Genomic DNA, 115,343 nt, shown 5'->3' with positions numbered 1-115,343 from the left:
GAGTCGTTCTCGGTTCCTCCATGGGTGGATTAACCATCGATGCTGGATATGGCCTCGTATCCCCTTTGTGGATTGGTGCTCTATTGGCGGTTCTCGGTTTGCTTTCCTTGCTGCCCGTCTTGCGCAGCAAGCTCTAAACAGGATCTAAAAAAGTTAAACAGAGCAGTCGGCTAGAACAGCCGGCTGCTTTGTGTGCAGCCAGTAGAGGAGCAGGACACCCCTCTTCTTGAAGCAGGATACCCGGGTTGGGTGCCGAAGGCGAAATTACGGAAAGCCCGAGGTTTGAAGCCCTGAAGCTACAAAAAACAGCCTCGGTTACCGCTCCGACAGCCTATCTTTATGAGGAGCGCGCCCTGGATACGGAAAGCCTTGAAATCAGTTTTAACACCAGGCTTCCTGTCGTTATCGAAAAAGAGGATGCCCGAATTTGAGAAGGCTGCCCCAAAACCCCGGGCTGGCCTGAAGATAAGGACACCTTCCACTTCATTATGTCCGTCCTAGAAGGGAAAGAGACAAAGCAACTTAGAAATAAAAATAAAATGTCTTTAACCGGGAAATTAAGAACAAAATATAAAGCCGGGGGTTGGAAATTGTCTAGTATCCCTGTATTGTGGACATTTTTCCATCGCAGATGCCTCTCCTACCCCAACATTTACGGCGCTACCTCCCTAATCTACTAATTTCGGGCCGGAAGCGGGCAGGGTTGTACTTAGAAGTTAATCGACCGGAGGAAGTTCTGTTTTTGCAATTTTTTCATCGAGCGCTTCATAGTCGTGATACCCGATGATGTCATACAATTCTTCTCTTGTCTGCATGTCGTCGAGTCTTCCTTTTTGGGTGCCGGTGTCCTGGATTTCTTGAAAGACTCGCTCGACGGCTTTTGCTGCGGCCCGGAGGGAAGTGACCGGATAGATTACCATTCGGTAGCCCCACTTTTCAAACTGCTCGGCTGTAAAATAAGGAGTCCGTCCAAATTCCGTCATATTGGCCAGCAGTGGAGCATCGACCCGCTCTTTCACATACTGGAACTCGTTTTCCGAGGTTAAGGCTTCCGGAAATATCCCATCCGCTCCGGCGGCTGCATAGCGTTTTGCCCTGGCTGCAGCCTCGTTAATCCCTTCTACTCCTTTGGCGTCTGTTCGTGCAATGACGGCAAGTGTAGGAGCAACTTCCTTTATCATTCGGATTTTATTTTCCATTTCTGCTGCTTCTATTAAGGTTTTTCCATTTAAATGCCCGCACTTTTTGGGGAGGGCCTGGTCCTCGATTTGGACGGCTGCCACGCCTGCTTCTATCATTTCCCGTGCTGTGCGCGCAGCATGCAGAACCCCTCCAAAGCCGGTGTCGATATCGACCAGCAAGGGGAGTTTAGCGGCGCGGACGATATCCCGGGCCCGGTCCGCGAGTTCGGTGGAGTAGACGATCCCCAGGTCCGGCAGGCCGCGGCTTGCTGTATAAGCGGCGCCAGACAAATACATGGCGTCAAATCCTGTTTTTTTCGCCAGCAGGGCTGCCATGCTGTCATGAACCCCGGGGAGTTTCAGGATGTTATTCTGCTGCATCCGCTGCTTGAATACCTGAGCCAGCTGTTCCTGCGGGACTGGCTGCTCTACATACCAACTCAACGTACATTCCTCCTTACATTCTCCATTGTTTCATGAAATCCGGTACGCTCATGGCAGCAAGGGAGGAGCTGTCTTCCATACTGTTCATGAGGTCCTGGACCTTCTGCACCGGGAAGCGTACTTTCAAATTATTCCGGCATTTGTCCATCAGGAAAGGTTTTGCCTCCTCCCGCCGTTTTCGATGGCCGAGAGGATATTCAATCGAAACGGTCTCCGTCCGGGTCCCATCCGAGAAATGAACGGACACGGCGTTGGATATGGATCGTTTTGAAGGGTCCAGATAGTCTTTGCTGAACGTCTTATTTTCTGTCACGTTCATCAAGGAGCGCAGTTTATCAATGCGGGGATCGGCCGCTGTTTCCTCCTCATAATGATCCGCGTTCAATTCCCCGAATAAGAGACCAATGGCTGTCATGTACTGCAGACAGTGATCCCGGTCGGCCGGATTGTAGAGCGGGCCTTCTTTATCGATAATTCGGATGGCTGCTTCATGGGTGGTAATCTCGATGCCGGTTATGTCCTCAAGGCGGTCTTTGACTTCAGGATGAAGCTGGATCGCGCATTCTACCGCCGTCTGCCCGTGAAATTCCGCCGGGAAGGACACTTTAAACAGGATATATTCCATCACATACGACGCAAAAGAACGGGAGAGGGTGATGTCGTTTCCCTGAAATAAGACATCCTGAAAGCCCCATTTTTCCGCACTTAAAGCAGTAGAATATCCCATTTCGCCGCGAACCGCCATCATTGCAAGCCATACGGCGCGGCTGCCTGCATCACCGGCAGCCCATGACTTGCGGGAGCCCGCATTCGGAAAGTGGCGGTAGGTCCGTAAACTGGCGTTATCAATCCAGGCGTTAGAAAGGGCATTGATGACATGCTGCCTGCTTCCGCCCAGCATGTTGGTGACGACAGCGGTAGTAGCCACTTTTACCAGCAGGACATGGTCAAGTCCCGCTTTATTAAAACTGTTATCCAGCGCCAGAATTCCCTGAATTTCATGGGCTTTAATCATAGCTGTCAAGACGTCCTGCATCAGGTACGGCGTCTTCCCTTCCGCCAGGCGCTGGCGGCTGATATAATCCGCGGCAGCGAGAATGCCGCCGAGGTTATCGGAAGGATGTCCCCATTCCTGTGCAAGCCAGGTGTCATTGTAATCGAGCCAGCGGATCATAGCGCCGATATTAAAAGCGGCAAGGACGGGGTCAAGCTCGAACTGGGTCCCCGGCACTCTTGTTCCGTTTGGCACAGACGTACCGGGTACGACAGGACCCAATAATTTGGTGCATTCTGGATACTTGAGTGCCAGCACACCGCAGCCAAGCGTGTCCATCAACACATACCGTGCTGTTTCATAGGCTTCTTCACTGGTAATTTCGTAGTCGCAGACATAGTCCGCGATAGTGATTAATAAGTCATCTGTTTTCTGAGTATTCTGCATCGAATCCACCTTTCTTCTTTACGAGTCAGGGTGTAATCCACGGGGGCCGGTATAGCGGACGCGCGGCCGGAACAGACGGTTGTTTTCCTGCTGCTCGATAATATGAGCGCCGATCCCGGCGGAGCGGGCTGCAAAAAAGACAGGGGTGTACAATTCAATCGGGATTCCCAGCAGGTAATAGACGGGGGCTGCATAATAATCCAGATTAGGATAGAGGCCTTTTTCACGGGCCACAATGGTTTCCCCCAGCTCGCATAATTCATAAAGGTCGGTTCTGTTTTTTACCTGAGCGAGGTCGTAGAGCGCTTTCTTCATTAAAGAAGCTCTTGGATCCATTTTTTTCATATAAACCCGATGTCCGAACCCCATAATTCGTTCCTTGCGGGAAAGACGGGTGTACAATAGTTCTTTCAGTCCTTCCGGAGTTTGCGCCTGCAGCAGCATTTTCATCACTTCCTCATTCGCGCCCCCATGAAGAGGACCCTTCAGAGAGGCGGCTGCCCCTGTCATGGCTCCATATAGGTCGGAATTTGTGGAAGCAATTACACGGGCGGCGAACGTGGAATTCGGCAGTTCATGTTCACTGTAAAGAGACAGGGATTGGTCAAAGGTATCGACCTCTTGTTGGCTGGGTTCAGAACCGGTCATCATATACAGAAAATTGGAACTAAAGGAAAGCCGGGGGTGCGGCCGAAGAACGGCTTGTTTCTCCCGTGCACGGTAACTGCCTGCCACGATGGACGGAAGAGCTCCTAATAGATGGAGTGTTTTTCTTCGATTGGCCCCACTTGATCGATCATCCAGGTCGATAGCTTCCCCTGCCAGCATCGAAATTCCTGTGCGCAGTCGATCCATCATGCCCATGGACGATGGAAATAACGGAAACACCGCCGTGAGATAGTCCGGCAGCTCCTGGTATTGGGAAATCTCCTTCTGTATTGACTTCTGCTTCTGGCGGCTGGGCAATTCCCCGTCCAGCAGAAGAGCGGCCACGTCGAGATAGGATATGGTTTCGGCGAGTTCTATCAGGTTATACCCCCGGATAACAATTTCTTCCTGTTCGACATCCAGCAGCGACACATTCGTTTCACTTGCCACGACACCTTCCAGGCCGGGCTTATATTCAGGTATAGTGCTCAACCCTTCCCCTCCTTTTAAAGAACGCTATATTTTCATCCTAAGGTAGCCACAGAAATTGGAAAAATATAAAATAATGATATACAGCCATAGGAAAAATTGATGGCTGAGAAAGCAGGTGAAAACCATGCATTTCAGAGACTGGGAACTGCTTGATTCATTATATGCAACCAAGAATATTACCCATGCCGCCCAAATATTGTACGTCTCCCAGCCAACCCTCACCGCCCGCCTGAAACATTTAGAAGAACACTATGGGATAACGATTATTAATCGGAAGAGAAGGGGGGTTTCTTTTACACCGGAGGGAGAGCAGTTAGCGCTTCATGCCGGGGAGGAGCTGCGGAGACAGAGAGAATTGGAAGAAACATTAAATAACATGAAAAACAAAGTGGCAGGTACCCTGCGTGTCGGGGTGTCCAATTTTTTTGCAAAGAATAAAATGCCGCAGCTGCTGCGCTTGTTCAAAGAAAGGTATCCTGACGTGGAATGCCGGATGGTGACCGGATGGAGCAGTGACATGCACCGCCTCGTTCTTAACCATGACGTTCACTTAAGCTTTATTAAAGGAGATTATCCCTGGCAGGAGCAGAAAGAATTGCTGTATGAGGAAGAGGTCTGTGCTGCTTCACCGTGGTCGTTTACGTGGGAAGATCTTCCCGGGATGCCGCGGATCGATTACTACACGGATGAACGGATGAAGCAGATCGTGGATCACTGGTGGTACAGCAGGTATAAAAAAAGGCCTTATATTAACATTCAGGTCAATCAAGTCGATACATGCAAAGAAATGGTCGTCAACGGCCTTGGCTATGCCCTTCTTGCCAACCTCGTCGTCCGTCCGTACCCGGATCTTTATGTCAAACCGCTGAAGCAGGCAGATGGAAGCCCTATCCGAAGGAAAACATGGATGTATTACCATGAAGACTCTCTACAAATGAACATCGTAAAGGCGTTTGTGGAATTCGTACAGGAAGTGGATGTGAAATCCCTCTGAAACGATGCGGTCTGCTGTTAAATCTACAAACTAAAATGAGATTTTTTAGTCTCATTTTAGTTTGTAAAAACGGAAAAATGTATATTAACACCCTTTCCGACTGGGGGTAAGTTACACAAACATGTCATTAAATACTGAACGCAATAAATTTGCAATTGTGCAGCTGCGTAACAATTCTTCGCGCTGCGGGAAATTTATGTTCCAGGGCAAGACGGCAGACAACCGATATAACTACACTTTTTTAGCGTAATAGATGTCCACATCCGTCCTCCATCCTTGGTCCTAATAACGGATATTTGATTTTTTCTGGGTCCGCAGCGCCTGATAGGCCGATTCCACCAGGACATTGACGTCTTTGGAATCTTCCATCGTATAGCCCGGCTGCACTCTTTCCCGGATGCAATGCTGGAAATGCTCGATTTCGTTCTTGTAGGCGTCATCTTTCACATTCACCGAGGAGACGACCTTCCCTGTCTTATCTTTGACGATGACAGTCCCGCTGCCGCTTGCGGATTTATCGGGGCGGTACGCGTCTTCCACCTGGATCGAGCCGTTCTCGCAGATGATTTCATAGCGGTTCGCGGCAGGCAGGTCAAAGCCGGCGAGAACTTCGCCGATGCGTCCGCTTCCGTCCTCAAACAGAGCGACAGCCATGACATCCACTCCGTTGCGGCTTCTTCCTCTGGTCGTCACTTTTTCCGGTTTCCATCCAAGAAGCTGGTTCATCGTATGAATGCCGTAACAGCCGATGTCATACAGGGCACCGCCGCCAAGTTCCTTGTCCAGGCGGATGTTGTTTTCATTCTGGATCTGGAACGAGAAATGGGCCCGGTAATACTTCCAGTCTCCCAGTTTGTTCGACTGCAGCACTTTTTTTACGACCTCATGCTGCTTGTGGAACTGATGCATAAATGCTTCCATGAGCACAACCTGATACTGCTCCGCCGTTTCCTTCATCTGCCGTACTTCGTCGGCACTGATACCGGCCGGCTTTTCGAGAAGGACGTGCTTCCCCTTCTCCATGGCCATACGGGCCCATTCCGCATGAAGGGAATTGGGAAGGGCAATATAGACAGCATCGATCATGATATCGTCCAGCAGTTCTTCGTAGGTTTCATAAAAGACAGGAACATCTTCAAAATCGGCCGCTGATCCTGACCGACTCGCGACAGCCCGGATTTCGCCTTCCGGAGCTCTATGTAACGCCGGCAGGAATGCTTCCATCGCAATTCTTGCCCCTCCGATGATGCCCCACTGCAATGTTTCTTCCATGTGAAACACTCCTTTTCCGAGCTTCTTTATCCCTCGTCTGCTTCTGCGAGGAACCAGGGATTCTGAAGGTCTTTTTTGTTATACGTCAGGGAATCGTCCGTTCCGGCGACGCGTACCGAGCCGCCGGCTGCTTTCACGATGGCGTGTCCGGCGCCGGTGTCCCATTCCATCGTGGGCGCAAAACGCGGATAATACTGTGCCTTTCCTTCTGCGATTAAGCAGAGTTTCAGGGAACTTCCGGAGGAAATCGTTTCCACCTGCTCCCCTGTACTCTTCAGCTGCTCGATGAATTCCTCTGTCTCTTTTGACATGTGCGAGCGGCTTGCGATTACACGGATGAGATCTTCAAACTCTGAGGAAATCGGAAGCTTCGTTCCCACGCGGAACCATTCTGCAGCATCAGCACCGTCTTTCTTAAAAGCGGCGGCATTCTCCACTTTCACCGCGCCTTCCCTGCTGTCACCGATATACAGAAGGTCCAGCGCCGGTGCATAAATGACACCGAACACCGGGGTGCCGTTTTCCACGTGTGCAATATTGACGGTGAATTCCCCGTTTTTCTTAATAAATTCTTTTGTCCCGTCGAGAGGATCCACGAGGAAAAAGGTATCCCAGGCCGCCCTTTCTTCATACGTTAAAGACCGGCCTTCCTCGCTTAATACCGGTATTTCCGGAAATCCGCGCTCTAAAACATCCGTGATGATCTGATGAGCCTCTTGATCGGCAATGGTCAGCGGTGAATCGTCTTCTTTATATTCCACATCAAAGTCTTTTTCGTATATTTCCATTATGGCAGCACCGGCATCAAGGGCTGCGTCAATGACAGTCTTCATCGTTCTGCTCCTTTATCCTAAAAATAAATGTCCGGCAGATCCAGTCCGTACTTCTGCTGAAGATTGCGGTTGCTCTCCACATACCGCGCTTTCAACTGATTTTCCAGCTCTCCCGGCAGATGGTAACGCTTATAATGCAGTTTAAAACTGAGTTTACTCTGCAGCACTTTTCTCGGCGAAAATTTCCCTTTAATCGGAGACGGATTCGACGGAATCAGCCCTTTGGGGTGCAGCCGGGTTTTAAATAGAAAGTTGGCGCGTCTCCCCACCGCCATCTGAAAGGTGCCGTAACTGCGGTTCACCTGCTCGTTCTCGTAGGAAGGAATCTCGTCTTCCCCCATATAACGGAGCAGGTCGAGCATATACGTGTCTGTATCATTTTTGAACTGTTCATAGATAAGGAGATAATAATGATTATCCCCAAATAGTTCCCGGACTTTGTCCAGATAGTAATCGTAATGATAATGATCCAGAATCCCCTGATGTTCCAGATTATTCAAATGGCGTTCCGGCTTGTTCACCCCGCCCTGGTGGACATACTGGACATACAGGGACGTCAGCAGATTCACCTGCTCCCGGATGCCTGCGATAATATGGACGTCAAATTCATCTTCCGGAAAAACACGGCGGATGTCTTCGAGCACCCGGATGTTGGATTTGGACTTCTTCTGGGAAAACGGACTCCCTGACAGCCCTTCGTACGATATCAGAAGCGGCTTCTTTTTATAAAAGGATTCGATTTTCTCCCGGATCTCCTGAATACGGTCATCCGACAGCTGTTTCAGCCGAAGGTCATACAGCTCCTGCTTCAGCTTGCCGTACTTCACATACCTGACACTGTTCAGCTTTGGGTAAATGCAGCGCTGCAGAAAGGACGTCGCTGTTTTGTGAAATCCAATATGTACAAAAATCTGCTTTTTCATAAACAAACTCCATCTCTAAATATTCTTTCTTCTTATCATACACTATTTTTCCCCGGCTCCGCTACATCCAACCATACACTCTGCCGCCTTTGACGTATAAATAACAGAATCCTGACCATACTGGATCACAAATTTCATGAGACGGAGAGTGGTTTTCATGACCTATCCGATACACGAACATCTGTTGTTCAAGGAAAAACGAGAGCAGTTTGCGCGCTCTTTTCACATACTGGCCGAAGAGATGCGCATACACGGGATCGATGTCTCCCTGCTGGATGACGTCATCGACGCTTCCCAGGCAGTTGGAAACATCCAGGCTGACACCGCTTATAGGCAGGGATATGAAAATGGATTCCGAAACGGCCGAGCCAACCGCAGGTATGATGTGTTCCGAAAGCAGTTATCGGAAAAAGCGGCAGAATAATCCCTCCATCTGCTCTGCTTTATTTTTCGCGGGATGGAAAAAGATGTTATACTAAAGATGACATGGTACCGCTGGAACATTCGGAGGGATGGAAATGAAAGAATATACGGCTTTTGATATCGGCGGGTCGTTCGTTAAATACGGCATCGTCACTGAACACGGTGACATCCAGGAGCATGACAAATTGGAAACGTCCGACTCGCTGGATAAGTTAATTCAGCACATCACTGAGGTTGTACACCGGCATCCTGATTCGGCCGGCGCTGCCATAAGTGCACCCGGCGCCGTCTCGGATGAAGGCGTCATTTACGGCATCAGTGCGCTTGCCTATCTCCACGGGCCAAACATCAAACATCGGATGGAAGAAAAAACCGGCTTCCCTGTTTTTATCGAAAACGATGGGAACTGCGCCGGTGCTGCAGAAGCATGGGCAGGTGCCGCGAAGGGAAAACAGGATGTACTGACAGTGGTAATCGGAACAGGAATCGGTGGATCGGTCATGAAGGAAGGCAGAATACATAAAGGCACCAATCTGCATGGAGGCGAATTCGGCTATATGCTGCTGAGCGACCCTGATTCCGGACAGTTGAACAGCTGGAGCAAGCTTGCTTCGACCCGTGCTCTGATAAACCATGCTGCCGCTGAAAAAGGGATCCCGCCGGATACACTCTCCGGTGAATACGTTTTTGAACTGGCAGACAATGGTGATCAGGCATGTGTAAAAGCGGTTGATCGATTTTACGGGCTGCTTGCGCTCGGACTTTACAATCTGCAGTATATATACGATCCGGAAATGATTTTGATTGGCGGCGGAATCAGTGCAAGGGGTAACCTTATCGACCGGATAAACGATAAATTGGACGGAATCATGAGAGGAACACCCGCCGGTACCATCCGCCCGAACCTTGCTCCCTGCCGTTTCCGGCAGCACGCCAACCTGCTCGGAGCCGTTTATCGTTTTATCCAGAAGAGAGAAAGGAACATGATGAATTACAGCTGAATGGAAAGTTTGAATGTATCTTAAAGAGGGTGTGCAGCATGCCAAGTGCAGCGGGAGCTTTTTTCGTTTTCACTTCCATCTTCCTGGGTGCCATATTCGCGTTCCTTTTCTTCAAGAACCAAAAATACGGAAAGAAGCCATTTCCGGTGACGTATGTATTGGCAGGACTTCTTTTTGTCAACTGGATTCTGTACTGGAGTGGTTTCTACACCCTCTTTCCGGAAACAGGCGGGATGCTGTTTCTCCCGCTCTGGTTTGTCCTGTGCGGATGGGGGTTCATGGTCTGCCTGCTGGAATCCGGAAACAATACCAACGCCGCGGCGGTGCTGGGGGCTCTCTCGCTTCTCAGCACATTATTCGGACTCTTTCTGCAGGGACTGTCGAGAATGTGAGTTCCTATACCCTGAATCAACCTTCCCCCATTTGAATTTTTGTCCCATTGATCAACAAGGTGTGTTCGTTTTCCCAGGCAACATCTGCTTTATTCGTTCCTTCCTCCGAGTATATCGTTTTCGACAGCCACAACGGCCCCTGTCTTTTTCCGACGATGTAATATGATGTCATAGCTCCCCCATTTCTCAGATACACATCCACCTCATGTGTTCCATTCGGGGATTCTGTCGTCTCGAGTTCGGGACGATCAATAAGAACCAGGTAAACACGATTATCATAAAGAAAGAAATAAATATCGTGAACAGGCGAGCATCACCCAGACCGGCGGCAGGATCCACCAGGCTGATATGTAAAAATGTAATGCAGAAAAAAGAAGGGGCAGTAAACATAAGTAAAAACCCATCTCCCATATGTTTCTACCATTATTCCATCACCTCTCGTTCCACATTAACATAAAATGGAATTCGGAAAACAACTTCCCTCTATCCTTTTACATAATTGGTAAAGATAAACCGAATGAGCGGCCCCATCACCACAATCTGCAACGGCAGCGCCACGATAAAATTTCTTCCAAAAACAGAGAGATAGTCCAGTAGAATGGAATCGGTATGATACCCAGCATGAAGATAGGTTGTGATTAAACCATAAATGGACATAAAAAACGCCATTCCGATGACCATGCATGTGGAAATAGCAAGAACCATGTGCACTTTACTGCCGGCGTGTCCTACTGCTTTTCCAGCTATTTTTTTCGCATTTGGACCGACGACAAACATATCGAGCAGAAAAGCAACGATAAACGCGGCTAGAAATTCGGTGATGCCTTCCAGGAATGTTATGTTTCCCATCGTTCCATTTACATAAAAGTTATATAACGTCATCACAAACACCATGCCAAAACACATCATAAAGCCAAATTGAAAACTTTCTTTTCTGGTCTCCGGCATTGTTATCATCTCCTTCCATTTGTTGTACTATTGCATTGTATAGATAAGAGCGAGCCGTCGTAAGTGAAAAGTTTGTGAACAGAGGAGTGGAAAATAATGAAGAATTATCGTTGCAGCCGATGCGGAAAAACACATGAGATCACCCCGGCAATATGGCTGTGCCCATGCGGCGGAGTGTTGGATCTTGATAAGGAGATGTCGACTATTGATCCGGCCTCATGGCAGAACGGCCCGAATTCTATATGGCGCTACCTTGAAACGATGCCGTTTGACGAGCATTCAACGACATGGCAGACTGTCACGATGGGAGAAGGCCGGACGCCTCTGATTGTACTGGATGATAACGATCCGGACACTTATGTAAAAGTGGACTATATGATGCCTACGTTATCGTTTAAAGACCGAGGCGCAGCCGCTTTAATCACCAAGGCGAAAGAATCAGGCGTCTCCAAAGTTATTGCCGACAGCAGCGGCAACGTCGGAACTGCTGTGGCAGCTTATGCCGCCCGCGCCGATATCGCCTGTGATATCTATCTGAGTGATGAAACGTCTCCGAAGAAAATCGCGCAGGTACAGGCACACGGAGCCTCTGTTCAACAAATTCACGGAACACGTGAAGATATAGCAGCAGCCGCCCGGCAGGCGGTGGAAGAAGAAGGTGTATTTTACGCCAGTCATGTATACAATCCTCACTTTTTTGAGGGGACGAAAACGTATGCGTATGAAATCTATGAAGAATTACAGGGCGCTCCCGATACGTTAATCATACCGGTCGGGAACGGCACCCTGTTACTCGGAGCGTACTACGGGTTCCAGGAGTTATTGGCAAATGACCTCATTGAGACGATGCCGAAAATCATTGCGGTACAGGCGGCAAACTGCGCCCCGCTTGCCGAAGCTTTCAACAATCAGGATAGATCGGCCGCCCCTGTTACGAAGCAGGGTACAGCGGCAGAAGGGATAGCCATTGCCGCGCCGGCACGCGCCCCGCAGATCTTAGAAGCGGTGCGGGACACAGGCGGACGTTTCATCACAGTGGAAGAAGACGATATACACCATGCCCGTGCACAACTCAGCAAAAAAGGATTCTATGTGGAGACTACTTCCGCGGCAAACTATGCCGGTTATATTCATTATAAAAAAGAGGCCGACGAAACCATCATCGTGCCTCTCTGCGGAGCAGGACTGAAATCAAAAGAATGAACCCGCCGCTGCCGTTCAACAGGCGGGTTCCCCAGGTGCGGCGTTTAAGTTTCAGCGCATCAGGACGCCGCCGTTCACTTCGATCGTTTCCCCAGTGACAAAACCGCCGTAGTCGGAAACGAGATATAACACGGTTCCCAGTACATCTTTCGGTGTGCCTTCCCGTTTTAACGGGGTATTCGCCACGGTCTGCTTCCGCCCTTCATCGGACGTGAAGGTGTCATGGAAGGCTGTTTCTCCAATAAATCCGGGGGACACATTGTTAACGGTTACATCCGGGGCCAGCTCTTTAGCCAGTCCCTTCGTAAACGTCATCAAACCGCCTTTTGATGCGGCGTAGGCTGCCGCACCGGGTCCGCCCCCGTTCTGTGCTGCAAGAGATGTCATATTGATAATATTTCCGCCGTTGTCTTTCATCATCGGAATGACACGCTGGGATACAAGAAAGGCGCTTGTCAGATTCAAGTCTATGACCTGGCGCCACAACTCTTCCTGCATGTCCTCCACCGGACTTCGTTTCACCATATTACCGGCATTGTTAATGAGGATATCGAGACGACTGGAAAAGGAAGTATCCAGCTCCCCAAAAAGCCGGTCAATGTCTTCTGTTTTCAACATATCCGCCTGGATAGTGATGCATTCACGCCCCATCTTTGTGATCGTTTCCTTTACTTCCTGTGCACCCTTTTGATTGCTGCCGTAATGGACGGCAACATCAGCGCCGGCCTCTGCCAGCCCCAGCGCAATTTCCCGGCCGATGCCGCTTGCTCCGCCGGTTACGAGTGCTTTCTTCCCTGATAAATCTATCGTTATCATACCTCACACCTCCAGACACTATTTTCTACATCATTCCCCATCATCCCTGCCTGAAGCAGAAAATGCCGCATATATCATGATATGGTACGATGGAAAGGAAATAATACTTCCTCAGGAGGGATACAATGAAAGCACTGATACATGAAAAAAAGCCCGGCATGGACGGGCTCGATTATCGTGAAACAGCCACGCCGGAACCCGGACCGGGAGATGTCCGCGTGCGCCTGAAAACCGCCGGGATGAACCACCGTGACTTATCCATTCTTCACCGTCATCAGCCGGAAGATCCCGCCTGCATTATTGGTTCGGACGGCGCCGGCGTCATTGATGCGGCCGGCAGCGATGTAACCACCGTTTCCCCAGGCGATGAAGTGGTTATCAATCCCGGACTGGGGTGGGAAAAGAACAGCGATGCGCCACCCGAAGGATTTGACATTCTCGGTGTGCCGACAGATGGCACATTCGCTGAGTATATTGTTATTCCGGCAGCCAACGTAGAACCGAAACCAGAACAGCTGACCTGGGAAGAAGCCGGTGTTCTGGCTCTGCCGGCACTGACGGCGTATCGAGTTCTGTTCACAAGAGCACGCGTCCAGCCCGGTGACAAAGTATTTATCCCGGGAATCGGCGGCGGTGTTGCCACCTTCCTTCTGCAGTTTGCCAAGGCGGCAGGGGCCGACGTTTACGTTACTTCCCGCTCCGAAACGAAACGAAAACAGGCCCTGGAACTCGGTGCCAAACAGGCCGTCGACAGCCATTCAAACTGGGCAGAAGCACTCGATGGAGAAAAAATGGATATTGTCATTGAATCGATCGGCGGCGCCACGTTTAACAAGTCGCTTACACAGCTGCGCCGCGGCGGTACCATGGTTACGTTCGGCTCTTCCACCGACGACAGCGTCGAATTGAACATCCGCCCGTTCTTTTACGGACAGTACAATCTGCTCGGCTCAACGATGGGAAGTACCGAAGAACTGCAGGACATGCTGACCTTTATTAAGCAGCACGATATCAAACCGGTGATGGACAAAACGTATTCTCTCTCTTCCTATGAAAAAGCGTTTGACCGTCTCCATCAAGCTGCACAGATCGGTAATATCGGATTTCACATTTCTTGACAAACAGACACTAGATGGTCGGATCGCGCTTTTATTGGACGTATAGAGTGTCTTAGGGAACACTATCATCTTATCATGAACGTATAATGGGTTCGATTATCCACAAGTACCCACTAACACCTTGCTCCAATGCTTTAGAATCGAACAAAACCATCTAGAGATAGATAACAAAAATTCCGAACGATTCATTCGTAAATCGTTCGGAATTTTTGTTATGCATGATTTCCCGCTTCGTCAAAATGCTTTGCTTTCCGCGGGCACGGCTCGAGCCTCCTCGGAACCCCCCTTCCTGCGGGGTCTCGAGACTCGTGCTTTTCCCGCAGGAGTCAAAGCATTTTGACTACGCTAGACAGTTGCCTCTTTGATACAAATCATCTAACATTCGGTTTTTATCCATTGTATTTTCTTTTGTCCCAAGCTCTATTTCACCTTTTCAGACTGCTGATGTACACAGTCTAAGCGGAAAGTAAGTTTCTTCCCATAAAAAAGAGTCTGTCCCAAATGAAATAATAGATTCACTTCAGAGGTGCAAACAATAAAATATAATGACAAATCGTACGGTATTTAACAGGGAAATTCACCGTGCGATTTTCATTGTCACAGGTCAATTCTCAGAGGTGAATTAATCATTAGAAGGTATGTGATTTTGTGTGTGGAATGTGCTCACAAGATTTTTGGTTATTTATGAAATTGTATTAGGAGTACCAAAGATTTTGTGAAAAAATATACTTAATGTTGTTTAGTGAAAGATGGTATAACTAAAAATACAACTAACTTATTTTATAAAGGAGAACTTATTATTTTGTTTGCTAATTGCATTAAATTTTACGAATTTGGAATTCCTCAAGATGTATTAAAAGTTGAAAATATTAGCATTGAACCACCAAAAGATAATGAAGTTCTTGTCCGTATGGTAGTACGTCCTATCAATCCTTCTGATTTAATACCGATTAAAGGGTCTTATTCTCATCGTATATCTTTACCGAATATCCCTGGCTATGAAGGCGTCGGAATTGTAAAAGATGTGGGGACTTCCGTATCTCAAAGTCTTATTGGTAAACGTGTCTTACCTTTACGAGGGGACGGAACATGGCAAGAATATGTTAAGACAACTTCAGATTTAGCAGTTGTTTTACCGAATTCTATTGATGATTTTATGGCTTCGCAGATGTATATAAATCCAATTACAGCGTGGGTTGTATGTACGGATGTTTTAAAATTAGGACCTGATGATGTTTTATTGGTAAATGCTTGTGGTTCCTCCATTGGGCGTATTTTTGCTCAATTATCAAAGGTGATTGGTTTTCAGTTAATTGCGGTAACTAGAAATAATAAACATACAGAGGATTTACTACACTTAGGGGCTTCTTATGTGATTAATACTTCGAAAAACTCATTATATGAAACGGTTATGGAATTAACAAATGGACTTGGTGCTAATGCTGCTATTGATTCAGTTGGGGGTTCACCTGGTACTAATTTAGCTTTTTCTGTTCATCCTAACGGTGTTTTTTTAACGATAGGTCTTTTATCGGGAATACAAGTTGATTGGGGAAAAATTGCAAATAAGGCGAAAGTGAGAGCGAATATTTTTCATTTGCGGCATTGGAATAAAAATGTTTCAACTGAAATATGGCAAGATACTTTTAATCATGTGATAACATTAATAAATGATAAAAGATTACGTTTAAGGGGCGTACATTCTCAATATGACTTATCGAATGTAAAAGAGGCAGTTCATGTTGTTGAATCCCTAAATAACACCAATGGAAAAGTGTTTTTAAAAGGTTAAGGATATATTTGGTTAAAGTAACGGGTGGCGCTAGCCTGAACCCGTGATAATGTCTTTCAATATATATTCCTGGTAGAATGGGTACTGATATACTATTCATCTTGTTTGATCAATGCACCCGGAAGGTGAAAAATGAAACGCTGAAAGGAATTTATAAACAACAAAAAGCATAGAGAGTTTTTATCCATGCCTTTTTCATTGAAATATACCGTGTTTCAGGTTGTGAAATCCTGTGAATTAGATTGTGATTTAGCACTTGCTCCTTCCAAGTAAACCCGCCCACAACTTACACGCTGTCTCCCTGACTGAGTTCTCTGTATTTTTTCCACCGGCGCATAAAGGAAGATTGGGTAATCCCCAGTGCTCGGAATCGCCGCCATGCGCGCCATGCTCGCTGTTTACGATTGGGTCCGTGACATTAACGACCGCACACTCGTCACCTTTGGAAAGATTCAGACGTTACCGGATACGATCAATGTCATCCCCGGTGAAACACGATTTTCCCTCGATATCCGTCATCCGGATGATAATGTCCTGCAGCAGCGTCAGGAAAAATGCCTGACACGGATAAATGACGTTATGACATCAGAAGGATGTTCATGGGAGCATGAAGCATTATCTTACATGGCGCCTGTGTCTTTTCATCAACCATTTGTCAAAGAGCTGGAACAGATCTGCCAACATAATGAATATGCTTATCAGACAGTCACAAGCGGTGCCGGGCACGATGCGATGCATATGAATCAGCTCGCCCCCGCCGTTATGGTATTTGTCCCCAGCATCAATGGGAAAAGCCATAATAAAGAGGAGCTCTCCCGCTGGGAAGATATCGGCCCTGCCGTTGATATCATTTACAACTGGGCTGCTCAATATGGAAACAAATAATTCACTTTCATTCCGGGACTTTTCCCATTAACAGCCGAAAATAGTGGAATAGTGTCCTCATGGCATCGTCTCGGGGACACTACGGCGTTAAAGCCGGGCCATAATGGTTTCGAAAGCATGGTTGAAACCACTAACCATCCACCTCCAGAACATCTTCGTGCGCGCCTCCAGTGTCTCCAACCCCCAATAACTGCTGCAATACGAAAAACCCGGACGCATGGCAGCCCATCGTCCGGGTTTTATTACCCATATTTTATATCTTAAACGAGATACAGAAATTCACCACCAGCCAGGCTACCCTTCCAACTCATCAAAATTCACCTGAGGCGGTTCCTGCTTGAATCCTCCGGTTACATAAATCAGATAGACAACCCCGAGTACTGTCCACCCTGCTCCCAGCAGAATAGAAACAACATTCAGGCTGATCCATAAGTAAAGCACAAACAAGAGTCCGATCGACGGTGCGATGACATGATTGCATACGGAACGAAAGGTCCGCTCATAATCATTTCGGAAGAAGTTTACCATGACACAGATATTCACCGCGGAAAACGCTGTAAAGGCACCAAAATTGATTAAAGATGTTGCCATGGAGAGAGACATAAAGATGGAAGCTAACCCGAGCACCCCGATCAGCAGAATGTTAAACACAGGGGTGTTTGTTTTGGGGTGAACATATCCAAAGAATTTTTTCGGAAGAATGTTGTCCCGGCCCATCGCATATAAGAGACGCGACGCGCTTGTCTGGGCGGCAAGGCCGGATGCCATCACCGAAACCAAGGCACCGGCTGTAAAAAAGGAGAGAAACAGATTGCCTCCTATCATCCGGGCGATTTCCGGTGAAGCCCCCGCAATATCATTAAACACGCTGACATCCGGAAACAGCGACTGCATGAAATACGTGACCGTAAAAAAGAAGACGCCCCCGATCCCTGCTACCAACAATATGCCTTTCGGAATCGTTTTTTTAGGGTTTACCGTTTCTTCAGAAAGTGTCGTGATGGCGTCAAAGCCGATGAAGGCGAGAGCCAGAAGAGCCGCTCCGGCAAACAGCGAGTTAATGCCGAGATCCGCGGAGATTAAAGCGTCGACGGAAAAGAATCTCTCCGGGCGTTCCGCGCGGATGGATATCATCGTTAAAATAATAAACGTGATGCCGACAAGAAACTGAAACACAACCATGATTAAGTTGGCGGACGTTGCGATTTTCACTCCGATAATATTAAAGATTGAAATGACAACAAGCAGTGCCGTAATCCAGACCCAACCAGGTACACCTGGAATGCCCGCCGTCAAATAGATCTGCGCCAGCAGCGCATTAATCATCGGCAGTGCCAGGTAAGCCATAAACGTAATCCAGCCGACAATAAAGCCCAGATTCTTATTGATAACATTCTGTGTATACGTATAGACCGATCCTGATACTGGATAGATTTTCACCATTTTTCCGTAACTGAGTGCTGTAAAGAGAATGGCTGTAAATACAATAATATAAGCGGTAGGGACATGTCCGGAAGTGGCCTGGGATACGATGCCGAATGTGTCAAAAACCGCGAATGGAGACATAAAAGCCAGTCCAAGCACAACAACATGTATTAATTTCAGCTGTCTCTGTAAATCACCTTGCTGTTCCATTTCCATCACCCTTTTTCCATAAATTTAAAAAATTTAGACGATCAGGAGGGAAAGTCTGCACGGCAGATTTCCCTTCATTATTTCGGCTGCTGTTGTGTGATACAGTGGATATTGCCGCCGGCGAGCGATAGTTCTCTCGTATAAACAGGAACAACAGCTCTGTCTGGAAAGATGCCGGTAAATAACTGAACGGCTTTCTCATCCATCGAATCATGAAAAGCCGGTACTACAACCGCCCCGTTACACAAGTAACAGTTTACATAGGACGCAATACAAGGCTCCTCCGCCAAGCGTTCATAACTGTCGTCGGTCTGGTCGATCTGTAAGGTTTCCTCTTCTGTCAAATACGGTTGTTCCGGCATCGGAACATGGTGAATCGTAAATGTCCGGCCCTGTGCATCCACTTCATTCTCCAGAGTCTCCCTGCATTGATGCAGCACATCGTACTGCGGATCTTCCGGATCATCCGTCCAGCTCAATATCACTTCTCCGGGACCTGCGTAACAAAGGACTTCATCAACATGGCCGTCCGTTTCATCTCCGACCAGGCCGTTGTCCAGCCATATTACCTTTGTCACTCCCAATGTTTCCTTGAGGCGCTCCTCGATTTCTCCCATCGTCCAGTCTGGATTCCGGTTCGGATGCAGCAGGCATTCTTTTGTGGTGATCAGCGTGCCTTCCCCGTCGACGGCAACTGATCCGCCTTCCAGTACCAGGTCCCGGGAATCATGCCGTTTGATTCTCTCCAGATCCAGCACTTTACGGGGAACCAGCTCATCCTGATCCCACGGGAAATACAATCCCCCGTTCAGTCCGCCCCAGGCATTAAAGCCAAAATCTACACCGCGTTTTTCTCCGTCTTCCTTTTTCACAAAAATCGGACCGATGTCCCTCATCCAGGCATCATTGGAGGACATCTCCACCACACGGACATCTTCAGACAGCAATGCACGCGCATGTTCGTACTGCTCCCGGGGCACACATACTGTCACCGGTTCATAGGCTGCAACCGCTTCTGCCACATTCTTAAAAACAAGCTGCGCCGGTTTCGCGCCGGCCCGCCACGTATCCGTCCGCCACGGCCACAACAGCCATGTGCCTTCATGAGGTTCAAACTCAGCCGGCATCCAATACTCTCCGGCCGCAGTATCACTCTTTTTCATGACTCATTCCCTCCATTTATTAATAACCACCCTACCGTTATGCAACATCTATGCCAAACGATTGACTCCGGGTATATCCAGTGTCATAAAATAGAATTTTCCTATAATCGAATCGATATCACATCAAAAATCGAAATCGATTCGATTCAAGGTTTATATTTTTTTTCTTCCGTAAATACGTTATAATTCTCGCACAAATCGAACGCGCCGCATCATGGATTTGATATTTATTTCTCATCAAGGAGGCTGGGGTTGTGAAACACCCATTTTATTTAGATCCTCATTTTCAACAAATGTTCAACGCCCTGGATGACGGTATTTTTATCGCCGATTATCACGGTCGTGCTTTGTGGCTTAATCATACCAGCACACGGCAGATCGGCAGCGGAGCCGATGATGTTATCGGCCGGCACGTTACAGAACTCGAAAACGAAGGGATGTTCACCCCTTCTGTCACAAACCTTGTCCTTCATCATCAGGAAACCATCAGCAAAGTCCAGACATCACTGAACAGACAGCTGCTGGCCACCGGATATCTTATCAAAACGGAAGACGAGGATATGAACTATATTCTCGTTCACGTCAAAGATATTACAGAAACCGTCCGCTCTTCCCTGAAGCTGGAGAAAGCCGAAGCCGTGATCAAGCATTACGTTGAAGAACTGCGCCGTGCAAAAAAACAGTCTTTCGATCATGACGATACAGACCGGCAGCTGATAGGAAACGGAAAAAAGCATCAGGAAGTACTGGATTTAATGGAACGGGTCGCCAAGGTAGACGCGACTCTTCTTATTCAGGGGGAAACCGGAGTCGGTAAAAGTCTTGTCGCTAAAAGCATCCATAACAAAAGCACCCGTACCGGCAAGCCGTTCATTTCCCTGAATTGTTCGGCTATTCCCGCTTCTCTTCTTGAATCGGAACTGTTCGGTTATAAAAAAGGAGCTTTTACCGGGGCTGATCAAAAGGGCAAACCGGGGATTGTAGAGGAAGCCGATGGCGGAACGCTGTTTCTCGATGAGATAGGCGATCTCCCTTTCAATCTTCAGCCCAAGCTCCTTCAGCTGCTCCAGGACAAAACATACATGCCCGTCGGAGGCACGAAACCTAAAGAAGCCGATGTCCGCATTATTACCGCCACGAACAGCGACCTGCAGCAGATGGTGGCGGACAAGGAGTTCCGCGAAGACCTCTACTACCGGCTGAATGTGCTGTCCATCCGTGTTCCGCCGTTAAGAGAGCGCCACGAGGATATACAATCCTTCGTCTATCATTACGTCGACCATTATAACGAAAAATATAATCGTAACTGCGTCGTTTCCAATGAAGTCATGGATATCCTTCAGGAGTATGATTGGCCCGGCAATGTGCGCGAACTCGAAAATATGATGGAGCGGCTTGTTATCACGGCAAAATCCGACATCATTCTGGCTGAAGACCTTCCCGAAAAGCTGTCTCCCGCTGTAACGCGGGCGCCTGTCAGCTTTTCTTACGATACCCCTTTCTCCCTCCCGGCCTATCTTGAAGAAATTGAAAAGAACGTCATGCTTGAGGCGCTGCATGAATATGGTTCCACGAGAAAAGCGGCAGCTGCGATCGGCATGACCCAGTCCGCCTACATGCGGAGAGTGAAAAAATATAATCTTACGATAGGCTGAGCCGGTCCAACCAGGACCGGCTCAGCTTATTGAATCGTTATCAATCCAATGATTCGATATCAACTCGGTGAAACCTTATCGTTTTTATATCATCCCTCCATCTATCCTTTCTTTTACTTGGCATGCAATTTGCATATATAGAAAAATAGAGGAGGAGATGCTATGCCAACTTCTGCGTTGTCCATACAAAAAGAGAGATTGCGGGCAAAGTTTGAGGAGAGTTCACAAATCGGCAGGACACAACATGACGGGCTTCACCGTCTCGCCTTGTCACCTGAGGATAAGGAAGTCAGAGATTTATTACTGCACTGGTTCGAGGAAGCCGGCCTTACTGCTGCCATCGATGACTTCGGAAACATGTTCGGCACCCGGAAGGGCACCCGTAACGACCTGCCTCCGATCGTCATCGGTTCCCATCTGGATTCCCAGGCTTCAGGCGGACGGTTTGACGGAGTGCTAGGGGTGTTAATAGGTCTTGAAATCATCGAAACGTTCAATGATCACAATATAGAAACGACGCATCCTGTTACTATTGTTAATTTTACAAATGAAGAAGGAGCACGCTTTGCCCCTCCCATGCTTGGATCCGGCGGTTTGACAGGAAATCTCACCAAGGAGTTTATTTACAACATCCAGGATGACCGCGGCATAACATTCCGCGAAGCACTGGAGTCTATTGATTATCTCGGAGAGGAAGCTGCAGCCTTAAAAGAGATAACTGCTTTTCTGGAACTGCACATTGAACAGGGGCCGGTTTTGGCGGAGAAAAACATCCCTGTCGGCATTGTGGAAGGAATCCAGGGGATGACCTGGCTGAAAGTAAATGTAACCGGACAATCCAACCACGCCGGACCCACGCCGATGGATCACCGGAAAGATGCGCTTGTATCGGCCTCCGGTATGATCACAGCTGTTCATGATATCACCGAAGAGATTCCCGGATTAAAAACCACGGTCGGGAAACTGAACGTAGAGCCAAACTCCGCAAATGTCATTCCGGGAACCGTTGAATTTTCCATTGATATCAGGCATGAAAATGATCATACACGGCACCATGCCATCCAGCGTCTGAAAGAGAAATTAAGCACCATCGCACTCCATTACGATACGGAAGTGACCATGCATCATCTATGGAACAGCGACGCCATCTATTTCAGCGGCTCCATCCAGCATGCTTTGGAATCGTCCGCCTCCGAGGCTTCCATCCCGTCGATGAAATTATTCAGCGGACCGGGACACGACGCAAAATACATGCGGACCATCGGAGAAGCCGGGATGATTTTCATACCAAGCCAGAACGGCATCAGTCATAATGAAGCGGAGCTAACGCATGAAGAACACATCTTAGAGGGCGCTCATGTTCTGCTTCATTCTGTACTGAAACTGGATAACCATTATCATAACAAGGAGTGAAATCAATAATGAGTATTCAAAAATGGAAAGACACAGACCGGAAACATATCCTTCATCCAACCACCGTTCCAGCAGTTAATGCCAAGCACGGGCCGAGACTTATTTTTTCAGAAGGAAACGGTGTGCGTGTTACTGATGTCGAAGGCACAACATACATGGACGGCGTTTCCATGCTCTGGAATGTCAACCTCGGACACGGAAACAAAGAGCTGGCCCAGGCCGCCTCTTCCCAGATGGAAGAGTTCGCTTACGGTTCCCAGTTCTACGGCTTCAGCAACAAACCTGCCATTCAACTGGCGGACAAACTGGGAGAACTTGCTCCCGGTGATTTGAATAATGTTTTCTTTACGTCCGGGGGCTCCGAATCCAACGATTCCGCCTTTAAGCTGTCCCGTTTTTACTGGCAGCTGCAAGGATACGAGGAGAAAAACATCATTATTTCCCTCGTACGGGGCTACCATGGAGTGACTGTAGCCGCACAGCGGGCGACCGGCATTGACGCTTTCCGCAACTTCTCAGGATCCGGGGATCCCAACATTTATAATGCGAAAGCCCATTTAACAGAGTGCGAAAAAGCGGACAATCAGCATCCGGACTATGAATACAGCATCCGCCATATGATTGATTCCCTCGGCAGTAACCGGGTGGCCGCCGTCATCGTTGAGCCGGTTCAGGGAGCCGGCGGGGTCCATCTGCCTCCGGATGAGTACCTGCAGGCCGTTCGGGAATTGTGTAACGAAAAACATGTTCTCATGATCGCAGACGAAGTCATCTGCGGGTTCGGCCGTACCGGGAAAATGTTCGGCGTTAATCATTGGAACGTTGTGCCGGATATGCTCTGCTTTGCCAAAGGAGTAACCAGCGGCTATTTCCCGCTGGGTGGTGTGTTGATGCGCGACCATATCAAGCAGCAGTTTGACGGTTACGAAGATCTGCTGGCGCATGGTTTCACCTACAGCGGCCACCCCAGCGCATGCGCTGTCGGATTAAAAAACCTGGAAATTATCGAACGCGATAACGTTGTCCAGCATACGGCCGAGATGGAACAGGTGTTAATGGCCGGGTTACGGCGTCTCGAAGAAAAACACACGTACTTCACCAACATCCGTGCCATCGGTCTTCTCGCCGGTTTCGACTTGATGAAAGATCCGGAAAACGGCATTCCTTTCGCCAACGATACTCAAGCATCTGCCACACTTGTGGAAAAGTGTTTGGAGAAAAATCTTATTGTGCGGCCGTTTGACTTCGAGGACGGCATGGATATTGTCGCGATCGCCCCGCCGCTCATTTCAACAGAAGAAGAAATTGAAGAATTAATAGAAACCATCGACGAGTGTTTAACAGAAATGACAACAGTATGGCGGACGGCGGAGGAGGTGTGACCATGACACAGGAAGCCTCCCTTCTCCCTGAAGTGAAGCAGTTTCTCTCAGAGGAACAGCGTTTATTTATCAATGGCGCATTTAAGAACAGCGAACACGATCAGAAAATAGATGTTATTAATCCTGCAACGGAATCAAAGGTGACGGAGGCGCACCTGGCCGGCCAAAAAGATATCGATCAGGCAGTGCAGGCTGCCCGGAATGCTTTTGATCACGGCCCGTGGAGAAAACTCCGGTCTTCCGAACGGGCCGTTCTGATGAACCGGCTGGCAGACCTGATGGAGCGGGATCAGGACATTCTGGCTCAGATCGACACGCTTGATAACGGCAAACCGCTTGATGAAATGTACGGAAATGACCTGCCCAATGCCATCGAACATTTCCGGTACTTCGCGGGCTGGACAACAAAATGGACCGGTCAGACGATTCCGATGTCCGAGGATTTCTTTAATTATACAAGACATGAACCAGTAGGCGTCGCCGGCCAGATCATCCCCTGGAACTTCCCGTTGATGATGGCGTGCTGGAAAATAGCCCCGGCGCTCGCCGCAGGCTGTACTGTCGTTTTAAAACCAGCGGAACAGACACCGCTGTCCAGCCTGTACCTCGCTTCTTTAATAAAGGAAGCCGGCTTCCCTGAAGGCGTCGTCAATATTACCCCCGGACTTGGAAGCACAGCAGGTCAGGTTCTGATTGAACATAAAGATGTCGATAAAATTGCTTTCACCGGCTCCACCAATACCGGGCGTCATATTATGAAAACCGCCGCCGATACATTTAAAAGAGTGACACTGGAACTCGGCGGCAAATCTCCCAACATCATTCTTCCTGACGCTGATCTGGAAAAAGCCGTCCCCGGCGTGTTTTACGGCGCAATGGCCAACAAAGGAGAAGTTTGCTGCGCCGGTTCCAGAGTATTCGTTCCGAGAGAAAAATACGACGAGATTGTTGAAAAAATGGTCGAATTCGCAGAGACTGTTTCTATCGGAAGCGGACTGGATCGAAACAACAAGATCGGCCCGCTCGTATCCCGGGATCAGTTCGAAAAGGTCTCTTCCTACATCGAAACCGGACTGGACGAAGGTGCCTCCAAATTGTGCGGCGGACCGATCGATGGGGAAGGTTATTTTATGAAACCTACGATCTTCACCGACGTACGTGATGACATGAAGATTGTCCAGGAAGAAATTTTCGGCCCCGTCGTGACCGTGCTTCCCTACGATTCCCTGAAGGAAGTTATAGACCGCGCCAACGCAACTCCGTACGGCCTGGCTGCGGGATTGTGGACAGAAAACGTAAGGCTCGCCCACAAACTGGCACACCGGCTGAAGGCAGGTACGGTATGGGTGAACAGTTACAACCTGACGGATCCCACCACTCCTTATGGAGGCTTTAAGGCTTCCGGATTTGGAAGGGAAATGGGGTCCTATGCGATGGAAAATTATACGGAAGTGAAAAGTGTGTGGGTCCATATAGAAGACGATGACGAACTGGAATAATCCGTAAAAAATCCCCAGGTCGTTCAACCGCTCCCGACTATCGGCAAAGATGGTCGGGAGCGGTTTTTTCAGCATTCTTTTTGGATAAACGAAACAGACGCTTTGCGGGTTGCACCTGGGAGCAGCCTGAAATAGAAGAATAGTGTCCTTATGACATCGTCTCGGGGACACTACGGCGTTAAAGCCGGGGCATAATGGTTTCGAAAGCATGGTTGGAACCATTAACCATCCATAAAAGAATCTCAGTATCCTCCAGAACATCGCTTGAGGATACGAAAGGCTTCGTGCGCGCCTCCAGTGTCTCCAATCCCCAATAACTGCTGCAATACGAAAAACCCGGACGCATGGTAGCCCATCGTCCGGGTTTTTATTGACTTATTATATTTTAAACGAGGTATACTTCACTTCCAGAAACTCTTCGATGCCGTAATACCCGCCTTCGCGGCCGAGGCCGCTTTCTTTCATGCCGCCGAACGGGGCTTGCGGCACAGACGGGAGACCGTCGTTGATGCCGACGATGCCGTATTCGAGCGTTTCGCTCAAGCGCATGGCACGGGATAAATCCCGCGTGAAGGCATAGGCTGCCAGGCCGAAGTCGGTGTCATTGGCCCGCCGCACTGCTTCGTCTTCCTCACGGAAGACGGCGATCGGTGCTACCGGGCCGAAGGTTTCCTCCTCCATGCAGCGCATGGTTTCTTCCGCACCGGCGATCACAGTCGGCTCATAAAAGCCGTCCTTTCCTTCCACCCGGGTGCCGCCGCTTAAGATCCGGGCTCCTTTTTCTTTCGCATCGGCGACATGGGCTTCGACTTTTTCCATCGCTGCTTCGTTAATGAGCGGACCGACGTCGACCCCGGTCTCAAACCCGTCGCCGGTCTGCAGCTCCTGCACCGCGGCAGTGAATTTTTCTTCAAATGCGTCAGCAATGCCTTCCTGCACGTAGATCCGGTTGGCGCATACGCACGTTTGGCCGGCGTTGCGGAACTTCGACTGGATCGCTCCTTCGACCGCTGCGTCCAGGTCCGCATCATCCATGACGATAAAAGGCGCATGACCGCCGAGCTCAAGCGATACTTTCTTCATCGTCTGTGCCGATCCTTCCATCAGCGTCTTGCCGACCGGGGTGGATCCGGTGAAGGTAAGCTTGCGGACCCGCTTGTCCTCAAGCCAGGTCCGGCCGATGGCGGGCGCGTCTCCGGTGATCACATTAACCACCCCTTCCGGAATGCCGGCCTCTTCCGCCAGCTGCGCCAGCATCAGCGCCGTCAGCGGTGTCTCTTCCGCCGGCTTGATTACAACGGTGCATCCCGCGGCCAGGGCCGGCCCGACTTTGCGGGTGATCATCGCCGCCGGAAAGTTCCACGGTGTAATGACCGCCGTCACACCGACCGGCTGCTTCTGCACGACAATCCGCTTGTCCGGAGCGGAAGCCGGAATTGTATCGCCGTACACGCGTTTCGCTTCTTCGGCGTACCAGGCGATAAAGCTGTTGGCGTAGCCGATTTCCCCGTAGGCTTCCTTGTACGGTTTACCTTGTTCGCTTGTCATCAGGGCCGCCATGGCTTCCCGGTTGGCTTCAATCAGATCGTGCCAGCGCTCAAGCAGTGCCGCCCGGTCCCCGGCCGTTCTCGCCGCCCAAGCCGGGAACGCGTCGGCCGCCGCATCGACGGCGGCTTCCGCTTCCTCGCTGCCGGCGTACGGCACGGCGGCCACCGTATCTCCCGTGGAAGGATTGGATACATCCATCTTTTCCAGCTTCGCGCCAGTCCATGTTCCATTAATATATAGTAAATTTTTCATGTCGTCCTCCTGTTTTTATGACTCAACCGCTGCCTGCAGCGCGTCTTTCAGCAGATCCATTCCTTTCTGCAGCTGTTCATCGGTGATGACAATCGGCATCAGCATCCGGATGACATTGCCGTAATTTCCTGCTCCCAGAACAAGCAGCCCACGCTTCTGAGCTTCCTTAATAACCTTTCCTGTTAACGCTTTGTCCGGTGTTTTGCTTTCTCTATCCTGCACGAGCTCCATCGCACACATCGCGCCGAGGCCGCGGACATCCCCGATGCAGGAATACTCCGACTGCCACTCCCGGAACTGCGTCATAACCGTTTTTCCGATCGCAACAGCGCGTTTATTCAGATTTTCTTCTTCAATAACATCAAGCACCGCAAGCGCCGCCGCGCACCCGAGCGGGCTGCCGCTGTAGGTACCCCCGAGTTCACCCGGTGACGCCGCATCCATCACCTCGGCCCGGCCGATGAGCCCGCTGATCGGCACACCGCCTGCCATCGATTTTGAAACCGTAATAAGATCCGGAACCACGCCAAAATGATTCATCGCAAAATAATCGCCGGTCCGGGTAAAACCGGTCTGAATTTCATCTGCTGTAAACATGATACCATGTTCCTCGCAGAATTCCTTCATCCCCTGCACAAACGTTTGGTCCGGAACGACAAAACCGCCTTCTCCCTGTACCGGCTCCATGACAACCGCTGCCACACGGTCCGGGGAAATTTCCTGTTCAATGACCCTTTTGACATTTTCCAGCGTTTCTTCGCTGTACTCCTGCTCGGACATCGAATCCGGCTTCCGGTAGAAGTAAGGATACGGCGCCCTGTAGACTTCCGGGGCGAAAGGTCCGAATTCATATTTATAGGGTTTCACCTTCGCGGTCATGGACATGGTCATCAGTGTCCGTCCGTGAAAACTGCGGGAAAACGTAACAACAGCCGGGCGCTTCGTGTATTTACGGGCCACTTTCACCGCATTTTCCACCGCTTCGGCACCGCTGTTCAGAAACATGGCTTTTTTCGAGTGCCTGCCGGGGGCAAGTTCACATAACCGTTCCGCCAATCTGACATACGATTCATACATCATGACATTAAAACCGGTATGAATAAAATCATCAGCCTGATTCTTCACCGCCTCTGCCACTTTTGGATGACTGTGTCCCACATTGATCGTCCCGATGGCGCCGGCAAAATCAATAAACCGGTTGCCGTCCACATCTTCTACTACAGCTCCTTCTGCTCTCTCAACAAAGCTTGGCGTCCCGTAGCCGACACCATCCGGAATAACAGCGTGACGTCTTTCGAGCAGTTCTTCTGCCTTTTTGCCGGGAAGACTCGATTGTACGTGAGCAAATGTCATTTTCATCTCTCCTCATTCTTTATATTTACTATTACAAGATGCAAAAAGATGCAAAAACTATGCCAATGTTCTTTTCATGCCAACAACGACCTTCAGGCTACGAAGAGCGTTTCAATTGATTCAGTTATGGTTCAATGGAGTCTATATTGAATCCATATCAGTTTTCTCATTTACTCACTATTTGTCATAACATTTAGTGACATTCTGTTATACTATTTTATACTGTTCTGTTATATAAGACGGCCTGTTTTTCAATAAACAGCTCCCATTACTTTCATTTCCAACAATAAATGATCACATACTGTTTCTGCAGTATTTTCGCAGTTACTTTCCCCTCATTTACAATTATTGAAAATCCCAAAGTGTAGAAAAAGGAAAGAACTATTTCTCCGAAGAAAAACAGGTTCAATTTAATTTAATTTTAGATATTTATACCCAGTACTTATATATTGATTTTGATTTTTTTGAAAAAAAAGATTTCTGAGAATCTTTTGTACAGCGCTTTCATTCCTTTCATATCAATACTTTAACGCGTTTAAGCTGAATAATTAACATATTGGTTCAGGTTTGTTACAGTATAATGAACCTTTCATTGATACAGGTTGTTATGAATCATTAATACAGAGAAAACAAAGAGGAGGTTTTTTGATGACAACCACTGGTGTCGAAACTTTTCGTCAGAAAAACGTTCTCTTAAATGGAGAATGGAGAGAGAATGAACAAGGAAACCGGATCACCCTCACGTCTCCGTCCAGCGGCGACGAGATCGGAAGTGTGCCGGCATTGACTGAAAGCGAAGTCGATGAAGCCGTCGAAGCATCCGGCAAGGCGCAGAAAGAGTGGCAGAAAACGCCGCTGCACGAAAGAAAAGAGCTGCTGTACCGCTGGGCGGACAAGCTCGAAGAAAATAAAGAAGCGATCGGTACCACGATCATGCAGGAAGTCGCCAAGAAAAAATCTTCCGCTGTCGATGAAGTCGTCCGCACGGCAGATTTTATCCGCCACACCGCCGAAGAAGGCGTCCGTCTGAACGGTGAACTTCTCACAGGAGACAGCTACAACGGCGGACCGGCAAGCAAGACAGCTCAGGTAAGCCGCGTTCCACTCGGTGTTGTTCTCGCGATTGCACCGTTCAACTATCCGTTGAACCTGTCCGCTTCCAAAATCGCACCGGCGCTCATGACAGGCAACGGCGTCGTCTTCAAGCCTGCGACGCAGGGGTCGTTAAGCGGCATTTTGATGATCGAAGCGCTTGAAGAAGCTGGTCTGCCGGAAGGTCTTGTCAATATTACGACTGGACGCGGTTCCGAAATCGGCGATGTTCTCGTCACCCATAAAGGAATTGATCAGATTTCTTTCACCGGCGGTTCCGGCACCGGCATTTCCATGGCCGAAAAAGCCGGCATGGTGCCGATGGTCCTCGAACTCGGCGGCAAAGACCCTGCCATCGTGCTGGAAGACGCCGACCTGGACAAAGCCGCAAAAGAAATTACCGGAGGCGCGTTTTCCTATTCCGGACAACGCTGCACAGCGATTAAACGAGTGCTTGTCAAAGAGGAGGCGGCCGTCGAGCTAGTGGCCAAACTGAAAGAAAAAGTGGAAGCCCTCTCCGTCGGACAGCCGGAAGATGATGCCGATATTACACCGCTTATCAATGAAAAAGGAGCCGACTACGTGCAGGGGCTCATCGACGACGCCCTTGCCAACGATGCTGAGCTCGTGACAGGCAATAAAAGAGAAGGCAGCCTGCTTTCCCCAACGCTGCTCGATCAGGTGACGACAGAATCCCGCATCGCCTGGGAAGAGCCGTTCGGACCTGTACTGCCGATCATCCGCGTGAAAGACGAAGACGAAGCGGTTGAAATCGCCAATGATTCTGAATACGGCCTGCAGGCCAGCGTCTTCACCCAGGACATTGACGCTGCGCACCGCATCGCCGATCAACTGGAGGTCGGAAGCGTTCAGCTGAACGGAAAAACATCCCGCGGTCCGGACCATTTCCCGTTCCTCGGCGTGAAAAACTCCGGCATGGGCGTGCAGGGCGTGAAATACAGCCTGCTTTCCCTGAGCCGCGAAAAAGTGAAAGTCTTCAACGGATAAACGTAAAAAAGAGAGGGTCCCCCCCTCTCTTTTTTTATAGGTGAGCTGCTGCGGACAATAAATGCCGAAATGGTAATTTTAATGTCCACAGGGACCGTGCTTGAGGTAACTGCAACGCTGCCGTCTCCAGTCAGTATCTCCCACCGCCCGTTGGAAACCATTTCTTCCTTGTTTCAGCGTTCCAGTGTCCGCAAAACGATGCGTAAAAGACACTACTTTTCCGCTTCAGGCAGGCAATGAACGTAGTGCATCATTGCCTGCCTGATCACATTTTTAACGACTCCGGACGTTCTCCGATAATGAGCTGGCAGAGAGACCAGTCGTCAATGTGATGGAACTGTTCGAACCACTGAGTCACCTGCGCAGCATCCTCTCTTCGTTTCAATGCATGGACTTCTCCGTGATAAAGCCGGAGCACCGAAGGATGTATTTCTGTGCCACCGTCTGTTTCCTGGTTCCGCAGGATGCGGCCAAGATAGCTGCAGCGGAATTCCATCTGCTTGGTTAAATGAACAACGTGACGCAGATGCGCAAACAATTCCGGCGAGCTGTGCTGAAGCTCTTCCATCTGCCGGCCGGCGGCCTTAAGATCCTGCAGGCTGCATAACGCAATCATGAATGTGCTGCCTCCTTTTCTTCCCATGGTTTCTGGAGGCTGATCGACCCGGCCAGCTCTTTGCTTTTCTCCCGTTTCAGCTTCCGGATTTCCTCCCGTTCCGGCGCGGTTTCAAACAATTTGATTTCTTCCTCTGTTTCCGGTTCGATGTCCGGTACTTGGAGCGGCTGTTTATTTTCATCAAGGGCCACAAACGTCATGAAGGCTGTTGTTGCGATGCGGCGCTCGCCCGACATCATATCTTCGGCAATCACCTTACAGAAGATTTCCATGGAACTTTTCCCGGTATAGGAGACAAAGGATTCCACACACACCGAATCTGACTGGTATATCGGGCTGAGAAAGTCTATCGAATCGGTCGAGGCGGTGACGCACTCTCTGGCGCGCGAATGGCGCCGCGCCGACAGCACCGCACACCCATCCAGTCTTTTCATCAAGACACCGCCGAACAAGGTATTGTAATTATTTAAATCACTGCAGAGCACCTGATCTGTGTTGACGACTTTGCTTTCTTTTGGATGTTTTTTCTCCATGTTGTTGATGCACCTTCCATCCTGAAACATTTCCTGTTCATCATAACGATGGAGGAGGTATGCGTAAAATGGAATCCTTCCATGGGGAGGTATGACGTTTGTCTATGAAATCGGTCTATCCTTTGTGAGATGGGTTTCGGCGAACCGTATCCATTCCTCTGCAGCATGGGAGAGATAGCTGTCTTTCCGCCAAATGATGGCAAGGCGCCAATACATCGCCTCGTGATCCACCTCCCTGATACAGACATCCCCTTTCACTTCCCTGCAGATACTTTCCGGAAGCAGCGTTACGCCTAACCTGGACGCTGCCATTTTGCCAAGGAGATCCCACTGCGAGCTTTCAAACACAACGAAAGGATCAAATTCTTCCATGCGGCAGGCTTCCACAATCCGGTTCCGCAGCGCAAAATCACTGTTCAGCAGCATGAAGTGCTCATTTTTTAAGTCAGATAAAGGGATCGATTCCCTTCCGGCCAGCGGATGATCGGGAGCGGCCACCAGTTGAATCGGCTCCGTTCCGAACGAAAATGAAGAAAAGATCTCCTCTTTCACCGGTTCCACAACCACACCAAGATCGAGGTTGCCGTTTTCCACGTCCGCGGCAATTTTGTTGGATCCGTCCTCCATCAATTCAATCGTAACCGCCGGATACATGTCCCGGAACTTCCCAATAATCATCGGAAAGTAGCTCGATCCGACCATCGGGGGCAGGCCGATGCGCAGATGCCCCTGTTTTAAACCGGAGAGGTCTTCCAGCTGGCTTTCCAGGTCTTTGAACGCCTGATGAATCACCTGGGCCTGCTCCAGAATAATTTTCCCGGCATCCGTCAGGACGACCTGTTTTTTGGAACGGTCAAACAGCGTAACATTAAATTCCTTCTCCAGGTTTTTAATCATTTTGCTGATAGTCGGCTGCGTAACATACAAATGCTCGGCCGCCCTGCTGAAACTGTTAAAACGGTTAATCTCAATAAAATACTGCAGCTGTTTGATATCCATTTTCGTTCTCCCCGCTTTTCTCCTATGTTCTGCCCTTATCTTACTATAATAAAGAGGTTGTATAAAAAGTGTTTCGCTGCGATTGCGGGCGTTCGCTGTATTTATCGGTCCGGACCAACAGTGGGTGAGCACCGGCAAGGCAGGCTTACCAGCCGAACGGGGCCTGTTACAAGCCGAACAGAGCCATTTACATGCCAAACAGGCAGGTTTACATGCGGGGCCTGCTAAAGGATCCTCATGCATCGACGGTGCGCCTGCAGCGGATGCTTCAGCATGTAACGAACTTTTTCATTTAAATCGTTGAATGATCTCTTCTGCTATCATTTTTGATGTCCTGGATTGGGCCTCTTCTGTCAATCCCGCGATATGCGGCGTAATAAAGCAGTTATCCAGTTTTAACAACGGGTGATCCGGATCGACCGGTTCTTTCTCCACGACATCCAGAAACGCCCCTCCTATTTCTTCCGTTTGAATCATGTCATACAAGTCATTTTCTTCAATGACGCCGCCTCTGGAAGAATTGATCACCCAGCTCCCCGGTTTCATGTACTTCATCCGTTCCCGGTTGATTAAATGTTTGGTGGCGGGGGTCAAAGGAACATGCAGACTGATGAAATCCGCCTGCTGCAAAACGGCGTCCAGCTCCATAATATCGATGCCGGATTCCATCACGGCATAATCATATTTTTTCACAAATGGATCGTATCCAATCACATGCATCCCAAGGGCTTTCGCTCTGTCTGCAGCACGCATGCCGGTCTCGCCGGTGCCGACCAGACCGAGGGTATTCCCGTACAGTTCGCCTTTTGTAAATCCTCTGCGGTTCCAATTTCCAGCTTTCACATCCTGGGCTGCTTCTGCAAGAGGGCGGGTGACATGAAACATCGCCGAAATAACATATTCGGCCACAGAAGCAGCGTTCGCATTTTTGGCAGTAATCACCTCGACTCCGGCATGTTCAGCCGCTTTCATATCAATATTGTCCAACCCTACTCCGAGGCGGCCTACTATCTGCAGATGCGGGACCTGCTGAAGAAGGGCTTCATCCACCTGCGTCTGATTACGCACGATCAGGATCTCTGCATCCGCAGTTTCCTTTACAAGAGCTTCCCTGTCTTTCCACAACTCCGGTTGATAGATAACGTTAAAACCCTGCTCCCGTAACAATTCTATCCCAACCGGCCAGTTCAGTTCCGTGATGACGGCTTTCATCGTATCTGCTCCTTTACAAGGGGTCCGGAAAGGACAACCCATATGTTGATGCCAGCTGCTGCAATTCTCTTTCTATGTTTTCTGTCAGCGGTATCCCTTCCGCCCTGCTCTTTTCATACGAGCGGGCGCGTCGTTCTCCCGGATACAGGATTTCCTCAAATCCTTCCGCCAGTGGAGAGCTTTTGATTTCGGACAGCATCTGCGCCACTCTATCTTCGTACCGCTCCATCTCCATCCAGTGACGAATATTCAGCAGGATAAAACCATGCCCCACATCAGCAGGCGGATTCCCTGACTGAAAAATACTGTTTACATGAGGACCGAAGGCAGCGCCTGTCAATACACCGGCCATCATTTCTACAGCCAGTGCCATCGCGTATCCTTTCGCTCCTCCCATTGGCAGCAGGGATCCCGCAATCGCTTCGGACGCATCCGTTGTAGGAACCCCGTTTGGATCCAAAGCCCAGTCTTCCGGAATCTCCTTCCCCTCTTTTTCGGCGACCAGAATATTCCCGCGCGCCACCACACTGGAAGACATATCAATTATAATCGGCTCTCCCTTCCTGTGCGGAAATCCAAATGCTAGTGGGTTGGTACCGAAATACGCCCGGCTTCCTCCCCAGGGAGCGATGCCGGAAGGAGAATTCGTCACGGCGATTAAAGCCATATCCTGTTCAAAGGCTTTCTGACAGTAATACGCCGCTGTGCCGAAATGATTGCTGCCGTAAATAAATACAGCCGCCGTGCCGTACCGTTTCGCGATCGAAAAACCATGCTCCAGCGCATGACTGGATACCACCTGCCCGAGACCATTGTCTCCATTGACGTTCAACACGGCGCCCTGTTCTTCAACCACCGGCTCGGGCCTGGGGTTAATCTGTTTTTCTTCCAGCCGCGGCACATACATGAGAAGACGATTCACCCCATGCGTCCGGGCGCCTTCCATATCCGCCCGGACAAGAGACTCAGCGGTTATCTCCGCTTCATCCCCCGGCATTCCGGTCTGTTGTAAAAGCTCGGAGCTGAACTGCTGCAGCGCATTGCTCTCATAACGTTTTTTCACTGTCTCCACTCCCCTTTTTTCTACTTAAGACGTGAACATTCCTGTCGGAAGCTGTACCAAAAACACGTAACGGAACAGAAAGAAGAAAACGACGGTCACGATAATGGAGCTTCCGGCCGCGTTCAGTACTCTTTTTTTCCCTGAAACGAATCCTCCCTGCAGATACCACGTCAGTCCTCCAAGAAAGAGAAGGCTCGCCGCGAGAAAGCCTATCACCCATATAAACAGTACATAGCCAAGCAGACCAAGCCCTGTAATAACCGCCTCTTTGGAAAAAATGGCGGATGCTGTTTCTGTGTTTTCCCTGCCTTTCCTCATACTTACGAAGAAATAGATGATCGAAAACAACAGCAGCAGGGATAATACGAGAATGGGGAATACAGCGCTCATTGTATTGAAGGAAAGCGCCTTCCATAATCCACCGGCCGCAAGCAGAATGAAAAAGACGGCACTGCCTGTGTCCTTTGTCATAATGATTCCTCCGCTTCTTCGTTTTCCTGTTCTTCTTTATCCTTCTGACTTTTTAATAATTTCCCAATATAAGGACTGAGCAGGGAGAGAATACAAAACAGTATCAAAACGAGCGTAATCGGCCGGGTGAAAAACAGTCCAAGAAGACTGAAGAAACCTTCACTGATAAGAATCGACTGGGCCAGACCTTCTTCCGCTATAGGCCCTAGAATGAGTCCCAACACAATCGGCGCCGGAGCAAATCCCCGTTCGGACAGAACATATCCGATCAATCCGATGATAATTAAGGTCACCACATCCGTGAAATTATTACGGATCGCATACGAACCGATGATGGTAAGAAATACGATCGCTGGCGCGAGATAGTACGTGGGAATATTGATGACACGGCCGATATATTTCGAACCAAACAACGCAAGAATAAGCATGACAACATTCGCCAGAATAAAGGCGGTAATAAATGTGTAAATAAGATTGGCATTCTCTTCAAACAGGTTCGGCCCGGGCTGGATCCCCTGCATCAGCAAGGCGCCGATAATGACCGCTGCCGGCGGGGCACCTGGGATACCGAGTGCAAGCAGCGGAACAAGCGATCCTCCTACTTCGGCGTTGTTGGCCCCTTCCGAAGCCGACACGCCCCGCACATCCCCTTTACCGAACGTGGATTGATCTTTCGACATCCGTACGGTGGCATCGTAAGATAAAAGACTGGCCACATTGCCGCCTGCCCCTGGTATAATACCTACTATAATTCCGATAACAGCCGAGCGGAGAAGAAGAAAGGGACGCATAAAGATCTGTTTAAACACATAACCGATCACCCCTTTCTGAGACTGGAACGGCTGCACCTGTTCCTTCGTATTCGATTGATTCTTGATCATCCGGATCACCTGAGGGATGCAGAAGAAAGCAATCAGCATCACAATCAGTTCAAAGCCGGCCTGAAGCTGCGAAAAGCCAAAGGTGAATCGGGAATCACCTCCGATGGGAGCCAGTCCCACCGTGCTTAAAAGCAGTCCGATACTTCCACCGATCAGCCCTTTCAACAGCGAACCGGAGGATAATGTAGCCACCATCGTTAACCCAAGCAGCGCGATCCAGAAAAATTCCGGCGGACCGAACTTCAAGGCAAGCGCGGCCAGCATAGGGGTTAAAAAGAGGAGAGCCAAACCTCCGACCACTCCGCCGATCCCGGAGCTGACCGCAGCGGTAATCAGAGCCTGGTCCGGTTTTCCCTGCTGCGTCATGGGATAGCCGTCAAACGTCGTTGCGATGGAAGATGGAGTTCCAGGTGTGTTAATGAGAATGGCCGCGATACATCCTCCAAATATAGCACCGATATAAATACCGCCCAGCGTGATCAACGCTGTATCCGGAGGCATCGAAAAGGTGAAAGGCAGCATAACTGCAATCGCCATTGTTGCCGTTAATCCCGGCAGCGCTCCCACTATCATCCCTGCCGCTACGCCGAATACCATATATATGATAGTAAAAGGCTGGCTTAGCGAGCTTAAAACTTCTTGAAAAACCTCCATCCTGCTACCTCCTCAAACAGCATGATGCCATTATTCAATCTCGCCCAATTCTCTCATCGTTTCTTCATACTGCCCCTTCAGTTCTTCAATGTGTTCCTGTGTTTCTTCCCGCCCCATGGAAACCGGCTCAAATCCTTCATTAATCATTTCTTCCTGAACACTTTCATCATTGGCTATTTCCAGGAAGGCATCTTCAAGGGTTTGAATGATTTCTTCATCGGTATCCGGCGGAACAGCTACACCTCTGTCAATACTGGCCGTAAAATCTGCTCCTTCTTCCTGGAATGTAGGAACATCCGGGAGTGCTTCAAATGTTTCTTCTGCCCCAATCGCCAGGATATTCATGTCTTCCTTGTACTTAACTAGGTCATTGGAGTTGGCAAAAATCGCATCCGTATTGCCGCCGAGAAAGTTCTGAATGGATTCGGCAGCTCCGGTGGAAGGAACATACTCCATATCCAGGTCTTTCAGATTGGATAGCTGCATGAATGCCAGATGATGGCCGGAATAGGTACCGGAACCGGAAATGGTCATCTGTTCCCCGCTTTCTGCCTGATCAATAAAATCATCCAGCGTTTCTATATCACTGTCCGCTGGTACAGCCAGGCCGATAGGCGTTCCCTGAAAAAGGGCGACCGGGTTGATCTGATCCGTTTCATACCCGGCATCATCCTGCGTCATCGGCTGCAAAATGATGTGGGGAATGTTCATGCCGGAGATAAAATAGCCGTCTCCCTGCTCACTGACCAGTTCCGTCCACCCGACAGCTCCTCCTGCTCCTTCTTTATACGTAATATTTACTTCGGTATCCAGGATTTCTTCCAGCATAGGCTCCTGTCTTCTTGCTTCCACATCCGACTGTCCTCCGGGCCCGAAAGGAATGCTGTAGGTAATAGGTTCATTAGGATAATTTTCTGCGCTTCCGCCTGTGCCGCACCCGGCAATTGTCATAGCTGCTGCCAGTGTCGTCAGTGTGACCGCCCTCTTCATTGATAATCCCCCTTAGAATACTTTTAAGGAAACGCTTTCATTTCGCCTTTAGAAAAACAGCCTCCGGGAGAAAGATGATTTCTGACAGAGGCTGTGACCACTGTTCCTTTTTACGCGCTGCGATATAGTTTCGTCATGACAAACTCCTGATGACCAAGCGCTTCAGCACTGGTCAGACGGCCGTTCACGGTCCGCTGAAGACATTCCATCAGTTGATCTCCCGCCTGCGTCAGGTTGATCTCTCTGGAGAGGAGTCCTTTCACATCCACATCGATGTGTTCACTCATTGTTTCTGCCGTATCAGGGTTGGCCGTTACTTTCACCACGGGTTCAATCGGATTGCCGATAATGTTGCCCTGACCGGTCGGGAAGAAATGGACGACCGCTCCTCCCGCTGCCATCAGCGTTATACACTCTGCCGCGGCAGAAGACGTATCCATGAAATACAAGCCGTTTCCGTTGGAAGGCATCTCCGCCGGTTCCAGCACACCAATTACCTCTTTATCTCCTGTTTTCGCAATGTTTCCGAGCGCTTTCTCCTCAATGGTGGAAAGACCGCCTTTAATATTTCCCTGGGTCGGCTGGGAGCCGAGCAGATCCACTGCCTGCGATTCAATTTCGTTAATATAGTCGTTATACACAGCCATGAATTTTTCTTTTAATTCAGGGGTCGCCATCCGGTCCGCGATCAGGTTTTCGCCGCCGGTCAATTCAGACGTTTCGCCGAAAAATACGGTGGCACCGGCATCGACAAGCCGGTTCACAGCCTGCGATACCGTCGGGCAGGAACCGAGACCTGTGGTTGTATCCGATTCGCCGCATTTAATACTTACGGTCAGATCTTTCAGTTCCACCGGTTCTTTCTGAAGTTCTGATGCCCACTGCACATATTCTTTGGCTTTCCATGAGGCCCGGCGCACCGTTTCCAGATCGCCGTATCCTTCAATCGAAAAGCCGGTCACTGGCTTGCCTGTTTCAGCAATACCGTCGACGATCGTTTTCGTCCAGTTGTCTTCAATGCCGATAACAATGACCGCTGCGACGTTGGGATTCGATCCTGTTCCGATCATGGTTCTGAAATGAAGATCCAGGTCTGCGCCGTATTGCAGTCTTCCATACGCATGCGGAAGGGGGAGCGTTCCTTTTATCTGCTGGGCCACTGATTCACATGCGGCATTGGAGATGTCGTCCACCGGTAAAATAATGACATGATTACGGATGCCTACTTTTCCGTTTTCTCTGCGGTACCCATATAACTGCTGATCCATTTCTACCACCTCTTTGTTTTTATATTATGTGTGTGTACGTAGTCACCTTTAGACAGCGGTGCTGTTGTCTCGCCGATGGTTACGAGGTACTTGGTAACGCTCTCTCCTTTGGCAAGATCCGCCACGGCTATTTTGTGGCCGAGCGGAATGTCTCCGTGAGAGGTTACGTCCACTTTCTCATCGGTATCCATGTACACCCCCGTCACCTTTTCCCCTGATTGAATAGGGGAGGTTGCCACTCCGACATGATCACCTTGATTATGAATCAGAAATTTGTGCAATGTTTTACCTCCTTTAATTGGTTTATAGGTTAAGTGACCCAACCAATTTGATATTATAATATATGAGTATTCAAAAAATTTCAATACCGTCTTTTTTCCTGTTCTTTGTCTATCATGAATAAAATCCCCGGCAAACAGGGATTCATCATTCTCTTATCACGGTTTTCAATACGATTTATCAACAGAGATAATGATACATCACGATTCCGTTTCTTCTTCCATATTGTCTGTGATGGACCGTTCCACACTTTCGAGATGCCGGGCCATACAGTCTCCCGCTTCCTGTGCGTTTCGGTTTTTAACGGCCTGGACGATGCTTTCGTGTTCCAGCACGGACTGTACTCCTCTGCCGGGAATCTGCATCGACTGCAGCCGCGATTCCTGCAGCAGATCAATGAGATTATGCATGACATGAATCAGTACCGTATTTCCCGACATATGAGCCAATGCGAGGTGAAATTTTTGATCCAGACCGGCCAGGTTTTCGTGTCTGTTTTCCTCCCGTGCTGTTTTTTTTGATTCCTCCACCACCGCAGCGAGATCCTCGATCTGGTCGGCCGAAGCATGTTCCACCGCCCACTCAACCGCGCTGTTTTCGAGAATTTTGCGGATCGCAAATAAATCCTTGAATTGATCCGTAGAAACAAAAAAGAAGGAAGCCATTTTACTGATCTGATATTCTTCGGAAGCGACAAATATGCCGGTTCCATGTTTAATTGTAATATACCCATATGCTTCCAGGATTTTATACGCTTCCCTGACGGTATTTCTGCTTACATTTAAATTACCTGCCATTTCTCTTTCGCCGGGAAGTTTATCCCCCGGCTTATATTTTCCTTCCACAATATACTGTTTGATATAATCAGCGGCTCTTTCAGAAATACCTTTTCTCTCAAAATCGAAAGAGTCAAACATGCTGCATATCCCCTTCCAAGGTTGGTGACAGTGGATGATAGACCCAACCACTTTATTATATATTACTATATCAAATATAAACGTCTGTTTCCAACGTTTGTCTTATTTATGCCTGCATTTACTGGAAAAACAAGATACCTGGACAAACTTTTCTTGATAAAAAAGAAATAATTTATTAATTTCAATGATAAATAATATAAGAAACCCTCATAACCACAGACCGTGATCCTGTGCTACGGTGCATGTAACGATAAATTTTTCCGGCGCGGGAAACAGGAGGGGTTTTGATGTTTTCTGAACAACGGCTTCCGCAAAAGCAGGAGCGGTCATCCACACTTATCAGCAGAACAAAAACATTGGGGATGTATCAGGGAATACTGCTGACGTTTATGCTTGCCCTGCTGGCAGACAGCCTCGCTTCCCTTCCTGTTCTTTCAATTTTAGGAATTATGATTATTGCAATCCTGCTCGGAATGGCCTGGAAAGCAAGCATGAATATTCCAGTGCATGCCTCAGCAGGCATCACGTTCAGCAGCAAGTACATTTTACGGGGCGGGATTGTCCTTCTCGGCGTGCGCTTGAATTTAGTAACTATCGCCGACATGGGGATCTCCATCCTCGTCATCGATGCCGTTGTGATTACCGCCACTCTGCTTTTCGTTGTTTTTCTCGGAAAAGTGATGAACGTTGACCGCGATTTGACGCTTCTCATCGGAACGGGCACAGCCATCTGCGGGGCAGCTGCGATTGTGGCCGTTGCTCCAATTTTAAAGGGGAGTGACAAAAAGACACCTCTTGCTGTTGCCTGTATTGCCATTCTCGGAACGGTCGGAGCCATAGGTTACATTGTATTGTTCCCTTGGCTGGATCTATCCAACGAAGCTTACGGAATACTTGTCGGCGCAACGCTTCATGAATTGGCCCACGTCGTTGCCGCAGCAGTACCGGGCGGGGATGTCAGCAGTGAGGCCGCCATCGTCGTCAAACTGGGACGGGTATTAATGCTCGTTCCCGCCGCTTTACTGCTGTCATTGTTCATCAATAAATCGAATACAGAACGAACCCGTTTGAAGGATATTCCGTTTCCATGGTTTGTACTCGGCTTTTTAGCGATGAGCATTCTTAACACCTTCGGATTTTTCTCCGTGCCAGTACAGGACTTTCTGACGTCCTCCAGCGTATACTTGATGGCAATGGGAATGGCGGGGCTGGGCCTCAGCATGAATGTCCACGACTTCCAGAAAGCCGGTTTCCGCCCTGTGATCGTTGGAATTGCCGGATCCATTTTTATTGTCGGCATCGGCATACTCCTTCTCGTTTTGATATGATAAAAGAATAAGGAGGGCGTGACATGAACCTGGAACATTTGAAAGCGTTCTATATATTGGCGAACCACCAGAATTTTTCCGAAACAGCCAAAATCCTGCACCTAGCCCAGCCGACCGTCAGCCTGCAAATCAAAAATCTGGAGCAGGCCCTTGACGCCACTTTGTTTGAACGGACGACAAAAAGTGTAAAGTTAACCCCTTCCGGAGAGATTTTATATAAATACGCCGATCAGATTTTTTCACTCGTAAAACAGACAGAGAAGGAACTGGACAGTCTTTCCGAAACGATTCACGGGGACCTGGATATCGGCGCCAGCCTCACCATCGGAGAACATATTCTCCCTTACGTGCTGGGACAGTTCCGGAAAGAGTATCCGAATATCCAGATGAAACTGAAAGTGTACAACTCCGAGCAGATTATGGAGCATTTAGCCAATGATGACATCGATCTCGGGTTCATCGAATCGACGAAATCGTATCCGGATTACGACCAGTCCGCCTTTCTGGAAGATGAATTGGTCGTATCCGCAGCCGCTTCCCAATCGTCCCCGATCAGCCCTCAGAAACAGATCATCCAGCCGGAGGAACTGTTTGAATATCCGATTATCATGAGGGAACCGGGGTCCGGGACGCGCCAGGTCGTAGAAAAGCATCTGCAGAACAACGGCCTTGATCCAAATAAACTCGACATCATCATGGAGCTGGAACACACCGAATCGATCAAATCCGCTGTGGAATCGGGCCTGGGCATTATGATTATTTCCAAAAATGCCATCAAAAAAGAACTGGAACTCGGAACGCTCCGCCAGATTCCGATTAACGGCATCCGTCTCCGCCGCTTCTTTTACGCGGTCTACAACCAGAAAAAACTGACACTGCCCGGCGAAACCTTTCTATCCTTTATTCAGCAGTATTATCTGAATGAACACTTCCAGCTGTAACTCGTGTCGATCGCTGCGGCCGGTCACTACGCTTTCCATGGGGACGGCTTCAGCTACTTGGTAAAGAAAACCACTTTACCAAGTGGATCTTCAGCTCGTCCTTCCCCATTGGAGTCTCCGTGGCCGGCCTCCGCTTATCGGCAAATCAAACGTTCCTGGAATGTGTGTTAAAAGTAGTCATTAAGAGTATTTTGACGAAGCGGCAGATAATACACAACAAACTTCCGAACGATTCATGGAAGAATCATTCGGAAGTTTGCTATTTTATATTCGAATTCCATCGAGCATTTCCTTGATTTGAATAACTTCTCCTGTTTTAACGGAGCGTTCGGCTGCTTCCCCTATTACAATCGACCAGAAACCCTCTTCCGCTGTAGCGGTGGACTGCGTGTCTCCTTTAATATTGTCGATAAAGTATTTATGCTCATAATAGGTGGCGCCGTTATGCCCGCTTTCCTGAATGACCGAAGGATAGCATGGGGCACCCACTCTCGCTGTCCCGGTTTCCCCGCTCAACACTTCCAGATGGGTCGACGGACGTTCCAGCGGGAGAAAATCTTCATTTTCATACGCTTTTAACCGGCCCTGATCGCCGCACAACGTGATTTCTTCATAAAACATCGGCGCAAACATACAGAGGTTGAAATGGGCTTTCATGCCGTTCTCATATTTCACGGTAACAAACGCATCGTCGATGATATCCGAGTCCCGCCCCTCATAGTGGAAATCCCGGAAATTAACGTCCATATCACCGACAGCATAGACCTGGACGGGCCTGGCTCCGGCAAACAGGTTCATCAAGTCAAAATAATGGCAGCATTTTTCGACGAGTGTACCCCCGGAATACTCGGAAAATTTATTCCACTGATCGACTTTATCCAAAAACGGAACCCGGTGTTCCATGATGCTTATCGTTTTCACATCACCGATCGACCGCCGTTCCAGTACTTCATGCACCGCTTCCCGGTAAATCGCTTTATACCGGTACTGCAGCCCGATCTGAAAAACAGCCTGGTAATTCTCGGCTGTCTGTTTCAGCTCCAGAGCGTCTTCCAGCGTCGTTGCCATCGGCTTTTCCAGCATAATGTGCTTGCCTGATTTCACAGCTTCTTTAACGACGTCGAGATGCGTGTAATTCGGCGTACAGATAATCAGCCCATCCACTTCCGGATCCATGCACGCAGCATCAAGGGTCTCATACAACACCAGGTCCCGGCCCGGAAACTCGCGGTGAAACATTTCTTTCGTATTCTGCATGCTGCCGGCATTGCTGTCATAAATTCCGTGTATGACAGCCCGGCCTTCGAGCATCGTTACGCGGATATGTTCCTGGCCGATCATTCCTGCTCCGATGATCGTAAAGCGGTACTCCGGCGTATCGTCAGCAAAAATATATTTATCTTTTTCTGTTAAATGGTCCGACTTAAAAAAGGGATTGTAGTAATTGGTGCGGGGATCCGGCATCTTTGTCCGCCTCCTTCATGGTATGAGCTACAGGTTCAATACAACGAGACGTTCTTCCGTCATCTCTTCTATCGCATATTTCGGTCCTTCTTTTCCATTCCCGCTCTTTTTCACGCCGCCGTACGGCATATGGTCCACTCTGTACCCCGGTGTATCATTAATAATCAGGCCGCCGACTTCCATCTCTTCGGAAGCTTTCATGGCAAACTCGAGTGAATTTGTAAACACACCGGCCTGCAGCCCGTAGTCGGAATCATTCACCCTGGCCGTTACCTCGTCGGTTGTCACGTAAGCATCAACAGCCACAATCGGGCCGAATGCTTCTTCTTTACACACTTTCATATCATCCTGAATGTTGGTGAGCACCGTCGGCTCATACACCGGACCGTGCCGCTTACCTCCCGTCTGTATTTCTGCTCCGTGTGCCACTGCTTCGGCCACCCATTGTTCGATACGGACCGCTTCCTCTTCCGAGATCATCGGTCCTACATCGGTTGTTTCTTCAGATGGATCGCCTGTCTTTAACGCTTCTGTCTCCTTTTTCAGTGTTTCGAGAAACGTATCATACACGTTGTGATGCACATAAATGCGCTGTACCGATATACATACCTGCCCGGCATTGTTAAAGCTCTTCTGTGCGCAGGCTTTGGCTGCCGCCTCTACATCCGCATCATGATGCACCACCGCGGCTGAATTATTCCCCAGCTCCAGCGCCACATTCCGCAGGCCGGCATTCTCTTTCAGCTTCCTGCCTGTTTCCGGGCTTCCGGTGAATGTGTACATATCAATATCCCGATTGTCACACAACCAGTCACCGATTTGGGAACCGGAGCCGGTGATGACATTCAGGCGCCCGGCAGGAAGTCCCGCCTCTGCCATTAATTCAGCCAGCCGCAGCGCCGAGAGCGGCGTCGTACTTGCCGGTTTCAGCACAATGCTGTTTCCGGCTGCGACAGCTGGACCGACTTTATGACAGACTAAGTTAAGGGGTACATTAAACGGCGTGATCGCTGCAATGACGCCGACAGGAACGCGTTTGGTGAACGCCTGCCGGTTTTCCGATCCCGGCGCCGCTTCCACTGGAACCCCTTCTCCGTGCATCCGCTTCGCTTCTTCGGCGGAAATTTCCATCGTTAATGCGGCGCGGGCGACTTCTCCGCGCGATTCTTTCACCGGTTTTCCTACTTCCGCGACGAGAATAGCGGCCAGCTCTTCCTGATTTTCCCGCATGAGATGGGCCGTCTTCTGCAGTACTTCATAGCGTGCATAAGGGGAAAAAGCCTGCCGGAATGCTTTCTTTGCGAAAGCGGCCGCTTCATCTACATCGGCTTTCGATGCCTTTGACGTTTCCGCCCATTTTTCCCCGGTATATTTATGAAAAACCGGCTGCGTTTCCTCTCTATGTTTCCTTTCCCCTCCAATAAACAAAGGGCTTTTCGAATGAGGTGTGGATGCTGCCATATTTACGTCCTCCTTCATGATAAGATTAAAGTGATGAAAGTAGCTGTCCGGACTTGCCGCCGCTCTGGAACACACGGATTTTTTCTTTGACTTTGTCTTTCATTCTCGACGTTCCGCGGCCTAACGAGTTGGCGAGAACGATTTCATTTTCATTTTCTGCAAAAACTTCCTGAACGCCTTTTGTAAACGCCTGCCGTAATTCGGTATCTACATTGATTTTAGCCACTCCCAGAGAAACAGCGCGCTGCACCTGTTCATCCGGCACATCGGAACCTCCGTGAAGAACGACCGGACGCTGCACCGCTTTGACAATGTCCCCCAGACGGTCAAAGTGGAGGTTCGGTGTCTCTTTGTAGATGCCGTGGGCGGTACCGAGAGAAGCAGCAAGGTAATCGACGTTCGTTGCTTCCACGAATGCTTTTGCTTCCTCGGTCGTCGTAATCATGGCGTCTTTTTCGTCCACCGTAATATCATCTTCCGTGCCGCCTATTTTTCCGATTTCACCTTCCGATCCTATGTTCAGAGATGCTGCGATGGCTGCGGCTTTTTGTGTCAACTCGGTATTTTCTTCGAAACGCAGCGCGGAGCCATCAAACATGACCGATTGAAAACCGAGCTGCACGGCCCTCATCGTCTGCGAAAACTCCCTGCTGTGATCCAGATGGATGCAGATCGGGATACGTGCATCGCGGCCGTACCAGTCGATGAGCATTTTCATTGGTTCCATGCCGAGCGTCTGAATCACTTTCTGGCCGACCTGTATCATAATCGGGGCCTGTTCTTCCTCGGCTGCTTCGATGACAGCGAGAATTGTTTCTGCATTGTGGGCACTGAACGCCCCGACCCCGTATCCATGCTCAAAGGCATGGTCAAGCATTGTTTTCCCATCTACAAACGGCATGCTGTTCTCTCCTTTTACCGGTTCAGTTCGATATCGTAATGATACTGGTCACTGCGGTATTTCGTTTTTGTGAATTCCATCGGATGATCGTTCATCCCGAAGCTCAGCCTGGTCATTTCAAGCAGGGCTACGCCGGGACGGATCCCGAGGAGATCCCCTTCGTGCTGCGTCGCATTAATCGCGATGATTTTCTCGGATGCTTTTTTCAGAAAGATATTATGATCCTCCAGAATTTCGTAATACCTGGCCTCGTTCAAATCATACTGCATCAGGATATTACCGATATCGTACGGCCAGCATGTCCTCTCGAGGGCAACCGGCACATGATCGGCGAAGCGGATCCGTTCCACGAGCAGAATGCTGGCTTCTTCCTCTACTTCAAGCATCGTCTTCTCCGTATAGAGTTGATCGCTGAATTCCGACCGAATCAGCCTGGACCGCGGTGTCTGTCCTTTCTCCACCACTTCTTCGGCAAAGCCTTTCAACCGTCCGAGGCTGCCAACCAGCTTCTGTGGTTTGACAATGGTCCCTCTCCCCTGCGTTTTTTCCACAAGCCCGGTCTGTACAAGAATCGAGATCGCCTGCCGGACGGTGCTGCGGCTTACATCAAATTCTTTCATCAACTCCTGCTCGGTCGGGATCAGGGAATGAGCTTCCCATTCGCCGTCCTGAATCCGCTGAATCAGGATATCTTTAATCTGCAGGTATAACGCTTCATTTTTGTTTTGGTTGATTTTGTCCGATGACATGATGATTCCTCCTTTGGAGCGGGGGAGGGTAGGTTTCAAGCCCCTCCCCCAGCAGTGGCCGGAGCCAGTCACGAAAAGCGTCCCGATCCTCAATGAAGTGGGAAGGAAGCTTTCGTTCACCGCTGTGTTCCACCGCTTCCAGCCAAACAGGGGTGTGGGAGATAAGATACTGGAAGCTGCTGGTCCGTTCGAGCGCAGTCATGACGCCGGTGCGTTCCTCCAGCACCCATGCCGCCCCTGTTTCGCCCGTCTGTACGGCTTCCTCGAAATCAACGGAGGACACAGCAGGGGAAAAGCACCGTTGATTCATACCGAGAAGTTCCGAGCGCACCATCACATCCAGATTATCTTTCAGCAGCTCTTCCACTTCCCTGGAGACACCGCCTAATACCGGCCGCCCGTTCACGACTTCTTTTTCCACCTGCTCATCACCGCTCCATGCCGCGCCTTCACTGACGACGATCAGAGCGGAGCCGTATATTTCCAGTGCTGACGTGGTCTGCTGCACCAATTCCTCCGGCTTCATGGGACATTCCGGCAGACTGATGACATGAGGACCGTCTTCGGGGTATTGGTTAAAAAACCCGGACGCCGCTGCCAGCCAGCCTGCGTTTCTGCCCATCGTCTCCAATATCCGAACTTGTTCAAAATTGTTCATCGCCTGCAGGTCCCTGCTCATATCCCGTGCCGCCATTGCTGCATATTTAGCCGCACTCCCGAACCCCGGCGCATGATCGGTCCCGGCTAAATCATTGTCCACCGTTTTTGGCAGTCCGATCACCTGAAGCGGGTAGTGCTGCTCAGCCGCTTCCTGCTGTATGCCGTGCAGGGCCTCCATCGTGCCGTTTCCGCCGATAAACACCAGCGTCTGAATACCCCGGCTCCGAAGATTCTTCACCGACTGCTTCATCTTTTCACGTGTGAAACCATACCGGCCTGCGCCAAGACACGCCCCAGGTATCCTTTCATGTTCCAGCACACCGCTGATGATTTCTTTCGTCCCTTCGATAAAAACATCTTCTGCCAACCCTTCATACCCATTCCGAATAAATGTCAGTTGATGATCCTTATATAATGATCGGACAAAACCGGCCAACGTCGCATTGATAACAGCTGTGGGACCTCCGGATTGCCCAATGGCAATATGTTTCATCGTTCCGCAGCTCCCTTCACCTTGACATGTAGACCGATACCGGCAGATCGAGCTGTTTTCCCAGCTCCATCAAGTCTTCTGTGACATCTTCATAAACCAGTCCGTAATGAGGTTCAAACCCTTCATCCATTAAGTCATATAATGTCTCTGTTACATTCGTTTCCAGCTGTACTTCCACCGACGTCCCGTTAAAGCGCTGCGGGGTATCCAGCGCCTCGCCTCGCATCACAAGCAGGCGGTATCCACCCGGTGTCCAGCCGACACGGAACATCGTTACTTTGCCGGGCTTCAGGCCGAATTCCATCGTAAACCCGAGCTTGCGGTTCGGATGCACACCGGGCCGCGCGCCCTGATCCGGATGAGCCAGCGAATAAGCCCCGGCCCCGCAGTGCCAGAACACCACGGAACCCGCCGCTTCGTTGACATGAACCATATCTCCCAGATACGGGGATTTTCCGCCGGAGAGTTCCTGCAGAATAAACATCGTCACCGCCCCGTGAATATCCGATTCACAGGACGAGACAACGCCTTCCTCTGTGAACTGCGACAAGGTGGAACAGGCTGCTGCTCCCAGTTCATTGAAAAATTCCGGCCAGCACCGAATCGCAAGAGCGGAGATCTCCTTTTCCTGAATTTCCTCTCTGACATACGAAGAAAACTGGGCAAAGCGCTGTACGGTTTCATCAGAGCGCTGCAGGCCGATGACCTGCTGTTCCGCCCGGTCGATCTCCGGCTCCCATTTTGCGCGTGGCATCTGTTTGCTTTCATCAAAAGCTTTCTGCAGATCAAGGCGCAGCACCTCAATGCCAAACTGCTCATTCAGCTGCTTTTCATCGGTACCGGAAAAGAAGAAGCCCGGCTGGTAGTCCCCGATAACTCCGATTTTAAAATCTGCGAGTGACTCGAGGAGCGCCTGAACCCTGATCTGCTGCTTGATCCGGCTCTGCACCTGCGCTTCCTCGGTATTGCCGAAAACAAAAGTATACCGCCGTCCCGCGCATTTCAGGACGTGGCTGGTGCTGTTGCCGCCGGTAAGGGAGTTGAGACGGAGCCGCGCTCCAACCGCCGGTTCCCGGATCGACCAGACAATCACGGGTGCGTTCACGTGTTCCATGACACTCTGAATAAACTCACCGTCGGCAAATGTAATACTTTGATAAATGATGACGGAAACACTTTCATTGTTTATAGATTGGAGAAAGGTTTCCAATTCCTCCGGTGAGGTAATAATGCCTTCCGGTTCAATAACCTGTGCTGGCAGCTGGTGCAGAAAAGCAGAGCTTTTCTCTCTTTCTTTTTCTCCGGTTTCCAGATCAAATGTTTTTCTTCCTATCGGAAGGTATAATAGATTCTCCACTCCGTTGTTCCTCCTTTTTACTCGTTATCCGCCCTGCAGTGCATATGAATATCAGGACCATACATCCCCGGGTGGGCTCCCTGATCAATAAACCGCCTGTTTTCCGGATGGGACAGCAGCCACTTATTTTTCATGAAAAGCAGCCTGTCATCCGGCTCGTGATCGAGCGCAGCATTCGTCCCGCGGGGAAGAACGACCATGCACCGGAAACCTGCTTCTGTTGTTTTACAGGGAGCCAGATGCAGGGTTGTCTGAAATAACTCCACCGCGGTGGCTTCAGGCACATAAAAAGCCTGAATGTTCTCCGTGTCAAACCGGTTCTCTGTAATATCCAGTACCGAGCCAACCAGCAGAATAAAATCCGACGCCCCCACATTGATTTCACTGCCTTTGTGAAATTCAAGACCACGGAGGGCTGAACTGTTGCCGTTGCAGTAACCGACTTGCACCGGCATCTCCCCGTAAAACTGCTGCTCCACCTCTGTTCGGAAGGCATCCTGTTCCCATTCCGTTACCGACCTCACGTATATGTTGCCTTCCGGCGGAACCTCCACGGTGTGGAGCTTCTGCAGCGCGTCTTCCACCGGAAAGTTTTCAAGGACCCGGCCGAAAACGGAGAACGCTTCATGTTCCACGTGGTGAATCGTGATATGCGGATTCTGTTTCTGCATTTCTTCGAGCATGATTTTCCTCCTTTTTTCAGGCCGCTCAGCCCTTCACAGCACCGGAAGTCATTCCCGCTACGAAATAACGCTGCAGGAAGATATAGGTGATGACCATGGGCGCCGAAGCAATAAGTACGCCGGTGAACAACATCGGGTAATTGGTCGAATACTGCCCCTGAAAGTCCAGCAGAGCAAGCGGCAGTGTTTTATAGGCGTTGTCCGTGATGAAAAGCAGTGGATACAGAAGATCATTCCAGTGCATCACGAATAAAAAGATGGCCGTTGCCGAAAGGGACGGAAGAGAAAGCGGAAGCGCCACCCGGGCATACATTTTCCAGTTGCCTGCTCCATCCACCGTCGATGCTTCAAATAATTCTTTCGGCAGCGTCTTCATGAATCCGGTCAGAATAAACACAGCCACCGGCAGGGTTGACGCTATATTCACGAGTATTAAACCAAGCAGGCTGTTTGTCAGACCTAAATTCAGTACGACGGAATAAAGCGGCACCATGTTCACCTGTGGCGGCACCATCATACCGAGTGTAAATACGATGAACAGAACATTCCCTTTCCAGTTATCGAGACGGGTGATACCGTAAGCGATCATGGAAGCAAAAAATAACGTCAGAAACACAGAGCTCAACGTCACGGTGGCACTGTTCACAAAATAGCCGGCCATCGTCTGTTCATAGAAGATCGAGATGAAGTTATCAACATTGATCCCTGCTTCCGGCAGTCCCAACGGGTTCTGGAAGGTTTCTTCCCGGGTCTTCATAGATGTTAACAGAACCATAATGAGCGGTATCAGGATAAGAACCGCGTAAATAAATACGGCAAATCTTCGAAAAAACATTCCGAATCCTTCCTTTCTTTTAATAGGACACCCGATTGGAGCGCAGAACTTTGAACTGGATGAAGGTGATCAATGCGATCAGCATCATGAACAATACAGAAATGGCAGAAGCGTAACCAAAGTCATACCCGCGGAATGCAATTTCATAAATGTAGGTGGAAATGATTTCGGTCGCATTATTCGGACCGCCGCCTGTCATCGCAAACACCAGATCAAATGCCTGAAACGACTGAATCGTCGTATAGGCAATAACAATCGTGGCAGAAGGGGCGAGAAGCGGCCACGTTACTTTTTTAAATGTCTGCCATTTCGTGGCCCCTTCTATTTTCGCCGCTTCATACAGATCAAACGGAATGGCGTGCAGCCCTGCCACGAAGATAATCAGCATCTGACCGGCATGGAACCATACCTGGGTGAAGGCCAGGGCATAGATCGCTATATCGCCATTTCCAAGCCAGTTCATGGCAAGAACATCCAGACCGATCAAACCAAGAATCTGATTCAGAATTCCGAGCTGAGGGTCATAGACGAACGTCCAGATAAAGGCTACGGAAACAGACGACAGAATCGTAGGGAAGAAAAACAGCGCCCGCAGCAAGTAATTCCCTTTTGTGTTTTTCACAAGGAAGATAGCGAAAATTAATGCGATGATGGTCTGGAAGATGACAACAAACAGCATAAACTCCATGTTGTTGCCGACTGACTTCACGAATATGCTATCGCCTGTGATCGCTTTTTCGTAATTTTCAAACCCGACAAAGTTAAAGTTCTCGCTGATGCCGTCCCAATCCGTAAAGGAATAGAAAATGGCGCTGAAAGTCGGATAAAGAAAAAATATCGAATAAAGGATCAACCCGGGGATAAAAAATAGATAGATTGTTTTTGAGATTTTCATGAAATCAATCCTTTTTAAAGTTTACTTGATGCGGACCGTTTTATTTAGTCACCTATATTTTCTTCTACAATCTGTTGTGCTTCGTCAGCTGCCTCTTCCGGCGCCGTGCCCCCGAGCGTGTTTTCAATGGAGGATAATACCGCGTCTTCCACCGCAGCTTCCGTGATTAGATAGCGCGGCTGGAATCTTGTATCTTTTTCATCGATCCAGTGAGAGGTATTCTGCAGCGCTTCCGACTCATATTCCACATCGTTTACTGTCAGGTGCTGCCCGGTTTCATTCGCATACTGTGATGCAATATCCGGCTGGCTCAGAAACTCAATAAACGTTTTTGCTTCTTCTTTCTTTTCGGAATTCTTATTCACGGCAAGCATAAAGGTAGCTGTATGAATGCCTTCGTATTCCACTTCTTCTTCCGGCACTGTTATAGGCGGCAGAAGGCCGAGTTCCAGATCTTCATTCAAATCTTTCAATGAAGCCATATGGTAGGAGCCGGTCGCAAGCATGGCCGCTTCTTCATCAGCCACCATCTGCATCGCCGAATCCTGGTTTGTTCCGAGAGCATCTTCCTGGAAATAGCCGTTTTCGTTAAAATACTGGAAATCTTCAAGCGTGCTGACCCACCAATCATTGGTCAGTGATTCTTCCCCGCTTTCAAGCTGGGCAAAGACATCTTCATTCTTGGCATTATTCATCATCATGCTGTTCATCGTCTGGTTCGGACCGATATCAGCGCCTGGAAACGCAATCGGCGTAATATCATTTTCTTTCAGCGTCTCCGCCATCTCCTGATATTCAGACCAGCTTGTCGGGGGCTCAATTCCGAGCTCTTCAAACATACCTTTGTTATATACCGGCATGTTGAACACCAGCTGATAAGGAATAGCAAGCTGACTGCCACCGGACTGTCCTACTTCGAGAGACGTCTCCGCGAAATTATCTACAAAACTTTCATCCGATAAGTCAGTAAAAAAGCCGGCATTATTGATCGTTTCAAACTGGCTTCCCGGAAACGAAGTGAAAACATCGCCGGTCGAACCGTCCCGGAGCATCTGCTGTGCGTTCGATTGATACTGTTCCGAAGGATAGGTATTCATCTGAACGGTGATATCCGGGTTCTCTTCTTCGAATTGACTGATAATGTCATCAAACACTTCTTCATCTTCCCCGCGCCAGTGAATAAAGCTGATTTCCGTTGCATCTTCACTGGAAGCAGAAGAACCTTCGTCTCCACCCGAATCATTGCCGCTATCTTCGGCTTCCTGCTGGCTGCTGTTATCCGCACAGGCTGCGAGCATAAACGAGACCGTGAGCATTCCGGCAAAAACACCATACTTCTTTTTCAAGATAATGACCTCCCTGTAATACATAATTATAAATTTAAAAAGGTACGTACCTTTTTAACCAAAAATAAAAGCGCTTTCATAAAGCGGTAAAAAATAAAAGATGTTTATGTCATCTTATGCATCCCCTTTCCTGATTATTCGTATATACTGCTTTCATTTAAACATCCCCTTCATGTATTTTCAATACTTTTTTAATTTTCCAATAATTAAAAAATCCAATAGCTCTTATATGTTTCTATCATTAATTGGACCGGAAGGCCTCTTCAACAAAATCCACCCATGCTTCTGCAGCATGAGACTGGTATCCATTCCGCCGCCGGATCAATGCCAGATTCCAGTGCACCGCCGGATCGGTGACAGATAACACAGCGACGTGTTCCAGATTCGCTTTTTTTACGACCGTTTCCGGTAAAAATGCCACCCCAAGTCCAGCCATGGCCAATTCAATCAAAAAATCCCACTGGGTGCTTTCATGCTCAACTACCGGCTCAAAACCCGCCTGAATCGCCGCTTCCCGCACTCGGTCATATAAGGAAAAACCTTTGCGGAACATTAGAAAACGTTCCTCCTCCAGCTCTTTCATCTTCACAGTATTCCGGCCGGCCAGCGGTTGGTCTTTTGAAACGACAAGCAGCAGCTCCCTCTTGACAATCGGCCGGACTTCAAACTGTTCTTCATCCACCGGCAGAATCGCCACCCCGACATCTATGTTTCCTTCCAGAAGGGAGTGTTCCATAATCTTGGCTCCCTCCTCCACGATCTGCATTTGGGCTTCAGGGTATGTTCTCCGGAAGGAGGCGATCAGGGAGGGGAAAAAGCTCGATCCGATCACCGGAGGCAGTCCAAATGTGAAGCGGCCTTGTTTGCGGAGCTTTATTTCATTCGCTGCTTCCTTCAAATCTTCCGCACCGCGCAGCACTTTCTGCGCATGAAGCAGTATCTTTTCCCCTTCCCCGGTGATTTTCAGATTACGGGTGGAACGGTCGAACAATCGGATATCCAGTTCCTCTTCCAGCTGATGAACCATCTTGCTCAATGCCGGCTGGGACACGTGCAATTTGTCGGCGGCTTTCGAAAAACTTTCCTCTTTATACACTTCCACCACGTAACGAAGCTGTTTCAGATCCATAGGGCTCTCCTTTTATTACTTTTTAGAATAAATATATTATATTTATGTATTTTACGCATGTAAGCGCTTCTAGTAAAGTGAAAGAAAATACTTTTCAGAAAGGAGCGGACACGGATGAGTAAACGATCCACATCCTTTAGAGACAGCGTTCAATCGATTAAAGACGGGGACACAATCATTGTAGGAGGATTCGGTCTCTGCGGCATTCCCGAAAAAGCCATTGCCGCGCTGGCGGAACACGGAGCGAAAGATCTTACGGTCGTCAGCAATAACTGCGGGGTGGATGACTGGGGGCTCGGCTTGCTTCTGGCAAACAAGCAGATCAAAAAAATGATTGCTTCCTATGTCGGCGAAAACAAAATCTTTGAGGAGCAGTATTTAAGCGGCGGACTTGATGTAGAACTTGTTCCGCAGGGGACGCTGGCAGAACGGATACGCGCAGGAGGTGCAGGAATCCGCGGCTTTTACACACCAACCGGGGTAGGCACACCGATTGCAGAAGGCAAGGAACACAAGGAGTTCAGCGGCAGAACCTGTATTCTCGAAGAAGCAATTACCGGTGACGCTGCTCTTGTGAAGGCATGGAAGGGAGATTCGTTTGGCAACCTTATCTACAGAAAAACGGCCCGGAATTTCAATCCCCTTGCGGCAGCTGCCGGTGAAAAGACCATTGCAGAAGTAGAAAAACTCGTAGAAGCCGGAGAACTCGATCCGGATGTCATTCATACCCCGGGGCTCTATATTCAGGATGTTCTCGAAGGTGCGGAATATGAAAAACGGATCGAAAAACGGACCACCGCACAAGTGTAATAATCATCATAAGGAGGAAAAAAACAATGAGTGATGCGCGTGAGAGAATCATTCACCGGGCCGTCCAGGAAATCGAGGACGGCATGATTGTGAACCTTGGCATTGGGATGCCTACGATGATTGCCAACCATATTCCAGCAGATAAAGATGTCTTTCTCCATTCTGAAAATGGACTTCTCGGCATCGGCCCTTATCCGCACGAATCGGAACTGGACCCGGATCTCATTAATGCCGGAAAAGAAACGGTTACAGTGAAAGACGGCGGCTCCTTTTTTGACAATGCCGAATCATTCGCCATGATCCGGGGCAGGCACATTGACCTGGCTGTTCTCGGCGGTATGGAAGTATCGGAAAAAGGGGATCTCGCCAACTGGATGATTCCCGGCAAAATGGTAAAAGGCATGGGCGGTGCGATGGACATTGTACAGGGAGCCCGCAACGTCGTTATTATCATGAACCATGTAAACAAACACGGTGCCTCAAAAATCCGTACATCCTGCGAACTGCCGCTCACGGGTGAACAAGTGGTCAGCCGCCTCATCACTGATATGGCGGTATTTGATTTTACAGAGAATGGCATGGTTCTGAAAGAAGTGCTGAACGGAGCAGATATTGCGGACGTCCGCGCTCATACAGAAGCTTCCTTTACAGTGGATAACAATCTGGCAGAGAAGGAGGATTCCAAGTGACCTTCGAAAACGTCGTTCTTGCCGGAGCAGTCCGCACACCGATTGGCGGATTTCAGGGCGCATTGAAAGATGTGGAGGCTGTTGATTTAGGGGCCGCAGCGCTACGTAGTGCCTTAAAGCGGTCCGGAATAGAGACTGATCAAGTAGATGAAGTGATCATGGGAAATGTTCTCCAGGCCGGTCTCGGCCAGAATCCAGCCCGGATCGCCGCGATACATGCCGGCTTCCCTGAAACAACACCTGCCATGACCATCAATAAAGTCTGCGGCTCCGGTCTGAAAGCTGTCCATCTTGCCGCGCAGGCGGTGCAGACAGGAGATGCTGACATCGTTATCGCAGGCGGCATGGAAAATATGAGCCGGGCTCCCTATCTCAGCATGAATGCCCGGGAAGGCCTCGGCATGGGAGATAAGAAATTGATAGACAGCATGGTACATGATGGTTTGACGTGCTCCATGGAAAACTATCACATGGGCTATACCGCCGAAAACATCAACGATCAATACGGATTTACCAGGGAAGAGCAGGATAGCTTCGCTGCTTCCAGCCAGCAGAAAGCAGCAGCAGCCCGGGATAACGGGACATTTGAAGATGAAATCATTCCTGTCGAAGTACCGCAGCGCAAAGGGGATCCTCTCTTTGTCGATACGGATGAACATATCCGCGCCGGGACAACTTCCGAAAAACTTGCAGCATTACGCCCGGCCTTCCGCAAAGACGGCAGTGTCACCGCCGGCAACGCTTCCGGTATTAATGACGGTGCAGCCGCTGTCGTTGTGATGAGTGAGTGCCGCGCTAAAGATCTTCATATCTCCCCTATGGCACGTATAAAGAGCAATGCCAGTGCGGCAGTGGACCCAAGCCTGATGGGTACCGGTCCCATTCCCGCCACGCAACGTGCATTGCAGAAAAGCAGCATGAAAATGGAAGATCTCGATCTCGTAGAAGCCAATGAAGCCTTTGCCGCACAATCTCTCGCTGTGCAGCGGGACTTAGGCATCCCTTCCGAGCGGCTGAACGTGAACGGCGGCGCCATCGCTCTCGGTCATCCGATCGGCGCAAGCGGTACCCGCGTTCTTGTGACGTTGTTACATGAGATGAAACGGCGCGGCAGCAGCACCGGTCTTGCCACACTCTGCATCGGCGGCGGTCAGGGAGTCGCCACCATTGTGGAGCGATCGTAAAAAAGGTCAGCCTTCTTGACAGGCTGACCTCTTCTATTATGCTGCCAGCGAGCGAATGTTTGTCGATTGCGGGCGGTTTTGCGTCGATTACGAGCGAATCTCTGTCGAATGTGAGCGATAATCTGTCGATTGCGAGCGAAACACTCTTTTGGAAGGATATTAAAATACCTGCTTTAACTTCTTCACAACATTTTCCGCTGTAAACCCGTATTTTTCCACAACAACATCTCCCGGAGCGGACGCACCGAACGTGTCGATACCAAACACATACCCGTGGTCCCCCGTATATTTGTCCCAGCCAAGCGGACTTGCCATTTCAATCGCTGCCCGCTGTTTAACATCCGGGGGAATCACCGACTGTTTATACTCTTCAGTCTGTTGTTCAAACAAGTCCCAGGACGGCATACTGACAACATTCGGCCGGTAACCTTCTTCTTTCAGCTGAGCGGCTGCTTCCAGTGCCAGCGCCACTTCTGATCCAGAAGCAAGCAGCACAAGATCCGGATTCTCTAATTTTTCTACAATATAAGCTCCTTTGGCCACCCCTTTCTCCACTTCTTCCAGAGACAGTGGAAGTGACGGAAGGTTCTGTCTTGAAAAAATCAACGCGGACGGCTGCGATGAACGGATTAATGCCGTTTTCCAGGCTGCAGCTGTTTCTTTTGCATCGGCCGGACGCAGCACGTTGACGTTCGGCATGGCACGCAGCGACGCAATGTGTTCCACAGGCTGGTGCGTCGGGCCGTCTTCACCGACGGCAATGCTGTCATGGGTGAACACATACGTCACCGGATTGTTCATAATGGCAGAAGTCCGGATGGCTGAACGCATGTAATCAGAAAAGGTCAGGAAGGTACCGCCGTATACATGCAGTCCTCCGTGCAGCGCCATACCGTTCAATGCCGCCCCCATGCCGAATTCTCTAACACCGAACCATATATTTCTTCCGCTGTGATCGCCTTTTTTCATATCATCTTCTGCATCGATCATGGTTTTATTGGAGGAGGCCAGATCGGCGGAACCTCCGACAACGGATCTCAGATGCGAAGCAAGCGACTGGATCACTTCACCAGAAGCGCCTCTGGTCGCTTTTTTGCCTTCCACTTCCAGCTCCTGAAAAATAGAGTCCCATAGTCCTTCATCGATCTCGGTATAACCCTGCTTCCAGCTTTCATACAACTCCGGATATTCTGTGCGGTATTCCTGCATCATCCGTTTCCAGGCCTCTTCTTCTTTTTCAGATGACTCCTTCAGATCCGCCATATGTTCACGCACCACTTCCGGCACGTAAAACGGTTCTTCCTGCGTCCAGCCGTATGCCTGCTTGACCTTCTCTATTTCTTCTTCGCCGAGCGGAGCGCCGTGGGAGGCGGAAGACCCGCCTTTATTTGGGGCACCGTAACCGATAACCGTTTTTACTTCGATCAAGGTCGGCTGCGTAGTGTTCTGCTTCGCCTCCTGCAATGCGGTTTCGACAGCTTCGGTATCATTACCGTCTTCCACATAAAGAACCTGCCAGCCGTAACTTTCGAACCGCTTCCGGGTATTATCGGAGTATGCTTTGTCCAGATCGCCGTCGAGCGAAATATCGTTGGAATCATACAGCCAGACAAGCTTTCCAAGACCGAGATGTCCCGCCAGTGCTGCAGCCTCGTGAGATATTCCTTCCATCAGATCCCCGTCGCTGCAGATCGCGTACGTACAGTGATCGACGACGGGAAAATTCGGTCGGTTATATACAGAAGCCAAGTGGCTTTCTGCCAGTGCCATTCCAACGGTCATTGCTATTCCCTGACCTAATGGGCCGGTCGTCGCTTCAATGCCCGGCGTGTCACCGACTTCCGGATGACCCGGGGTTTTACTGTCCCACTGCCTGAATGATTTCAAATCATCCATCGTCACATCGTATCCGAATAGATGCAGCAGACTGTACTGCAGCATCGAGCCGTGGCCCGCAGACAGCACAAAGCGGTCCCGGTCCTGCCAGAAAGGATTTCGGGGGTTCTTTTTTAGAAAACGGGACCACAGAACATACGCCATCGGAGCGGCCCCCATCGGCATACCGGGATGTCCGGACTGTGCTTTTTCGACGCTGTCGATCGAGAGCATCCGGATCGTCCGGATCGTTTCCTGTTCTACATTGTTGAGAGTGGATGGTGTCACGTAATGATTCTCCTTTCTAGATTAAATCGAGAAAGCGGAGTTACAACGCGTTTTTGGAAAGCTGTGATTTGGCATGGACGGATTCAACGACATGGTACTGCCGGTCCGCCGCCAGAAAGGTCTGGGACTGCAGCATCTCTTCATTTATTGACTTAACGCCTTTTAACAGGGGGCCATCTGTAATTCCTGTTGCGGCAAAAAAGCACCGGTCCGTAGAAACAATATCATCGAGGGTTAAATAACGGTCCGGATCCGCGATTCCCATATCCCGGCAGCGGTTATATTGTTCTTTGTCTGCAGGTCGCAGCCTTCCCTGAAAATCACCACCCAGACTTCTCATCGCAACGGCTGCGATGACGCCTTCCGGTGCACCGCCTGTGCCCACAAGCATATCTACATCTTTTCCTTCCACTGCCGTGGCAACGATACCGGTAATGTCCACATCCGAAAATAGCGTGACACTGGCTCCCATATTTTGAATAGCCTGAATAAGGGATTGATGCCTTTCTCTCTCCTGAACCAGAATATTCAATTTAGATATCGGCTTTTCAAGGGCTTTTGAAATCGATTTTACATTTGATTCTATCGAGGCACTGAGATCAATGCTGCCTTTAGCTTTTGGACCAACCGCTATTTTCTCCATATACATATCCGGTGCATGCAGAAGACATCCACGTTCGGCCGCAGCCAACACAGTAATGGCGTTCCCCTGACCTTTCGAAACAAGTGTGGTTCCATCAATGGGATCCACTGCAATATCGACTTTGGGTTCATCTGATGCTCCGAGTTCTTCTCCAATATAAAGCATCGGAGCATTGTCCATTTCTCCTTCCCCGATAACCACTCTTGAATGAGCATTCAGAGAATGAAGCGTTTCCCTCATCGCTTCGGTCGCTTTATGATCGGCAAGCATTTTGTCACCTTTGCCGATATGGGGAAAAACAGAAATGGCTGCTTCCTGTGTAACGTTCAGAAATGACATCGCTAATGACTGCATCCCAATCCCCCCCTCTTTTTAATAAAGCGCAGGCTCCCTGAATAGAGGAAGTTCGGCTAAACACCACCTTCTGGCACTGAATGGACCTGCAGGCCTCCGAGCCGGCTGGAGGTTGAAGCTGGATCTTAAAAACGCCAAAGTAATCCTCCTAACTACTGAAAAATAATAACCGTCAGGCTGCCCCCAACGGTTAGGATAACCCATTCGAGATCTGTACTCACTATTACCTCTTGGCCCCGTATTCTTTTTCTTTATCTATGATTTTTTGAATCTTTCTTTCGGAATTGCCACCGTCAAATGTAACATTTAAATAACTTTCAACTATTTTTTTTGCTACTTCCACTCCAATAATCTTAGCGCCCATGGTTAATATTTGGGCGTTATTACTCAGTTGGGCTCTTTCCGCAGAATAAGTATCATGACAAAGAGCTGCCCGCATCCCCGGCACTTTACCAGCAGCAATTGCCACCCCGATTCCAGTCCCGCAAATTAATACACCACGTTCCGCCTTTCCATTTGAGATGTCCTGGGCTACTTCAAACGCTACATCAGGGTAATCCACCGCGTCGCAGCTGTAACAGCCATAATCCTCTACATCGTGGCCCAGGTTATGAATATATGCTTTTATTTCTTCCTTTAAATCAAATGCATGATGATCACTACCGAGCGCTATTTTCATTTAAGTCCGACCCTCCTTCGTTTATTTTCATTTTATATATTTTGTTTTCGTATGTCAATTTATAATTTCGTTTATTTTCGTTATTGCGTTTTATTGCACTTCATTTCTAATTATTATATTGAACTTGGCACTCCGGCCATTTTTAATCACTCCGCCAGTTTTTCGGGAGTGGGGAGATCATGTATAGTTTTCTTGAATCGCTGTAAAAGAAGGGAAGAACCTTTTGAAGTAAGCAAAAGTTTCAAATACTTTCATTTTGTTATTTTTCAAAAGATCGCATACCATATCTCCTGCTGGAAATAGGAGGGGGCGGGCCCTGTCCCCCGCTCCTCCTGTAAATAAGAACAATACAAAATTAACTAAATTGTTCTACAAACAGCGAAAAAATTAAATAGGCAGAAGTTGCTCCAGGATCCTGATGACCAATGGAACGTTCTTTCAATCTACTGGAACGCCCCCTTTTGGATTCAAGCTGTTTCGTCGACTCCATCCCCTGTTTCGCCGCGGCCAACGCTTTTCCCAAGTCCCCTGAACGTTTCAGTTCCTCCTGAATCGGAAGCAAAGTGTCTACCATGGTTTTATCACCCACTTGAGCCTGCCCTCTTTCATGTACACCTGAAACGAATTGTATCCAGAAATCAGCTGCGTCTTGATGAGATATTTCAGCTTTTCCTTTTACTGCCTTTGCTCCACTAATTAATCCGGAAGCATATAACGGACCTACAGATGACCCTACTGCACTAAGAAAGGTTCGCCCAACTTTCATTGCAACCGTTCCACAATCATTTTCGTTTTGTAAATTAGTTTGCAGTTCTTCCTTCACAGCTTTCCATCCAATGGACATCGTAACACCGTGGTCCCCATCTCCCAGTTTTCGATCCAGTTCGGAAAGATAGTCTTTCTGCTTTTCCACCATATTGGAAATCTTCGAAAAATATTGTTTCCACTCGTATGCATTCATTATATGTAACCTCCAGCTGCTAGTTTTGTTCAAACATGGGACAATGCGCTTGAGCGTCAATGAAAGGTTTCAAATCCTCTTCCATTTTCAATAGAGTAATGGAACATCCTCCCATTTCCAGCGACGTACTATAATTTCCTACATAGGATTTATAAATATGGATTTCGTTTTCACTTAGGATTTCTTCCACTCTTTTATACATAATGTATAGTTCCATCCGGGTGGTTGAACCAAGACCATTCACAAGGACCGATACCTCTTCTCCCTTATTTAACGGCATATCCTCTAAAATGTCGTTCATTAATCGATCTGTCACCTCGTTTGAAGATAGCAGCTTCTCTTTTTCAACTCCAGGTTCCCCGTGATGACCCAGTCCTATCTCTATTTCATCTTCCATCAATTCAAAACTCGGCTTGCCGGTTTGGGGAAGCGAGCATGGAGTCAGCCCAACTCCCATCGATCTGACATTCTGATTTGCTTTTTCCGTTAATTCATAAACCTGCTCTAAAGAATAACCCGTTTCAGCTGCTGCCCCAGCCACTTTTGTTACAAAAAATTCTCCAGCAATTCCTCTTCGCTTATCTGATTCCTCTTTAGGCGCCGAAGCCACATCGTCTTTTACGATCACCTGTTTTACCTGGATATCACTTTCCATTTCAGCTAAATCCGCTGCCATTCCAAAATTCAATAAATCACCCTGATAGTTCCCATATACCAAGAGCGATTCTTTTCTTGTGTCTACTGCTTTTACCGCTTCCAACACTGGATCCGGAGGCGGTGATGCAAAAATATTTCCGACAGCCGCACCATCTGCCATCCCTGTACCTACATAACCCATAAATGCAGGTTCATGACCTGACCCTCCTCCTATAATGACACTTACTTTCTCTTTTTTATCAGTGTCCGCACGAATAATACTGCGTGAATTTGCTTCCAATCCTTTGACTAAAGAAGGATGAGCTTTTAAGAAACCGTCTATCATCTCATCTACTACGTTTTCAGGCACATTCATTAACTTTTTCATTTTTTCACCGCCTATGTTAGGATTGTTTCATTTCGCTTTTACACTTCCTGTAGAAGGTTTTCAATTCTTTCTCCTGAAGCTGGATGAAAGATATGAATTCGGTGTGGTTCAAATCTCAGCTTGACCGGATCGCCCTGTTTTAAATTCAACAGCTCACTGCTTACTATACTAAACACGGTCTGCTCCTCCAGTCTTATGTGAACCCTGCATTCTTCCCCCAGATTTTCAAAAATAGAAACATTTGTTTCAACCGAAAAATCTTCGCCCTCTACTACGGAAATATCAGTTGGTCTAATCCCAAAATGATAGGTTTCATTCTCTCTTACATATTGTACATAGTTATCAGGGACCGGAAATGAAATAACATTGTTTTTTGTTTTAAAAAATAGCCGCCCTTTATTCCTAACTGTCAGCACTTCCATGATATTCATAGGGGGTTCTCCAACAAAACCAGCGACGAATTCATTTTGTGGATGATTAAATACTTCATAGGGCGTGCCAAACTGCTGCAATTCCCCTTCTTTAATAATAGCAATTCGATCAGCAAGCGCCATAGCTTCCAATTGATCATGCGTTACAATAATTGTTGTTGAATTAATTTCGGTGTGAAGATGTTTAATTTCTGTCCTCATTTTTTGTCTTACTTTTCCATCTAAATGTGAAAGAGGCTCATCAAGCAGCAAAACTTCTGGTTCTCTTATAAGTGCCCGGGCGATGTTAACCCGTTGTTTCTGACCGCCTGACAACATTCCTGGTTTGAAGTCCAATAAGTCCTGAATATCCAGCAGTTCCGCAATTTTATTGATGCGTTGTTTAATTTCTTTTTTTTGAATTCCCCCTGCTCTTAAATTAAAGCTGATATTGTCGTAAACCGATAATGGAGGGTACATAGCATAATTCTCAAACGCTAAACCTATGTTCCTGTCTTTTGGATGAAGATCATTCACTTTACGACCGCCGATAAGAATATCTCCCTCTGTAATTTCTTCTAAACCAGCGATCATTCGTAACGTGGTTGATTTTCCACAACCAGAAGGGCCGAGTAATGCAACAAATTCACCATCGCTGCAATCAAGATTCAAATTTTTTACCGCATAAACTTTTTCATCTTTCTTGGCATATATCTTTTTTAATTGATGCAAAACTAATTTTGCCATGCCAGCCCCCTCCTTTTTGCTGAAAATTGGCTCAGCAGATTATTGCCCAGCTCATCAAAATAGATCGCAGTATTTAAGTCTATTTTGATATAAATATCCTGGTTGATTGAAATATCTTCATGGTATTTCATCGTGATTCGAATATACCTGCCATTAATTTCAACGGTGAGTACTGCTTTTGCTCCAAGAGGTTCAAAGCTGAATACCTTCCCTTTTATATACTCCTTGCCGTTAACTGGTTCAAATTGAAAATGGATATCTTTTGGACGGAGACCGATTCTAATTGTTTGCAGCCCCTTATTGCCCAACACCTGCTGTTTTTCTTCAGGCAGGAAACCGAATGCGGATTGGTCAAAAAATGGGCTGAAATCCACTTGTTCGCTGGTAATAATATCCCCTTCAAAAATATTGATTTCAGGTTCCCCAAAGGAACCCGCCACGAATTCATTCTCTGGAAAAAAATAAACTTCTTCTGGTGTTCCTACCTGCATAATCTGTCCTTCATTAATTACGGCAATTCTATCCCCTAAACTCAGGGCTTCCAGATAATCATGGGTGACATAGATCGTAGTGGTATCCAGACTTTTTTGCATTTCTTTCAACTCCGCCCGCATCTGATGTCTTAATTTAGCGTCAAGGTGAGTGATCGGCTCATCCATTAAATAAACATTGGGTTCTCTAACCAATGCTCTTCCTAAACCCACCCGCTGCCGCTGCCCATTTGACAACTGATCCGGAGAGCGCTCCAGCAGCCACTCTATATTTAAAATTCCTGCTACACGTTCCACTTCTTTTTTTATTTCCGGTTCGGTTTTTTTGTAACGAGGACTTCTTAAAGGAGAAGCGATATTATCAAAAACGGAAAAATGGGGATACAGCGCATAATCCTCAAACACCATTGCAATATTTCTATCTTCCGGTTCCACGTGATTAATATATTGATCTTGTAAATATACAGCACCATGGTTCGGCATATGGATTCCAGCTATTACATTTAATAAAGTCGTTTTGCCTGCACCGGCGGGGCCAAAAATAATAAAAAATTCTTTATCTTTCACCTCAATATTCACATCATTAAGAGCAATATCACTTTTAAATCGTTTAGAGATATTCTCAAGTCTAATATCAGCCATCACTCATCACTCCTTATCCTTTAACTGCTCCCATACTTAAACCGCGTACCAAGTGCTTTTGAATCGCCAACGCAAGGATAATAATAGGCAATGCAGATATAAGTACGGCAGCTGCCATCTGTCCATAATGAACGGTATCTGATGATAAGTAACCGACCATTGCAACAGTTGTAGTCATCACATCCTGGCCGGCAAGCAATAATGAAAACGTAAAGTTGTTCCAGACAAAAATTAAGGACAATAAGGCAGAAGCCACCAAACCTGGTTTAATTAACGGCATTATCATTTTTAAAAAAACTTGCCACCACGTATATCCATCCATTCTCGCCGCATGTTCCATCTCGACTGAAATATCTTCAAAATAACCACGTAAAATCCAAATCATTAAAGGAAGGGAAAGCACCTGAAAAACCCAGATCAGTCCAAAATACGTATCGTACAAACCAATCTGTTGATAAATCAAAAAAATCGGCAGTACAACAAAGATTTCTGGTGCAAATCGAAATGATAGAAATGTGAAGGCAATCGTTTCTCTACCTTTAAAATCAAATCTGGCCAGCGCATATGCCGCTGGTACTCCTACAATAATGGATAAAGCAATGGCACCGCTGCTTACGATTAAATTATCGATAAAATAACCAATAAAACTTCCATCAGAAAAAATAATTTTATAGTTATCTAAAGTGGGGTTGAAAATAAAGGTTGTTGTGAACATATCTTTATCATGTTTAAATGAAATAATCACCAGCCATACCAAGGGAAACAAAGCAAACAGTGCATATAAAATCAATGCAAGATTTTTTAAAAACTCTATTATGTTAGTCCTTTTCATTCTAACCCTCCTATTTTCCCGATGCCCTTCTTTGAGTTCTGGTCCAATATTTAACCATGTAATGGCTCACCACATATACAAACACCCATAAAATAACCATATAAGGAAGCGATGCACCTAATTCTTTATAAGAAAACGCTTCAAAATAAGCAGTTAACGGCAGCGTCATTAGTGTATCTCCAGGACCTCCGCGGGTTAAAGCGAAGATAATATCAAACATTTGTAAAGAAAGCATTAATCTAAATAGTATAGCTATTAAAAGCATAGGCATGATCATCGGCAGCGTTAAATTTTTAAATGTGAACCACGCAGAACCACCATCAATCATCGCAGATTCAAAAGGAGCTTTTGGCAGCGAACGGAGCCCGGCGAGAACAAGAATGATAACAAAAGGAGTAAACACCCAGGCATCAATAATTAATACAGTAAATAAAGCTGAACTCGGATCAGCCGCCCATTTAAAATCAGTAATGCCAATCATTCTTAACCATTTGCTTAAAATACCTACTGAATTATTCGTCATGAGCTGCCAGATTAATGTCGCGATAACCGGAGCAATGACAAGCGGAAAAATAAGTACAATTCGTAAGGAACGTGCCAAAAGATTCTCTCTGTTTAAGAGCATAGCTATCCCAATACCAAGCAGTGTTTCGATCAAAGTAGCCAATCCAGCATACATAAACGTCACTTTCACGCTCTGCCAAAAACCGCCACTTTGAAAAATATTAATATAATTAGACAACCCCACAAAGGTATAATCAGGATATTGAAATGAATAATTTGTAAATGAAAAAATAACGGCCATTCCAAATGGAATTAAAATACCCACCGTCAGTAAAAAAGCAGGACCTAAAATCAGGTATGGACGTAATTTTTTCGAAAGAGGTATTTTGTGTTCTTTCGTATAAGAAGGAACGGGTGGTTCATTTAGTCTGCCTGCATGCTCTGAGGAGAGTTTTTTCTCAGGTGCTGCCATTATTACCCCTACTTTCTATTCGTGAATCTATTAAACGAAAAAGATGACAAAGACCTGCCTTAAAAAGTATAGGTTTGTTCTCTTAGGTCTAAGTCATCTCCCCAACTAATTAATCTACCGTATTCTTGACACCCGATTTTCAATACTATCGTTTAGCTCATCGAGCCGCTCCTGTGTATCGTCCCCATTAACAATATCCTGGAGTGCTTCGGCCCATTCCGTTGTTGCATTAAAAAATTGAGGCTGCGGTGTGAATTCTATGGTGGCATTATCAATCATTGTCTCAAATGTTTCTTTATAACCATCAATGTCGGCGATACGATTTTGATATCCATCAGATTCATAGGCCGATTGACGAACGGGTTCAATAACATCCATGTTCTCTGCTCCCCATTTGGTGTGTTCCTTGCCTGAGAAATATTGCATAAATAACCAGGCTGCATCCTTCTTTTCTGAAGTACTATTCATTGCTAAAGACCATACCCACATGTTTGACCCCAGCTCTCCATCCTTTGTTTTAGGAGGAGGAGCCAGTGCCATATTACCTGCTTCTGCAGTGGAACCCTCTTGGTTATTAAAGAAGGAGAAAGTGTTTGCATCATAAGTAATGGCCGCTTTACCTGCTCCTAAATCGGAAGAAACTTGATACCAGGTGTAGTTTGCCCAGTCCGATGGTCCTGCTGTACGAATCATTTGTGCAAATTTATCGGTAATTTCCACAGCTTCAGGTGAATTAAGCTGCGGTTTTAATTGATCATCCTCTACTACGAAATCTTCGGCTCCATGGTTAGCAAAAGAAGTCATAAACCCCGGGTGAATCGTTGCCCAGGAGCGGGTTCCACGCACCCCGATGCCATAAGAACCTTCACCGTTCCAACCATTCAACTGCTCCCCGACTTCAATTAGTTCATCTAAGGTTTCTGGGACTGCATCAATCCCTGCTTCTTCTAATGCACGTTTGTTGTAGCTTAATGCATTGTATTCAAAGCCAAGTGGCAAGGCCCACAGATCTCCCTCCCCAACAGGATTTCCAGGTACCCCGTCCCAACGATTGGCGTTAAGCACCCCTTCAAAATAGTCTTCCTGATCAAACTCTTCTCCTGTACGTCTTTCATCTTCTATAAATTCATCTAAGCTCTGGATGTAACCAGAAGGTGCGTATTCCCAGATTTGATAAGCCCCTGTCATAAATACATCCGGGTTTCCATTCCCTGCATTTAAGTTTGTTGATAACTTATCAAAGTAATTTTCTTCAGGGGTAACAGAGTCGTTCACTGTTATTCCTGTCTTTTCTTCAAATTCCGGCAAACGTTCCAATATTGCATCCGTATACGGATGGTCATTTAAGGCTACATTGATTTCAGTTCCTTCAAATCTTTTCCAATCGAATTCTCCATCAAGCTCATCCAAATCGGCTTCTGCCGTTCCACCACTTTCTCCGCTTTCTGTCCCTGCCTCATTATTTCCACTTGAACATGCAGAAAGTACGGTAATTAATGCAATTATAAAAATTAAAAACAGCCGCTTTTTCATTGTTACCCCTCCAATTTTATGAATTTTCTGTATATTATAAAGCTCTAAAATAAACTCGGAGCTCCATCATAAGCTTTAATATTCCCGGCACAGATACCGCATGCTTCTACTTTCACAATAATTTCTTTTTTGTTTTCTATTCCCCAGGAGCATAGGAAACAAGCGCTTTCATTTTCTCTGGCACCATTGTATTAGCATTTTATCGCTGACAATATGTACTCCTCCTCCCATTAAATTCAAAAATTTTAGATTAGTTAGCGCTTTCAATGTATAAGTAAATCTTAGTTTATGAGATTTCGTTTGTCAATACAATTTATAATATTTTTTCGTTTAGTTACATTTTATTATGTTTTAGGTTTCAATTGATTATTTTATAGGATAATAATTCCATATATGAAATAATTTTCGGATTCCATCGTTATGAAAGGTAATACTTGGAATTAACCTGGCTCATCATCCTAAGAATATATTTTTTCCTTAAAATATTTCTTCCGGAAATTATTAATATTTTTGATTATCTTCTTTTTTTTTCATATGATAGTATGTAGAATGAAAAAATAAGAAGGTGAAGCTTATGAGTAAATTGTTTGTAACAGAAAGACGTCATAAAATTATGGAAATATTGAATAAAGAAATGCGTCTCACTGTTAAACGGTTAGCTGGAGAATTGGATGTTTCGGAAGTAACTCTTCGTTCGGATTTGAAGGAAATGGAAAAGGAAGGACTTCTTCGAAGAACTCATGGCGGAGCTATGCTCCCTAGTTATCCTGGAGAAGAGGTTTCATTTTCAACCAGAGAAAAACAGAATAAAAGCGAGAAAGTTATTATCGCGCAGCAAGCTTTAGAAATTATAAAAGAAGGGCAATGCATCTTATTGGATGCAAGTTCCACAGCTCTAGAACTGGCAAAACTGCTGAAACAGAAAAATATCAAGCTTACAGTGGTTACAAGCGGCATTTATACCGCTTTGGAGTTAAGAGAAAATCCTGATTTAACGGTGATTCTGCTGGGAGGAGTAGTGCGGAAGGGTTCCAGTTCCTTAGAAGGTATCCTTGGCTCAAATATTTTGGATCAAGTATATGTGGACGTTATGTTTACTTCCGGTAATGGTTTTACTTTCGAAACTGGTCTTACGGATTTTAACGTTTATGAAGTAGAATTAAAAACCGAAATGGCGAGAAAAGCTACCTCTCTTGTTGCTCTCATGGATCATTCAAAAATTGGGAAAAGTTCTATTTCTTCTTTTGCCAGCACAGATGATATTTCTGGCTTTATCACAGATCAGACTTTAACCAAGGAACAGTATAAAAACTTTGAAGAAAGAAACATTGAAGTCCTCTGCCCGGTAGAAGCTTAACTTATATCGGGTTGGGGGTTGGATCTCTTGGTTAAATAACTTATATGCAAAACCAAAAACAGCCATGATGCAAAATCATGTTGGCTGTTTTTTGGTATATTATCGATTACGAGAAAAGAACGGGTATTTACGGGCAAAGACACGGAGGAGAAATAGTCGAGGCCAGCATTTCTTTAACGGCGTGAGCTTTTTATCCCCGCTCACCAACAGAACAATATTCCGGGCCTGCAAAATGGGGGCCATGCCCATCGTGACCGCCTGCTGCAGAACGCCTTCTCTCCATGAAAAAAATGGGGATTGGCTTCAATCTTCCGGAGAGAGCACCGTATAATGCGTATCGATAGTTCCAGGCTCGTTCGAAATTACTTCCATTTGTTTCATTTCCGACAATCTCTTCCCCGTAAGGGTAGATTTGACATTCGACCGGGTATAAAACCCGCCGCCATAAACATAAGATTTTTGATTATAGGTATGGGAGAACTCGGAGACATACGCAATAGCAGGCTTTTCCAACTGATTCATGTTGACGTGAAGAGTGGTGGTACCTGTGAAAGCATGACCGAGTTCAGCCTGGATTCCGCCCTGCTCTGCGATAAGTTTTAAGGTGTCGGCTGTATTCAGGCTCGGTACATTAACGGCAGAGGGCATCATACCCTTTTTCTTTCAAAACAGTCGCTGCCTTTTAAAGGGTTTGAAAGTTGACGGTAGGTACGGCCTGTTCCTTCTCAGCCGACAAACAGGGAAAATGAGTCACACCGATTTTTTACTCCGGGCAGCATTTCTATCTTTTTCAACTCCGCTTCCAAATGTTCCAGCGGTACTCCGCCTTCCTGACCGGGGTACAGTCGAAACAACGCGCAGGAGAATCGGATGGGGACGCTTTTTAAGAGTCTGCACCTTGTCCGACATGTATGCTGCATTTTCATAATTGAACACGGTCAGCTGCGAAGGGGAAAGTTTTAAAATACTCTCCATCATGTTTTAAGGAATTTGGACAGATGCCCGGCATGTCCGATTGGTATGCCTTTTTCAGCAAGACTCAAAGCCTCCCAGGGATCTACAGCCACAGCCTTTGGGATCCTGCTTTCTTTATGGCATGCGCGAGTACTGGATTTCTGCCAATCTGTTTTGTCATAAAAAACAAATCCAGGTTGTTTTGGCGGGCAGATTCTACAATTATTTTTATATTTTCCACCACAGCATCCGTGTACGCATGCCGGACACAAAAAAACCCGAAACGAATTCATCGAAGAATCGTTCAGATACCAGTATAAACATGATCTAGCATTTCCGCTGCGGCTTCGGCATCGAGTACCAGCTCAACATTGGAATGAAGTTGGAGAAACGAAGCGGGATGCTGCGGAGAAATGGCAGATTGCAGCATCTCTTTCACAGCCTGGGCTTTCATCCTGCCACTTGCCAGCAGCAAAATGCTGCGGGCTTGTAAAATAGGCGCCATTCCCATCGTTATTGCTTGTTTCGGCACGTCTTCTTCTGCAGAGAAAAAGCGGGCATTCGCTTCGACTGTTTCCAACGAGAGATCAACATAATGCGTATCCGCATGCAAAAACGATCCTGGTTCATTAAAACCAATATGTCCGTTTTGGCCGATACCAAGCAGCTGCAGATCAATGCCGCCTGCCTCCTGCAATTGAGCATCATATGCCGCAAGCGCATCTGTATCTTCAGCGCTTTTGCTGAATGGCAGATGAATTCGGGTCCGATCGATATTTACATGCGAAAAAAACCGGGACCACATATAATAGGCATAGCTTTGGGGATGCCCCTGTTCCAGGCCAATATACTCGTCCAGGTTAAAGGTCTCCGTGTCTTTGAAATCAACGCGTCCTTCTTGAAAACGGCGGATTAATTCCTGGTACAAACCATCCGGGGTGCCTCCGGTCGCAAGCCCCAGTACACTATCGTGTTTTTTCTGCATCTGTGCTTCTATCAGGTCTGCGGCGCATTGGCTCATCTTTTCATAACTGTTCAATACGTGTACATTCATATTCAATCACCGCTTATTGTAGTCTGTTCCCGGCCGCATCATAGATTCCCATTAATTCCGGAGACGTCTCTGTATTTTTTATCAAGGCGACTTGCGCATTTGTGACAAAAATCTGGGTACGGAAAGAAAACAACGCTGTATCACCGACCGTTGCCTGATTCCCTTTTAACGCACCATAATAATCAATGGTTCCCGGCTCATTCGGGGTGACCTCCATCTTTGTCATTTCTGAAAAATTCTTCCCGGTAAGGGCGGTTTTGACATTCGAGCGCGCATAAAAGCCGCCGCCATATACGTAAGATTTTTGATCATACGTATGAGAGATCTCGGAAACATACGCGATCGCCGGTGTTTCGGGTTGATGTTTCGCAGCATGAAGGGGGGTGGTTCCTGTCAAAGCGTGGCCGGGCTCTGCCTGGGTTCCTCCATTGTCTGCAATAATTTTTAAGGTTTCAGCTGTATTCAAACTCGGAGCATTAACGACCGGTGCTTCATACCCTTTCCCCTTCAACAGTTCCACCGCCTGCTTCAGGGTTTGAAAATTCATGGTAGGCTCCACTCCAGCGTTTGCCATCTGCAAGCAGGGGAAATTCGTCACACCGATCACTTTCACCCCGGATAACGTTTCTATTCTTTTCAATTCAGCTTCCAGGTTTTCCAGCAGAATACCGCCTTCCTGCCCCGGATATAGAAAGTCCTGTGTTGAAACAACGCGTAGTAAAATCGGCTGCGTGTCTTTTTTCAGCGCATCATTTCTATCAGAGATATAGGCTGCATTTTCATAACTGAATACCGTTATCTGTGATGGATAAAGATGAAGAATACTTTCCGTCATGTTTTTAGGAATCTGAACAAGATGTCCGGCATGTCCGATCTGAATGCCTGCGGCGGCAAGTCCTTTCGCTTCCCAAGGGTCTACGGCCACCGCCTTTTTGATACCGGCATCTTTGATGGTGTGCGCGAGCACCGGGTTTCTTCCAATTTGTTTTGTCATGAAAAACAGTTCCATATTCATTGTGCGGGCTGATTCTGATATGATAGCAGCATTTTCGGCAACGGCATCCACATCAATCACATACGTGTTCGGATCAATCTTTCCCTGTTGGTGATAGAATATCCCTGCTTCAAGAAGACCTGGATTTCTCTGCTGTATGGTTTCCAAAAACATTCCTTATCCTCCTTGATCACACATAGCCCTCCTGCTCTCCCAACAGGCTGGTTCCATTCTCTGTCTTTGCCAGCCCTAGATAATCTGTCACTGTCGCCCCAAGATCCGACAGTGTTTGTCTCTCTCCCAATACGAGTGGCTGATTCTCTTTGTTATAGGCCAGCACAAACGTCTTTTCTCTGGTATGTTGGCTGTGGCCGATGGTTGGATCGTTACCATGATCAGCGCTGATTAAAAGCAGATCGTCTGGTTTCATTTTTTCAATGATTGTATCTAAACTGCGGTCGACTGCTTGTATTTTCTCAGCATATCGTTCAATGTTTTCAGCATGACCGGCGAGGTCCGTTTCCTGAACGGTAGCTGCCATAAAGCCTTCCTCCATATTGTCCATTTCCTGAACGATGCTCTCCATCACAAAATCAGTATCAATCCCCGGGATCTTTTCAGCTCCTTCACAGGTAATTACATCCTGCATTTTGCCTATCAGCGTGACATCGAGGCCGCTTTTTTTCACAATCGTTGCCGCTTGTTTACCCGGAGTGATGCCGTACCCCATGTGCCTCACGTGATAGTCCTGTTCATACAGACCGGACGCCGGAGAATTCACCCCAACAAGTCCGTCCTCTCTATTTTCAATCGACCCCAGCAGCTGTTCAAGGCTGACATTTCCACCACCAAGCGCGATAACCCGGTTCACTTGGACACAACGGCGGATCGCTTCTCCTATCTTCAATACTTCTTCAAAAGAAATAAGATCCAGAGGTGCTGACACGTTATAGATCTGGCCATAGTCGGTTTCAATGTTGTCCGCTGCCACAACGACATCATTGATGAGCAGGTAAGGAAAATGTTCATCAGGGATCTCTGCCTTATATCCCTGTTCTCTCATGTATTGCCGTACCTCTTTTATCACTGTAGAAAAAGGCGCGGCAAAGGGAGTTTTCGGCTTTGTTCCCATAATTTCATTATGGCCGGCAAAACTGTCGGCTCCCTCATGCTCTAACAAAAGTGTGCCGGTGCCTGCGGCTGCTTCCGGACTATGCAGGCGGGGGTGGTGCAGAAGTTTATTGATACCCAGCTTTTCAAATGCCGGGATGGAAAACGTTTCGGCTTTATCTGCAATATGATAAAACGTATTGGCGCCGACATCCTCCGGCCTTGTTGTTTTTGCATCTTCCATACTGCCGACGCCAAGGCTGTCTACAATCAGCAGTATCACTCGCCTCTTCATACCTCTCCCCCTCTTCCTGACATGTCATCCAGAGCGCGTTTTATAATGTGAATGACTAGATCGGCATCAGCGCGCATCGGGTTGATCCGAACAGCGGTTTTTAATAAATCAGGATTTTCGTCAAGAAAACTTCCCGATACTCTATATATCATGGGAAGTACCTCGAATCTGGATTCGGCACCAACAGGATATACCGCTGCTCCATGTTTTTCACATTGTTTTATCACTTGATCGGCAATTGGTTCTTTGAATTCAGCCACTACGTTTTTTGACTGTGAATTCGTCACATACGCTTTTTTGATTTGGGGTACTTCACCCTGGTTCAACTTTTTTTCCAATTTATCCGTTTCTTCATTCTGTACCGCAATTAGTACCGGCGCTGTCACAAGCGACCGAAGCAGTTCCATTGCTTCATATCCCTGCACCTGGCCGCCGCCGGAATAATTTCTATCCTGAATGGTTTCGACCGCGTCTTTTCTGCCGGTTATAATGCCGATTCCAGGGGGACCAAGCAGTTTAAAACCGGAGAAGCAGGAATAGGAGGCCCCAAGTTCCACACCGATTTTATCTGCTTTAAAGACGGTGTAATTATCATCGACAACGATGGAAAGATCGGGCCGTTCTTCTTTTACCAATTGAAGGACACTGCCCAGATCATAGTGGTCTGTTGGTTTCTGGCGGGAATGCTGGACATAAAACACACCGCATTCCGAATGGTTCTGAAGTGCCTGTTTCACTTCAGCAGAATCATTATAGTTCAAGTAAATCGGCCTCAGTCCCATCATATCGATCGTTGATTTGGTCGTTTTATAAATGGGGCCGGCATGCATAAACAAAGAATCGCCGGCATTCACAAGTGAGGCCAGTACTTCCCGGATCGCACCTGTGCCCGCTCCCCTTACCAGCGCACAACTCTCTGTTCCGAAAAAGGATGCCAATGTACTTTCCACTTTTTTCGTCTGTACGGGAGAGCCTTCCCCCGGAACTACGCCGAGATCCCCCTGTTGAAAAAACTGATTGCCGCCAAACTCTGCGGTAATCGCCTCTACCAGTTCAAACTGCTTTTGTTTTGCCTCGTCTATATCCATAACTGGCAGTACTGAAGTGTGCATTGTTCCGCCTCCTTAAAAAGCGAGAAACCGCCTCGGATTTTCGACCATCATGGTTTGAATTTCTTTGTCGGAAACCCCTCTATTTTTCAATTCCGGAATGAACACTGTGAAAAGGTATTCGTAGCCAAAGCCTCCATTTATTTTCAAATACGATTTCTTGGTTATATCAGTCGAGAGCATAATCTGGGAGGACCAGCCTTTGTCCAATAGAAACAGCAGATCTTCGATTCTGTCTTCATTTGTCCGGTAGCTGTTCTTTCCAATCGTATCGAACTGGATATAAGCTCCGGAGGCAAGAAGGTATTCATGTTCCTCCCGGCTGCCATTCAGATCCTGATGACCGAGAGACAATTTACTGAAATCAGCGTCCATTTCATTCAAAAGTGAAACCTGGGCGGATCCCATCGTCCCCAGTTCGCAATGGGTGCTGAGCGGAGCGCCGGTTGCGTGTTGAGCCTTGAGTGCCGCCCGGAATACTTTTTCCTCTTCATCCGTTATTTCATGAAGACTACTGCCAATTTCTGAAATGATGCCGGGGCGGATGGAGGACCCCTCCGCGCCTTCTGTTAACTCCTGTACAAAAAGTTCCGTCATTTCTTCCTCGGATTTTTCAAACACTTCAAGCGGGTAATAGTCCTGCTTGTAATATCCTGTTGCCGCTACAATTGGAATGTCATTCTTTACTGAAACCTGATATAAAGACCGGACATCCCTTCCCATTCCGCGGTTGGTGACTTCGACAATCCCGCCGCATCCCGCCTGCACGAGACGCGCCATTTCATTTTCGATCATGTCATCATCAGACAGAACAGGGTCGTTGTCCTGTCTGATGTGGGATAGGTCAAGAATCACATGTTCATGAATCATTGTCTGTCCTAACTGCCAGGGAGCCATTTCTCCCTGCACTGTCCTGATTGTTTTCATTGATCATTCACCTCTATTATCCACCTGGTGTGAAAAGCTGCAGGTAATACAGAATATTTAAGATGATACCGGTACTGATGGCGGCAAGCGGGTAAGCTGCAAGCCGGATAACCGGTCTGCCGGTCGCTTCATTCAATAAATATAACAGGGCAAATATAGTAAATCCGGTGACACTGCCCATTTCCAGAACAGCTAATACTGAACCGACCAACAACGCAATCTCCATCACACTACTTATTGAAGTCCGGATGTTGTCGGAAGCTTCGCGCAGAGACGGGAACCGTTCCATTACTTTCCCAAGCCGTGATAACATCAATACTTCAATACTTAATACAACAGCACCCGCAATTCCAGCCAATACCGGGTTAGGCATGAGATAGCCGACAGGAAATACAAAGGTAAGACCGACTACACCGAAAACACCTGTTGTCAGGGCAGTAGTGGCAATCAAAGGGATAAAGCCTATGGCACGAAGCAAGTCACTTATAGCAGCCTGTTGAATCAAGGCATTGGTCTCTCCGGCACTGTCCGCCGTGTAAGCGTCATGCAGCGTAAAGACGGACACTTCCGAACCGGCGAAATATTGAAGGTTGGAAACAATAGCAACCAGCGCTCCAACAAGAGCAAAGAAAGGAAGTCCTTTATATAAACGCTGTGTCCTTTCCACAAAAATAGATTCGCCTTCTTCTACTTCCGTCTCTCCACCGGAACCATTCTTTCGATCCTTGCTCAACGCAAATATGACGAGAAGTACCGTTCCGATAAATAATTGCCCGGCTTCTGGAAGTAGATTAAGACTTTCCGGAAGCAGTCCCTGTTCAATAATCACCCGGACGAGTAGAACAATGCCTCCCGCAGCAACCCCTTTTCTCCAGCCGAACTGATACACAATAGCCAATACTGGAAAGAGAGCAAATCCAGCAAGAACAGGACTGCTTAACTCACCCATGGCACCCAGGAAATCTACCGGGAAGGCGGTCAACGCTGCCTGAACTCCTGTCAGTCCAACAACAACAGCGATACCCCAGGCCGCCCCAAGAATACCGGCCAGCCAAGCCGTTCCCGCAAATACCCCGAGAATGTCTGTAGGCAGGAATAGAAGCCACGGATTCAAGAGTCCGGTTGATAATGTAAAAGAAATACCAATAGATGCAATAAAACCAACACTAAGCCCGAAAGCGACCGAGGACATTTCCCCCCGGTTCATCCGGCCCTCTATAAATTCCGGCATAATGGGACGAAGTCCATCATGAAAAACCGCCCTTCCATAGTGCGACAGCAGAGCTGTTGCTGCAGTAAGCAGTGTAATAAGAATCAGTTTTGCGATGGTGAATTCCATCAGTGTTTACCCCCTGTTTTTCAGAATTTCTTCAACAATCATTGGTACTGCCGTATCGACAGACTCCACTGCTGTTCCGAATGCCAGCTTCCCTTCTTTTACTAATTTTTCAATAGTTTCCTGCTTAGGCCTTCCGCCTGCTTTTGCCACAGTCGAACAGTTACTGTAGCCAAGTATCCCAATAACAACAGACAACGCAGCACCGCCCCCGCTGTTGCAGGCGCCAATATAATAGTCCGCTTCCCCAGCCTTGATTTTTTTGGCACCTTCAAAATCCGTAGAAACAACAGCTTCTACCTGATCTCCTCCTGCTTTTTCAATTTCATGTTTAATTTGATTCTTTTCCAAACCACCAATAACAAATCGAATCATCAACTTCCCTTCCTTTCTTTTAGAATCAGTGTTGATTAAACATGCATAAGTACAGGGTTACAAATCCTATCTCTGCTCTGGTGCCTGCAGCTTCATCATTGTAAAGGCAACGATCTAAAACGCTTTCAGATTCCCTGTATAAAACTGGGTTACCATCTATCACATCCTCTATTTCTGAAGTAGTGCTTTCCAGCGGCTGCTGCTGGTTTATGCGTTCTGCAGCAATCGCCAGATGATTGGTAAACGAACCAACCTGGTCGTGCTCTTGATCAACTAAGCCTTTTTCTACTAAACGGTTTAATTCACTTTCAACAAGCTCACAAGTACGTTCAGCAATTTGACTGCTGTTTAAAAGCAGTCTCAATCTTTCCTTCATTTCTTCTGTCAGCAACAACATCACCTCTCATTATATTCAATGTACAGTATTTAGTATTTTAAAAGCAAAAGAAATTAGTAACGAGGGAAACGTTCACCCTCCTCTATACTTTGCTGGGTCATCGTAATATTACCGATCGTCAATGGTTCGAGCTGGTCGATAATATCTGTTCGATTCTCGTCAACCATCATAACGGCTTCAGAAGAAAGCTTCGTTAACCGCTTTGCTTTATCGGAAGAAAAATCTGCGGAATTAAAATGATTTACAGATTTTACTTCGTCCATATTCCACACTGCTGCATCTATTTTTTTTTGCTTCAGCATATTAAACAGCTGCATGTAATTTAAGTCCACCAACTCAACATTCAGACCTTCACACTCATGTATTGTACACATGGACTGGTCCGGCGATGTTCTGTCAATTCCGAGTCTCATTCCATCTTCAATTTTTTTCTTGTGAGGTTCGGCGAAAAAAATCTTGTGTCCGGTTACATATGTTCCTGGACCGAAATGTTTAATAATCTGCAGCCCTTCATGTGATTCTTTTCCTTCAAGTGCCGCAAGGTGAGATACAATCGCAAAGTCATACCTTCGTATTTTGAGAGCTTCAAGACGATTGCTGGCCCCCCGCATATAGGCAAGGCTGACTCGTCTTCCCATGCTTTCAAACTCGTCCACAATACCGGTGGCAAGCCCTTCATATTTCGCGGAATAAGGCAACGGCATTACCCCGACTACCGGGCCTTCTTCTGAAATGTCAAGCAGTACACTGACGTCTTTTTTCACCAGGAATGTACCCAGATGTCCTCTGGAATCAAGACCGATACCACCGAGTTCCTCCAGCAGTTTGATGGCTCCCTGCACCGTTCCTCTTCCAAGCTCCAGCTTCTCGCAGAAATCAGTAACCCGGGGGATGCGCTCCCCCACTTCAATATTCAGAAGCTCTTTAGCGATATATTTAGCGGCTAGACCGTTTTTTGAATACAAACTTTCCCAAATACGAACCATATTCCTCAACGTCCTTTAAAATTTTCAATGTACAATATTTTGTATATTATAGTAGCATGGATTAAAGTTATTGTAAACGCCTTTCTTCTTATCGGCTTGGATCGGTCAACTGCTATGATTTTTTATGATTTTAACGTACAATAACAGGAAGAAAACAAGTTCGGGAGGTAAAAAGATGCTCGTTTCTTCTCTCCAGATGGATATTATACCGGGAGATCCGGAAGGGAACCGCAGGAATGTGGCGCAGGCTGTTCAACAGGAAATGGAACAGACAGCTCCCGATGTCATCGTTCTTCCTGAAATGTGGACGACAGCCTATACCCTGCCGGAACTTCCGGATATTGCAGATCATTCAGACAGCAGGACCATCCCTTTTCTTCAGGAACTCGCATCCAGACATGAGGTTCATCTTATCGGAGGTTCCATTGCCTACCAGGACGGAGACGATATGTTTAACCGGGCCCTTGTAATCAACAATCAGGGGGAATTGATTTATCACTATGACAAACTCCATCTCGTCCCGATGCTTGATGAACCGGCTCACTTGACCGGTGGACGTAATAAAGCAGAGGTTTTTGAGCTGGACGGCGTAAAAATGGGCGTCGTGATCTGTTATGACCTCCGTTTTCCGGAAATTTTCCGCTCGCTTGCTCTCGAAGGCGCACAGATCTTTTTTATTACCGCAGAATGGCCGGATGCCAGAAGGAACCACTGGTATCATCTGCAGATCGCAAGGGCCATTGAAAATCAATGTTTTGTGATTTCATGTAACCGTATCGGCAGCTACAACGGCGTCGAATTTGCCGGAACTTCCATGGTTGTGGATCCATGGGGGAATGTACCTGCGGAAGGAAGCCGCGTGCAGCCGGAAACGGTCAGCTGCGAGATCCATCCGGATCAAGTAACGGAAGTCCGCAGGCAGGTTCCGGTTTTCAAAAGCCGGGTCCCGGAATTTTATTGATCAAATAGATGCACGAAGCCTCTAACGGAAAGCGGACCTCCCATGTTCCCGAAACACCCGCACATCCTCCACACGCTGTTTCTGAGAAGGTGTCATCGGGAGCGCTGCCGTCTCCTGCAGGGAAATCTGCGTATAGTCTATGGATTCCTCGTCAAGCTGCAACTGCCCTCCTGTGATCCGGGCTTCGTATAATATCAGAAACTCCCGGCGCACTTCGCCGTCAGAATAGGCAATCACCGTTTCCGGATTGGTATAGGTACCAATGACACCGGTAAGTTCAATATCACATCCCACCTCTTCTTTGACTTCCCGCCGGACACAAGCCGCAAGGTCCTCTTGTGCTTCCATCGTGCCGCCGGGCATGGACCATTTTTCATTGTCACGCCGCTTCACAAGCAGAATTTCCCCGTTTTCATTGACCAGCGCCGCTGCTGCTGCCGGTTTGATAGAATTGGGACGCGGGGCGGCCGGGTCGTTCTGATAGTCCGTGCGCGTCGTTTCCACCGGAGCCTCCCGCCAGGACTGTATCCTCTCTGATTCTTCCACCTCTACTTTATCGTTGCCGGGCGGTGCTTTGATAAAAAGCAGTTCGGTTCCCGGCTTGGAACGCTGGGCATACACGGTTCCCGGATGGATCTGAAAAAAATCCCCGGCCCTGAACGTGTAGACTGTTCCTGTCTCCACATCCAGATACTGCGTCATCCCGCGCACCATATACATATATTCGGCAGCCCGGGTGTGATAGTGTGCGGCTTCCGATGCAGGCTTGTCATAGGAGGTAATCCCGATTTCCAACGTCTGTTCGTGAAAATGTGGTACCGTCTGCGGTTTTTTTAAATCACCGGCGAGATACTGTCTGGTTGATTGCTGCAGTGCTTCTCTTATTTTCTCATCGCTGATATGCTCAATCGTCCGTCTCATTATGTTCCCTTCTCCCTCCATATGGCGAAAGTTCGGACATCTGTTCCTCTATATCCCGAAAATTGAAGGAAAACGAAGTACAAGCGACTTTTGTTCCGCTATGGCCGGGTTATTCCTGCTAATTTACTCGAAAAAGAGAATATAACGTACCAGATGTCCGTGTTCCCACTCTAAAACGTTGAAATAGAGAAAATAGCGCATCATATGTCCGAATGCTGATCCCACCAAAACAAAAACCAAAAGAGGGTCCGTTGTGTAGGAACCCTCTTTTCTTTCGTTTGCTGCACTATGTTTCTTTTCGCTTCCGTTTTTCTTCATTCAGAAACTGCCGGAAATCATCTTTTGTCACGCCTGATTTCATCGCTGTCTCCACCAGATCGATCCATTCCGATTCCAACGTTTCTTCTGCAGGAGTGAGCGAGGCAGCAGGAAGCCGGAGAGCACCTGCCACTTTTTCCAGTTCCGAAAACGCCGGCATACGGTCCTCTCCCTCTTCCACCGCCCGCAGCACCTCTTCTTCTATTCCTGCTTTTTCGGCAAGTTCTGCTATTGTCAGAGCCTGTTCATGTCTTTCATAGCGAATCCGGATCCCTATCATTCCCGCAAACTCCCTTTTTCCACTATCATACATGATTCTACAGGAAACACCAATACTTTTATGCAATAACCTATCATATATAGATGGTATAAACAATAATAACAGTTACTGCCATGCAGATCATTGTCAAAGGAAAGCCGATCCGCACATAATCAGCAAACGAATAACCGCCGGGGCCGTACACAATGAGATTCGTCTGGTATCCAATCGGTGAGAGAAAGCTGGCGGATGCCGCTACCGCTGTCAGCATCGCCATCCCGACCGGATCCATCCCCGTCTGCCCGGCTATTTCATAAGCGATGGGAAACATAATAACAGCTGCTGCGTTATTGGTAACCAATTCTGTGAAAATATTCGTCAGAACATACAAGCACACAAGAACAGCAATAATTCCGTAGTCCTCGAGCCCGTTCATCAGAACCCCTGCGGTCCATTCCGCAGTACCCGTCTCCGTTATTACGCGCCCGATACCGAGAGCACTGGCAATCAAGAGCAGCACCTGAAACTGGACGGCATCTTTCGCTTCAGACGGGCTTGTTATCTTCAATGCGATAAGCGTACCGACCATAATAACCATCGCTTTAAAAATGGAGAGCCAGCCGATCATCACACATCCAATCAATACCATTAACAGCATAAGGGTAAGCCATCCATGTGACTCCTCTTCATAAAACTTCTGTTCTTCCATCGGGGTGGTGATATAAAAGTCTTTTCGTTCGCGCATCCGCTCATGAAACTCGGGACCGCTCACCAAAAGGAGCAGATCCCCGGCTTTCGGTATAATATCGCCGACTTTTCCTTCCACCCGTTCATCGTTTCGGTGGACAGCAACAACCGCAGCATCATAAGTTTTCCGGAAACGGCTCTGCTTAATCGTCTGCTGGGTAAGCGGGGATTGATGGGAAACCACGGCTTCCACAAGACGACTCTCCCCGTTTTTTATATTGGCCAGGGACAGGTCTGTCCCCGTATTCACATCCAGCCCTTTTCTTTTCTGCAGATCCGCAATCGTTGATATCATCCCCGTGAAAATCAGCCGGTCCCCGACATGAATCTCTGTCTGGCTGCTGACCGGTGATATCCGCTCTCTTCCACGTATCAATTCAATCAGATAGACACCTTTCAGATTCCGGAGCTGCGCTTCTTCCACCGTCTTTCCCGCAAATGGAAACTCCGACGTTACTTTCATTTCGCTCAAATAGTCTTTCGTATTTTCACTGATGCGCTGTATCATGCTCCGGTGATCAGGCAGCAGCCGCCTGCCAAAGACGAGCAGGTAACAGAGACCGAGTACAGTGATCGGAATTCCCACCCAGGCAAGCTGAAAAAACGAAAACCCGGCTTCTCCTGCATCGATTAAAAGACCATGCACAACAAGATTGGTGGATGTACCGATCAATGTAATCGTACCGCCCAGAATGGAAGCGTAAGAGAGCGGCAGCAGGTATTTCGACGGGGAAATATTGTGCCTCGATGTCCAGCGCCGGATCACCGGAGTCAACGTGGCAACAATCGGTGTATTGTTAAAAAAAGCCGAAAACGCGGATACAGGAAAAAGAAGTTTCCCCATCGCTCCGCGGTATGATTTGGCGTCCGCCAGAAACGAAGACATCAACCGCTCAATCAATCCGCTTTTTTCAAAAACGCCCGCGACAACAAAAAGGAGCGCCACCGTCATCATTCCCTGATTGGAAAAACCGGCCAGCGCCTCTTCCGGCGTTACAAAACCAAGCATTAAAAATACAAACAGTGTAAAAAACACTAGCAGATCAGGCCGGGCTGCTTCCAAAAAAAGCCCGGCCATCATGGCGGTAATCCCAATTAACACAACGGCGATCTCTATTGTCATACGAAACCTTCCTTACGTATCATTCCTGCCGTACATTATATACAAAGGTACAGCTTCCGGCAATAAAACATTGTTTTCCTATAGGATTTAATTCAATTTGAGTCCACAGCCGGAAAGCAGATAACAAATGTCGTTCCTTGCTGCAGAACGCTTGTTACCGTAATGGTTCCGTTCATCGTCTCGATTATTTTATAGGCAGCCATCATACCAAGACCGGTTCCTTCTCTTCCTTTTGTCGTGTAGTACGGTTCCCCCAGCCGCGATATCTGCTCCCGGGTCATGCCGTTCCCATTATCTTCTATACGGAGAACAACATCATCTTCCTCTTTCCCGGCTTCAATAAAAAGCGCGCCGCTGTCCGGCATCGCTTCAATCCCGTTTTTTATGATGTTGACGAGGCACTGCTGGAAATCATGTTCATTTCCTTCGATCTGTACATCTTTGATCGTAGTATGTATCTTCACCGAATTCATATGGGCCAGTGGTGTGACGATCTGCAGCACTTTTTCGACCTGATCTTTCACATGAATGACGGTGACATCCTCCGGGGAAGGACGGGCAAATAATAAGTAATTTTTCAGAATCCCATCAGCACGATCAATTTCATCCATTGAAAAATTCAAAAACTCACGGCGTTTCTCCGGTGTTATATCCTCCTGTTGAAGCATCTGTAGAAATCCGCGAACCACCGTCAAAGGGTTTCGTACCTCGTGGGAAACAGAAGCCGCCAGGTGGCTTACCATCTCCATTTTCTCTGCTTTCACCACTTTCCGGTTCATCAGAGAATGCTCGTAAAACACTTCATTCGAATAGATAATCGCAGCGGTGGAAGCAAGGGTTAATCCTAGATAAAGCAGGACGAACGACCATGAAAATGTCCCGCCGAACAGAAACACAGCAATCAGGAGCGCGGTAACCGCCGCAAACAGCGAAACTGTACTTCCCGCGAGTACTTTCATCCGCCGGGAAAAATAAGGAAAAGCATCCGCCAGCAGCAAAAGAAAGATCAACAGCACCGTCACTTCCAGAACAGTAGCGGCCGCCCCAATCCCGCCCATAAAAAAGCGGAAGATCATGGTCACACCCGACAGGAAAACATCCCTTTCACGCCACCATAAAGGCCGGCTATAGTAAGTGCTGTCAGCCGCAGATCAAATATATACCCTTCCATCACAGGAATCGGAAAGAGGATACAGCTGATGACAGCAGCCGCCGACGCGGCATACATAATCCCCATTTTCTGCTTTTCAGACAGGGCAGTGTTACTATACAACAGACACGGAATAAACAGAAGAAAAACAATTAAAAACAGCACATTTAATAAAAATGCTTCTAACGCTCCAATAATGACCCCTCCTAACAGGGCACCAGTCCTCGGCCTATTATAACGTATATGGGCAGGTTTCGATATTTTCCATCGAAGAAAGCACACCCTGAAACGCCAGGGTGTGCTTTCTTCGCTTTACATTTCCTGAATATCAAACGACACAACGCGGTCCGTATCCGGATTGAAGGTAACTCCGGCTCTTATTTTTCTGGTCTCCTGAGGAGACTGCAAGGTGAATTCATATGTTTTCCGGGTTTGGTTCTGATTCACCTGCGTAGTTTCCAGTGCCTGATAATCGATCACGTTATAGTTGGGGTAGGCATTCTGGGTGATTTCCAGCAGATACTTGCCCCACCGCTCCTCTTCGAATTCCGGAGAGGGAATGATTTCAATGGGAATAACACCCATTGCCGGATCCGCCCCCAGTGCTTCAAACACCCTTCTGTGAAGATTCAGCCGGTTCGGCGGATAACCCCCAACCTCATCTACAACAGTTACGATCATTTCCCTGCCGGTGGCGGGATATCTGACCTTCAGGTTCTGCCCGCATGAATACGGGGATGATTCTCCCACAGCTGCGGTCATATATTGATAGTCCGACCAGGACATGCCGCATTTTGTCACCGGCCCTCCATCCGTCCATGTCGCCTGCCCCTGAACCGTCTGCTGACGTTGTTCATATCCGGAAAAAGGGATCATTGGATAACGCAGATGCGGACCCGCATGCGGAGGAGCCGGTACATAAGGATAATAGTAATACATCGTATTCCCTCCTGTGATTAGCTTGCTGTCCTTTCCACTCTATGCATCTTCTGCCCAATCAGGAACTCGTTCCGTATGAATTCCTTTTACCGGTATAAGCATCTTTTTTAAAAGCCCGCACCCACCCAATTTTGACACCATTTCCTGTTGACTGGAAAAAAGTAGATTAATATTATAACGTTGACGATAGTATTGATTGAGTTGGGGGAGATTGTGTGAAAAAAAGTGTTTATGTTTTACTTTTATCTCTGGTATGTGTAATAGGATTATTTGGATGTAAAGCCGAAGGAATGCCGGTTGACCGGAATATCAAACGTGTAAATATAGCAGAATCTTCTGGTTTTGGAGGTTTAAATGAAAATTTTATAATGAGTGTTGAGGATGGTAATAAAATAGAATATTTCCAAGCGTTAATGGAAAGTGCTGAAAAAGAAGAAATTAAAGTTGATAAACCAAATTATGATATGCAGATCATATATAACGATGACACGAACAGAGGTTTACATTTATCTCAGAGAAAAAATGGAGAAGCAGCACTAATGTTTATTGGCCATGAAAAAGATGTATATGTTGCAAGTTCCGAATCATCGGGAAATGTCCTGGAAAATTTAAATAATCTGGATTAAAACAAATGCCCTTTATATATCGCAGATACAGCCTTTTTATGAATGAGAACGAATGTTCCTAAATAAAAAAGGTATCACAGCATACTTACTCGTGGTACCTTTTTTACGCTTCAATTTTCTCTTCCCTGTTATTCATCGTTGTCCTGGATGGGACGCCTTTCCTATATAGAAAAACGGCTTCATCACCTCAGCCATTTCCAGGATATCTTCGGTGTTTCTCCGCAACATTTGAACCGCTCCTGTTTTCGTGCGCAGTACGTGATCATCATTCATGCCTGCATTCTCGTCTTCCACAACATAGTGAAATAAATGGGCTTTCGTTGCTTCTTCTTTTATGAAAATATTAACGGGGCCGGACATCTGGAGGCTTTCCTCCAGCTGTGTCCAATTCATATAACGCTGAACCAGCTCACATATATCGTGATATGCTTCATATTCGGGGTTGGCGCGGTAAATCTTGAGGTTTTTTTCCATTCGGTACGTGAGCATATTCTGATCGACAAAACGATTTAATTCCACACGGACCGCATTCGTCGAATCCCCGAATTCCCTTGTAATTCCCCGGAGGTATCCTTCCGTCCCCGGATTTAAAAAAAATTTCAGCATCAGCCGGAGTCTTGTTTTGGACGTGATTAAATGATGGAGCATGACTTCACCTTCTCCATGTATACTTTTGCTTTGAGACCACGAAGACGTATAGTTGAAATACATGTTTACAACGATTAACATTTTACCTTTATATAGGTCTAAGGTCAATTGTTGTGTTTGTTAAATTAAATCTTTATACCCAAATCGTGTCAATATTATAACTTTTATCCGGAACAGTTTCTCTAACACCCTACTGGTTCATAAACGTGCCAATAACCAGGAACATTATTCCCGGGTTTTATAATAGCGGGCAATGCGGGAGGCTGCTTCATATAAATGTTTTTCATGGTTCAACAGACCTACACGTATATACCCTTCTCCCTGCTCTCCAAAACCACGTCCGGAAGCGACAGCCACGTGTTCTTTTTTCAACAGGGTATCCGCAAAAGCGTTTGATGAATACCCTTGCGGTACGGGAAGCCAGACAAAAAAGGTGCCGGATGGAGCCTCTCCTTTCCAGCCTTGTTCTCTGAGTGCCTCCATAAAAACATTCCGCCTGGATTCATATGTACGGACGAGATCCTGAACCGGCTCCTGGTCCATGGTCAGTGCCCGGGCAGCCGCTTCCTGGATCCCTCCGAAAAGACTGACATACAAATGGTCCTGAATAAGATTCAGTGCTTCAATTACTGACGAATTTCCAACAGCTGCCGCAACCCGCCATCCTGCCATGTTATAGGTCTTGGATAACGTATACATTTCCACGCCGACTTCTTTGGCACCCTCAGCCTGTAAAAAGCTAGGCGGCCGGAAACCGTCATACCCGATAGCACCATATGCGAAATCATGAACCACACATATCTGATGCCAGAAAGCTGTGTTTACCGTTTCTTCAAAAAAAGAGATATCTGCTGTAGCTGCTGTCGGATTATTGGGATAATTTAAAAACATCAACTTTGCTTTATTCAGTGTTTCTTCGTTCAGTTCGTTATAATCCGGCAGAAACTGATTCTGCTCCCGTAAAGGCATTTTCACCGTTTCTGCACCGGCCAGCGCCGTACCTGACCAATAATCCGGATATCCGGGGTCCGGCAGCAGCGCCGTATCTCCTTCGTTCAAAAAGCATTCACTGATTTCCACAAGACCTGTTTTCGCTCCGAATAACACGGCAACTTCGTATTCCGAATCCAATGTCACGCCGTACTCTCTGCTGTAAAAATCAGCGACGGCCTGCTTCAGCTCTTTTCTCCCCCGGAATGGGGAATATTTGTGATGTTCCGGCTTTTCTGCCGCTTCCTGCAATGCTCCGACGACAGCAGCAGGGGCGGGAAGATCAGGATTGCCCTGCCCTAAATTAATAACATCTATTCCATCATCTTTCATTTGTTTGACCTGCTGCACCAGACCTGCGAAAAACTGATCCGGGAGCCGTTTAAGTTTATTTGAAGGTTCAAACTGCATGTTATGCTCTCCTCCTTCGGTGCCTCGTTTCTTTTATTCTATCACAACAGGCATGTTCCGAGTATTTCCCGGGAAATATGCGTTCTTTTCCTCTTTTCTGCTGTCGATTTACACAGAATGATATAAAATAACAGCCTGGTGTCAAAAACCAGGCTGCCTGCCGACTTATAGTTCAATGGTTTTCTCATTGAAAATCTTTTCCATCACTTCTTCTCTGGTCACTTTCGAAGAGGTAACGTACCTGCTCCGCTGGGGCGGTTCAGGCTTTTCCAGGATGCCCAGCTGAAAAGCGGCGCGGAAGAGAAGTGTCACAAACTGGCGGAGCGTGGACGTTTGATAGCTCGCATATGACTTGAGGCTGTCGGCGAATTGATCAAAAAAGTCTTTTGAACTGAACGGATCTTTATCTCTCCACTCCTCCAGTTTTTCGAGGAATACGTCAAAAAAATCGGTCTGAACAGCATACGTCTGGGGAGATTTCCTGAATTTTATTACATTCTCTTCCTTTATGTAATGAATGGTAATCCCTTCTTCCGCCGTGCTGCCGGACCCTTCATCTTGTACCGTCTTTTCCCCTGCACCCACGCTTCCCGTTTTCTTTTCTTTTGAACGCGGAGCTTGCTGCGGGGCAGATGATTCATGTATAAAAGCTTCTATCGCAGAAAGTTGTCGTAAATGAGCGACAGCCTGTTCTGCGGTGTCGTACTGCTGGTGATCTATCGCATAGTGAAGAATTTCCCGAAGGCTTTGGTTCCATTCCGATGACAACATGAAAGCTCCTTTCCCCGTTTTGAGCTGAATGAAAAACACAGTCTCTATATTGTATTATATCCATAAATCAGGGAAAGAAAAAAGGTGTTTGAATAAAACTCCTGCCCATTTACCAGCGCAGGAGTTTCGTACCGAGAACTTTTTCAAACTCGCCGGCCTGCAGCAGTCTTTTGTCGAGCTGGCACTTCGACAGTCTCAACTGTTCTTCAAGTCCTCTTCGGATTAATTCTATTTCAATTTTCACAAGGATACCAAGCCTTGTAATAATAAGGGCTATCATCAATCAAAACACTCATTTTTAAACTATATTGGTATAGACAACTATAAGTATAGATGCTAAAATGTCCATATATTTAGTAGAACTTATTTTTAGTTTCACAAATAAGAAAGGGGTTTCATCCTATGCTTAACTTCTTACAGCGGATAGGGAAAGCGTTAATGCTTCCGATCGCGACGCTTCCCGCCGCCGCTCTATTAACGCGTCTCGGACAGGACGACATTTTCGGCATCCCATTTATGGCTGCGGCCGGCTCTGCCTTATTCGACAATCTGGCTCTTTTGTTTGCCATCGGTGTAGCGGTCGGTTTATCCAAAGACGGAAACGGAGCTGCCGGTCTCGCCGGAGTCATCGGTTTCTTTGTCTTACAGGAAGGCACGGCTGCCATTAATGAAAACGTGGATATGGGATTTTTAGGAGGAATTATTTCAGGTATTATTGCCGGCCTGTTATACAACCGTTTTCATGACATTAAACTGCCGAACTGGCTTGGATTTTTCGGGGGAAGGCGGTTTGTTCCCATTGTCACGGCCGGTACGATGGTAATTTTGGCCGGCGTATTCGGATACATTTGGCCGCCTGTGCAGGGTCTTATTGATTCCATCGGACAGTGGATCATTGATGCCGGCGCTCTCGGCGTTGGTGTGTATGGTTTCTTAAACCGGCTCCTCATTCCAATCGGGCTGCACCACGTATTAAACAGCCTGGTATGGTTTGAGTTCGGTTCATTCGAAGGGGCGACCGGCGACCTGAATCGTTTCTTTGCCGGGGACCCGACAGCCGGTATATTTATGGCAGGAATGTTTCCAATTATGATGTTCGGTCTGCCGGCTGCCTGCTTTGCCATGATCGCAGCTGCCAAACCGGAGAAACGAGCGCAGGTTTCCGGTCTGCTCGGTGGTCTTGCGCTGACCTCATTTCTTACAGGAATTACCGAACCGATTGAGTTTTCCTTTATGTTCATTTCTCCTCTTTTATATGTGATTCACGCCCTGCTGACAGCTGCTTCCATGATGATTTCCTATGTAGTGGGGACACTGCATGGTTTCGGTTTTTCAGCCGGCGCTTTTGACTATTTCCTTAACTTTACTCTGGCTGACAAGCCCTTGCTTTTAGCCGGAATCGGGATTGTATTTGCCGCCATTTACTTTGTCGTTTTCTATGCCATGATTAAGGGGCTGGATTTGAAGACCCCCGGCCGGGAGGATGACGATGAAGAAACGGTTGTTCACGAAGGCAGTGATAAATACAATTCCATGGCCCGTGAATATGTGGCAGCTATCGGGGGCTATGAAAATATTCAATCGATCGATAACTGCGTGACACGCCTGCGTCTGCAGATGAACGATATGAACAAGGTGGACGAAGATCGACTGAAACGCAATGGAGCCAAAGGGGTAATGAAAGTCAGCAATACCAACCTTCAGATCATCGTCGGAACCGATGTGGAGTTCGTCGCCGACGCCATGCGTCATAATCAGTCAGCAGGAACAGCAGAAAACCATGGAGGTACAACGCTCTCGAGCCCGTTAACCGGATCTGTCCTTCCATTGTCCGAAGTGAACGATGAAGCCTTTTCCAGCGGTGCTCTCGGCAAGGGAACAGCTGTAGTACCGGAAGAAGGCAGACTGTATGCTCCGGCTGACGGTAAGGTCAGTACAGTATTCCCAACCCGGCATGCCTATGGTATAACGACCGCGGAAGGGTATGAAGTGCTGCTTCATATCGGTCTGAACACCGTAGAATTACAGGGTGGACATTATACCACCCATGTGGAACAGGGCGACAACGTTCGGGAAGGACAGTTGCTGGCGGTGTTTGATTTGAATAAGATCCAGGAAGCCGGTTACGATATCACCACTCCTGTCATTATTACGAATGCGGACGATTCCGTCGAAGTAAGCAGTTCTCTGGAAACATCCGTGAAACCAGGGTCTCCACTGCTTACCATCCGCTGATACAATAAAAGGCCTTCCGTTGATGATTCCAAGCGATGGAATGGGATGCTGCGCTTGAGCATTCTGTTCCATCGTTTTTTTGCCTGCTGGAATGCAAATCCCGGGTTTTGCCGGTCCAAAGCAGCAGTGGATGAGTACCGGACACGGGGCTTACAAACCAAACGTCCACGGTTACCAGCCAACCCCCGCCATTTACATGCCAAACAAGCAGGTTTACATGCGGGACCGGATACATCGATAGTACAGAAAAAACCCGGACGCTTCATCGAGAAATCGTCCGGGTATCATGGATCTAACAGTGGTATTCTTTCTTTATACATTTCCACGAGTTTACGGTTATGCTCATCCGCACCGTCGACATTACCGGAAAGGAAAATCGGGGCTTCCTCCCCCCGCTCAGCAAGGTATTCAATCACACCGGCAAACACTGTCTGAAGCATGGCCGTACCGATAACGGTCGATGTCGGCGCATAGGGTACTGCCACATCGGGGTGAGTCAACAGCGCATCACCCTTTTCGCTTAAATTATCGAGCACAAGATCGACGGACTCATACAGACGAGCGCCGCTTTCATGACGGGAGGGCTGGCTGCCAGAATACTCCACGGAAGTGATACCGATCACCTTCAACCCTTTCTTCCTTCCATATCTGGCGGCCTCGACCGGTACCGGATTACGACCAGAAGTCGAAATCACAATAAGAGCATCCCCGGCCTGTAATGAATGTTGATCGAGAAAATCATCGATATAATGATGTTTTCGCTCCTGCCGGGAAGCCTGAAGGGCGCCCTTATGCAGCATCAGCGATTCCTCCAGGAGCGGATTAACCGGTACCAGGCCTCCCGCCCGGTAAAATACTTCCTCACTCAGCATATGGGAGTGTCCGGCCCCAAACACATGGATAATGCCGCCGGTGCGGATAGTCTGCGTCAGGTCTTCCACTGCTCTTTTCAACGATGCTTTCTGTGTGGTTTTCAGCGACTGCAGTTTTTTTTCAACCTCGTCCAAATAGCGAAACACGATGATCGCCCCCTTTTGTAAAAAGAACCGGGGGGCTTGCGCCGTCCGGTTCAAATTATCTCGGCATTTTAATGGTGAATTTGTAACGATCTCCCCGATACGCCGATTTAACATATTCAAACGGTCTTCCATCTTCCAGATACGTGATACGTTGAATGAGAAGTACCGGGTCTCCTTCCTGGATATCCAGCCTCTCCGCTTCTTCCCTGCTTGCCAGCGAGGCTTCAAATGTCTGTTCTCCGTCCACGATATGAAGTCCTCTGTTCGCTTCAAGAAAATGATAAATGGACCGGTTTTCAACATCTTCTGGAATGTCTCCGGATATCTCACGGTTGATGAACGTTGTTTCATAGGCCATCGGCACGTCATCCGCAAGACGGATCCGCTGAATTTCATATACCTGAAGGTCTTTGGGGGCATGCAGTGCTTCCGCCACCTTCAACGGTGCAGTCCGCAACGTATATTGAATGAGAACACTGGCCGGCTCCAGCCCCCGTGCCTTCATATCTTCCGTGAAACTGGTCAGGCCCTGAAGCGGCTGTTCAATCTTCGGTTCCGCCACAAACGTTCCTTTTCCCTTTTCCCGCTGCAGCAGTCCTTCATTCGCTAGTTCGGTCACCGCCTGCCGGACCGTCATCCGGCTCACATCAAAGTCTTCGGAAAAAATCCGTTCAGACGGCAGCATATCCCCGGGCTGCCACTCCCCGGTATCTATTTTTTTCCGTATCATCTCCTGGATCTGATAGTAAATCGGCAGGGGGGAGTTTTTATCGATCATCCCAATTCCGTCTCCCTTCTTTCACAGGGCCGCTGTTCCCGGGATTCTAATTGATTCAGAGAAACACCGGATAATGCGGCTTCATCGGCTATTATTGTAACATATGGATGATCCTGAAGAACGGAGGCAGGAAAATCTTCACTTTTTTCTCCGTGTAAAAGAGCTGCCACTGCTTCTTTTTTTCGGATACCGGAAGCGAGCAGCAGAATACGCCGGCTCTCCATAATGGTGGCTATCCCCATCGTCACAGCGCGCTGCGGCACTTCTTCCTTCTTCTCAAAAAAGCGGGCGTTGGCCTCACGGGTGGATGGCTTTAACTCTACAATATGGGTTCTGGAATCAAAGGAGGTTCCCGGCTCGTTAAATCCGATATGACCGTTTTCACCGATACCGAGAAGCTGGAGGTTGATCCCTCCGCTTTCCTGAATGTTTTGTTCATACCGGCGGGCTTCTTCCTGAAGATCATCAGCATCTCCTTTAGGCAGGTGGGTCTGGCCGGTCCTCAGTTCGAGCGGCCGGAACAGCTTTTCTTCCATATACCGGTGGTAGCTGTTCGGATGATCCGGGGAGAGACCGGCATATTCATCCAGATTAAAAGTCTGCAGGCGGGAAAGAGGGAGACCGGCGGCGTGATGTATCCATTCCCGGTACGTTCCTTCCGGCGTTCCGCCTGTAGCTAGCCCCAGCACGATGTCCGGATTGGCGGTTATTTGTGCTGCGATGAGCGACGCTGCTTTTTCACTCATTTCCTGTTCGTTTTTCACCGCTATCACTTCCATCTTATTCCTCCTTTCCTTTTTCATAAGCCGGCACTCCCCGGCACCATGTCCGGCGGACTTCCCGGTTTCCGTCAAGAAGCACCATATCCGCATCCTTGCCCTCTTTTACTTCTCCTTTACGGGGAAGTCCGAGCTTTTGCGCGGCATTCCGGGAAGCCATGGCAGCGGCTTCTTCCCATGAACAATCCGTGAAAGCCATTATATTTTTCAACGCTTCGTTCATTTTCAGCATACTCCCGGCAATGGTTCCATCTTCGAGGTAAGGCCTGTTTCCTTCAACGGTTACCGTCTGCCCGCCCAGGTCATACCTGCCGTTCTGAAGGCATTTCGCCCGGATGGAATCGGTAATTAACAGCAGACCCGCCGCCCCCTTCATCCGAAAAGCCATGTCCACCATCGAGGGATGTACGTGCACCCCGTCGGCAATGATTTCATTGGTAAGGGCGCGGTTTAACAGAGCGGCAGAGGCAAGGCCGGGTTCGCGGTGATGAAGACCGCTCATGCCGTTAAACAAGTGCGTAACATGGGACACGCCGCTTCCTGCCGCTTCATTTATTTCTTCCAGTCCGGCATTGGAATGAGCAGCTGCCGTTACAATTCCGTTTTGATGGAGAAAGCGGATCAGGGCATGGTCCGGATCCTGCTCGGGGGCAAGCGAAACCCATTTTATGAAGCCCCGGGCAGCCTGCTGCCACTGTTGAAATAATGCAGTATCGGCCGGTCTTAAATGTTCTTTCGGCTGGGCTCCCGCTTTTTCAGCGGTGAAAAAAGGCCCTTCAAGATGAATTCCGAGCATTTCCGCGCGTCCAGCCGGCTGGTTTGAAGCAAATGCTGCTGCATTCTCAAGCGCCCTCGTAATTACGTCTTTGTGCTGCGTAATGGTAGTGGCAAGAAAAGACGTTGTTCCTTCCGACGGGAGGTTTTCAGCAATGGCTGTCAGGGCCTCCGGTGTACCGTCCATTACGTCGGCATGATTGGTTCCGTGGATATGCACATCGATCATACCCGGTATAAGCACGTCATCCGGCTCAGCTTTTATTTGCACGGTGGTTTCCGTCACGACTTCTTCGGCGCTGCTGTCCCTGCCCATGGCGGCAACAACACCGTTTTTCACCAATACATAGGCATGCTCCTGCCTGCCATCCGGATTCATAACGGTAACATCCCGGAGGATAAACTCTTCCATCCCGCTTCCTCCCTCTCATCTAATCTGATAGGTATATTATATCGTTTAAAAATATAGTTGTCTATACCATTTTAAACGAAGGTGTAAGCGCCCTGACCGCATAATATACACATCGCGCGGGCATACTCTCATGATACAGGATAAAGACAAGCGTGTTTCGACATATTCTGCAGCCCAGGGAGGAACTTGAAATGAACCGGAATATTATGGATTGGCCCACGTTTTTTGGCGCTTTGTTTCTGCTGATTGCCATTGCCGCTCCGTTGGTGATTGTTCCTGAATTCGGAGCAGCCGTTGTGGATGCCGCGAACACGTTCGTGTCCAAGAATCTTGGAGCCCTGTATCTTGTCATCGGCATGGTATTGTTTATTTTCTTATTATACATAGCCTTCAGCCAATACGGCCGCATCGTTCTCGGAAGCCGCGGGGTTATACCGGAATTTAACACCTTGACCTGGGCAGCCATGCTGTTTGCCGCCGGGATCGGCTCCAGTGTGCTGTACTGGGGAACGATTGAATGGGCGTACTATTTCACAGGGCCGCCGTTCGGCCTTGAACCGGAGTCGGCGGAAGCTGTTACGTGGGCTGCCACATACGGCCTTTTTCACTGGGGACCGATTGCGTGGGCGATCTACTGCCTGCCCGCGCTTCCGATTGCCTATTTCTTTTACGTGCGCCGACGACCGGTTCTGAAAATAAGCGAGGCCTGCCGCCCGGTTTTGAAAAAATATGCCGACGGCCCAGTCGGCACTATCGTCGATATCCTGTTCATGTTCGGACTGCTCGGCGGCGCCGGCACGACCATGGCACTGGCTACACCGCTGATTGCCGAAGGGGTTAACTATTTCACCGGCATTGAACCGAATATGGTCGTTAACACGATTGTACTCGCGCTTTGTACGATTATTTTTGCCGTCAGCTCCTATAGCGGGCTCCGCCGGGGGATCCGCTGGCTCAGCGACATTAATCTGTGGCTGTCCTTCGTGCTCCTTGGTTTTATCATTATTGTCGGACCGACGGTATTTCTCGGAAATACAATGGTGAACAGCATTGGCACTCTTGCGGATAATTTTTTCAAAATGAGTTTATGGACGGAACCGTTTGCCGGCATGGACGGCTTCGAAGAAACTGGATTTCCGGAGAGCTGGACTGTTTTTTACTGGGCCTGGTGGCTCGTCTATGCGCCGTTTGTCGGTCTGTTTGTCGCCCGGATTTCACGCGGACGTACGATTCGGGAAATGATTGTCGGAACCCTCGTTTACGGTTCGATCGGCTGCGCTCTGTATTTTGGAATTTTAGGCAATTACGGGCTGTATCTTGAATTAAGCGGTCAGTACTCCGTCGTAGACGTGCTGAACAACGAAGGCGCCCCCGCAGCCATCATCGGCACAATCGCCCAGCTCCCCGGAAGCGCCCTGTTTGTCGCGATATTCGTGATCCTGGCTGTCATCTTTCTGTCCACCACCTTCGACTCCGGCTCCTACATTCTGGCCTCGGTGACGCAGAAAGAAATTGACGACGAGCCTGAACGCTGGAACCGCCTGTTCTGGGCGTTTGTCTTAGCCGCTCCGTCTCTTGTGCTCATGTATCTCGGCGGCCTCGAAACCCTGCAGACCGCCAGTATCGTCGGAGGATTCCCGCTTATTTTCATTATGATCATGCTCGTCATTTCGTTCACGCGGGCGATTAAGGAAGACATGCCGAACACCTTCGGGGGCAAGTACTTTATCTACCGGGAAGATAAGGACTGAAGAACATGTATATTGTGGACAGATCAGATGGCGAAGTGTCTACAACCCTCTGTTTTGAACCATTTGACTGAGTGATGTTTCATAAAGTGTCTCTATCCCATTTTTTCTGGACATTTCTGCTTTTATACAGCATCAAATGTCTTTTATTTTTAGGTTATGGACATTTTCTCCCTTGAATTGTCCACACAAAAAAACAGCTTGTATTATGCTGGAGGTTTGGTAATATAAAAGATATCAAAAGGAGGGAAATATGTTAAAGAAATCCTGTGCCCCGTCCCATGAACTTCAATGTCTCCGCGTTCTCCACCGACGAATGAATTTATCCCCCGGTCAAAGGCAGTATTACCTCAGCCTGGAGAAAGGTTTTGAGGGCGAGCAGACGTTGAATCAATCGCTGCTCCAGCTTGAACACGACACCATCATTATGAATGATCTGTTGATCGAACATCATCACAGTTTTTGTCAAATCGATACGCTGGTGCTGACATATGACCAGGCTTATCTGTTTGAAGTAAAACATTACGAAGGCGAGTATTATCTTAATAAGAACCGGCTTTACCTCATGAACGGAAAAGAAATGAAAGATCCACTGCTTCAACTGCAGCGAAGCGAAGCGTTTCTCCGTCAAACCTTTCAAACCCTCCCGCTGACTCTTCCTATTCAAGGTCTTGTCGCCTACACCCATCCTTTTTTCACTCTTTACCATGCCTCTTCGGAACTGCCGGTACTTCTCCCGAACCAGCTCCAGCGCTTTATCCAAAAATGGAACCAGGAACCCTCGTCCCCTCTCACCAAACAGCACCACCATGCTGCGGAACAGCTGCTGAGGCTGCATTGGGATTTGTCCCCTTACACACGCCTTCCGGATTACAACTATCCTTATTTAATCAAGGGAGTATCCTGTCCTTCCTGCTCCGGGTGGATGAAGGAAAGGAAAAATACATTGATCTGTGCCTCCTGCGGGAATAAAGAAACCCGCCGCAGCGGTATCCAGCGAAGCATCGAAGAGTTCAGACTGCTGTTCCCGAAGAATAAATTGACGACCCCTATTATCTATGACTGGTGCGGCCTCAGTAGCAGCAGAAAAAACGTCAGCCGCGTCCTCCTTTCTCATTATCAGCGAGTCGGGAAGGGAAAAGGATCGTATTATGTATCACCTCCACATAGATAGCCGACAGTTCTCCGCCGCAAATGTCCATAAAAAAAATTTACTGGACACTTCGATCATACCTTCATCGAATCGTGTCCAGTACTATGTAATAGAAGACATTTCCCTTTCGAAAATGTCATCAATACCCGTACCCCAGCTTTTTTGATAAAGCGGCGGCGGTTTCTTTCAGCTGTTCAATATAATGAGACATTTCTTCTTCCGACGTTCGCACGACCAGAGTCGAAATGCTGAGAGCGGCGGCAATGCGGCCGTTATGGTCATGGATCGGCACAGCGGCGCAGCGTACGCCGGGTTCATTTTCTTCCCGGTCTTCGGCGTAGCCCTGATCCCGCACCTTCCGAATTTCGGCCCAGAACGAAGCGGCATCGGTAATCGTGTGCTCGGTCTGCCGGACAAAATGGTAGTCCTTTAAAAGAGCGGCGATCTCTTCATCAGGCTGAAACGCAAGCAGCGCCTTGCCGACACCACTGCAGTGCAGGGGGATACGCCGGCCGATGCGGGAATATAAAATGGTCGCCGAGGTGCTTTCCACTTTGTCGATGTAAACCCCTTCCCTTCCGTCCTGGATGACAAGGTGCACCGTCTGGTTCGTCTTCTGTGAAAGATCATACAGATAATCCCGGGCCGTGGCACGGATATCACGGCTGCGGATCACGTAGTTGCCCCGTTCAAACAGCTTCATGCCGAGACTGTATTTCCCGGATTCTCCTGCCTGCTCAATATATTGGTGTTTTTCCAGCGTCTTTAAAAGCGAATGGACCGTACTTTTATGTAGGTGGAGCCGTTCGCTGATGTCGGTTATTTTTAATTCGGTATCGGTATCATCGAATAAATCAAGAATCTGCAGGGCACGGTCGACGGATTGAATGATCGGCACCGAACCACCTCCTTTCTAGAATACATATTGAATGACGAGGGCCAGCACTGTCCCGCCGCTGCTGAACAGAAAGGCAAACGGCAGGTTCCAGAGCGACACACGGTATGGGTTCTGGTGCAGCAGCATACCGGTCAGCGAGACGGAGATGTTAAACGGCCCTGCCATAACCGTGGACAGACCGCTCGTAATCAATACCACAGCGGCTCCGGCCGGTGCGATATCCTCAAGCAGCGGCTGCAGCATCTCGCCGGCCAGTGCGATCGTGACGATCGGATGAAACCCGATCATCGCAAGCGCCAAAAACATGACCTGAATCGTTACAAACAATAATACAGGAATATCCTGCAAAAATAAAAACGGATACTGGAGCCAGTCCATCCATACCGTTTCTTCCAGTACCCGGATAAAAAAACCGACCGACAAAAACAATACCATGTAATTCTGCAGAGAAGCCGTCCGTGAAGTCCAGTTTTTCAAGGCGTACACGAGAAAGGAACGGATTCTTCCGATCACGAGCGCCCAGCCGAAAGAAAATGGAGTAATCACGAGAGCAACCGTTTCAAGAAACGATACCGGCAGTACTTCGTGCAGCGCGATAATGGAAGAAATAAACAAAAGCAGGAAAAAGGAAAGGCCCGCGATTTTTTGATACACCGCCCGCATATTTATATCCCGGGTTTCGATGGAAGTCGTGATGTGCCGGTATTTCCTTCCGGTAATCATGGTGATCATTAAAAAGACAGCAGCGAAAAAGAGCAGCAGCGGCAGTAGTTCGAGATAAGCTGCTCCGGTTATATCAACCGAAATCGCAACAAGCAGTTCCATCGGGCTCCATACCAGACAAAGCGCATACCCGCGCAGCATCGCCGAACTGATAAAGCGGGCCGATAGCCGGGCGCTCTGTTCTTCGAGATTGCGGCGCAGTACACTGACCACAAGCGGCAGGGTGCTGATGTTTAAAAAGGTGCCGAGCATAAACGATACACCGGCTGCGCGGCGGTACAGCTGCCCGAGGTGGGTCATGTTTGTTTTCAGCAGCTTGTTGACTTTTTGATCATAACGTCCGACAACGATGACGCTGTTAATAAAGGGCAGTACATAAAACACCATAATCAGCATGACCATGGACGTCATATAATAAGGGAGTTCATGTACCGCAATCCCCTCCACCCACACCGCCGCTGCCGCCGCGATCAAGAATACAGCAGCGGTCCCTTGATAGAGGCGGTCCGCTTTCGGAAACGAAACAACGATGGAGGCAGCCGCAGCCAGGCCTGTCAGATACGTGAGCCATGCCCCTCCTGCAAACAGGGAAACGGCATATCCAACGACCAGTAAGCTGTACAATATAAGATACATCATAGGAAACGTCCCTTTACTGCCAGGATTCATTCAAAAAAAGACAGCAGCGCGCCTGATGTTTCCAAACGCCCTGCTGCGCTTCTATCTTATTGCAGCGCCTGTTGAAAGGCATCCGTGAATGCCTGCGCCCGTTTGGTCAAGGCTGCTTTTTCTTCGTTGTTCCACGGCTTTTTCGTATTCACGAGAGCGCTTCCCACCCCTACGGCGACAGCTCCCTGATCCATGTAATCCTTCAGGTTTTCCGTTGTGATCCCACCGGTCGGCATCAATGGAATATGAGGAAGCGGCCCCTTGATGTCTTTCAGGTACGACGGGCCGAACTGGTTGGCCGGGAACACTTTAATGACATCCGCCCCGCTTTCGTAGGCTGTCAGTATTTCTGTCGGCGTCATCGCCCCTGGAATGCTGATCACGCCGTACCGCTTGGACATTTGAATTGTAGCCGGGTTTACCGTCGGGGAAAAGATGAACTGCGCCCCTGCCATAATCGCAGAACGGGCTGTTTCCGGGTCGAGTACCGTGCCGGCGCCGGTGATCAGTTCATTGCCGTAGGATTTGCGCAGCTTCTCGATGGCAGCAAGCACATTCGGCGTTTCCATCGTAATCTCCAGCGTCCGGACGCCGCCCTCCAGCAGCGCTTCCGCCATATCTTCTATATTGTCCGGATCTGCGCCGCGGATAATCGCCACCACGCCGTTCTCTTTAATATCCTGAATTGATGTCATATACATCCTCCTTAACGACGCACGTCTTCCGTGCCTGATTTTTCATGTACCAACGCTTCTACATCCGCCCGCTCCGGCAGGCCTTCAACGTCCCCTTCCGCCTGCGTGACAAGCGCTCCGACGGCATTACCGCGACGTACAGCTTCCACCGGCGAAAGACCGTCCAAAAGACCGGATAGATAACCGGCGGCAAATCCATCCCCGGCCCCGACCGGGTCGACCACCGTTTCCACCTGAAACGCCGGAACAAATTCCGATCCGTTTTTATTAAAATAATAGGTGCCTGTATCGCCTGCTTTCAACACCACTTCTTCCGCTCCCTGCTGTAGAAAGAGCCGCCCCAGTTCGTGTGGATCGTCCGTTCCGAACAAAAAGGCTCCTTCGGCAATGCCGGGCAGAATAATGTCTGCATGCGACGCCAGATCCAGCAGCGTTTCCCGTGCTTCTTCATCACTCCATAAGGAACGGCGCAGGTTCGGGTCAAAGACAACCTTTGCTCCATGCCGTTTGGCCGTGTTAATGGCTGCTGGAAGCATCTCCCGGCAGCTTTCACTTAATGCTGGAGTAATACCGCTGATATGTAGGTAATCCGCCTGTTTCATGTAGTCTTCATCGATGTCAGCGGTACTCAGGCGGCTCGCCGCCGATCCCTTCCGGTAGTACTGCACACGGATATCCCCCGCTTTTCGGAATTCCTTAAAATACAGTCCGGTCGGCGCTTCCGGATCCATTGTCACGTGGTCGGTATTCACACCCTCACCACGGACAAAATGAAGCATCGCTTTTCCGAGTTCATCGTCACCGACACGGCTGATCCAGCCCGCTTTGTGGCCGAGGCGGGACAGGCCGACCGCCATGTTTGATTCCGCTCCGCCGAACTTTCTGGAATAGGAATGAGCATAGCGCATAAGCCCCTTCTGGTCCGGGGTAAACAGCGCCATGGTCTCCCCTATTGTAACAACATCCATTCCGACACCCCGTTTGTTTTATAATGTGAAATTTCGTTCTGCATATATAATTCTATCGTATACCAATCCGTCTGTATCGTCAATTTCACAAAAAAGAGCACTCCTTATGGAGCGCCCCTATCGTCCGACAAATACGCAGGATACCAGTCCCATCCCAGCTTCAACAGGTGAACGATCTCGTCTGCTGTTTCTTCTTCGCCTTTTCCGTCTGTATCCACCTGCAATGTATTCAATGAGTACGCCTGCTTTCGTTCATAAAATAAAGCTTCCATTTCCTCCATTGATTTATTCTGCAGAACAGGCCGGTTGCCCTGAATGAGGGGCAGACGATCTTTCCACGTCTCCCAGCCTACATTCAGCAGCACAACAATGCAGTATTTCATGCAGGCTTCGCGTATTTCCGGCTGCATGTAAGCTCCTCCGCCAAGCGCCAGAATTTTCAGCCGTTCCTTTTCGCAGAGGCGTATGGTTGTCTCTTTTTCGAGCTCCCGAAACGTGTCTTCTCCTTTCTTACGAAAAATATCGGGGATACTCATCTTCTGCCGGGCTTCTATATAATCATCAACATCTACAAAATCCCGGTATAACTTTTTGGATAACAGGGTTCCAATCGTGGATTTACCGGACCCCATAAATCCGATCAAAACAATATTTCTCTCACGTAAAGCCGGTAACCGCTCCATTTTCTTCCCACTTTCTATCATCATTGATCCCGGTGCCTTATATCAAATATCCTTCGAGTTCTCTCATCATTTCGACCGGGATCTGGCCGGGGGCTGAACTTCTACTGCCGACAGCGAATGTAAAAAGAGAGCCAAACTGCCATCCGGCTAATCTCGAGACAGCTCCCATTTTCCCCATCGACATTGTAATCACGGGAATGTCTAGTTCCTCATCTGCTTTCAATGTTACGTTCAGAAGAGACAGTACATCATTCATTGTTTCGGGCATGACGGCTATTTTCGCCATATCAGCACCTGCATCCTCTATTTTTTTAAACATCGTCAACATTTCTTCTTCAGACGGTGTGATGGAAAAGTTATGATAAGAAAAAAGGAGGAGTACACCGTTTTTTCTGCAGAAAGATTGAACTTCTTTTATTTCAGCTTCGTCCTGCTGTATTTCATAGTCCATCATATCCACATTACCATCGATCGACAACCGGCGGTACCATTCCATCTTTTCGAATGCTGTAAGAGAAACGGTCTGCCCGCCTTCCTTTTCTGATCTTATGGTAAAAAGGAGGGGGATTCCCTGAAGACTTTCCCTCATCCGGGCGGCAGTGTCTTCTACTTTTTCTATATCTGAAAGGTCTTCAAAGAAGTCCGCCCTCCATTCTACGAGATCCGGTTTTTTATGCTGAATGGACACAGCTTCCTCCAGCACTGCACTATCCGTCTTTCCTGTGACCGGCAGGCAGAGAGAAGGTCGGCCGGTATGAAACGTATGATGTTTTGTCTGAATTACTTTTGACCGCATGTTATCCTCCTGATATTTTCGTTTCATGGAACTTTCCAAAAAAATCCGTTTCTTATGTTCCCAAGTGGATCATATGTAAGCTATAATAAAACTATTATACTATATATCCCGACTTTATCGGCAGGTGACTGACATGGAAAAAGGGGAAAATCAAAGTATAGATAGTACGGAAGACTCTATTTTTTCGATTGCTTTACTCATGGTGCTTCTGTCTTCAGCAGCAGGAGTCCTGCTATTCTATTTCGTGCCGCCGGATGCCGGCCAGGCTCTTCTTTTCACATTGATTTTTTCCATGGTTTTGTTTGGATGGTTCCATCCTTACCTGCCATGGAACAGCGGGTATTATATCTCGCTTACTCCCGTCATATTTTATGGATCTTTACTCCTCACAGGACCGGCTGACGCTTTTTTTTCGCTGGCGGTCAGCACCGCGGTGTTGAGCCTGAGTTTTTACCATGCACCCCGGGCATTGACCGGAGTGGCGCGGATGGCTGTCCTTCTTTCCATAAGTGGAATCATGCTTGCTTTCTTTCAGGAGTACAGCCCGCTTCTCTCTTTTGAAAATCCTTCGTCTCTTATCATAACAGCTTTTCACTTAATTCTCTCTACGCTGCTGGGTGTGCTTTTATTCTTATTATGGCAGAAAGTTTCAGCCAAAAACAGAGTGACAGTATCCCTTTTGTACCTTGTTATTTATATATCCGTCTTTCTCCCCAGTTTTGTCATGGCGATGAGCCTGTTTTACGAAGCACTTGGATCGGCCGGCATCCTGTTTTTTGATATGCTCCTGCTTCTGGTAAACCTCTTTTTGAAAAGTCATTACCGCTTTTACAACGACTATTATCAGGCGGCATACTTTGACGAGCTGACCGGCCTGCCGAATGCCAAAAGCTTTGATGAACATCAAAAAGAGTGGAACGGCAGGTATTATGTATTTCTGATTAACATTGATGAATTCAAGCGGATCAACAGTTATTTCGGCAGGGAAGGCGCTGCATACATATTGATTTCCTATGCCAGCCGGCTTCTTTCCCGGTGCGGATCAGACGGACGGGTCTACCGGATAAACAGCGATGAATTTGTGATCGTGGCAGGTCCGGAAATCTATGACCGGCTAAAACAGATGCTTCCTGCTGATGTGAACGAACCGTTTCTGTATCATCATGAACCTATCTATCTGGAAATCAGCATCGGTGTCAGCGAACATCCGGCTTCCCACAGAAAACCGGCACCGCAGCTGCTTCAGGAGGCCAATATGGCCATGCAGAAAGCAAAAGAAACCGAAGGGTCGTCGCTCTCCATCTATACACAAGCCCTTGCCGACGCTTCCCTTTCCTATATCAAACTGCAGCGGGACCTGCATCATGCAGTCCAGTCAGAAGAACTGTACTTGATCTTCCAGCCGCAGCTTTCTGTTACGGACGGGACTCCTTTCGGTTTCGAGGCCCTTCTGCGCTGGGAGCATCCGGATCATGGATATATTTCCCCCGGCGAATTCATCCCGGCCGCTGAAAATTCCAGTTTGATCCACCCTCTCGGCCGCTGGGTGTTAAAAGAAGCATGCCGGATGTTAAAAGAAAGACAGGATTATGGAAAAAGCATGTACAGTGTATCCGTAAATGTGTCTTTCCGCCAGTTTCATGACCCGGGATTTGAAGATTACGTCATCGACACGCTCACCCGCTTTGATATTGATCCTCGTTTGATCACACTCGAGCTCACAGAATCCGCCACCATTGATAATCTTCACGACCTGGTCCCGACGCTTACCAAATGGAAAGAAACCGGGATCAGACTGGCACTCGATGATTTCGGCTCCGGGTATTCTTCGATGAACTATATCGGCACCCTGCCGTTCGATCTGATTAAAATTGACCGTTCGTTTATCCAGGACCTTCCTGCCTCCTGGTCCAAAGGAGCTATCGTGCGAGCGGTGGTGACACTGGCCCATGATTTGAATATGAAAGTGATCGCTGAAGGAGTGGAAACGATGGAGCAGTGGCACTGGCTCCACTCTCATTCCTGTGATGCCGTCCAGGGTTTTCTCATAGGCAGAGGCAGCCAATGGATAGACGCCGGCATTTACGAATCCTTTCGATGAGAAAAGGGCGGCGTTAAAGCATATTGTTTCAGCCTCCCCCGGCGCGGGAATAAGAGAAATAACGTATTCTATCACAGAAGGGAGTATTCTGATGAGCCTGAAAAAGAAATTATTCTCGACTGCCAAGGAATATCTGAAAGATGAAAAAAACCGGGAAAAAGCAAAACAGGCAGCGTCGACGGCCGTCAATAAAGCGAAACAGATGAGAAAAAAATAGATGTACGCTGCATCATTTTTTCCGTGAAAAATTTTGACAATTCTGTGTGCGCGTGATATGATGCAGACAATTGCATAAAACGAGTCCGCTGGGGGCGCTGTAAAGCTGAGATAAGGAATGCTCGATTCCTTGGTCCCTTTGAACCTGATCTGGTTAGTACCAGCGAAGGGAAGTGGAGCCGGCAGATCTGTCTGTGGACAGTGGTGCGCTCCTGTGTGCACCATCTCATCCATAATATCTCCTATAACAGAGCCGCTCCATTTCCGGAGCGGCTCTTTTTATGTGAATAATCACAGAAAGGCAGGAGATGAAAGAATGCGATTTTCAGAGAAACTGAGGCAGAAAACGAACCACATTTTTGAGGCGTGCTATGACCACCCGTTCATTCAAGGCATCGGAAACGGTCATTTGGAAAAGGAACAGTTGATTCATTATGTGAAACAGGATTATGAGTACCTGAACGCCATGATACAGGCGCGTGCGCTCGGCATGGCAAAATGCAGCACCCGCGAAGACATGGAGATGTTTCACACCGGCATCGGATTCATTTTAAACAGCGAGATCCACCCCCACCACAATTTATGCGACCAGGCCGGCGTAGGCTACGATGAGCTGCAGGGATATCCGCTCGCGCCCGTCGCACAGCATTACGCCAAACATATGCTTCACACCGCCTATGAAGGCAATATCGGGGATATTATCGCCGCCACCCTGCCGTGCCCCTGGATTTATCTATATGTTGGAGAACGACTTGTCGAGGAATACAACCCGGATGAAACACATCCGTTCTACGGCTGGATTTCATTTTACGGGAAACAGGAAGAGCCGCGTATGCAGGAATATCTGGATAAACTGGATGCCATGGCAGAAAAAGCTTCCGACGAAGAGGTGAAACGCTGGGAAGAACATTTCGTGGATGGCTGCCAGCTCGAGTACATGTTTTTTGATATGGCTTATAAAGCAGAGGATTGGCCGTTCGCTGAAAATAAAAAGCCGGAGAGTGCAGAAAAATGAAGCAGACCCGCACCATGAATCTCCGTGAAATTGTTGTCATGGCTTTTATTTCCGCCGTCTTCGGCGTACTGTATCTCCTCTGGATCTTCCTCGGGCAGCTCGTCACCGGTTTACTCGGTCCGGTGGGCGGCGGATTGATGGCCGGTTTCTGGATCATGGCCCCCGTCGTCTGTGCGCTTATCATCCAGAAACCGGGAGCAGCTCTTGCTGCCGAAATGATCGCAGCCGGAACCGAAGTCATGGTCGGATCTGTTAACGCCGGGTCTGTTCTTATCCTTGGTTTCACCCAGGGAATCGGTGCGGAACTCATTTTTGCCATATTCCGCTACCGCAGTTTCAAACTGCCCGTGCTGATGCTGGCCGGCATGGCCGGCACAGCCGCCAGCTTCCTGACCCAGTTCGCCATGTACGGTTACAGCCAGTACGCAGCGGTTGTCGTCTGGCTCATGCTTGGTACGATGCTCTTAAGCGGCATGCTGCTAGCAGGCTGGGGCAGTCATTATCTAACTTACGCGCTGGTCCGGACCGGGGTGCTGCATAACTTTGCCATCGGCCGAAACATGCGCGCAGCGAAAAGAGAGGAATCGGCCTCATGAACGGCATTCAAACCAAAGGACTGACCGTTATGTATCCTGCGGAGGAACAAACGGCTCTGCCGCCTCTGGATCTTGACATCACCCCTGGTGAGAATATTCTTCTGCTGGGACCGAGCGGGTGCGGCAAAAGCACGCTCACTCTTGCCTTGCAGGGTTTGATTCCACGAGTGATGGATGCGGAGCGGACAGGAGAAATTCTTGTAAACGGAGCAGATCCTCAGCACTGGGAAACCTCAGAAGCATGCCGTCACGTTGGTATTCTCTTTCAGGATCCGGAAACGCAGTTCTGTATGGAAACCGTCGAAGACGAGATTATTTTCGGAATGGAAAACATCGGTCTTTCTATTGGAGAAATAGAGACAAGACTGGAAGAGGTTCTGGCCATCACAGGACTGGAAAAGCGTCGAAGTGATAGGCTGAGCAGCCTCTCAGGTGGGTTGAAGCAGAAGGCTGCCATCGCCTGTCTGCTTGCTCTGGACTCGGAGATATTTCTTCTGGATGAGCCGACCGCCAACCTGGACCCCGAGAGCAGGGAAGATATTCTTCAGTTATGGCTCGACCTCTCCGAACGGAGAAACAAAACCGTTCTGTTGATGGAGCATAAGATGGAAACCGGTCTAGAAGCGATCGACCGGGTTATTGCACTGCAAAAAGATGGGGGCGTCCTTGCTGAAGGACCGCCCCGTATCTTGTTCCGGCAGCAGTCACAAATACTTGAGCAGGAAGGTATTCGGATTCCGGAAGTCTGCCGGTACGCCCGGCAGGTCGAACAGGAAGGGGCAGTCACCTGGGACCCCTTTCCGCTCACCCTCCACGAATGGGAAATACAATGCCGGCAGCATGGCTGGACGAAAATAGAAAAGCCGGAACGAAACATCGTCCGGCCGTCATCTTTTTCCTCCCCACTCATCGAAGCTGATAATCTTTCGTTTTCGTATGAAGAGAAACGAATTCTGCATGACATTTCGTTCACTCTGCAGGCTGGAGATTTCACGGCACTTATTGGAGCAAACGGAGCCGGCAAAAGCACTCTGGCCCGCCTGTTAACAGGGATTGAGAAGCCTGGCGGCGGCACCCTTCTACGTAACGGAGTGCCGTCCAGCCATTACCGAACGGACGACATCATGAAACAGACCGGGTTTGTGTTCCAGAATCCGGAGCATCAGTTCATCTGCGATACGGTCGAAGACGAATTAACTTACGGCTGGCGGATTTCCGGCGAAAGTCCGGAATCATGGAAAACAGAACTGGAAAACATGCTTGACCTTTTTCAGTTACAGGAAAAAAGGCACGCCAACCCCTTTTCCTTAAGCCAGGGACAAAAACGCCGCCTGTCGGTTGCAACGATGGTGACGAGCGGGCAGGAGCTTTTGATTCTCGATGAGCCGACATTCGGACAGGATGAAGCCGGGACGAGAGCATTAATGAGTATTCTCCAGCAGCTGCATGAGAAAGGGAAAACGATCCTCATGATCACCCACGATATGGAGCTTGTCGACCAGTATGCCGAAACTATAATTCTCCTGCACGACGGTAGCATTGCGTATGAAGGCGCCACGGACCCTTTCTTTGAACAAAACCAGCTTCTACAGAAAGCCTCCGTTCAGGCACCGGTAACCCGGGAATTGAGGCGGTGGACAGCCGCTCCTGAAAGGCAGGGGACGCCATGTTAGAACACTTCCAGCAGAAAGACCGCTTTCTGCAGAACGTCAATCCGTCCCTGAAACTTGCTGCCGTGCTGCTGATCATTATCGTGATGATCCCGGTGTTTGATCCGTGGACGCCGCTGCTTTTATTTGCGGTGACCATCTCCATGATCATCGGGCTGGGAGGCGTCTCTCTCCGCTTTCTGGGAATGCTTCTGCTTCCCTTCCTTCTGTTTGCCTTCAGTTTCGTCTGGATCCAGGTCGTATTCCCGGATGAAAGGGGAGACACCGTTTTATTTACAATCGGAACAATGCCTGTCGCCCTTGAAAATGTATCCACCGGGATATCCCTTGGGATGCGTGCGCTTGTTTTCGGTTCCTGGTCGCTGTTGTTTGTGCTGACCACCGAACCGTCCCGTTTCATGCTCAGCCTCATCCAGCAGTGCCGGCTTCCTCCCCGTTTCGGGTATGGAATGATGGCCGCCTACCGTTTTCTCCCGATGTTCCGCGATGAACTGCGGCAGATCCGCACGGCCCACCGCATCCGCGGGCTTGGGGAAAAACGAGGACTGCGGCAGTTCAAACGGTATTTTATCCCGTTAATGGCCGGTGCCATCCGCAAAGCGGAACGGACCGCGGTAGCCATGGAGTCCAAAGGCTTTGACGGACGACGGACGCGCACCTTTTACCGCCGCATCCACTGGAGCCGTTATGATGCTTATTTTGCCGGATTGTTTCTCCTGATCATAACCGCTGTATGGTTTGTCAGTACGAACGGGGCCGGGATAAAATAAGACGATCATGTCAGCCCGGCTCATTTTCTGAGTCAGTCCATTAGAATCCTGAAAAGGAAGAAATAGTGTCCCCCGGACGTTGTCCTGGGGACACTATTTCGTTAAAACCAGGCCATAGCAGTTTCCAGCGGATGGCCTGAAGCCGCTGTACGCCCGTGATAGAGTCATAGTGTCCTCAAGAACATCCCTTGTAGACACTAAACGTACCGGCGTATACATTCAGAGTCCCCATCCTTTAAAAATCAGCATTTCTCTGCACACTGCTGTTTCTCAGCATCTTTCTCTCCGGACGATGCCGGCGTTTCAGCAGCACAGCAAGCCATCGTCCGGATTTTAATATTATCCAGCCTCTTCCTTCGATCTGCGTTCAGAAGATGACGCGGGGGCATCATTGATGCTGACAACGGCCGGAATGAACAACGGCAGGATGACAAGGCCGAAAAGCATCAGTCCGATGACGACAACGGTGCCTACCTGCATCAGTGTCAAAACACCGGATGGAATCATCGCGCCGAACGTACCGGATAAAATGATGGCTGCGGTGATAATGACAGTGCCCATTTTCACCATCGCTTTCAGCAACCCTTCACGTACGCCGAGAGCCGCCTCTTCCCGGTACCGGTCAAACAGAAAGATCGAATAGTCGACCCCGAGCGCAACGAGCATGACAAAGCCGAAAAACGGAACCGGCCACATGATACCCGGATAGTCGAGTCCATTCACAAAAATCATTTCCGCCGCGCCCATGGCGGTATAATACGCCAGCAGAAGCCCGCCGAGTATGAAGACAGGTTGAAAAAGCGAGCGCAGGAGTACAGCCAGAATGAGAAACAACCCAATCAAAATGATGATAATCGTGTTGGTGAAGTCTTCGGATGAGATCTCCTCCAGGTCTGCATTGGTTCCGGGTACCCCGCTGTAGGTAATCCTATCGTCTTCAAGCGGTGTGCCGGCAGTTTCCTGGGAAACGATCTGTTTCACCTGATCCACCGCTTCAATCGCTTCGATGGAATACGGATCTTCCGTGAGACTCACTTCCATTGTCATGCCGGTTTGATCCCCAAAGGTATACTGATCAACGCCATCCTGAAAATCTTCGTTTTCAAGCAGTTCATCAGGTACATATACACCGCTTCCCCGGATGTAGGAGGCTTCCGAGGCGTTCGCCGTATAAGTCCCGGCATCCTCCAGGCCGGACTGAATCTCTTCCAGACCGTCGATGGCATCCTGAACACCGTTGGTCAGCTCATCCAGACCGGCTGCCAGATCGTTCGCCTGTGCCTGCTGCTGATTGTTCATCTGCCGGCTTCCCTGCTGCAGCCCGTTTTGTACGTCGGTCAGGCCCTGCTGTACACCGGCAAGCTGGCGGACAGCTCTTTGTGTATCACCGGTCTGCTGCAACTGACTGGAAATGCTGCCGACCTGGCTGTTGATATTTTCAATGCCAGAGACCGCTTCGTTCAGAGATCCCGCGCTGCCGGAACCGGCACCCTGCACTTGACTGTTCATATCCTGCAGGCCGTTCCGTACATCACCCAGACCGTTCTGGACATCTTCCAGGCCGTCGCGGGCGTCTTTGATCCCGGTAGAGATGTCTTCCAACTGGGTATCCACATACATATCATCCAGCACGGAACCGGTCGGCCGGGTCATACCACGTACCTCTTCCACCGCGTCTGATCGTTCCAGTGTATCAGCGAGTGCTTCTGCCGCTGCGATTTTTTCTTTAGTTACCATGTCGTCTTCCGACTCGATAACCATCTCCAGCGGGAGCGCGTCCCCCATACCGAAGGCATCTTCAATCACTTGCAGGCCTTCCACCGATTCGGCGCCCGCACTGATTTCATCTGTGTTGTTATAAGATATATCGTTATCATAGGTTAATAGAAAGGGAAGCGTAACCACGGCAGCAACGAGAATCGAAAGAACCGGGCGGAACACCGAAAGCCGGCCCATAAGCCCCCACAGTTTATTATCCTGATGCTCGGATCCTCTTTTCGACGGCCAGAATAACTTATCTTTCAACACAGCCATGAAAAATGGCAGCAGCGTATACAAGACAAGAAGCAGGACAACAATACCGACAGCCACGCCGACAGCGGACTGGAAAATGGCAAAATCCGCAAAACCTATCGCCGAAAATCCGACCAATACGGCAAGTCCGCTGTAGAGCAGTGTTTTGCCGGCTGTCTTATAGGTGTTTACAATCGCATCCGTCACCTGCTCTCCGGCACCAAGTTCTTCTTTATACCGGCTGAGCAGCAGAATGCAGTAATCGGTACCGATTCCGAACAGCACGGCTACGAGAAATATCTGCGTGTACGTGGACAGGGGAAAACCGATACTGTCCGCCAGCAATGCAATAACCGACTGGCTCAACAGATAGGTGACCGCGACCGAAATAAGCGGTATAAACGGTGTCACCAGCGCACGGAAAACAATAAGCAGCAGCGTGAAAATCAAGACGACGGTAATCCCTTCCGTCCGTTCCAGACCATCCTGAGTCGTTTCATCCACGTCATGACTGATAATGGCATCTCCGGTAACATACCGGTTCATTCCATCCGGAACGCTGAGAGACTGAACCGCTTCCCCGGCCTGCACCGCCTCATCTTCTCCTCCTTCGACGGAAATTGGTACGAGCACCACGTTCTCCTCTTCAGAAACGAGCTGGTTCCGCACTTCTTCCCGCTCAAACGGAGAGGTAACCTCTGTAATATGTTCATCTGATGACCTGATCTCTTGAAGGAAACCTGTAATCTCCTGTTCTTTTTCGCCTGACAGGGAGTCCTGCAGCTCCAGAACAAGGCTGATCGACTCCGTTCCTTCCCCTGCATCATTCAGTATTTCCTCTGCCTGCTGCGAAGTCATTTCCGACGGCAGCTGAAAACTGTCTTCGTCTTCGGCGAGGCGTGACAAATCCGGTGACAGCAAAAACAGCAGCACCGTGACCGCAAGAAGGGCCGCTGTAATCACCCACCGGAATCTTAATATCGTACGCATGGTTATTCTCCTCCTTTTCCTCTGTAAACCCATGAAGAACAGGAGCGGTTCAGGCCTGGTTTTTCAGCAGTGATTTGACTTTCTGGAAAATGTAGATGAACTCATCGACCTCTTCCTCTTTTATGCCGGACAGGACCGAACTTAAGTATTCATTCACCTGCTGATTGGCCGCTCTATAGGCAGAAGCCCCTGCTTCGGTCAATTCGACGTATTTTACACGCCGGTCTTTTTCATCCGGAATCACCCGGACATACTCTTTTTCCACTAATTTTTTCAGACGGCTGGACGTGGCGCTTTTATGTCCCCCCTGCAGCTCCGTTAACTGTTTGGAGGTCATCGGACCGCGGCGTTCCAGTAAATTGAGCATTTTGATCTGTTCCATCGAAAATTCCTGGTGAAGTTCATTTTCCACCTTCCGGAACACTTCGTTCTGCCCGTCGATCATCACCTCCGTAAATAAACGGATCGCTTCCTCCATTCTATTTTCGCTCATATAAAGTTTACCCCCTAAACCACAATATAGTTTAACCCTTGAACTTTTTGTCTGTCAATGAATTTATGTTTTAAACCGGCAAGAGAACGTTATCCAAAGAATGCAGAGACCTAATGGACTTAAAAACAAAGGTAAAGGACAGCAGTGCAGTAGATTCAGCCTCTACTGTCCTCCTGGACGATTCTAGAGGACAGTGTCATGAATTTTTCCAGTGCTTCCAGTCGTTAAGAACCATTTATACCCATTTATGTACAACATTCCTTCTCGTCTCACGTTAACAGCAGCAGCAGAATCATCAGAGTTCCGATCGAAACGACCGTCGAAGCTAGAACCACCGCAGGAATTTCTTTTTCAAGCACCCGGTACTGCTGCGCGAATACGTTCACTACGGCACCGGTCGGCATGGCCGAAAGCAGAATCACAACGGCCGCCCAGAGCGGTTGGATGTCCAGGAAAAAAGTGACGAAGATCCAGGCGGTAAGCGGCATGACAAACAGTTTCAGTCCAAAGACCGCCATCCATGCCTTTCTGTTTGTTCTATCCTTTTCTCCGCTCCGGCTTTCCTGCACAAGACCGAGGCCGATCGCAAACAAAGCTGTCGGACCGGCAGCCCCGCCTAAGGTGTCCGTGAATACAGCGATTGTTTCCGGCACAGGAAGCTGCAGAAAGGCGGTCCCGCTGCCGAGAAGCAGCGAAACATTGATTGGATTCTTAAAAACCGCCCCCGCCAGGGCAGGAAGAATAGAAGTCTGGTGACGGGATGCTCCTTCGAGGGCAATGACAACGAATGTTACCAGCAGCAGATCACAGCTGAATGATACCATCGCAGCCGGCACAGCAGCTTCTGGTCCAAAAGCGGTGACGGCAAGTGGAATGCCCAGAAAACCCGTGTTACCGTAAGATGAGGCCATACCGTATAGTACGCTTTCAGTAAAAGACTTTTTAAACAATATGGAAAACATCATCAGCGCCAGCAGCATCACCGCGGCACATGTCATCACGTTCACGCCGATAAAGGAAAACGACGTGATCTCCTTCCTTGAGGCCTCCGCCAGGGATATATACAAAAGAGCCGGCAGTGCAAAATAATAGATATAGGCGTTCAGCACCCAGGCTCCGCTGCTCGGAATCAGGGAGAAACGCCCCGCCAGAAAACCACAGATCATTATCGCAAAAATGGGAATAATCACATGAACCAATGTCTCCACGGCGTTTCTCCCCTTTTCCCCCAGCTCTGTCTTTCATGCAAAAAGCCTCAGCCTGCCGGGAGACTGAAGCTTTGCTTTCCTGGTTTTGCTCTATGCCGTGTCTCACGAACCGAA

At 48.3% G+C, this 115,343-nt stretch carries 110 protein-coding genes, 1 pseudogene and 1 riboswitch (2 of these 112 only partly in view); of the genes and pseudogenes, 32 read left to right on the top strand and 79 right to left on the bottom strand.

Translation table 11 applies throughout. The features are described from left to right. Positions 1–137, top strand: the 3' end of a protein-coding gene (locus ACW9JV_RS03200; protein WP_457331287.1) for an MFS transporter. Its footprint begins 1,000 nt before the window's first position; only the last 137 of its 1,137 coding nucleotides appear in the window; its start codon lies beyond the left edge, outside the window; its stop codon occupies positions 135–137. A gap of 108 nt (positions 138–245) precedes the next feature. Next, a complete protein-coding gene (locus ACW9JV_RS03195; RefSeq protein ID WP_457331285.1) occupies positions 246–431 on the top strand; it encodes a hypothetical protein in 186 nt (61 codons plus the stop codon). Positions 432–716: 285 nt separating this feature from the next. Here ACW9JV_RS03195 and prpB read toward each other — a convergent pair whose 3' ends face one another. From prpB to mmgD, 3 genes are read right to left on the bottom strand one after another with little or no spacing between them, the layout of a single operon-like run. Continuing rightward, positions 717–1,625, bottom strand: a complete 909-nt coding sequence (gene prpB / locus ACW9JV_RS03190; RefSeq protein ID WP_457331283.1) for a methylisocitrate lyase — start codon at positions 1,623–1,625, stop codon at positions 717–719. Positions 1,626–1,638: 13 nt separating this feature from the next. Next, the gene (locus ACW9JV_RS03185) at positions 1,639–3,066 is read right to left on the bottom strand and encodes a bifunctional 2-methylcitrate dehydratase/aconitate hydratase (protein WP_457331282.1); all 1,428 of its coding nucleotides are present in this window, start codon (positions 3,064–3,066) and stop codon (positions 1,639–1,641) included. 18 nt (positions 3,067–3,084) lie between these two features. After that, on the bottom strand, positions 3,085–4,206 hold the full coding sequence (mmgD, locus tag ACW9JV_RS03180; RefSeq protein WP_457331280.1) for a citrate synthase: 1,122 nt from the start codon (positions 4,204–4,206) through the stop codon (positions 3,085–3,087). A 124-nt stretch (positions 4,207–4,330) separates the two neighbouring features. On the opposite strand from mmgD, the gene ACW9JV_RS03175 reads away from it, so the two are divergent. Continuing rightward, a complete protein-coding gene (locus tag ACW9JV_RS03175; protein WP_457331278.1) occupies positions 4,331–5,200 on the top strand; it encodes a LysR family transcriptional regulator in 870 nt (289 codons plus the stop codon). A gap of 282 nt (positions 5,201–5,482) precedes the next feature. On the opposite strand, the gene ACW9JV_RS03170 is transcribed toward ACW9JV_RS03175, so the two are convergent. From ACW9JV_RS03170 to ACW9JV_RS03160, 3 genes are read right to left on the bottom strand one after another with little or no spacing between them, the layout of a single operon-like run. Beyond that, a complete protein-coding gene (locus ACW9JV_RS03170) occupies positions 5,483–6,472 on the bottom strand; it encodes a Gfo/Idh/MocA family protein (RefSeq protein WP_457331276.1) in 990 nt (329 codons plus the stop codon). Between the two features lie 26 nt (positions 6,473–6,498). Further along, positions 6,499–7,305, bottom strand: a complete 807-nt coding sequence (gene cysQ / locus ACW9JV_RS03165; RefSeq protein WP_457331274.1) for a 3'(2'),5'-bisphosphate nucleotidase CysQ — start codon at positions 7,303–7,305, stop codon at positions 6,499–6,501. A gap of 17 nt (positions 7,306–7,322) precedes the next feature. Then, positions 7,323–8,228 (bottom strand): sulfotransferase domain-containing protein, encoded by a 906-nt coding sequence (locus ACW9JV_RS03160; protein ID WP_457331272.1) that lies wholly within the window; start codon positions 8,226–8,228, stop codon positions 7,323–7,325. A 157-nt stretch (positions 8,229–8,385) separates the two neighbouring features. Here ACW9JV_RS03160 and ACW9JV_RS03155 point away from each other — a divergent pair, with 157 nt between their 5' ends. From ACW9JV_RS03155 to ACW9JV_RS03145, 3 genes are all read left to right on the top strand, one after another. After that, positions 8,386–8,652, top strand: a complete 267-nt coding sequence (locus ACW9JV_RS03155) for a hypothetical protein (RefSeq protein ID WP_457331270.1) — start codon at positions 8,386–8,388, stop codon at positions 8,650–8,652. Between the two features lie 94 nt (positions 8,653–8,746). Then, positions 8,747–9,652 carry an ROK family protein gene (locus ACW9JV_RS03150; protein ID WP_457331268.1) on the top strand — a complete coding sequence of 302 codons (906 nt, stop codon included), beginning with the start codon at positions 8,747–8,749 and terminating at the stop codon, positions 9,650–9,652. A gap of 146 nt (positions 9,653–9,798) precedes the next feature. Beyond that, complete coding sequence (locus ACW9JV_RS03145; protein ID WP_457331266.1) at positions 9,799–10,044, top strand: hypothetical protein; 246 nt, start codon at positions 9,799–9,801, stop codon at positions 10,042–10,044. A gap of 16 nt (positions 10,045–10,060) precedes the next feature. On the opposite strand, the gene ACW9JV_RS03140 is transcribed toward ACW9JV_RS03145, so the two are convergent. Together ACW9JV_RS03140 and ACW9JV_RS03135 are read right to left on the bottom strand one after the other, a co-directional pair. Further along, complete coding sequence (locus tag ACW9JV_RS03140; protein WP_457334547.1) at positions 10,061–10,297, bottom strand: DUF5412 family protein; 237 nt, start codon at positions 10,295–10,297, stop codon at positions 10,061–10,063. Between the two features lie 230 nt (positions 10,298–10,527). Continuing rightward, a complete protein-coding gene (locus ACW9JV_RS03135; RefSeq protein ID WP_457331264.1) occupies positions 10,528–10,992 on the bottom strand; it encodes a DUF2798 domain-containing protein in 465 nt (154 codons plus the stop codon). Between the two features lie 96 nt (positions 10,993–11,088). On the opposite strand from ACW9JV_RS03135, the gene ACW9JV_RS03130 reads away from it, so the two are divergent. Beyond that, positions 11,089–12,195: a threonine synthase gene (locus ACW9JV_RS03130; protein WP_457331262.1), complete on the top strand. Its 1,107-nt coding sequence runs from the start codon at positions 11,089–11,091 to the stop codon at positions 12,193–12,195. A 51-nt stretch (positions 12,196–12,246) separates the two neighbouring features. On the opposite strand, the gene ACW9JV_RS03125 is transcribed toward ACW9JV_RS03130, so the two are convergent. Next, complete coding sequence (locus tag ACW9JV_RS03125; RefSeq protein WP_457331260.1) at positions 12,247–13,011, bottom strand: SDR family NAD(P)-dependent oxidoreductase; 765 nt, start codon at positions 13,009–13,011, stop codon at positions 12,247–12,249. A gap of 125 nt (positions 13,012–13,136) precedes the next feature. Between ACW9JV_RS03125 and ACW9JV_RS03120 the strand changes: the two genes are divergently transcribed. From ACW9JV_RS03120 to ACW9JV_RS03110, 3 genes are all read left to right on the top strand, one after another. Continuing rightward, the gene (locus ACW9JV_RS03120; protein WP_457331258.1) at positions 13,137–14,129 is read left to right on the top strand and encodes a zinc-binding dehydrogenase; all 993 of its coding nucleotides are present in this window, start codon (positions 13,137–13,139) and stop codon (positions 14,127–14,129) included. Between the two features lie 799 nt (positions 14,130–14,928). Next, positions 14,929–15,921, top strand: a complete 993-nt coding sequence (locus ACW9JV_RS03115) for a zinc-dependent alcohol dehydrogenase family protein (RefSeq protein ID WP_457334545.1) — start codon at positions 14,929–14,931, stop codon at positions 15,919–15,921. Positions 15,922–16,281: 360 nt separating this feature from the next. Then, positions 16,282–16,806, top strand: coding sequence for a M20/M25/M40 family metallo-hydrolase (locus ACW9JV_RS03110; RefSeq protein ID WP_457331256.1), 525 nt, complete (start codon positions 16,282–16,284; stop codon positions 16,804–16,806). Positions 16,807–17,100: 294 nt separating this feature from the next. Here ACW9JV_RS03110 and ACW9JV_RS03105 read toward each other — a convergent pair whose 3' ends face one another. Next, positions 17,101–18,441 (bottom strand): APC family permease, encoded by a 1,341-nt coding sequence (locus tag ACW9JV_RS03105; RefSeq protein WP_457331254.1) that lies wholly within the window; start codon positions 18,439–18,441, stop codon positions 17,101–17,103. Positions 18,442–18,518: 77 nt separating this feature from the next. Further along, a complete protein-coding gene (aguA, locus tag ACW9JV_RS03100; protein ID WP_457331252.1) occupies positions 18,519–19,604 on the bottom strand; it encodes an agmatine deiminase in 1,086 nt (361 codons plus the stop codon). A gap of 254 nt (positions 19,605–19,858) precedes the next feature. Here aguA and ACW9JV_RS03095 point away from each other — a divergent pair, with 254 nt between their 5' ends. The 4 genes from ACW9JV_RS03095 (at position 19,859) to ACW9JV_RS03080 (ending at position 25,553) form a co-directional block, all read left to right on the top strand. Next, positions 19,859–21,259, top strand: coding sequence for a sigma-54 interaction domain-containing protein (locus ACW9JV_RS03095; protein ID WP_457331250.1), 1,401 nt, complete (start codon positions 19,859–19,861; stop codon positions 21,257–21,259). Positions 21,260–21,421: 162 nt separating this feature from the next. Then, on the top strand, positions 21,422–22,672 hold the full coding sequence (locus tag ACW9JV_RS03090) for an allantoate amidohydrolase (protein WP_457331248.1): 1,251 nt from the start codon (positions 21,422–21,424) through the stop codon (positions 22,670–22,672). 8 nt (positions 22,673–22,680) lie between these two features. After that, a complete protein-coding gene (locus tag ACW9JV_RS03085; RefSeq protein ID WP_457331246.1) occupies positions 22,681–24,054 on the top strand; it encodes an aminotransferase family protein in 1,374 nt (457 codons plus the stop codon). 2 nt (positions 24,055–24,056) lie between these two features. Continuing rightward, on the top strand, positions 24,057–25,553 hold the full coding sequence (locus ACW9JV_RS03080) for an aldehyde dehydrogenase family protein (RefSeq protein WP_457331244.1): 1,497 nt from the start codon (positions 24,057–24,059) through the stop codon (positions 25,551–25,553). A 378-nt stretch (positions 25,554–25,931) separates the two neighbouring features. Here the strand turns inward: ACW9JV_RS03080 and ACW9JV_RS03075 are convergent, their stop codons facing one another. Both ACW9JV_RS03075 and gabT read right to left on the bottom strand, forming a co-directional pair. Beyond that, on the bottom strand, positions 25,932–27,353 hold the full coding sequence (locus ACW9JV_RS03075; RefSeq protein WP_457331242.1) for an NAD-dependent succinate-semialdehyde dehydrogenase: 1,422 nt from the start codon (positions 27,351–27,353) through the stop codon (positions 25,932–25,934). A gap of 15 nt (positions 27,354–27,368) precedes the next feature. Further along, a complete protein-coding gene (gene gabT, locus ACW9JV_RS03070) occupies positions 27,369–28,712 on the bottom strand; it encodes a 4-aminobutyrate--2-oxoglutarate transaminase (RefSeq protein ID WP_457331240.1) in 1,344 nt (447 codons plus the stop codon). A gap of 642 nt (positions 28,713–29,354) precedes the next feature. Here gabT and ACW9JV_RS03065 point away from each other — a divergent pair. Next, the gene (locus ACW9JV_RS03065; protein WP_457331238.1) at positions 29,355–30,806 is read left to right on the top strand and encodes an NADP-dependent glyceraldehyde-3-phosphate dehydrogenase; all 1,452 of its coding nucleotides are present in this window, start codon (positions 29,355–29,357) and stop codon (positions 30,804–30,806) included. Between the two features lie 265 nt (positions 30,807–31,071). On the opposite strand, the gene ACW9JV_RS03060 is transcribed toward ACW9JV_RS03065, so the two are convergent. The 11 genes from ACW9JV_RS03060 to ACW9JV_RS03010 all read right to left on the bottom strand — a co-directional run bounded on the left by ACW9JV_RS03060 (position 31,072) and on the right by ACW9JV_RS03010 (position 40,689). Continuing rightward, positions 31,072–31,422, bottom strand: coding sequence for a hypothetical protein (locus tag ACW9JV_RS03060; RefSeq protein WP_457331236.1), 351 nt, complete (start codon positions 31,420–31,422; stop codon positions 31,072–31,074). Then, positions 31,419–31,955 carry an acyl-CoA thioesterase gene (locus ACW9JV_RS03055; RefSeq protein WP_457331234.1) on the bottom strand — a complete coding sequence of 179 codons (537 nt, stop codon included), beginning with the start codon at positions 31,953–31,955 and terminating at the stop codon, positions 31,419–31,421. The genes ACW9JV_RS03060 and ACW9JV_RS03055 overlap by 4 nt, the downstream gene beginning before the upstream one ends. A gap of 102 nt (positions 31,956–32,057) precedes the next feature. Further along, positions 32,058–32,954 carry a LysR family transcriptional regulator gene (locus tag ACW9JV_RS03050; RefSeq protein ID WP_457331232.1) on the bottom strand — a complete coding sequence of 299 codons (897 nt, stop codon included), beginning with the start codon at positions 32,952–32,954 and terminating at the stop codon, positions 32,058–32,060. A gap of 288 nt (positions 32,955–33,242) precedes the next feature. After that, positions 33,243–34,166 (bottom strand): hydroxyacid dehydrogenase, encoded by a 924-nt coding sequence (locus ACW9JV_RS03045; protein WP_457331230.1) that lies wholly within the window; start codon positions 34,164–34,166, stop codon positions 33,243–33,245. Positions 34,167–34,179: 13 nt separating this feature from the next. Further along, a complete protein-coding gene (locus ACW9JV_RS03040) occupies positions 34,180–35,229 on the bottom strand; it encodes an Ldh family oxidoreductase (RefSeq protein ID WP_457331228.1) in 1,050 nt (349 codons plus the stop codon). Positions 35,230–35,253: 24 nt separating this feature from the next. Continuing rightward, positions 35,254–35,700 carry a tripartite tricarboxylate transporter TctB family protein gene (locus ACW9JV_RS03035; protein WP_457331226.1) on the bottom strand — a complete coding sequence of 149 codons (447 nt, stop codon included), beginning with the start codon at positions 35,698–35,700 and terminating at the stop codon, positions 35,254–35,256. Beyond that, complete coding sequence (locus tag ACW9JV_RS03030; RefSeq protein ID WP_457331224.1) at positions 35,697–37,235, bottom strand: tripartite tricarboxylate transporter permease; 1,539 nt, start codon at positions 37,233–37,235, stop codon at positions 35,697–35,699. Before ACW9JV_RS03030 ends, ACW9JV_RS03035 begins: the two co-directional genes overlap by 4 nt. A gap of 30 nt (positions 37,236–37,265) precedes the next feature. Continuing rightward, the gene (locus ACW9JV_RS03025) at positions 37,266–38,225 is read right to left on the bottom strand and encodes a Bug family tripartite tricarboxylate transporter substrate binding protein (protein WP_457331222.1); all 960 of its coding nucleotides are present in this window, start codon (positions 38,223–38,225) and stop codon (positions 37,266–37,268) included. 110 nt (positions 38,226–38,335) lie between these two features. Beyond that, on the bottom strand, positions 38,336–39,493 hold the full coding sequence (locus tag ACW9JV_RS03020) for a UxaA family hydrolase (protein WP_457331220.1): 1,158 nt from the start codon (positions 39,491–39,493) through the stop codon (positions 38,336–38,338). 2 nt (positions 39,494–39,495) lie between these two features. Then, the gene (locus tag ACW9JV_RS03015) at positions 39,496–39,774 is read right to left on the bottom strand and encodes a UxaA family hydrolase (protein ID WP_457331218.1); all 279 of its coding nucleotides are present in this window, start codon (positions 39,772–39,774) and stop codon (positions 39,496–39,498) included. A gap of 198 nt (positions 39,775–39,972) precedes the next feature. Then, positions 39,973–40,689: a FadR/GntR family transcriptional regulator gene (locus tag ACW9JV_RS03010; protein ID WP_457331216.1), complete on the bottom strand. Its 717-nt coding sequence runs from the start codon at positions 40,687–40,689 to the stop codon at positions 39,973–39,975. 287 nt (positions 40,690–40,976) lie between these two features. Between ACW9JV_RS03010 and ACW9JV_RS03005 the strand changes: the two genes are divergently transcribed. Both ACW9JV_RS03005 and ACW9JV_RS03000 read left to right on the top strand, forming a co-directional pair. Next, complete coding sequence (locus ACW9JV_RS03005; protein WP_457331214.1) at positions 40,977–42,017, top strand: YeiH family protein; 1,041 nt, start codon at positions 40,977–40,979, stop codon at positions 42,015–42,017. 23 nt (positions 42,018–42,040) lie between these two features. After that, positions 42,041–42,958 (top strand): selenium metabolism-associated LysR family transcriptional regulator, encoded by a 918-nt coding sequence (locus ACW9JV_RS03000; protein ID WP_457331212.1) that lies wholly within the window; start codon positions 42,041–42,043, stop codon positions 42,956–42,958. A 264-nt stretch (positions 42,959–43,222) separates the two neighbouring features. On the opposite strand, the gene ACW9JV_RS02995 is transcribed toward ACW9JV_RS03000, so the two are convergent. From ACW9JV_RS02995 to ACW9JV_RS02945, 11 genes are all read right to left on the bottom strand, one after another. Beyond that, positions 43,223–44,422: a Gfo/Idh/MocA family protein gene (locus tag ACW9JV_RS02995; RefSeq protein ID WP_457331210.1), complete on the bottom strand. Its 1,200-nt coding sequence runs from the start codon at positions 44,420–44,422 to the stop codon at positions 43,223–43,225. Between the two features lie 27 nt (positions 44,423–44,449). Next, the gene (locus ACW9JV_RS02990) at positions 44,450–45,883 is read right to left on the bottom strand and encodes an aldehyde dehydrogenase family protein (protein ID WP_457331208.1); all 1,434 of its coding nucleotides are present in this window, start codon (positions 45,881–45,883) and stop codon (positions 44,450–44,452) included. Positions 45,884–45,908: 25 nt separating this feature from the next. Further along, positions 45,909–46,784 carry a class II fructose-bisphosphate aldolase gene (locus ACW9JV_RS02985; RefSeq protein ID WP_457331206.1) on the bottom strand — a complete coding sequence of 292 codons (876 nt, stop codon included), beginning with the start codon at positions 46,782–46,784 and terminating at the stop codon, positions 45,909–45,911. Between the two features lie 14 nt (positions 46,785–46,798). Beyond that, on the bottom strand, positions 46,799–47,533 hold the full coding sequence (locus ACW9JV_RS02980; RefSeq protein ID WP_457331204.1) for a GntR family transcriptional regulator: 735 nt from the start codon (positions 47,531–47,533) through the stop codon (positions 46,799–46,801). Next, a complete protein-coding gene (locus tag ACW9JV_RS02975; protein WP_457331202.1) occupies positions 47,499–48,686 on the bottom strand; it encodes a diphosphate--fructose-6-phosphate 1-phosphotransferase in 1,188 nt (395 codons plus the stop codon). The genes ACW9JV_RS02980 and ACW9JV_RS02975 overlap by 35 nt, the downstream gene beginning before the upstream one ends. A gap of 16 nt (positions 48,687–48,702) precedes the next feature. Then, positions 48,703–50,043: a sulfoquinovose isomerase gene (gene sftI / locus ACW9JV_RS02970; protein ID WP_457331200.1), complete on the bottom strand. Its 1,341-nt coding sequence runs from the start codon at positions 50,041–50,043 to the stop codon at positions 48,703–48,705. 17 nt (positions 50,044–50,060) lie between these two features. Then, entirely contained in the window at positions 50,061–50,726 is a 666-nt protein-coding gene (locus tag ACW9JV_RS02965; RefSeq protein ID WP_457331198.1) for a DUF4867 family protein, read from the bottom strand. A 25-nt stretch (positions 50,727–50,751) separates the two neighbouring features. Further along, a complete protein-coding gene (locus tag ACW9JV_RS02960; protein ID WP_457331196.1) occupies positions 50,752–51,561 on the bottom strand; it encodes a carbohydrate ABC transporter permease in 810 nt (269 codons plus the stop codon). Positions 51,562–51,580: 19 nt separating this feature from the next. Beyond that, positions 51,581–52,456 (bottom strand): carbohydrate ABC transporter permease, encoded by an 876-nt coding sequence (locus ACW9JV_RS02955; protein ID WP_457331194.1) that lies wholly within the window; start codon positions 52,454–52,456, stop codon positions 51,581–51,583. Between the two features lie 44 nt (positions 52,457–52,500). Beyond that, positions 52,501–53,802 carry an ABC transporter substrate-binding protein gene (locus tag ACW9JV_RS02950; RefSeq protein WP_457331192.1) on the bottom strand — a complete coding sequence of 434 codons (1,302 nt, stop codon included), beginning with the start codon at positions 53,800–53,802 and terminating at the stop codon, positions 52,501–52,503. A 241-nt stretch (positions 53,803–54,043) separates the two neighbouring features. Continuing rightward, on the bottom strand, positions 54,044–54,931 hold the full coding sequence (locus tag ACW9JV_RS02945; protein WP_457331190.1) for a LysR family transcriptional regulator: 888 nt from the start codon (positions 54,929–54,931) through the stop codon (positions 54,044–54,046). Positions 54,932–55,045: 114 nt separating this feature from the next. On the opposite strand from ACW9JV_RS02945, the gene ACW9JV_RS02940 reads away from it, so the two are divergent. From ACW9JV_RS02940 to ACW9JV_RS02930, 3 genes are read left to right on the top strand one after another with little or no spacing between them, the layout of a single operon-like run. Further along, on the top strand, positions 55,046–55,741 hold the full coding sequence (locus ACW9JV_RS02940) for a CoA transferase subunit A (protein ID WP_457331188.1): 696 nt from the start codon (positions 55,046–55,048) through the stop codon (positions 55,739–55,741). Positions 55,742–55,767: 26 nt separating this feature from the next. Beyond that, positions 55,768–56,430: a 3-oxoacid CoA-transferase subunit B gene (locus ACW9JV_RS02935; protein ID WP_457331186.1), complete on the top strand. Its 663-nt coding sequence runs from the start codon at positions 55,768–55,770 to the stop codon at positions 56,428–56,430. Beyond that, entirely contained in the window at positions 56,427–57,614 is a 1,188-nt protein-coding gene (locus ACW9JV_RS02930) for an acetyl-CoA C-acetyltransferase (RefSeq protein WP_457331185.1), read from the top strand. The genes ACW9JV_RS02935 and ACW9JV_RS02930 overlap by 4 nt, the downstream gene beginning before the upstream one ends. A 159-nt stretch (positions 57,615–57,773) precedes the next feature. Here ACW9JV_RS02930 and tkt read toward each other — a convergent pair whose 3' ends face one another. The 11 genes and pseudogenes from tkt to ACW9JV_RS02875 all read right to left on the bottom strand — a co-directional run. Then, positions 57,774–59,777: a transketolase gene (gene tkt, locus ACW9JV_RS02925; protein ID WP_457331183.1), complete on the bottom strand. Its 2,004-nt coding sequence runs from the start codon at positions 59,775–59,777 to the stop codon at positions 57,774–57,776. Positions 59,778–59,817: 40 nt separating this feature from the next. Beyond that, positions 59,818–60,774 carry a class II fructose-bisphosphatase gene (gene glpX / locus ACW9JV_RS02920; protein ID WP_457331181.1) on the bottom strand — a complete coding sequence of 319 codons (957 nt, stop codon included), beginning with the start codon at positions 60,772–60,774 and terminating at the stop codon, positions 59,818–59,820. A gap of 223 nt (positions 60,775–60,997) precedes the next feature. Then, on the bottom strand, positions 60,998–61,453 hold the full coding sequence (rpiB, locus tag ACW9JV_RS02915; RefSeq protein WP_457331179.1) for a ribose 5-phosphate isomerase B: 456 nt from the start codon (positions 61,451–61,453) through the stop codon (positions 60,998–61,000). A 355-nt stretch (positions 61,454–61,808) separates the two neighbouring features. Beyond that, positions 61,809–62,414, bottom strand: coding sequence for a dihydroxyacetone kinase subunit DhaL (gene dhaL / locus ACW9JV_RS02910; RefSeq protein ID WP_457331177.1), 606 nt, complete (start codon positions 62,412–62,414; stop codon positions 61,809–61,811). 19 nt (positions 62,415–62,433) lie between these two features. After that, positions 62,434–63,438 carry a dihydroxyacetone kinase subunit DhaK gene (locus ACW9JV_RS02905; protein WP_457331175.1) on the bottom strand — a complete coding sequence of 335 codons (1,005 nt, stop codon included), beginning with the start codon at positions 63,436–63,438 and terminating at the stop codon, positions 62,434–62,436. Between the two features lie 38 nt (positions 63,439–63,476). Continuing rightward, positions 63,477–64,595, bottom strand: a complete 1,119-nt coding sequence (locus ACW9JV_RS02900) for an ABC transporter ATP-binding protein (RefSeq protein WP_457331173.1) — start codon at positions 64,593–64,595, stop codon at positions 63,477–63,479. Beyond that, positions 64,583–65,728, bottom strand: a complete 1,146-nt coding sequence (locus tag ACW9JV_RS02895; protein ID WP_457331171.1) for an ABC transporter ATP-binding protein — start codon at positions 65,726–65,728, stop codon at positions 64,583–64,585. The genes ACW9JV_RS02900 and ACW9JV_RS02895 overlap by 13 nt, the downstream gene beginning before the upstream one ends. A 13-nt stretch (positions 65,729–65,741) precedes the next feature. Next, a complete protein-coding gene (locus tag ACW9JV_RS02890) occupies positions 65,742–66,560 on the bottom strand; it encodes a carbohydrate ABC transporter permease (protein ID WP_457331169.1) in 819 nt (272 codons plus the stop codon). A 10-nt stretch (positions 66,561–66,570) separates the two neighbouring features. Continuing rightward, positions 66,571–67,536, bottom strand: coding sequence for a carbohydrate ABC transporter permease (locus ACW9JV_RS02885; RefSeq protein ID WP_457331167.1), 966 nt, complete (start codon positions 67,534–67,536; stop codon positions 66,571–66,573). A gap of 114 nt (positions 67,537–67,650) precedes the next feature. Continuing rightward, positions 67,651–69,069 (bottom strand): ABC transporter substrate-binding protein, encoded by a 1,419-nt coding sequence (locus ACW9JV_RS02880; protein ID WP_457331165.1) that lies wholly within the window; start codon positions 69,067–69,069, stop codon positions 67,651–67,653. A gap of 47 nt (positions 69,070–69,116) precedes the next feature. Next, positions 69,117–69,256: pseudogene (locus tag ACW9JV_RS02875) on the bottom strand (erythritol/L-threitol dehydrogenase); the annotation flags it as partial. A gap of 387 nt (positions 69,257–69,643) precedes the next feature. On the opposite strand from ACW9JV_RS02875, the gene ACW9JV_RS02870 reads away from it, so the two are divergent. Further along, positions 69,644–70,426 (top strand): DeoR/GlpR family DNA-binding transcription regulator, encoded by a 783-nt coding sequence (locus ACW9JV_RS02870; RefSeq protein ID WP_457331163.1) that lies wholly within the window; start codon positions 69,644–69,646, stop codon positions 70,424–70,426. Between the two features lie 303 nt (positions 70,427–70,729). Here the strand turns inward: ACW9JV_RS02870 and ACW9JV_RS02865 are convergent, their stop codons facing one another. From ACW9JV_RS02865 to yhfZ, 10 genes are all read right to left on the bottom strand, one after another. Continuing rightward, positions 70,730–71,077, bottom strand: coding sequence for a hypothetical protein (locus tag ACW9JV_RS02865; protein ID WP_457331161.1), 348 nt, complete (start codon positions 71,075–71,077; stop codon positions 70,730–70,732). A gap of 607 nt (positions 71,078–71,684) precedes the next feature. Continuing rightward, positions 71,685–72,434, bottom strand: a complete 750-nt coding sequence (nagB, locus tag ACW9JV_RS02860; RefSeq protein WP_457331159.1) for a glucosamine-6-phosphate deaminase — start codon at positions 72,432–72,434, stop codon at positions 71,685–71,687. A 13-nt stretch (positions 72,435–72,447) separates the two neighbouring features. Further along, on the bottom strand, positions 72,448–73,602 hold the full coding sequence (locus tag ACW9JV_RS02855; protein ID WP_457331157.1) for an alanine racemase: 1,155 nt from the start codon (positions 73,600–73,602) through the stop codon (positions 72,448–72,450). Positions 73,603–73,618: 16 nt separating this feature from the next. Next, positions 73,619–74,833 carry a phosphopentomutase gene (locus ACW9JV_RS02850; RefSeq protein ID WP_457331155.1) on the bottom strand — a complete coding sequence of 405 codons (1,215 nt, stop codon included), beginning with the start codon at positions 74,831–74,833 and terminating at the stop codon, positions 73,619–73,621. After that, on the bottom strand, positions 74,830–75,945 hold the full coding sequence (locus ACW9JV_RS02845) for an aminotransferase class V-fold PLP-dependent enzyme (RefSeq protein WP_457331153.1): 1,116 nt from the start codon (positions 75,943–75,945) through the stop codon (positions 74,830–74,832). The genes ACW9JV_RS02850 and ACW9JV_RS02845 overlap by 4 nt, the downstream gene beginning before the upstream one ends. Before the next feature lie 12 nt (positions 75,946–75,957). Continuing rightward, on the bottom strand, positions 75,958–76,869 hold the full coding sequence (locus ACW9JV_RS02840) for a phosphotriesterase family protein (protein ID WP_457331151.1): 912 nt from the start codon (positions 76,867–76,869) through the stop codon (positions 75,958–75,960). A gap of 16 nt (positions 76,870–76,885) precedes the next feature. Then, on the bottom strand, positions 76,886–78,208 hold the full coding sequence (locus ACW9JV_RS02835) for a YhfT family protein (protein ID WP_457331149.1): 1,323 nt from the start codon (positions 78,206–78,208) through the stop codon (positions 76,886–76,888). A 6-nt stretch (positions 78,209–78,214) separates the two neighbouring features. Beyond that, on the bottom strand, positions 78,215–78,580 hold the full coding sequence (locus tag ACW9JV_RS02830; protein WP_457331147.1) for a DUF2620 domain-containing protein: 366 nt from the start codon (positions 78,578–78,580) through the stop codon (positions 78,215–78,217). A 25-nt stretch (positions 78,581–78,605) separates the two neighbouring features. Beyond that, positions 78,606–78,971, bottom strand: a complete 366-nt coding sequence (locus ACW9JV_RS02825) for a hypothetical protein (RefSeq protein WP_457331145.1) — start codon at positions 78,969–78,971, stop codon at positions 78,606–78,608. A gap of 59 nt (positions 78,972–79,030) precedes the next feature. Further along, complete coding sequence (gene yhfZ / locus ACW9JV_RS02820) at positions 79,031–79,963, bottom strand: GntR family transcriptional regulator YhfZ (protein WP_457331143.1); 933 nt, start codon at positions 79,961–79,963, stop codon at positions 79,031–79,033. A gap of 175 nt (positions 79,964–80,138) precedes the next feature. Here yhfZ and ACW9JV_RS02815 point away from each other — a divergent pair, with 175 nt between their 5' ends. After that, the gene (locus tag ACW9JV_RS02815) at positions 80,139–80,924 is read left to right on the top strand and encodes a carbon-nitrogen family hydrolase (RefSeq protein ID WP_457331141.1); all 786 of its coding nucleotides are present in this window, start codon (positions 80,139–80,141) and stop codon (positions 80,922–80,924) included. 21 nt (positions 80,925–80,945) lie between these two features. Here ACW9JV_RS02815 and ACW9JV_RS02810 read toward each other — a convergent pair whose 3' ends face one another. The 5 genes from ACW9JV_RS02810 to ACW9JV_RS02790 all read right to left on the bottom strand — a co-directional run bounded on the left by ACW9JV_RS02810 (position 80,946) and on the right by ACW9JV_RS02790 (position 86,381). Then, positions 80,946–81,845: an NUDIX domain-containing protein gene (locus ACW9JV_RS02810; protein ID WP_457331139.1), complete on the bottom strand. Its 900-nt coding sequence runs from the start codon at positions 81,843–81,845 to the stop codon at positions 80,946–80,948. Positions 81,846–82,131: 286 nt separating this feature from the next. Further along, positions 82,132–82,443: a helix-turn-helix domain-containing protein gene (locus ACW9JV_RS02805; protein ID WP_457331137.1), complete on the bottom strand. Its 312-nt coding sequence runs from the start codon at positions 82,441–82,443 to the stop codon at positions 82,132–82,134. 73 nt (positions 82,444–82,516) lie between these two features. Next, positions 82,517–84,292 (bottom strand): SLC13 family permease, encoded by a 1,776-nt coding sequence (locus ACW9JV_RS02800; RefSeq protein WP_457331135.1) that lies wholly within the window; start codon positions 84,290–84,292, stop codon positions 82,517–82,519. Between the two features lie 92 nt (positions 84,293–84,384). Next, positions 84,385–85,368 (bottom strand): ATP-binding protein, encoded by a 984-nt coding sequence (locus ACW9JV_RS02795; RefSeq protein ID WP_457331133.1) that lies wholly within the window; start codon positions 85,366–85,368, stop codon positions 84,385–84,387. 386 nt (positions 85,369–85,754) lie between these two features. Continuing rightward, on the bottom strand, positions 85,755–86,381 hold the full coding sequence (locus ACW9JV_RS02790) for a DUF3889 domain-containing protein (RefSeq protein ID WP_457331131.1): 627 nt from the start codon (positions 86,379–86,381) through the stop codon (positions 85,755–85,757). Positions 86,382–86,596: 215 nt separating this feature from the next. On the opposite strand from ACW9JV_RS02790, the gene ACW9JV_RS02785 reads away from it, so the two are divergent. Continuing rightward, entirely contained in the window at positions 86,597–87,007 is a 411-nt protein-coding gene (locus tag ACW9JV_RS02785) for a hypothetical protein (RefSeq protein ID WP_457331129.1), read from the top strand. A 132-nt stretch (positions 87,008–87,139) separates the two neighbouring features. Here ACW9JV_RS02785 and ACW9JV_RS02780 read toward each other — a convergent pair whose 3' ends face one another. From ACW9JV_RS02780 to ACW9JV_RS02765, 4 genes are all read right to left on the bottom strand, one after another. Then, the gene (locus ACW9JV_RS02780) at positions 87,140–87,655 is read right to left on the bottom strand and encodes a hypothetical protein (RefSeq protein WP_457331127.1); all 516 of its coding nucleotides are present in this window, start codon (positions 87,653–87,655) and stop codon (positions 87,140–87,142) included. A 225-nt stretch (positions 87,656–87,880) separates the two neighbouring features. Beyond that, positions 87,881–89,056 carry an aminotransferase class I/II-fold pyridoxal phosphate-dependent enzyme gene (locus ACW9JV_RS02775; protein WP_457331125.1) on the bottom strand — a complete coding sequence of 392 codons (1,176 nt, stop codon included), beginning with the start codon at positions 89,054–89,056 and terminating at the stop codon, positions 87,881–87,883. Positions 89,057–89,221: 165 nt separating this feature from the next. Further along, positions 89,222–89,827, bottom strand: coding sequence for a hypothetical protein (locus ACW9JV_RS02770; RefSeq protein WP_457331124.1), 606 nt, complete (start codon positions 89,825–89,827; stop codon positions 89,222–89,224). Positions 89,828–89,936: 109 nt separating this feature from the next. Beyond that, positions 89,937–90,110, bottom strand: a complete 174-nt coding sequence (locus ACW9JV_RS02765) for a hypothetical protein (RefSeq protein ID WP_457331122.1) — start codon at positions 90,108–90,110, stop codon at positions 89,937–89,939. A 119-nt stretch (positions 90,111–90,229) separates the two neighbouring features. Between ACW9JV_RS02765 and nagE the strand changes: the two genes are divergently transcribed. Beyond that, positions 90,230–92,062 carry an N-acetylglucosamine-specific PTS transporter subunit IIBC gene (gene nagE, locus ACW9JV_RS02760; protein WP_457331120.1) on the top strand — a complete coding sequence of 611 codons (1,833 nt, stop codon included), beginning with the start codon at positions 90,230–90,232 and terminating at the stop codon, positions 92,060–92,062. A gap of 284 nt (positions 92,063–92,346) precedes the next feature. On the opposite strand, the gene ACW9JV_RS02755 is transcribed toward nagE, so the two are convergent. Genes ACW9JV_RS02755 through nagA form a run of 4 tightly spaced genes read right to left on the bottom strand, consistent with a single transcriptional unit; the run spans position 92,347 to position 95,824 of the window. Further along, positions 92,347–93,084: an SIS domain-containing protein gene (locus ACW9JV_RS02755; RefSeq protein ID WP_457334543.1), complete on the bottom strand. Its 738-nt coding sequence runs from the start codon at positions 93,082–93,084 to the stop codon at positions 92,347–92,349. Positions 93,085–93,136: 52 nt separating this feature from the next. Then, entirely contained in the window at positions 93,137–93,859 is a 723-nt protein-coding gene (locus tag ACW9JV_RS02750) for a GntR family transcriptional regulator (RefSeq protein ID WP_457331118.1), read from the bottom strand. Beyond that, positions 93,856–94,638 (bottom strand): glucosamine-6-phosphate deaminase, encoded by a 783-nt coding sequence (nagB, locus tag ACW9JV_RS02745; protein WP_457331116.1) that lies wholly within the window; start codon positions 94,636–94,638, stop codon positions 93,856–93,858. Before nagB (ACW9JV_RS02745) ends, ACW9JV_RS02750 begins: the two co-directional genes overlap by 4 nt. A gap of 1 nt (position 94,639) precedes the next feature. Next, positions 94,640–95,824 (bottom strand): N-acetylglucosamine-6-phosphate deacetylase, encoded by a 1,185-nt coding sequence (gene nagA, locus ACW9JV_RS02740; protein WP_457331114.1) that lies wholly within the window; start codon positions 95,822–95,824, stop codon positions 94,640–94,642. A 191-nt stretch (positions 95,825–96,015) separates the two neighbouring features. Between nagA and ACW9JV_RS02735 the strand changes: the two genes are divergently transcribed. Both ACW9JV_RS02735 and ACW9JV_RS02730 read left to right on the top strand, forming a co-directional pair. After that, on the top strand, positions 96,016–97,575 hold the full coding sequence (locus tag ACW9JV_RS02735; protein WP_457331112.1) for a BCCT family transporter: 1,560 nt from the start codon (positions 96,016–96,018) through the stop codon (positions 97,573–97,575). A 250-nt stretch (positions 97,576–97,825) separates the two neighbouring features. Then, the gene (locus tag ACW9JV_RS02730; RefSeq protein WP_457331110.1) at positions 97,826–98,746 is read left to right on the top strand and encodes a nuclease-related domain-containing protein; all 921 of its coding nucleotides are present in this window, start codon (positions 97,826–97,828) and stop codon (positions 98,744–98,746) included. Between the two features lie 118 nt (positions 98,747–98,864). On the opposite strand, the gene ACW9JV_RS02725 is transcribed toward ACW9JV_RS02730, so the two are convergent. The 6 genes from ACW9JV_RS02725 to aroD all read right to left on the bottom strand — a co-directional run bounded on the left by ACW9JV_RS02725 (position 98,865) and on the right by aroD (position 104,157). Beyond that, on the bottom strand, positions 98,865–99,623 hold the full coding sequence (locus ACW9JV_RS02725) for an IclR family transcriptional regulator (protein WP_457331108.1): 759 nt from the start codon (positions 99,621–99,623) through the stop codon (positions 98,865–98,867). 15 nt (positions 99,624–99,638) lie between these two features. After that, complete coding sequence (locus ACW9JV_RS02720) at positions 99,639–100,985, bottom strand: hypothetical protein (protein ID WP_457331106.1); 1,347 nt, start codon at positions 100,983–100,985, stop codon at positions 99,639–99,641. Positions 100,986–101,071: 86 nt separating this feature from the next. After that, complete coding sequence (locus ACW9JV_RS02715) at positions 101,072–101,710, bottom strand: bifunctional 4-hydroxy-2-oxoglutarate aldolase/2-dehydro-3-deoxy-phosphogluconate aldolase (RefSeq protein WP_457331104.1); 639 nt, start codon at positions 101,708–101,710, stop codon at positions 101,072–101,074. A gap of 11 nt (positions 101,711–101,721) precedes the next feature. Beyond that, on the bottom strand, positions 101,722–102,678 hold the full coding sequence (locus ACW9JV_RS02710; RefSeq protein ID WP_457331102.1) for a sugar kinase: 957 nt from the start codon (positions 102,676–102,678) through the stop codon (positions 101,722–101,724). A 104-nt stretch (positions 102,679–102,782) separates the two neighbouring features. Further along, positions 102,783–103,361 carry a shikimate kinase gene (locus ACW9JV_RS02705; protein WP_457331100.1) on the bottom strand — a complete coding sequence of 193 codons (579 nt, stop codon included), beginning with the start codon at positions 103,359–103,361 and terminating at the stop codon, positions 102,783–102,785. A gap of 37 nt (positions 103,362–103,398) precedes the next feature. After that, a complete protein-coding gene (gene aroD, locus ACW9JV_RS02700; protein ID WP_457331098.1) occupies positions 103,399–104,157 on the bottom strand; it encodes a type I 3-dehydroquinate dehydratase in 759 nt (252 codons plus the stop codon). A gap of 133 nt (positions 104,158–104,290) precedes the next feature. Between aroD and ACW9JV_RS02695 the strand changes: the two genes are divergently transcribed. The 6 genes from ACW9JV_RS02695 to ACW9JV_RS02670 all read left to right on the top strand — a co-directional run bounded on the left by ACW9JV_RS02695 (position 104,291) and on the right by ACW9JV_RS02670 (position 110,525). Continuing rightward, positions 104,291–106,258 (top strand): putative bifunctional diguanylate cyclase/phosphodiesterase, encoded by a 1,968-nt coding sequence (locus ACW9JV_RS02695; protein ID WP_457331096.1) that lies wholly within the window; start codon positions 104,291–104,293, stop codon positions 106,256–106,258. Between the two features lie 91 nt (positions 106,259–106,349). Next, a complete protein-coding gene (locus ACW9JV_RS02690) occupies positions 106,350–106,475 on the top strand; it encodes a hypothetical protein (protein WP_457331094.1) in 126 nt (41 codons plus the stop codon). A gap of 80 nt (positions 106,476–106,555) precedes the next feature. Next, a riboswitch (TPP riboswitch) is annotated at positions 106,556–106,663 on the top strand. 127 nt (positions 106,664–106,790) lie between these two features. Continuing rightward, entirely contained in the window at positions 106,791–107,489 is a 699-nt protein-coding gene (tenA, locus tag ACW9JV_RS02685) for a thiaminase II (RefSeq protein WP_457331092.1), read from the top strand. After that, positions 107,486–108,085 (top strand): ECF transporter S component, encoded by a 600-nt coding sequence (locus ACW9JV_RS02680; protein ID WP_457331090.1) that lies wholly within the window; start codon positions 107,486–107,488, stop codon positions 108,083–108,085. Before tenA ends, ACW9JV_RS02680 begins: the two co-directional genes overlap by 4 nt. Further along, positions 108,082–109,758 carry an ABC transporter ATP-binding protein gene (locus ACW9JV_RS02675; RefSeq protein WP_457331088.1) on the top strand — a complete coding sequence of 559 codons (1,677 nt, stop codon included), beginning with the start codon at positions 108,082–108,084 and terminating at the stop codon, positions 109,756–109,758. Before ACW9JV_RS02680 ends, ACW9JV_RS02675 begins: the two co-directional genes overlap by 4 nt. Then, the gene (locus ACW9JV_RS02670) at positions 109,752–110,525 is read left to right on the top strand and encodes an energy-coupling factor transporter transmembrane component T family protein (RefSeq protein ID WP_457331086.1); all 774 of its coding nucleotides are present in this window, start codon (positions 109,752–109,754) and stop codon (positions 110,523–110,525) included. The genes ACW9JV_RS02675 and ACW9JV_RS02670 overlap by 7 nt, the downstream gene beginning before the upstream one ends. Positions 110,526–110,864: 339 nt before the next feature. Here the strand turns inward: ACW9JV_RS02670 and ACW9JV_RS02665 are convergent, their stop codons facing one another. The 4 genes from ACW9JV_RS02665 to ACW9JV_RS02650 form a co-directional block, all read right to left on the bottom strand. Then, positions 110,865–113,528, bottom strand: coding sequence for an MMPL family transporter (locus tag ACW9JV_RS02665; RefSeq protein ID WP_457331084.1), 2,664 nt, complete (start codon positions 113,526–113,528; stop codon positions 110,865–110,867). A 49-nt stretch (positions 113,529–113,577) separates the two neighbouring features. Further along, the gene (locus ACW9JV_RS02660; RefSeq protein WP_457331082.1) at positions 113,578–114,021 is read right to left on the bottom strand and encodes a MarR family winged helix-turn-helix transcriptional regulator; all 444 of its coding nucleotides are present in this window, start codon (positions 114,019–114,021) and stop codon (positions 113,578–113,580) included. A gap of 269 nt (positions 114,022–114,290) precedes the next feature. Then, complete coding sequence (locus ACW9JV_RS02655) at positions 114,291–115,229, bottom strand: AEC family transporter (protein ID WP_457331080.1); 939 nt, start codon at positions 115,227–115,229, stop codon at positions 114,291–114,293. 102 nt (positions 115,230–115,331) lie between these two features. Continuing rightward, a protein-coding gene (locus ACW9JV_RS02650; protein WP_457331078.1) for an SMP-30/gluconolactonase/LRE family protein crosses the window boundary here: on the bottom strand, positions 115,332–115,343 show its final stretch. 867 nt of this gene lie beyond the right edge of the window; 12 of the gene's 879 nt are visible here — the last part of the coding sequence; the start codon falls outside the window, past its right edge — the gene reads right to left on this strand; the stop codon is at positions 115,332–115,334.

The organism is Salibacterium sp. K-3, from assembly GCF_054052005.1.
Note: the sequence above shows the minus strand (reverse complement) of the source record. Positions and strands in the feature narration are given on the sequence as shown.

Excerpts from the sequence above, each read along its gene's own strand:
- ACW9JV_RS03185 (WP_457331282.1), bottom strand. The coding sequence starts at position 3,066 with ATGCAGAATACTCAGAAAACAGATGACTTATTAATCACTATCGCGGAC.
- ACW9JV_RS03175 (WP_457331278.1), top strand. The coding sequence starts at position 4,331 with ATGCATTTCAGAGACTGGGAACTGCTTGATTCATTATATGCAACCAAG.
- ACW9JV_RS03170 (WP_457331276.1), bottom strand. The coding sequence starts at position 6,472 with ATGGAAGAAACATTGCAGTGGGGCATCATCGGAGGGGCAAGAATTGCG.
- cysQ (WP_457331274.1), bottom strand. The coding sequence starts at position 7,305 with ATGAAGACTGTCATTGACGCAGCCCTTGATGCCGGTGCTGCCATAATG.
- ACW9JV_RS03160 (WP_457331272.1), bottom strand. The coding sequence starts at position 8,228 with ATGAAAAAGCAGATTTTTGTACATATTGGATTTCACAAAACAGCGACG.
- ACW9JV_RS03155 (WP_457331270.1), top strand. The coding sequence starts at position 8,386 with ATGACCTATCCGATACACGAACATCTGTTGTTCAAGGAAAAACGAGAG.
- ACW9JV_RS03150 (WP_457331268.1), top strand. The coding sequence starts at position 8,747 with ATGAAAGAATATACGGCTTTTGATATCGGCGGGTCGTTCGTTAAATAC.
- ACW9JV_RS03135 (WP_457331264.1), bottom strand. The coding sequence starts at position 10,992 with ATGCCGGAGACCAGAAAAGAAAGTTTTCAATTTGGCTTTATGATGTGT.
- ACW9JV_RS03130 (WP_457331262.1), top strand. The coding sequence starts at position 11,089 with ATGAAGAATTATCGTTGCAGCCGATGCGGAAAAACACATGAGATCACC.
- ACW9JV_RS03125 (WP_457331260.1), bottom strand. The coding sequence starts at position 13,011 with ATGATAACGATAGATTTATCAGGGAAGAAAGCACTCGTAACCGGCGGA.
- ACW9JV_RS03120 (WP_457331258.1), top strand. The coding sequence starts at position 13,137 with ATGAAAGCACTGATACATGAAAAAAAGCCCGGCATGGACGGGCTCGAT.
- ACW9JV_RS03105 (WP_457331254.1), bottom strand. The coding sequence starts at position 18,441 with ATGGAACAGCAAGGTGATTTACAGAGACAGCTGAAATTAATACATGTT.
- aguA (WP_457331252.1), bottom strand. The coding sequence starts at position 19,604 with ATGAAAAAGAGTGATACTGCGGCCGGAGAGTATTGGATGCCGGCTGAG.
- ACW9JV_RS03090 (WP_457331248.1), top strand. The coding sequence starts at position 21,422 with ATGCCAACTTCTGCGTTGTCCATACAAAAAGAGAGATTGCGGGCAAAG.
- ACW9JV_RS03085 (WP_457331246.1), top strand. The coding sequence starts at position 22,681 with ATGAGTATTCAAAAATGGAAAGACACAGACCGGAAACATATCCTTCAT.
- ACW9JV_RS03080 (WP_457331244.1), top strand. The coding sequence starts at position 24,057 with ATGACACAGGAAGCCTCCCTTCTCCCTGAAGTGAAGCAGTTTCTCTCA.
- ACW9JV_RS03075 (WP_457331242.1), bottom strand. The coding sequence starts at position 27,353 with ATGAAAAATTTACTATATATTAATGGAACATGGACTGGCGCGAAGCTG.
- gabT (WP_457331240.1), bottom strand. The coding sequence starts at position 28,712 with ATGAAAATGACATTTGCTCACGTACAATCGAGTCTTCCCGGCAAAAAG.
- ACW9JV_RS03065 (WP_457331238.1), top strand. The coding sequence starts at position 29,355 with ATGACAACCACTGGTGTCGAAACTTTTCGTCAGAAAAACGTTCTCTTA.
- ACW9JV_RS03060 (WP_457331236.1), bottom strand. The coding sequence starts at position 31,422 with ATGATTGCGTTATGCAGCCTGCAGGATCTTAAGGCCGCCGGCCGGCAG.
- ACW9JV_RS03055 (WP_457331234.1), bottom strand. The coding sequence starts at position 31,955 with ATGGAGAAAAAACATCCAAAAGAAAGCAAAGTCGTCAACACAGATCAG.
- ACW9JV_RS03050 (WP_457331232.1), bottom strand. The coding sequence starts at position 32,954 with ATGGATATCAAACAGCTGCAGTATTTTATTGAGATTAACCGTTTTAAC.
- ACW9JV_RS03045 (WP_457331230.1), bottom strand. The coding sequence starts at position 34,166 with ATGAAAGCCGTCATCACGGAACTGAACTGGCCGGTTGGGATAGAATTG.
- ACW9JV_RS03035 (WP_457331226.1), bottom strand. The coding sequence starts at position 35,700 with ATGACAAAGGACACAGGCAGTGCCGTCTTTTTCATTCTGCTTGCGGCC.
- ACW9JV_RS03030 (WP_457331224.1), bottom strand. The coding sequence starts at position 37,235 with ATGGAGGTTTTTCAAGAAGTTTTAAGCTCGCTAAGCCAGCCTTTTACT.
- ACW9JV_RS03025 (WP_457331222.1), bottom strand. The coding sequence starts at position 38,225 with ATGAAGAGGGCGGTCACACTGACGACACTGGCAGCAGCTATGACAATT.
- ACW9JV_RS03020 (WP_457331220.1), bottom strand. The coding sequence starts at position 39,493 with ATGGATCAGCAGTTATATGGGTACCGCAGAGAAAACGGAAAAGTAGGC.
- ACW9JV_RS03010 (WP_457331216.1), bottom strand. The coding sequence starts at position 40,689 with ATGTTTGACTCTTTCGATTTTGAGAGAAAAGGTATTTCTGAAAGAGCC.
- ACW9JV_RS03005 (WP_457331214.1), top strand. The coding sequence starts at position 40,977 with ATGTTTTCTGAACAACGGCTTCCGCAAAAGCAGGAGCGGTCATCCACA.
- ACW9JV_RS03000 (WP_457331212.1), top strand. The coding sequence starts at position 42,041 with ATGAACCTGGAACATTTGAAAGCGTTCTATATATTGGCGAACCACCAG.
- ACW9JV_RS02995 (WP_457331210.1), bottom strand. The coding sequence starts at position 44,422 with ATGCCGGATCCCCGCACCAATTACTACAATCCCTTTTTTAAGTCGGAC.
- ACW9JV_RS02990 (WP_457331208.1), bottom strand. The coding sequence starts at position 45,883 with ATGGCAGCATCCACACCTCATTCGAAAAGCCCTTTGTTTATTGGAGGG.
- ACW9JV_RS02985 (WP_457331206.1), bottom strand. The coding sequence starts at position 46,784 with ATGCCGTTTGTAGATGGGAAAACAATGCTTGACCATGCCTTTGAGCAT.
- ACW9JV_RS02980 (WP_457331204.1), bottom strand. The coding sequence starts at position 47,533 with ATGTCATCGGACAAAATCAACCAAAACAAAAATGAAGCGTTATACCTG.
- ACW9JV_RS02975 (WP_457331202.1), bottom strand. The coding sequence starts at position 48,686 with ATGAAACATATTGCCATTGGGCAATCCGGAGGTCCCACAGCTGTTATC.
- ACW9JV_RS02965 (WP_457331198.1), bottom strand. The coding sequence starts at position 50,726 with ATGCTCGAAGAAATGCAGAAACAGAATCCGCATATCACGATTCACCAC.
- ACW9JV_RS02960 (WP_457331196.1), bottom strand. The coding sequence starts at position 51,561 with ATGTTTTTTCGAAGATTTGCCGTATTTATTTACGCGGTTCTTATCCTG.
- ACW9JV_RS02955 (WP_457331194.1), bottom strand. The coding sequence starts at position 52,456 with ATGAAAATCTCAAAAACAATCTATCTATTTTTTATCCCCGGGTTGATC.
- ACW9JV_RS02945 (WP_457331190.1), bottom strand. The coding sequence starts at position 54,931 with ATGGATCTGAAACAGCTTCGTTACGTGGTGGAAGTGTATAAAGAGGAA.
- ACW9JV_RS02940 (WP_457331188.1), top strand. The coding sequence starts at position 55,046 with ATGAGTAAACGATCCACATCCTTTAGAGACAGCGTTCAATCGATTAAA.
- ACW9JV_RS02935 (WP_457331186.1), top strand. The coding sequence starts at position 55,768 with ATGAGTGATGCGCGTGAGAGAATCATTCACCGGGCCGTCCAGGAAATC.
- glpX (WP_457331181.1), bottom strand. The coding sequence starts at position 60,774 with ATGCAGTCATTAGCGATGTCATTTCTGAACGTTACACAGGAAGCAGCC.
- rpiB (WP_457331179.1), bottom strand. The coding sequence starts at position 61,453 with ATGAAAATAGCGCTCGGTAGTGATCATCATGCATTTGATTTAAAGGAA.
- dhaL (WP_457331177.1), bottom strand. The coding sequence starts at position 62,414 with ATGAATGCATACGAGTGGAAACAATATTTTTCGAAGATTTCCAATATG.
- ACW9JV_RS02905 (WP_457331175.1), bottom strand. The coding sequence starts at position 63,438 with ATGAAAAAGTTAATGAATGTGCCTGAAAACGTAGTAGATGAGATGATA.
- ACW9JV_RS02900 (WP_457331173.1), bottom strand. The coding sequence starts at position 64,595 with ATGGCAAAATTAGTTTTGCATCAATTAAAAAAGATATATGCCAAGAAA.
- ACW9JV_RS02895 (WP_457331171.1), bottom strand. The coding sequence starts at position 65,728 with ATGGCTGATATTAGACTTGAGAATATCTCTAAACGATTTAAAAGTGAT.
- ACW9JV_RS02890 (WP_457331169.1), bottom strand. The coding sequence starts at position 66,560 with ATGAAAAGGACTAACATAATAGAGTTTTTAAAAAATCTTGCATTGATT.
- ACW9JV_RS02885 (WP_457331167.1), bottom strand. The coding sequence starts at position 67,536 with ATGGCAGCACCTGAGAAAAAACTCTCCTCAGAGCATGCAGGCAGACTA.
- ACW9JV_RS02880 (WP_457331165.1), bottom strand. The coding sequence starts at position 69,069 with ATGAAAAAGCGGCTGTTTTTAATTTTTATAATTGCATTAATTACCGTA.
- ACW9JV_RS02870 (WP_457331163.1), top strand. The coding sequence starts at position 69,644 with ATGAGTAAATTGTTTGTAACAGAAAGACGTCATAAAATTATGGAAATA.
- ACW9JV_RS02865 (WP_457331161.1), bottom strand. The coding sequence starts at position 71,077 with ATGATGCCCTCTGCCGTTAATGTACCGAGCCTGAATACAGCCGACACC.
- nagB (WP_457331159.1), bottom strand. The coding sequence starts at position 72,434 with ATGAATGTACACGTATTGAACAGTTATGAAAAGATGAGCCAATGCGCC.
- ACW9JV_RS02855 (WP_457331157.1), bottom strand. The coding sequence starts at position 73,602 with ATGTTTTTGGAAACCATACAGCAGAGAAATCCAGGTCTTCTTGAAGCA.
- ACW9JV_RS02850 (WP_457331155.1), bottom strand. The coding sequence starts at position 74,833 with ATGAAGAGGCGAGTGATACTGCTGATTGTAGACAGCCTTGGCGTCGGC.
- ACW9JV_RS02845 (WP_457331153.1), bottom strand. The coding sequence starts at position 75,945 with ATGCACACTTCAGTACTGCCAGTTATGGATATAGACGAGGCAAAACAA.
- ACW9JV_RS02840 (WP_457331151.1), bottom strand. The coding sequence starts at position 76,869 with ATGAAAACAATCAGGACAGTGCAGGGAGAAATGGCTCCCTGGCAGTTA.
- ACW9JV_RS02835 (WP_457331149.1), bottom strand. The coding sequence starts at position 78,208 with ATGGAATTCACCATCGCAAAACTGATTCTTATTACACTGCTTACTGCA.
- ACW9JV_RS02830 (WP_457331147.1), bottom strand. The coding sequence starts at position 78,580 with ATGATTCGATTTGTTATTGGTGGTTTGGAAAAGAATCAAATTAAACAT.
- yhfZ (WP_457331143.1), bottom strand. The coding sequence starts at position 79,963 with ATGGTTCGTATTTGGGAAAGTTTGTATTCAAAAAACGGTCTAGCCGCT.
- ACW9JV_RS02815 (WP_457331141.1), top strand. The coding sequence starts at position 80,139 with ATGCTCGTTTCTTCTCTCCAGATGGATATTATACCGGGAGATCCGGAA.
- ACW9JV_RS02810 (WP_457331139.1), bottom strand. The coding sequence starts at position 81,845 with ATGAGACGGACGATTGAGCATATCAGCGATGAGAAAATAAGAGAAGCA.
- ACW9JV_RS02805 (WP_457331137.1), bottom strand. The coding sequence starts at position 82,443 with ATGATAGGGATCCGGATTCGCTATGAAAGACATGAACAGGCTCTGACA.
- ACW9JV_RS02800 (WP_457331135.1), bottom strand. The coding sequence starts at position 84,292 with ATGACAATAGAGATCGCCGTTGTGTTAATTGGGATTACCGCCATGATG.
- ACW9JV_RS02795 (WP_457331133.1), bottom strand. The coding sequence starts at position 85,368 with ATGATCTTCCGCTTTTTTATGGGCGGGATTGGGGCGGCCGCTACTGTT.
- ACW9JV_RS02790 (WP_457331131.1), bottom strand. The coding sequence starts at position 86,381 with ATGTATTACTATTATCCTTATGTACCGGCTCCTCCGCATGCGGGTCCG.
- ACW9JV_RS02780 (WP_457331127.1), bottom strand. The coding sequence starts at position 87,655 with ATGCTCCATCATTTAATCACGTCCAAAACAAGACTCCGGCTGATGCTG.
- ACW9JV_RS02775 (WP_457331125.1), bottom strand. The coding sequence starts at position 89,056 with ATGCAGTTTGAACCTTCAAATAAACTTAAACGGCTCCCGGATCAGTTT.
- ACW9JV_RS02770 (WP_457331124.1), bottom strand. The coding sequence starts at position 89,827 with ATGTTGTCATCGGAATGGAACCAAAGCCTTCGGGAAATTCTTCACTAT.
- nagE (WP_457331120.1), top strand. The coding sequence starts at position 90,230 with ATGCTTAACTTCTTACAGCGGATAGGGAAAGCGTTAATGCTTCCGATC.
- ACW9JV_RS02750 (WP_457331118.1), bottom strand. The coding sequence starts at position 93,859 with ATGATCGATAAAAACTCCCCCCTGCCGATTTACTATCAGATCCAGGAG.
- nagB (WP_457331116.1), bottom strand. The coding sequence starts at position 94,638 with ATGGAAGTGATAGCGGTGAAAAACGAACAGGAAATGAGTGAAAAAGCA.
- nagA (WP_457331114.1), bottom strand. The coding sequence starts at position 95,824 with ATGGAAGAGTTTATCCTCCGGGATGTTACCGTTATGAATCCGGATGGC.
- ACW9JV_RS02735 (WP_457331112.1), top strand. The coding sequence starts at position 96,016 with ATGAACCGGAATATTATGGATTGGCCCACGTTTTTTGGCGCTTTGTTT.
- ACW9JV_RS02730 (WP_457331110.1), top strand. The coding sequence starts at position 97,826 with ATGTTAAAGAAATCCTGTGCCCCGTCCCATGAACTTCAATGTCTCCGC.
- ACW9JV_RS02720 (WP_457331106.1), bottom strand. The coding sequence starts at position 100,985 with ATGATGTATCTTATATTGTACAGCTTACTGGTCGTTGGATATGCCGTT.
- ACW9JV_RS02715 (WP_457331104.1), bottom strand. The coding sequence starts at position 101,710 with ATGACATCAATTCAGGATATTAAAGAGAACGGCGTGGTGGCGATTATC.
- ACW9JV_RS02710 (WP_457331102.1), bottom strand. The coding sequence starts at position 102,678 with ATGGATGTTGTTACAATAGGGGAGACCATGGCGCTGTTTACCCCGGAC.
- ACW9JV_RS02705 (WP_457331100.1), bottom strand. The coding sequence starts at position 103,361 with ATGGAGCGGTTACCGGCTTTACGTGAGAGAAATATTGTTTTGATCGGA.
- aroD (WP_457331098.1), bottom strand. The coding sequence starts at position 104,157 with ATGCGGTCAAAAGTAATTCAGACAAAACATCATACGTTTCATACCGGC.
- ACW9JV_RS02695 (WP_457331096.1), top strand. The coding sequence starts at position 104,291 with ATGGAAAAAGGGGAAAATCAAAGTATAGATAGTACGGAAGACTCTATT.
- ACW9JV_RS02690 (WP_457331094.1), top strand. The coding sequence starts at position 106,350 with ATGAGCCTGAAAAAGAAATTATTCTCGACTGCCAAGGAATATCTGAAA.
- tenA (WP_457331092.1), top strand. The coding sequence starts at position 106,791 with ATGCGATTTTCAGAGAAACTGAGGCAGAAAACGAACCACATTTTTGAG.
- ACW9JV_RS02680 (WP_457331090.1), top strand. The coding sequence starts at position 107,486 with ATGAAGCAGACCCGCACCATGAATCTCCGTGAAATTGTTGTCATGGCT.
- ACW9JV_RS02675 (WP_457331088.1), top strand. The coding sequence starts at position 108,082 with ATGAACGGCATTCAAACCAAAGGACTGACCGTTATGTATCCTGCGGAG.
- ACW9JV_RS02670 (WP_457331086.1), top strand. The coding sequence starts at position 109,752 with ATGTTAGAACACTTCCAGCAGAAAGACCGCTTTCTGCAGAACGTCAAT.
- ACW9JV_RS02665 (WP_457331084.1), bottom strand. The coding sequence starts at position 113,528 with ATGCGTACGATATTAAGATTCCGGTGGGTGATTACAGCGGCCCTTCTT.
- ACW9JV_RS02660 (WP_457331082.1), bottom strand. The coding sequence starts at position 114,021 with ATGAGCGAAAATAGAATGGAGGAAGCGATCCGTTTATTTACGGAGGTG.